Origin of the sequence: Mucilaginibacter glaciei, assembly GCF_014773245.1 — a bacterium.
GTDB lineage: Bacteria > Bacteroidota > Bacteroidia > Sphingobacteriales > Sphingobacteriaceae > Mucilaginibacter > Mucilaginibacter glaciei.
Genome location: NZ_JACWMX010000004.1, coordinates 115,343 through 230,685, shown reverse-complemented (window position 1 = coordinate 230,685; position 115,343 = coordinate 115,343). Strand labels below are relative to the sequence as shown.

General features: G+C 44.2%; 104 protein-coding genes and 4 tRNA genes (2 of these 108 running past the window's edge). 49 read left to right on the top strand and 59 right to left on the bottom strand.

The window, feature by feature from the left end; genetic code table 11:
- A protein-coding gene (locus IDJ76_RS10990) for an amidohydrolase family protein (RefSeq protein ID WP_191163363.1) crosses the window boundary here: on the top strand, positions 1–1,781 show its 3' portion. Its footprint begins 1,306 nt before the window's first position; only the last 1,781 of its 3,087 coding nucleotides appear in the window; the start codon falls outside the window, past its left edge; the stop codon is at positions 1,779–1,781.
- 20 nt (positions 1,782–1,801) lie between these two features.
- Positions 1,802–3,118 (top strand): amidohydrolase family protein, encoded by a 1,317-nt coding sequence (locus IDJ76_RS10985; RefSeq protein WP_191163362.1) that lies wholly within the window; start codon positions 1,802–1,804, stop codon positions 3,116–3,118.
- Positions 3,119–3,191: 73 nt separating this feature from the next.
- Here IDJ76_RS10985 and dapF read toward each other — a convergent pair whose 3' ends face one another.
- On the bottom strand, positions 3,192–3,977 hold the full coding sequence (dapF, locus tag IDJ76_RS10980; RefSeq protein ID WP_191163361.1) for a diaminopimelate epimerase: 786 nt from the start codon (positions 3,975–3,977) through the stop codon (positions 3,192–3,194).
- A gap of 189 nt (positions 3,978–4,166) precedes the next feature.
- On the opposite strand from dapF, the gene IDJ76_RS10975 reads away from it, so the two are divergent.
- Positions 4,167–5,705: a Do family serine endopeptidase gene (locus IDJ76_RS10975; protein ID WP_191163360.1), complete on the top strand. Its 1,539-nt coding sequence runs from the start codon at positions 4,167–4,169 to the stop codon at positions 5,703–5,705.
- A gap of 79 nt (positions 5,706–5,784) precedes the next feature.
- Here the strand turns inward: IDJ76_RS10975 and IDJ76_RS10970 are convergent, their stop codons facing one another.
- From IDJ76_RS10970 to pdeM, 4 genes are all read right to left on the bottom strand, one after another.
- The gene (locus tag IDJ76_RS10970; RefSeq protein ID WP_191163359.1) at positions 5,785–6,576 is read right to left on the bottom strand and encodes a succinate dehydrogenase/fumarate reductase iron-sulfur subunit; all 792 of its coding nucleotides are present in this window, start codon (positions 6,574–6,576) and stop codon (positions 5,785–5,787) included.
- Positions 6,577–6,649: 73 nt separating this feature from the next.
- The gene (locus tag IDJ76_RS10965; RefSeq protein ID WP_191163358.1) at positions 6,650–8,584 is read right to left on the bottom strand and encodes a fumarate reductase/succinate dehydrogenase flavoprotein subunit; all 1,935 of its coding nucleotides are present in this window, start codon (positions 8,582–8,584) and stop codon (positions 6,650–6,652) included.
- Between the two features lie 81 nt (positions 8,585–8,665).
- Positions 8,666–9,451 (bottom strand): succinate dehydrogenase cytochrome b subunit, encoded by a 786-nt coding sequence (locus IDJ76_RS10960; RefSeq protein ID WP_191163357.1) that lies wholly within the window; start codon positions 9,449–9,451, stop codon positions 8,666–8,668.
- 409 nt (positions 9,452–9,860) lie between these two features.
- A complete protein-coding gene (pdeM, locus tag IDJ76_RS10955; protein ID WP_191163356.1) occupies positions 9,861–10,514 on the bottom strand; it encodes a ligase-associated DNA damage response endonuclease PdeM in 654 nt (217 codons plus the stop codon).
- Between the two features lie 194 nt (positions 10,515–10,708).
- Here pdeM and IDJ76_RS10950 point away from each other — a divergent pair, with 194 nt between their 5' ends.
- The gene (locus IDJ76_RS10950; protein ID WP_191163355.1) at positions 10,709–11,086 is read left to right on the top strand and encodes a hypothetical protein; all 378 of its coding nucleotides are present in this window, start codon (positions 10,709–10,711) and stop codon (positions 11,084–11,086) included.
- Positions 11,087–11,255: 169 nt separating this feature from the next.
- Here IDJ76_RS10950 and IDJ76_RS10945 read toward each other — a convergent pair whose 3' ends face one another.
- From IDJ76_RS10945 to pnuC, 6 genes are all read right to left on the bottom strand, one after another.
- Positions 11,256–12,047, bottom strand: coding sequence for a TerC family protein (locus IDJ76_RS10945; RefSeq protein WP_317173963.1), 792 nt, complete (start codon positions 12,045–12,047; stop codon positions 11,256–11,258).
- An 86-nt stretch (positions 12,048–12,133) separates the two neighbouring features.
- A complete protein-coding gene (locus IDJ76_RS10940; RefSeq protein ID WP_191163354.1) occupies positions 12,134–13,459 on the bottom strand; it encodes a hypothetical protein in 1,326 nt (441 codons plus the stop codon).
- On the bottom strand, positions 13,440–14,027 hold the full coding sequence (locus tag IDJ76_RS10935; protein WP_191163353.1) for a hypothetical protein: 588 nt from the start codon (positions 14,025–14,027) through the stop codon (positions 13,440–13,442). The genes IDJ76_RS10940 and IDJ76_RS10935 overlap by 20 nt, the downstream gene beginning before the upstream one ends.
- On the bottom strand, positions 14,024–14,584 hold the full coding sequence (locus IDJ76_RS10930; protein ID WP_191163352.1) for an RNA polymerase sigma factor: 561 nt from the start codon (positions 14,582–14,584) through the stop codon (positions 14,024–14,026). Before IDJ76_RS10930 ends, IDJ76_RS10935 begins: the two co-directional genes overlap by 4 nt.
- Positions 14,585–14,717: 133 nt before the next feature.
- Positions 14,718–15,281 (bottom strand): AAA family ATPase, encoded by a 564-nt coding sequence (locus tag IDJ76_RS10925; RefSeq protein WP_191163351.1) that lies wholly within the window; start codon positions 15,279–15,281, stop codon positions 14,718–14,720.
- Positions 15,262–15,903: a nicotinamide riboside transporter PnuC gene (gene pnuC / locus IDJ76_RS10920; RefSeq protein WP_191163350.1), complete on the bottom strand. Its 642-nt coding sequence runs from the start codon at positions 15,901–15,903 to the stop codon at positions 15,262–15,264. The genes IDJ76_RS10925 and pnuC overlap by 20 nt, the downstream gene beginning before the upstream one ends.
- A gap of 725 nt (positions 15,904–16,628) precedes the next feature.
- Between pnuC and IDJ76_RS10915 the strand changes: the two genes are divergently transcribed.
- Entirely contained in the window at positions 16,629–17,768 is a 1,140-nt protein-coding gene (locus IDJ76_RS10915; RefSeq protein WP_191163349.1) for an acyl-CoA dehydrogenase, read from the top strand.
- Between the two features lie 325 nt (positions 17,769–18,093).
- Positions 18,094–19,323 (top strand): peroxiredoxin family protein, encoded by a 1,230-nt coding sequence (locus IDJ76_RS10910; protein ID WP_191163348.1) that lies wholly within the window; start codon positions 18,094–18,096, stop codon positions 19,321–19,323.
- Positions 19,324–19,343: 20 nt separating this feature from the next.
- On the opposite strand, the gene IDJ76_RS10905 is transcribed toward IDJ76_RS10910, so the two are convergent.
- The 5 genes from IDJ76_RS10905 to era all read right to left on the bottom strand — a co-directional run bounded on the left by IDJ76_RS10905 (position 19,344) and on the right by era (position 26,871).
- Positions 19,344–20,687 carry a M20/M25/M40 family metallo-hydrolase gene (locus IDJ76_RS10905; RefSeq protein ID WP_191163347.1) on the bottom strand — a complete coding sequence of 448 codons (1,344 nt, stop codon included), beginning with the start codon at positions 20,685–20,687 and terminating at the stop codon, positions 19,344–19,346.
- Between the two features lie 73 nt (positions 20,688–20,760).
- Positions 20,761–23,937, bottom strand: a complete 3,177-nt coding sequence (locus IDJ76_RS10900) for an ATP-dependent helicase (RefSeq protein ID WP_191163346.1) — start codon at positions 23,935–23,937, stop codon at positions 20,761–20,763.
- 314 nt (positions 23,938–24,251) lie between these two features.
- On the bottom strand, positions 24,252–24,479 hold the full coding sequence (locus IDJ76_RS10895; protein WP_191163345.1) for a hypothetical protein: 228 nt from the start codon (positions 24,477–24,479) through the stop codon (positions 24,252–24,254).
- A gap of 86 nt (positions 24,480–24,565) precedes the next feature.
- Complete coding sequence (gene der, locus IDJ76_RS10890) at positions 24,566–25,867, bottom strand: ribosome biogenesis GTPase Der (RefSeq protein ID WP_191163344.1); 1,302 nt, start codon at positions 25,865–25,867, stop codon at positions 24,566–24,568.
- Positions 25,868–25,995: 128 nt separating this feature from the next.
- Positions 25,996–26,871, bottom strand: coding sequence for a GTPase Era (gene era / locus IDJ76_RS10885; protein ID WP_191163343.1), 876 nt, complete (start codon positions 26,869–26,871; stop codon positions 25,996–25,998).
- Positions 26,872–27,017: 146 nt separating this feature from the next.
- Here era and IDJ76_RS10880 point away from each other — a divergent pair.
- Together IDJ76_RS10880 and IDJ76_RS10875 are read left to right on the top strand one after the other, a co-directional pair.
- Positions 27,018–27,090, top strand: a tRNA-Met gene (locus IDJ76_RS10880).
- Positions 27,091–27,229: 139 nt separating this feature from the next.
- A tRNA-Met gene (locus tag IDJ76_RS10875) sits at positions 27,230–27,306 on the top strand.
- A 79-nt stretch (positions 27,307–27,385) separates the two neighbouring features.
- Here IDJ76_RS10875 and IDJ76_RS10870 read toward each other — a convergent pair.
- Positions 27,386–28,114 carry an esterase family protein gene (locus IDJ76_RS10870; protein WP_191163342.1) on the bottom strand — a complete coding sequence of 243 codons (729 nt, stop codon included), beginning with the start codon at positions 28,112–28,114 and terminating at the stop codon, positions 27,386–27,388.
- A gap of 59 nt (positions 28,115–28,173) precedes the next feature.
- Positions 28,174–28,767, bottom strand: a complete 594-nt coding sequence (locus tag IDJ76_RS10865) for a GDSL-type esterase/lipase family protein (RefSeq protein ID WP_191163341.1) — start codon at positions 28,765–28,767, stop codon at positions 28,174–28,176.
- Between the two features lie 404 nt (positions 28,768–29,171).
- On the opposite strand from IDJ76_RS10865, the gene IDJ76_RS10860 reads away from it, so the two are divergent.
- Positions 29,172–30,338 (top strand): hypothetical protein, encoded by a 1,167-nt coding sequence (locus IDJ76_RS10860; protein ID WP_191163340.1) that lies wholly within the window; start codon positions 29,172–29,174, stop codon positions 30,336–30,338.
- A 53-nt stretch (positions 30,339–30,391) separates the two neighbouring features.
- On the opposite strand, the gene IDJ76_RS10855 is transcribed toward IDJ76_RS10860, so the two are convergent.
- The 5 genes from IDJ76_RS10855 to IDJ76_RS10835 all read right to left on the bottom strand — a co-directional run bounded on the left by IDJ76_RS10855 (position 30,392) and on the right by IDJ76_RS10835 (position 36,372).
- The gene (locus IDJ76_RS10855; RefSeq protein WP_191163339.1) at positions 30,392–31,555 is read right to left on the bottom strand and encodes a hypothetical protein; all 1,164 of its coding nucleotides are present in this window, start codon (positions 31,553–31,555) and stop codon (positions 30,392–30,394) included.
- Positions 31,556–31,643: 88 nt separating this feature from the next.
- Complete coding sequence (locus IDJ76_RS10850; protein ID WP_191163338.1) at positions 31,644–32,138, bottom strand: TlpA family protein disulfide reductase; 495 nt, start codon at positions 32,136–32,138, stop codon at positions 31,644–31,646.
- A 35-nt stretch (positions 32,139–32,173) separates the two neighbouring features.
- The gene (locus tag IDJ76_RS10845) at positions 32,174–33,190 is read right to left on the bottom strand and encodes a Gfo/Idh/MocA family oxidoreductase (RefSeq protein WP_191163337.1); all 1,017 of its coding nucleotides are present in this window, start codon (positions 33,188–33,190) and stop codon (positions 32,174–32,176) included.
- Between the two features lie 42 nt (positions 33,191–33,232).
- The gene (locus IDJ76_RS10840) at positions 33,233–35,677 is read right to left on the bottom strand and encodes a zinc-dependent metalloprotease (protein WP_191163336.1); all 2,445 of its coding nucleotides are present in this window, start codon (positions 35,675–35,677) and stop codon (positions 33,233–33,235) included.
- A gap of 113 nt (positions 35,678–35,790) precedes the next feature.
- On the bottom strand, positions 35,791–36,372 hold the full coding sequence (locus tag IDJ76_RS10835; protein ID WP_191163335.1) for a DUF4142 domain-containing protein: 582 nt from the start codon (positions 36,370–36,372) through the stop codon (positions 35,791–35,793).
- Between the two features lie 146 nt (positions 36,373–36,518).
- On the opposite strand from IDJ76_RS10835, the gene gcvH reads away from it, so the two are divergent.
- From gcvH to IDJ76_RS10810, 5 genes are all read left to right on the top strand, one after another.
- Complete coding sequence (gene gcvH, locus IDJ76_RS10830; protein WP_191163334.1) at positions 36,519–36,899, top strand: glycine cleavage system protein GcvH; 381 nt, start codon at positions 36,519–36,521, stop codon at positions 36,897–36,899.
- Complete coding sequence (locus IDJ76_RS10825) at positions 36,899–37,294, top strand: VanZ family protein (RefSeq protein ID WP_191163333.1); 396 nt, start codon at positions 36,899–36,901, stop codon at positions 37,292–37,294. The genes gcvH and IDJ76_RS10825 overlap by 1 nt, the downstream gene beginning before the upstream one ends.
- Before the next feature lie 178 nt (positions 37,295–37,472).
- On the top strand, positions 37,473–37,688 hold the full coding sequence (locus IDJ76_RS10820) for a FeoA family protein (RefSeq protein WP_191163332.1): 216 nt from the start codon (positions 37,473–37,475) through the stop codon (positions 37,686–37,688).
- Between the two features lie 11 nt (positions 37,689–37,699).
- Positions 37,700–39,811 (top strand): ferrous iron transport protein B, encoded by a 2,112-nt coding sequence (feoB, locus tag IDJ76_RS10815; protein ID WP_191163331.1) that lies wholly within the window; start codon positions 37,700–37,702, stop codon positions 39,809–39,811.
- 99 nt (positions 39,812–39,910) lie between these two features.
- Complete coding sequence (locus IDJ76_RS10810; RefSeq protein WP_191163330.1) at positions 39,911–40,525, top strand: SprT-like domain-containing protein; 615 nt, start codon at positions 39,911–39,913, stop codon at positions 40,523–40,525.
- A gap of 53 nt (positions 40,526–40,578) precedes the next feature.
- Here IDJ76_RS10810 and IDJ76_RS10805 read toward each other — a convergent pair whose 3' ends face one another.
- A complete protein-coding gene (locus IDJ76_RS10805; RefSeq protein WP_191163329.1) occupies positions 40,579–42,813 on the bottom strand; it encodes an ATP-binding protein in 2,235 nt (744 codons plus the stop codon).
- A 203-nt stretch (positions 42,814–43,016) separates the two neighbouring features.
- Here IDJ76_RS10805 and IDJ76_RS10800 point away from each other — a divergent pair, with 203 nt between their 5' ends.
- Together IDJ76_RS10800 and IDJ76_RS10795 are read left to right on the top strand one after the other, a co-directional pair.
- Positions 43,017–43,430, top strand: a complete 414-nt coding sequence (locus tag IDJ76_RS10800) for a VOC family protein (protein ID WP_191163328.1) — start codon at positions 43,017–43,019, stop codon at positions 43,428–43,430.
- 27 nt (positions 43,431–43,457) lie between these two features.
- On the top strand, positions 43,458–43,814 hold the full coding sequence (locus IDJ76_RS10795) for an iron chaperone (protein ID WP_191163646.1): 357 nt from the start codon (positions 43,458–43,460) through the stop codon (positions 43,812–43,814).
- Position 43,815: 1 nt separating this feature from the next.
- Here IDJ76_RS10795 and IDJ76_RS10790 read toward each other — a convergent pair whose 3' ends face one another.
- Both IDJ76_RS10790 and IDJ76_RS10785 read right to left on the bottom strand, forming a co-directional pair.
- Entirely contained in the window at positions 43,816–45,087 is a 1,272-nt protein-coding gene (locus IDJ76_RS10790; protein WP_191163327.1) for a DUF3472 domain-containing protein, read from the bottom strand.
- Positions 45,088–45,119: 32 nt separating this feature from the next.
- Positions 45,120–47,069, bottom strand: a complete 1,950-nt coding sequence (locus IDJ76_RS10785) for a beta-galactosidase trimerization domain-containing protein (RefSeq protein WP_191163326.1) — start codon at positions 47,067–47,069, stop codon at positions 45,120–45,122.
- A 105-nt stretch (positions 47,070–47,174) separates the two neighbouring features.
- On the opposite strand from IDJ76_RS10785, the gene IDJ76_RS10780 reads away from it, so the two are divergent.
- From IDJ76_RS10780 to IDJ76_RS10760, 5 genes are all read left to right on the top strand, one after another.
- Positions 47,175–47,768 carry a 2OG-Fe(II) oxygenase gene (locus tag IDJ76_RS10780; RefSeq protein ID WP_191163325.1) on the top strand — a complete coding sequence of 198 codons (594 nt, stop codon included), beginning with the start codon at positions 47,175–47,177 and terminating at the stop codon, positions 47,766–47,768.
- Positions 47,769–47,867: 99 nt separating this feature from the next.
- Positions 47,868–48,104 carry a hypothetical protein gene (locus IDJ76_RS10775; protein WP_191163324.1) on the top strand — a complete coding sequence of 79 codons (237 nt, stop codon included), beginning with the start codon at positions 47,868–47,870 and terminating at the stop codon, positions 48,102–48,104.
- A 7-nt stretch (positions 48,105–48,111) separates the two neighbouring features.
- Positions 48,112–48,300 carry a hypothetical protein gene (locus IDJ76_RS10770; RefSeq protein ID WP_191163323.1) on the top strand — a complete coding sequence of 63 codons (189 nt, stop codon included), beginning with the start codon at positions 48,112–48,114 and terminating at the stop codon, positions 48,298–48,300.
- 36 nt (positions 48,301–48,336) lie between these two features.
- Positions 48,337–49,356, top strand: coding sequence for a class I fructose-bisphosphate aldolase (locus tag IDJ76_RS10765; protein WP_191163322.1), 1,020 nt, complete (start codon positions 48,337–48,339; stop codon positions 49,354–49,356).
- 132 nt (positions 49,357–49,488) lie between these two features.
- On the top strand, positions 49,489–52,113 hold the full coding sequence (locus IDJ76_RS10760; RefSeq protein WP_191163321.1) for a DUF5686 and carboxypeptidase-like regulatory domain-containing protein: 2,625 nt from the start codon (positions 49,489–49,491) through the stop codon (positions 52,111–52,113).
- A gap of 78 nt (positions 52,114–52,191) precedes the next feature.
- Here the strand turns inward: IDJ76_RS10760 and IDJ76_RS10755 are convergent, their stop codons facing one another.
- The 4 genes from IDJ76_RS10755 to ffh form a co-directional block, all read right to left on the bottom strand.
- Positions 52,192–54,348 (bottom strand): S9 family peptidase, encoded by a 2,157-nt coding sequence (locus IDJ76_RS10755; RefSeq protein ID WP_224746286.1) that lies wholly within the window; start codon positions 54,346–54,348, stop codon positions 52,192–52,194.
- A 589-nt stretch (positions 54,349–54,937) separates the two neighbouring features.
- The gene (locus tag IDJ76_RS10750; RefSeq protein ID WP_191163320.1) at positions 54,938–55,717 is read right to left on the bottom strand and encodes an energy transducer TonB; all 780 of its coding nucleotides are present in this window, start codon (positions 55,715–55,717) and stop codon (positions 54,938–54,940) included.
- Positions 55,718–55,885: 168 nt separating this feature from the next.
- Entirely contained in the window at positions 55,886–56,632 is a 747-nt protein-coding gene (locus IDJ76_RS10745) for an energy transducer TonB (RefSeq protein ID WP_191163319.1), read from the bottom strand.
- Positions 56,633–56,749: 117 nt separating this feature from the next.
- A complete protein-coding gene (gene ffh / locus IDJ76_RS10740; protein ID WP_191163318.1) occupies positions 56,750–58,078 on the bottom strand; it encodes a signal recognition particle protein in 1,329 nt (442 codons plus the stop codon).
- 164 nt (positions 58,079–58,242) lie between these two features.
- Between ffh and IDJ76_RS10735 the strand changes: the two genes are divergently transcribed.
- Positions 58,243–60,696, top strand: coding sequence for a DUF5916 domain-containing protein (locus IDJ76_RS10735; RefSeq protein ID WP_191163317.1), 2,454 nt, complete (start codon positions 58,243–58,245; stop codon positions 60,694–60,696).
- Positions 60,697–60,778: 82 nt separating this feature from the next.
- On the opposite strand, the gene IDJ76_RS10730 is transcribed toward IDJ76_RS10735, so the two are convergent.
- The 8 genes from IDJ76_RS10730 to ruvX form a co-directional block, all read right to left on the bottom strand.
- Complete coding sequence (locus IDJ76_RS10730; RefSeq protein ID WP_224746285.1) at positions 60,779–61,795, bottom strand: DUF3078 domain-containing protein; 1,017 nt, start codon at positions 61,793–61,795, stop codon at positions 60,779–60,781.
- Between the two features lie 61 nt (positions 61,796–61,856).
- Entirely contained in the window at positions 61,857–62,180 is a 324-nt protein-coding gene (locus IDJ76_RS10725) for a hypothetical protein (RefSeq protein ID WP_191163316.1), read from the bottom strand.
- Positions 62,177–62,929, bottom strand: a complete 753-nt coding sequence (locus IDJ76_RS10720) for a hypothetical protein (RefSeq protein ID WP_191163315.1) — start codon at positions 62,927–62,929, stop codon at positions 62,177–62,179. Before IDJ76_RS10720 ends, IDJ76_RS10725 begins: the two co-directional genes overlap by 4 nt.
- A gap of 63 nt (positions 62,930–62,992) precedes the next feature.
- Positions 62,993–63,823: a glucosaminidase domain-containing protein gene (locus IDJ76_RS10715; RefSeq protein ID WP_191163314.1), complete on the bottom strand. Its 831-nt coding sequence runs from the start codon at positions 63,821–63,823 to the stop codon at positions 62,993–62,995.
- 45 nt (positions 63,824–63,868) lie between these two features.
- Positions 63,869–64,408: a glycoside hydrolase family 73 protein gene (locus IDJ76_RS10710; protein WP_191163313.1), complete on the bottom strand. Its 540-nt coding sequence runs from the start codon at positions 64,406–64,408 to the stop codon at positions 63,869–63,871.
- A 3-nt stretch (positions 64,409–64,411) separates the two neighbouring features.
- A complete protein-coding gene (locus IDJ76_RS10705; protein ID WP_191163312.1) occupies positions 64,412–65,053 on the bottom strand; it encodes an O-methyltransferase in 642 nt (213 codons plus the stop codon).
- A gap of 148 nt (positions 65,054–65,201) precedes the next feature.
- Positions 65,202–65,588, bottom strand: a complete 387-nt coding sequence (locus IDJ76_RS10700) for a GxxExxY protein (RefSeq protein WP_191163311.1) — start codon at positions 65,586–65,588, stop codon at positions 65,202–65,204.
- A gap of 105 nt (positions 65,589–65,693) precedes the next feature.
- A complete protein-coding gene (ruvX, locus tag IDJ76_RS10695; protein ID WP_191163310.1) occupies positions 65,694–66,107 on the bottom strand; it encodes a Holliday junction resolvase RuvX in 414 nt (137 codons plus the stop codon).
- Positions 66,108–66,257: 150 nt separating this feature from the next.
- Between ruvX and IDJ76_RS10690 the strand changes: the two genes are divergently transcribed.
- Genes IDJ76_RS10690 through IDJ76_RS10680 form a run of 3 tightly spaced genes read left to right on the top strand, consistent with a single transcriptional unit; the run spans position 66,258 to position 69,371 of the window.
- Positions 66,258–67,400, top strand: a complete 1,143-nt coding sequence (locus IDJ76_RS10690) for a DNA polymerase III subunit (RefSeq protein WP_191163309.1) — start codon at positions 66,258–66,260, stop codon at positions 67,398–67,400.
- A 3-nt stretch (positions 67,401–67,403) separates the two neighbouring features.
- A complete protein-coding gene (ricT, locus tag IDJ76_RS10685; protein ID WP_191163308.1) occupies positions 67,404–68,894 on the top strand; it encodes a regulatory iron-sulfur-containing complex subunit RicT in 1,491 nt (496 codons plus the stop codon).
- A complete protein-coding gene (locus tag IDJ76_RS10680; protein WP_191163307.1) occupies positions 68,895–69,371 on the top strand; it encodes a gliding motility lipoprotein GldH in 477 nt (158 codons plus the stop codon).
- A 37-nt stretch (positions 69,372–69,408) separates the two neighbouring features.
- Here the strand turns inward: IDJ76_RS10680 and IDJ76_RS10675 are convergent, their stop codons facing one another.
- Positions 69,409–69,789: a hypothetical protein gene (locus IDJ76_RS10675; RefSeq protein WP_191163306.1), complete on the bottom strand. Its 381-nt coding sequence runs from the start codon at positions 69,787–69,789 to the stop codon at positions 69,409–69,411.
- Between the two features lie 77 nt (positions 69,790–69,866).
- On the opposite strand from IDJ76_RS10675, the gene IDJ76_RS10670 reads away from it, so the two are divergent.
- From IDJ76_RS10670 to rmuC, 3 genes are all read left to right on the top strand, one after another.
- Positions 69,867–70,121, top strand: coding sequence for a hypothetical protein (locus IDJ76_RS10670; protein ID WP_191163305.1), 255 nt, complete (start codon positions 69,867–69,869; stop codon positions 70,119–70,121).
- Positions 70,122–70,129: 8 nt separating this feature from the next.
- The gene (locus tag IDJ76_RS10665) at positions 70,130–70,369 is read left to right on the top strand and encodes a hypothetical protein (protein WP_191163304.1); all 240 of its coding nucleotides are present in this window, start codon (positions 70,130–70,132) and stop codon (positions 70,367–70,369) included.
- 62 nt (positions 70,370–70,431) lie between these two features.
- Positions 70,432–71,802 (top strand): DNA recombination protein RmuC, encoded by a 1,371-nt coding sequence (gene rmuC, locus IDJ76_RS10660; protein ID WP_191163303.1) that lies wholly within the window; start codon positions 70,432–70,434, stop codon positions 71,800–71,802.
- Positions 71,803–71,998: 196 nt separating this feature from the next.
- Here the strand turns inward: rmuC and thiL are convergent, their stop codons facing one another.
- Positions 71,999–73,045 (bottom strand): thiamine-phosphate kinase, encoded by a 1,047-nt coding sequence (gene thiL, locus IDJ76_RS10655; RefSeq protein WP_191163302.1) that lies wholly within the window; start codon positions 73,043–73,045, stop codon positions 71,999–72,001.
- Positions 73,046–73,255: 210 nt separating this feature from the next.
- Here thiL and IDJ76_RS10650 point away from each other — a divergent pair, with 210 nt between their 5' ends.
- Together IDJ76_RS10650 and IDJ76_RS10645 are read left to right on the top strand one after the other, a co-directional pair.
- Complete coding sequence (locus IDJ76_RS10650) at positions 73,256–74,689, top strand: DNA/RNA non-specific endonuclease (protein ID WP_191163301.1); 1,434 nt, start codon at positions 73,256–73,258, stop codon at positions 74,687–74,689.
- A gap of 126 nt (positions 74,690–74,815) precedes the next feature.
- Positions 74,816–75,343, top strand: coding sequence for a hypothetical protein (locus IDJ76_RS10645; RefSeq protein ID WP_191163300.1), 528 nt, complete (start codon positions 74,816–74,818; stop codon positions 75,341–75,343).
- A gap of 4 nt (positions 75,344–75,347) precedes the next feature.
- Here IDJ76_RS10645 and nadA read toward each other — a convergent pair whose 3' ends face one another.
- On the bottom strand, positions 75,348–76,340 hold the full coding sequence (nadA, locus tag IDJ76_RS10640; RefSeq protein ID WP_191163299.1) for a quinolinate synthase NadA: 993 nt from the start codon (positions 76,338–76,340) through the stop codon (positions 75,348–75,350).
- A gap of 406 nt (positions 76,341–76,746) precedes the next feature.
- On the opposite strand from nadA, the gene nadB reads away from it, so the two are divergent.
- Together nadB and IDJ76_RS21225 are read left to right on the top strand one after the other, a co-directional pair.
- Positions 76,747–78,339 carry an L-aspartate oxidase gene (nadB, locus tag IDJ76_RS10635; RefSeq protein WP_191163298.1) on the top strand — a complete coding sequence of 531 codons (1,593 nt, stop codon included), beginning with the start codon at positions 76,747–76,749 and terminating at the stop codon, positions 78,337–78,339.
- 82 nt (positions 78,340–78,421) lie between these two features.
- Positions 78,422–78,586 (top strand): GIY-YIG nuclease family protein, encoded by a 165-nt coding sequence (locus IDJ76_RS21225; protein ID WP_224746284.1) that lies wholly within the window; start codon positions 78,422–78,424, stop codon positions 78,584–78,586.
- 213 nt (positions 78,587–78,799) lie between these two features.
- On the opposite strand, the gene IDJ76_RS10625 is transcribed toward IDJ76_RS21225, so the two are convergent.
- Positions 78,800–78,872: transfer RNA gene (locus IDJ76_RS10625), tRNA-Gly, on the bottom strand.
- 68 nt (positions 78,873–78,940) lie between these two features.
- On the opposite strand from IDJ76_RS10625, the gene IDJ76_RS10620 reads away from it, so the two are divergent.
- Positions 78,941–79,450 carry a gamma carbonic anhydrase family protein gene (locus tag IDJ76_RS10620; protein WP_191163297.1) on the top strand — a complete coding sequence of 170 codons (510 nt, stop codon included), beginning with the start codon at positions 78,941–78,943 and terminating at the stop codon, positions 79,448–79,450.
- Here IDJ76_RS10620 and IDJ76_RS10615 read toward each other — a convergent pair.
- From IDJ76_RS10615 to IDJ76_RS10595, 5 genes are all read right to left on the bottom strand, one after another.
- Positions 79,440–81,005 carry an Ig-like domain-containing protein gene (locus IDJ76_RS10615; RefSeq protein ID WP_191163296.1) on the bottom strand — a complete coding sequence of 522 codons (1,566 nt, stop codon included), beginning with the start codon at positions 81,003–81,005 and terminating at the stop codon, positions 79,440–79,442. The two genes, IDJ76_RS10620 and IDJ76_RS10615, sit on opposite strands and share 11 nt — an antisense overlap.
- Before the next feature lie 196 nt (positions 81,006–81,201).
- The gene (mnmG, locus tag IDJ76_RS10610) at positions 81,202–83,064 is read right to left on the bottom strand and encodes a tRNA uridine-5-carboxymethylaminomethyl(34) synthesis enzyme MnmG (RefSeq protein WP_191163643.1); all 1,863 of its coding nucleotides are present in this window, start codon (positions 83,062–83,064) and stop codon (positions 81,202–81,204) included.
- A 38-nt stretch (positions 83,065–83,102) separates the two neighbouring features.
- Positions 83,103–83,348 (bottom strand): CBU_0592 family membrane protein, encoded by a 246-nt coding sequence (locus IDJ76_RS10605; protein ID WP_191163295.1) that lies wholly within the window; start codon positions 83,346–83,348, stop codon positions 83,103–83,105.
- A gap of 4 nt (positions 83,349–83,352) precedes the next feature.
- Positions 83,353–85,218: a ribosomal protection-like ABC-F family protein gene (gene abc-f / locus IDJ76_RS10600; protein ID WP_191163294.1), complete on the bottom strand. Its 1,866-nt coding sequence runs from the start codon at positions 85,216–85,218 to the stop codon at positions 83,353–83,355.
- Positions 85,218–85,871 (bottom strand): NAD(P)H-binding protein, encoded by a 654-nt coding sequence (locus IDJ76_RS10595; protein WP_191163293.1) that lies wholly within the window; start codon positions 85,869–85,871, stop codon positions 85,218–85,220. The genes abc-f and IDJ76_RS10595 overlap by 1 nt, the downstream gene beginning before the upstream one ends.
- 85 nt (positions 85,872–85,956) lie before the next feature.
- On the opposite strand from IDJ76_RS10595, the gene IDJ76_RS10590 reads away from it, so the two are divergent.
- Positions 85,957–86,673 carry a pirin family protein gene (locus tag IDJ76_RS10590; RefSeq protein ID WP_191163292.1) on the top strand — a complete coding sequence of 239 codons (717 nt, stop codon included), beginning with the start codon at positions 85,957–85,959 and terminating at the stop codon, positions 86,671–86,673.
- A 95-nt stretch (positions 86,674–86,768) separates the two neighbouring features.
- On the opposite strand, the gene IDJ76_RS10585 is transcribed toward IDJ76_RS10590, so the two are convergent.
- The 4 genes from IDJ76_RS10585 to IDJ76_RS10570 are packed head-to-tail and all read right to left on the bottom strand — an operon-like array spanning position 86,769 to position 91,519.
- Entirely contained in the window at positions 86,769–87,284 is a 516-nt protein-coding gene (locus IDJ76_RS10585) for a glutathione peroxidase (protein ID WP_191163291.1), read from the bottom strand.
- A gap of 47 nt (positions 87,285–87,331) precedes the next feature.
- On the bottom strand, positions 87,332–87,757 hold the full coding sequence (gene ybeY / locus IDJ76_RS10580) for an rRNA maturation RNase YbeY (RefSeq protein ID WP_191163290.1): 426 nt from the start codon (positions 87,755–87,757) through the stop codon (positions 87,332–87,334).
- Positions 87,757–88,179: an ATP-binding protein gene (locus IDJ76_RS10575; RefSeq protein ID WP_191163289.1), complete on the bottom strand. Its 423-nt coding sequence runs from the start codon at positions 88,177–88,179 to the stop codon at positions 87,757–87,759. The genes ybeY and IDJ76_RS10575 overlap by 1 nt, the downstream gene beginning before the upstream one ends.
- Position 88,180: 1 nt before the next feature.
- Positions 88,181–91,519 carry a DUF4175 family protein gene (locus IDJ76_RS10570; protein WP_191163288.1) on the bottom strand — a complete coding sequence of 1,113 codons (3,339 nt, stop codon included), beginning with the start codon at positions 91,517–91,519 and terminating at the stop codon, positions 88,181–88,183.
- A gap of 85 nt (positions 91,520–91,604) precedes the next feature.
- Between IDJ76_RS10570 and IDJ76_RS21150 the strand changes: the two genes are divergently transcribed.
- The 3 genes from IDJ76_RS21150 (at position 91,605) to IDJ76_RS10555 (ending at position 94,283) form a co-directional block, all read left to right on the top strand.
- On the top strand, positions 91,605–92,309 hold the full coding sequence (locus tag IDJ76_RS21150) for a response regulator transcription factor (RefSeq protein WP_317173962.1): 705 nt from the start codon (positions 91,605–91,607) through the stop codon (positions 92,307–92,309).
- 280 nt (positions 92,310–92,589) lie between these two features.
- Positions 92,590–93,852 carry an MFS transporter gene (locus tag IDJ76_RS10560; RefSeq protein ID WP_191163287.1) on the top strand — a complete coding sequence of 421 codons (1,263 nt, stop codon included), beginning with the start codon at positions 92,590–92,592 and terminating at the stop codon, positions 93,850–93,852.
- A 357-nt stretch (positions 93,853–94,209) separates the two neighbouring features.
- A tRNA-Pro gene (locus tag IDJ76_RS10555) sits at positions 94,210–94,283 on the top strand.
- A 62-nt stretch (positions 94,284–94,345) separates the two neighbouring features.
- On the opposite strand, the gene IDJ76_RS10550 is transcribed toward IDJ76_RS10555, so the two are convergent.
- The gene (locus IDJ76_RS10550; protein ID WP_191163286.1) at positions 94,346–95,215 is read right to left on the bottom strand and encodes an OmpA/MotB family protein; all 870 of its coding nucleotides are present in this window, start codon (positions 95,213–95,215) and stop codon (positions 94,346–94,348) included.
- Positions 95,216–95,414: 199 nt separating this feature from the next.
- Between IDJ76_RS10550 and IDJ76_RS10545 the strand changes: the two genes are divergently transcribed.
- The 5 genes from IDJ76_RS10545 (at position 95,415) to ligD (ending at position 102,262) form a co-directional block, all read left to right on the top strand.
- Entirely contained in the window at positions 95,415–97,028 is a 1,614-nt protein-coding gene (locus IDJ76_RS10545) for a M28 family peptidase (protein ID WP_191163285.1), read from the top strand.
- A gap of 59 nt (positions 97,029–97,087) precedes the next feature.
- Entirely contained in the window at positions 97,088–98,281 is a 1,194-nt protein-coding gene (locus tag IDJ76_RS10540) for a threonine synthase (protein WP_191163284.1), read from the top strand.
- A 21-nt stretch (positions 98,282–98,302) separates the two neighbouring features.
- A complete protein-coding gene (locus IDJ76_RS10535) occupies positions 98,303–98,848 on the top strand; it encodes a hypothetical protein (RefSeq protein ID WP_191163283.1) in 546 nt (181 codons plus the stop codon).
- A gap of 114 nt (positions 98,849–98,962) precedes the next feature.
- Complete coding sequence (locus IDJ76_RS10530) at positions 98,963–99,361, top strand: VOC family protein (RefSeq protein WP_191163282.1); 399 nt, start codon at positions 98,963–98,965, stop codon at positions 99,359–99,361.
- Positions 99,362–99,505: 144 nt separating this feature from the next.
- Positions 99,506–102,262 (top strand): DNA ligase D, encoded by a 2,757-nt coding sequence (gene ligD / locus IDJ76_RS10525; RefSeq protein ID WP_191163281.1) that lies wholly within the window; start codon positions 99,506–99,508, stop codon positions 102,260–102,262.
- A gap of 107 nt (positions 102,263–102,369) precedes the next feature.
- On the opposite strand, the gene IDJ76_RS10520 is transcribed toward ligD, so the two are convergent.
- The 4 genes from IDJ76_RS10520 to IDJ76_RS10505 form a co-directional block, all read right to left on the bottom strand.
- Entirely contained in the window at positions 102,370–102,735 is a 366-nt protein-coding gene (locus IDJ76_RS10520; RefSeq protein ID WP_191163280.1) for a response regulator, read from the bottom strand.
- Between the two features lie 208 nt (positions 102,736–102,943).
- Positions 102,944–103,573, bottom strand: a complete 630-nt coding sequence (locus IDJ76_RS10515) for an NAD(P)H-dependent oxidoreductase (protein WP_191163279.1) — start codon at positions 103,571–103,573, stop codon at positions 102,944–102,946.
- An 89-nt stretch (positions 103,574–103,662) separates the two neighbouring features.
- Complete coding sequence (locus IDJ76_RS10510; protein WP_191163278.1) at positions 103,663–104,055, bottom strand: hypothetical protein; 393 nt, start codon at positions 104,053–104,055, stop codon at positions 103,663–103,665.
- A gap of 12 nt (positions 104,056–104,067) precedes the next feature.
- Positions 104,068–106,323: a transglycosylase domain-containing protein gene (locus IDJ76_RS10505; RefSeq protein WP_191163277.1), complete on the bottom strand. Its 2,256-nt coding sequence runs from the start codon at positions 106,321–106,323 to the stop codon at positions 104,068–104,070.
- A gap of 121 nt (positions 106,324–106,444) precedes the next feature.
- Between IDJ76_RS10505 and IDJ76_RS10500 the strand changes: the two genes are divergently transcribed.
- The 3 genes from IDJ76_RS10500 (at position 106,445) to IDJ76_RS10490 (ending at position 108,600) form a co-directional block, all read left to right on the top strand.
- The gene (locus IDJ76_RS10500; RefSeq protein WP_191163276.1) at positions 106,445–107,533 is read left to right on the top strand and encodes an Mrp/NBP35 family ATP-binding protein; all 1,089 of its coding nucleotides are present in this window, start codon (positions 106,445–106,447) and stop codon (positions 107,531–107,533) included.
- Between the two features lie 45 nt (positions 107,534–107,578).
- The gene (locus tag IDJ76_RS10495; RefSeq protein WP_191163275.1) at positions 107,579–107,857 is read left to right on the top strand and encodes a NifU family protein; all 279 of its coding nucleotides are present in this window, start codon (positions 107,579–107,581) and stop codon (positions 107,855–107,857) included.
- 107 nt (positions 107,858–107,964) lie between these two features.
- On the top strand, positions 107,965–108,600 hold the full coding sequence (locus IDJ76_RS10490) for a peptidase associated/transthyretin-like domain-containing protein (protein ID WP_191163274.1): 636 nt from the start codon (positions 107,965–107,967) through the stop codon (positions 108,598–108,600).
- 120 nt (positions 108,601–108,720) lie between these two features.
- On the opposite strand, the gene def is transcribed toward IDJ76_RS10490, so the two are convergent.
- Both def and IDJ76_RS10480 read right to left on the bottom strand, forming a co-directional pair.
- On the bottom strand, positions 108,721–109,293 hold the full coding sequence (gene def / locus IDJ76_RS10485) for a peptide deformylase (RefSeq protein WP_191163273.1): 573 nt from the start codon (positions 109,291–109,293) through the stop codon (positions 108,721–108,723).
- An 18-nt stretch (positions 109,294–109,311) separates the two neighbouring features.
- Positions 109,312–110,544 (bottom strand): M16 family metallopeptidase, encoded by a 1,233-nt coding sequence (locus IDJ76_RS10480; protein ID WP_191163272.1) that lies wholly within the window; start codon positions 110,542–110,544, stop codon positions 109,312–109,314.
- 130 nt (positions 110,545–110,674) lie between these two features.
- On the opposite strand from IDJ76_RS10480, the gene hpt reads away from it, so the two are divergent.
- The 4 genes from hpt to IDJ76_RS10460 all read left to right on the top strand — a co-directional run bounded on the left by hpt (position 110,675) and on the right by IDJ76_RS10460 (position 112,848).
- Positions 110,675–111,214 carry a hypoxanthine phosphoribosyltransferase gene (hpt, locus tag IDJ76_RS10475; RefSeq protein ID WP_191163271.1) on the top strand — a complete coding sequence of 180 codons (540 nt, stop codon included), beginning with the start codon at positions 110,675–110,677 and terminating at the stop codon, positions 111,212–111,214.
- A gap of 216 nt (positions 111,215–111,430) precedes the next feature.
- A complete protein-coding gene (locus IDJ76_RS10470; protein ID WP_191163270.1) occupies positions 111,431–112,174 on the top strand; it encodes an SRPBCC family protein in 744 nt (247 codons plus the stop codon).
- Between the two features lie 54 nt (positions 112,175–112,228).
- Positions 112,229–112,441: a DUF2281 domain-containing protein gene (locus IDJ76_RS10465; protein WP_191163269.1), complete on the top strand. Its 213-nt coding sequence runs from the start codon at positions 112,229–112,231 to the stop codon at positions 112,439–112,441.
- Positions 112,441–112,848: a type II toxin-antitoxin system VapC family toxin gene (locus IDJ76_RS10460; RefSeq protein ID WP_191163268.1), complete on the top strand. Its 408-nt coding sequence runs from the start codon at positions 112,441–112,443 to the stop codon at positions 112,846–112,848. Before IDJ76_RS10465 ends, IDJ76_RS10460 begins: the two co-directional genes overlap by 1 nt.
- A gap of 2 nt (positions 112,849–112,850) precedes the next feature.
- Here IDJ76_RS10460 and mfd read toward each other — a convergent pair whose 3' ends face one another.
- Positions 112,851–115,343, bottom strand: the 3' portion of a protein-coding gene (mfd, locus tag IDJ76_RS10455) for a transcription-repair coupling factor (protein WP_191163267.1). It continues 858 nt past the right edge of the window; 2,493 of the gene's 3,351 nt are visible here — the last part of the coding sequence; its start codon lies off the right edge, out of view; it ends in the stop codon at positions 112,851–112,853.

Below are 115,343 nucleotides of genomic sequence, written 5' to 3'. Positions count from 1 at the left end.
ACCTGCGCGGCAATTACACTTTAACCGGCGATGGCTTTGCTAATACTACCGTTAAAATAGGCGGCACACCGGGTACTTATGATGTAAATATCGAGCGTACCGGTGCAGATAGCACTAAGGCGCGCGGTACTATCACCCGCACGGGCGATGATATCAGCATTTACTTTAATTACCGGGCTAAACCGGCGGGTGTTATCCGCTTGGCAGGCCACATTTCATCTGTATCGCCCTTAACTATCCGCGGTAATGCTATTTTGCCCGATGGTAGCGAGTCGGCATTTAGCGCGGTATACGCCAGCGCGGCACCTGCGGCACAGGCTAATCGCCCTGCGCCAAAACCAAATATTACTGTTGGCCAGGTAATTTACCCGTTCACCGCTTACGGCAATACCGAAGCGCCAAAAGTGGAAACCGTATTATTTAAGAATGGTACCGTTTGGACTAACGAAAAAGAAGGCATCCTGCAAAATGCAGATGTGTTGATTGAGAACGGTAAAATCAAAGCGGTAGGTAAAAACCTGTCGGCAGCCGGTGCTAAGGTTATAGATGCAACGGGCAAGCACATTACTACCGGTATAGTTGATGAGCACTCGCACATTGCAGCTACAGGCGGTATCAACGAGGGCACACAATCTGTAACCTCAGAAGTACGTATTGCCGATGTTATCGATGCCGAAGACATCAACATTTACCGCCAGTTAGCGGGCGGTGTTACTACATCGCACATCCTGCATGGCTCGGCCAACGCTATTGGCGGCCAAACCCAGCTGATCAAAATGCGCTGGGGTAAATTGCCTGAAGAAATGAAGTTTGAAGGCAGCGACGGCTTCATCAAATTTGCATTGGGCGAGAACGTAAAGGGCAGTAACAACAACATTCAATTTGGCCAGGTATTGCGTTTCCCGCAAACGCGTATGGGGGTTGAAGAGGTTTATGTAGATGCCTTTACCCGCGCTAAAGAATATAAAGCAGCCCGCGCTGTAAAGGGTAGCACTACCCGCCGCGATCTGGAACTGGATGCTTTATCTGAAATATTGGATAGCAAACGCTTTATCACCTGCCACTCTTACGTACAGTCGGAAATTAACATGCTGATGCACGTTGCCGATTCAATGGGCTTCAAGATCAACACCTTTACCCACATTTTAGAGGGTTACAAGGTGGCTGATAAAATGAAGGCGCACAACATTGCGGGTTCAACCTTTAGCGACTGGTGGGCATACAAAAACGAGGTGGCCGAAGCTATCCCGTACAACGGTAAGCTGATGCATGAAGTTGGTTTGGTAACCGGCTTTAATTCTGACGATGCCGAAATGGCGCGTCGCTTAAACCAGGAAGCCGGCAAAGCGGTAACCTATGGCCACATGAGCCAGGAAGAAGCTTTGAAACTGGTTACCCTTAACCCTGCAAAAATGCTGCATGTAGATAACCGCATTGGCAGTTTAAAGGCAGGTAAAGATGCTGATGTTGTATTATGGTCGGCCAACCCGCTGTCAATTTATGCAGTGGTTGAAAAAACCTATGTGGATGGCATACCTTATTGGGACCTGTCGCAGTCTGCTGCAAAACAAAAAGCAATCACTAACGAGACCGCCCGCATTGTTCAAAAAATGCTGGAGACTAAAAACGCCGGTGCTAACACCCAGCGCCCGGGACCGGGCCGCAGGCCACGCCTTTACGAGTGCGAGAGCCTGGAAGAAGATAACTTTGTAATTGCCGATGAGTATACCGAAATGGAAAAAGTACGCTCGGCAGAAAGAAAAGCAGCCAAAATCAAATAACCCCCTAATTAAGATCACAAATGAAAAAAATAATACTAACGTTAGGAGGATTATTGCTTGGCATAAACCTCATTTATGGGCAGGCAACCATATCGCCGGCTAAGGCACAAAGCAAACCTGTTATCATCACCGGTGGTACCATACACGTGGGTAACGGGCAGGTAATTAATAACGGCTATATCACGTTTGATAAAGGTAAGATCACCGGCGTTGGCGAAGGTGCAGGCCCATCATCGGGTTACGAAGTAGTGAACGCAACCGGTAAGCAAATTTATCCGGGCTTTATTGCTCCCATGACCACCCTGGGTTTAGTGGAAGTAGAATCCGGTGCGCGTGGTACTGTGGATGACGAAGAAACGGGCGATTTAAACCCGCATGTACGCTCAGTTGTGGCTTACAATACCGACTCAAAGGTTATCCCTACGGTACGTTCAAACGGGATTTTATTAGCCCAGCCTACGCCATCAGGCGGTATCATCTCGGGCACATCGTCTGTAGTGCAGCTTGATGCCTGGAACTGGGAAGATGCTACCTATAAAAAAGATATGGCTGTGCATTTAAACTGGCCATCGGCTGGTGGTGGTGGCCGCAGGCGTGGTGGTAATGTAGCAGTGCCGGGCGTAGTGCAGGAAACCCCTGCCGAGCGCGCACAAAAAGCGATAGATGCCATTACCCGCTTGTTTGTCGAAGCTAAAGGCTACGCCGACGGAACAAGACCTGCCACATCAAACATTCGCTTAGAGGCAATGAAAGGCTTGTTTAATGGCACTAAAAAGCTATTCGTAATTGCCGACGGTGCAAAACAAATTATGCAGGCCGTTGCATTTGGTAAGCAAATGGGTGTATCGGTGGTAATTGTTGGTGGTAAAGAATCATACCTGGTTGCAGATGTGCTAAAAGAAAATAATGTGCCGGTGATATTGCGCGAAACACAAACATTACCTGATAGGGACGAGGATGATGTTTATCTTCCCTACAAACTACCGAAGATGCTGCAAGATGCAGGCGTGCTTTACGGTTTAACAGGTACCGGTTTCTGGCGCCAGCGCAATCTGCCTTTCGAGGCGGGCGAAGCAGTTGGATACGGCTTAACCAAAGAACAGGCTGTTGCGATGATCAGCCTGAACAATGCTAAGATCTTAGGTATAGACAAAACAACCGGCTCTATTGAAACCGGCAAGGATGCCAATCTTTTTATCTCGACAGGCGATGCTTTGGATATGATAGGACTTAATGTGGAAACAGCATTTATACAAGGCCGTAACATTAACCTGGATAACCTGCACAAGCAGCTGTACAAAAAGTTCAGTGATAAGTATGGCTTTAAAGCCGACTAAGGTTTAGAACTGTTTTAACAAAAAAAGCGAAGGGCATTGCCCTTCGCTTTTTTTGTGTTTCTGTTGGTCCTGTTTAGATAGTTATTTCACCATCAAACACTAAATCTGCCGGGCCTTCTAAAAATATGTTGCTGAATGTTTCGCCGTCGTGATCGAAGCGAATATTGAGGTTACCCCCTAATACTTTAATCGGCGTACTGATGGTGCCAAACTGGTTGTTATGTTTTGCCATAGCCAGGGCTACAGCGGTAACACCTGTGCCGCAGGCGTAAGTTTCATTCTCTACCCCGCGCTCAAACGTACGCACAAAATAACCCACATCGGTTTTCTCGGTAAAGTTTACATTAATACCATCGGCTTTGTAAGCGGCGTTATTACGGATAGCATAACCTTCGTTATAAACATCTTTAATGGCCAGATCGGTGGCTAACCTCACATAATGCGGCGACCCAGTGTTTAACACATAAGCGTCGCCATCGCGGGTAACTTCTTTCACATCTATCATTTGCAAGCTTACCCATTTGCCATCTGCTGAAATTTTGGCATGGTGTACTCCGTCTGTCGCCAGAAATTTTGTCGTATCTGTAATGATGCCCAGCTGTTTAGCAAAGGCTACAATGCAACGGCCCCCATTACCGCACATGCTGCCTTCGTTACCATCGGCATTGTAATATACCATCTTAAAATCAAAGCCTTCAAGGGTCTCCAATAACATCAATCCATCGGCACCAATTCCAAAGCGCCTGTCGCACAATAAGGAAACACGCTCTTTAGTAAATTGGTAATCAATGGCTTGCCGGTTATCAATCAGCACAAAGTCATTTCCCGCTCCCTGATATTTATAAAATTTTAATTGCACTGTAGTTTGGTATATTAGTGTACTGTAAAGGTAAACATAACCCGTGGTAACAAAAATTGCGGCAGGTTTATTTCAATTTAACAAATTTTAACAAAAAAGGATATAACTTATCATTGATTATATCGTCTATATGGTATTAAATTTGAGTTGATAAAAGCAAAAACGTAAAAAAGGAAAGTGAATAGCAATATGAAAAAGATCGGTTTAACATTATTAACCGCCTTTGTGGGCGGTGCAATGGCGTTGGGCGTGTACAAAGTTATCGAGAACAAGTACTCGGACAACATGTCGTTAGAAGACAAGCAAAAAGTTTACTTTGCCAGCAACCGTACGGTAAACCCGTCAACTGTGGTATCATCGGCCGGTTCGGTAGATTTTACCCAGGCAGCGGCAGAAGTAACCCCGGCGGTAGTTTACATCCGTACCACATACGCGGCAAAAAGCAGCGGTGGTGGCAGCCAGGACCAGTTTGAGCAGATGTTTGGCCAAATGTTCGGCCAGCGCATGCGCCCGCAAGGCCCGCAAATGGCATCAGGCTCGGGTGTGATTATCTCTCCTGACGGTTATATTGTAACCAATAACCACGTGGTGGCTAAGGCAGAAAAAATAACGATAGTAACCAATGACCACCGTAGTTTTGAGGCTAAAGTTATTGGCACCGACCCTAACACGGATCTTGCCCTGATTAAAATTAATGCAACTAACCTGCCTATTGTAAAGTTAGGTAATTCAGACGCGGTACGCGTTGGTGAGTGGGTTTTAGCAGTAGGAAATCCGTTCAAGTTAAACTCAACCGTCACTGCTGGTATTGTAAGTGCCAAGGGCCGCCAGATAGATATTATAGGTAAAGATGATGACGATGAGAATCCTTATCCCGTTAATCAACGAGAACCAACATTGAAAAAAGGGATCGAGTCGTTTATTCAAACCGATGCGGCAATTAATCCCGGTAACAGTGGCGGTGCGTTGGTTAATACCAATGGCGAACTAATAGGTATCAATGCGGCGATTGCGTCACACACAGGCTCGTATGAAGGCTATGGCTTTGCCATCCCTGTTAACTTAGCTAAAAAAGTATTGAATGACATCAAAAAGTTCGGTGTTGTTAAACGTGGATATGTAGGTATAAGCTTTGCCGACCTTAGCAACTCTGATATGGCGCAGGATATTAAAACCGACAAAACAAATGGCTTATATGTAAGTAGCGTTTTAGCGGGTGGCGGTGCCGAACAAGCCGGTATTAAACCGGGTGATATCATTACCAAGGTTGAAGGCAATGTGGTTTACGAGTCATCTGACCTACAAGAACGTGTTGGCCGTTTACAACCTGGTGATAAAATTGCGCTGACTGTTTTACGTGATGGTAGCGAGAAAAACTTTAGCGTAACCCTTAAGGCTGATGCACCGGTTGCCAAAACAGCTGCGGTGTCAAAATCGGCATCTGAACTGTTTAACAAAATGGGGGCAAGCTTCCAGCCGTTAAGCCAGGCGCAGAAAGCTAAGTTTAAAGTTAATTCGGGAGTTGTAGTAACCCAGGTACGCCCGGGTGGGATGTTTGATGATACCGAGATCCCTGTTGGGTCTATCATTACCTCTATCAACAAACAGCCTATCAACAGCGTTGCCGATATGGACAAGGTAATTACCAGCTTAAGAAATGGCAGGCTGATCATTACAGGTTATTATCCTGATGGTGGCAGCTTCAATAATATGTTCGAGGTACAATAACTTTCAGGCACTTTGTCAAATAAGAAAGCCTCACCAAAATTGGTGAGGCTTTCTTATTTGGCCTTTATTTAGCAAAGAATTATTCGCCGCCGGTATGGTCGTGCGCTTGTTCTTCTCTGAACAGTTTGGCGCTGAAATAATCATTATTCATAAACGCGATATTGTTTAGTGTGATCTCTTTAGGGCACTCTGCTTCGCAGGCACCGGTATTGGTACAGTTACCAAAGCCTTCTTCGTCCATCTGGGCAACCATTGCCTGCACACGGCTGTAACGCTCGGGCTGGCCTTGTGGCAATAAACCCAACTGGGTGATCTTGGCAGATGTGAACAGCATTGCCGACGCATTTTTACATGCCGCTACACAAGCGCCGCAACCGATACAGGTAGCTGAGTTGAAAGCCTCGTCGGCAATTACCTTAGGGATTGGGATTAAGTTAGCATCTGGCACACCACCAGTGTTAATAGATATAAAGCCACCAGCTTGCTGGATACGGTCAAATGCCGAACGGTCAGTAGCCAGATCCTTCATTACCGGGAAGGCTGCCGAACGCCACGGCTCGATAGTGATAGTTTCGCCATCGCTAAAGGTACGCATGTGCAGCTGGCAGGTAGTTATCGCCTTTTTAGGGCCATGTGGGTGGCCGTTGATATATAAAGAGCAAGACCCGCAAATACCTTCACGGCAGTCATGATCAAAATATATAGGCTCATCGTTTTTACGGGTAAGGCTTTCGTTTACCACGTCCAGCATTTCCAGGAAAGACATATCAGGCGAAATACCCTCTGCCTTATAGGTTACAAACTTGCCGGCAGTTTGTGTATTTTTTTGGCGCCATACTTTCAGCGTCAGGTTCATGTTTCCAGTACTCATATTTTTGAGTTTTGAGTTATGGGTGCCGGGTAGTGAGTTGCATAACTCTGCACTCACCACGCGCTACTCACCACTATTTATAGCTTCTCTGTGTTAACTTAACATTTTCAAATACCAGTTCTTCTTTATGAAGTTCTTCTTCCTGGTTTTCTCCTTTAAACTCCCATGCCGATACAAAGGCAAAGTTCTCGTCATCGCGCAAGGCTTCACCTTCTTCTGTCTGTGATTCTACACGGAAGTGGCCACCACATGATTCACGACGCGCTAACGCATCGGTAATCATCAATTCGCCCAGTTCAATAAAGTCGGCTACACGGCCCGCCCTTTCAAGCGCAGCATTAACCTCATCATTTTCGCCGGTTACGATGGCATTTACCCAAAAATCAGCCTTCAGTGCCTTGATCATTGCTTTAGCTTTGGTCAGGCCTTCTTCAGATCGTGCCATTCCACAATACTCCCAAATGATATGGCCTAATTCACGGTGGTATTCAACAACCGTTTTGTTACCCTTTAAGGCAAGTAACTTGTTGTTGTAGGCGATTACTTCCTGTTTTGTTTTTTCAAAAGCAGGGTGGTTAATGTCAACCGGTTTAGGGCCGATGGTTGCCAGGTAATCACCTAATGTGTAAGGAATTACAAAGTAACCGTCAGATAGTCCCTGCATCAAAGCAGATGCACCTAATCTGTTTGCACCGTGATCGCTAAAGTTACATTCGCCCAGGGCGTAAAGGCCCGGTACGTTTGTGCTTAAATTATAATCAACCCAAAGGCCACCCATTGTATAGTGTACCGCAGGGTAAATACGCATCGGTTGTTTATACGGGTTCTCGTCGGTGATCTGTAGGTACATATCAAACAAGTTGCCATATTTGGCACGTACGGTATCTTCACCCAAACGTTGTATAGACTCTGCAAAGTCAAGATAAACGGCTAAGCCGGTTGCACCTACCCCTTTGCCATCATCCGTCATTTCTTTTGCATTACGGGATGCCACGTCACGCGGCACCAGGTTACCAAATGATGGGTATTTGCGCTCCAGGAAGTAATCACGATCTTCTTCTTTAACCTGCGATGCGGTAATCTCTTTGCTACGTAATTTCTCAGCTACCTCAACAGTTTTAGGGGCCCAAACACGCCCGTCATTACGTAACGATTCAGACATCAGCGTAAGCTTACTCTGATGGTCGCCGGTAACCGGGATACAGGTTGGGTGAATTTGTGTGTAGCAAGGGTTAGCAAAATACGCCCCGCGTTTGTGTGCGCGCCACGCTGCTGTTACGTTACTGCCGATGGCATTGGTGGACAGATAGAAAACGTTACCGTAACCACCTGTTGCTAATAAAACAGCATGGGCTGCATGCGTTTCAATTGCGCCGGTTTTTAAGTTACGGGTAACAATACCTTTTGCATGACCGTCAATTGTAACAACATCAAGCATCTCGGTACGGGTGTACATTTTTACTTTACCCAGGTGTATCTGGCGGTTTAAAGCCGAATATGCACCTAAAAGCAATTGCTGGCCGGTTTGGCCACGCGCATAAAATGTACGTGATACCTGCGAACCACCAAATGAACGGTTATCCAGCAAGCCGCCGTATTCACGTGCAAAGGGTACACCCTGTGCAACGCATTGGTCAATAATATTTACAGATACCTCCGCCAGGCGGTATACGTTGCCTTCTCGGGCGCGGTAATCACCACCTTTAATAGTATCATAAAACAAACGATAAACGCTATCGCCGTCGTTTTGATAATTTTTTGCACCGTTAATACCACCCTGTGCAGCAATAGAGTGCGCACGGCGCGGGCTATCCTGGAAACAAAATGCCTTAACATTGTAACCCAGCGCAGCCAGTGAAGCAGCAGCCGAAGCGCCCGCCAAACCTGTACCTACAACAATAACATCGTACTTACGCTTATTGGAAGGGTTAACCAGCTTTAAGTTAAATTTATGCTTGCTCCATTTTTCGGCTAATGGGCCTTGCGGAATTTTAGCATCTAAACTCATTTCTTTTTTATGTTAGATTTAAGAGTTACGAATTAAGACCGGCACGATATAAATCGTAAATCTAAACTCGCCATTCGTAAATTATTTTGATAAACTCTGTATAAAATATACAACCGGCATTGCAGCAAACAACAGCGGTATAATTACCGCAAAAAGCCACGTGCCTACAAAATAAATAATAGGCTTGTATTTGCGGTGCACCCAGCCCAGCGTTTGAAACGCGCTTTGGAAACCATGCAACAGGTGAAACGATACCGCCCCCATAGCTATTACATAAAAGGCAACGTACCATAAATGACTAAAGCTTGATGATATGCGCGCATGCAAATCTTTCACCCTTACAATTTCTACATTGTTCTCGGTAGATATCGAACGCTCAAAATCCGGTGTTTCGGGCTTGTAGTCGCTTACTACCGTTTCGTTAGTTCCCAGGTTAGTACGGTATTCTTTAAAACCTAAAATATTGTTGTATTTGTAGGTAAACCAAAAATCGCCCATGTGGATAACGATAAATAGTAAAAGAATAGATCCCAACAGCCCCATGTTTTTTGATGACCATGATGCCGGCGACTTATTTACTACCGCATAACCAATTGGCCTTGCCCTGCGGTTGCTGATAGTAAGTACAAGCGCGTAAACTGCATGTACGATGATGGCTAAGTAAAGCAAATACGCAATTACTTCGATAGGTGGGAAATGGGTAAGGAAATTTGCATAGCTATTAAACGCAAAGCCCTGGTCGTTTTTAAACAACAACAGGTTACCACCAACGTGTACAATTAAAAAAGTACACAAAAACAAGCCAGTTAAAGCCATTATCAGCTTCTTTCCCAGTGATGAGTTAAAGGTTTGTTTGAATTCGCTCATTATTTGATTAGATTATATTGTCACACAAAAGTATTTATTAAAAGCCAAAACATATAAACGGTTTTGGCTTTAAGGAGTGTTAATAACTATTTAGAAACGTTCTAAATTTATCATCCAATTGTCGAGTTGACCTCCCTATCACACTGATAATTAAATTGATGAAAAACGTCCATTTACAACCATACCCCCGGTAAAAAAAAAGTAACCGGCTTCTACAAAACCGGGGTAAAGCATTCACATCATAGTCAAGCCTCCCTTAAAGGCCCAATCATCATTACGGCATGATAAGACAGAGGTGGTGTGTTGCAGATAAAAAATGAGGGCAAAGGCCCCCTTTACGCCGCAAGGCGATTTTAAGTTGCTGTTAATCAACATGCATTTGCCCGATTAACAGAATTGCATGTTTTGTTTATAACGCGATCACCTTATCCTTCAGCACGCCGAAAACATGGTCGGTTTTGCGGCTTACTATGGCTACCTTGCCGGTGAACGACCCGAATGATGGCAGAATAGCCTGGTGCTTACCAAATGCAAAGCAAGGCAATGTAACACTTTGCCTGCCCCGCCCAACCAGGCTTACACCCGGGTGGATATGGCCGCAAAGCACATAACCTTCGGCCTTTTCTTCCGGGTTGGTTAAAGGGTGGTGTAGCATCAGGAAGGGGCCAACCAGCAGTTCTTTATGTAGTACGATGCCCAGTTTAATGTAATGGCTATCGCTGATGATATCGTGATTGCCTTTGATCAGGACGATCTGCAATTTAGGGAACTGGCTGCGCCAAAGCACAAACCAATCCCAGTCGTTATTCATATCGCTGTGAAAAAGGTCGCCTAAAAAGTAAACGGTTTCGGGTTGGTACTCATAGATCAGGTCGGATAGCATAGAAAGGTCCTGCTGCTCCATATTCCTGGGTATGGCTATCCCTGCCTTACGGAAATGACCCACCTTGCCAAAATGCACATCGGTTGCTATCAGGGCATTTTGCTGCTGCCAGTAAATAGCCTTTTGAGGCAATAATAAAAGGTCCTGATCTAAAAACCGGAAAGGGGTACCCGCACTCATCGTCATATCGGCAGCAAAGATAAAGCTTTGTGGGTTATTAGTGAACCAAACACCATTCCGCCAAACTCATCCGCTTAATAATTATGTCGCCCATATGCAATTAATCAAAATTAAATTTGGTTTTATGAAATAATACAGGCATTTTTACGTATTAGATACTAATAAACAGATCAATTCACTTAAAACACATTGCCATGTTAAAGTCTTATCAATCCATTTATGTACTGGTATACAGGTGGAGCTTTAAAAATTTCGGTCAGGGTAAAAGTCTGCCACAATTTAAATCCATGTTCAATGTGAGCTTTTTGCTGATCGTTCTGTTAGCGAATGCAATGCTGTTTACTAAATTAATGATCAAAGCGCATTGGGTTTCTATGAACCCTTACTCGTACCTGGCCATTATCTGCGGCGCGGTGATGTTTATGCTACTTAACCACTTTGTGTTGCTTAATAACCGCTGGTTAAAAAGCATTAATGCCAAACTGGCTACTGTTAGCAAACGTAACATGAATATGTTCTCGGTACTACTATTGGTAAACGTGGTGTTTGCCTGCGGCCTTTGCTTTTTATAAAAGATAAGTTATAGTTAATTAAGAAGGAGAGGGCCGGTGGCTGTCTCCTTTTCTGTTTTATGATCCGCCGTCTCCGTATATGGAACGTTTGAGACAGGCATGTCGGGGATTGCTTCGTTCCTCGCAATGACGCGCATGGGCATATACCAGATATGCGAGGACAAACCCCCTATTTCTTTTTAGTAGCTGCCCGTTTCGCTTTCGCCTCGGCCGCTTTATTACGCTTGGCGCGCATCTTCAGGTTCAGCATCTCTACCAGGATAGAGAACGCCATGGCAAAGTAGATATAACCTTTCGGGATATGCTGCTCAAAAGCTTCGGCCAGTAAGGATACACCAATCAATAAAAGGAATGATAGTGCCAGCATCTTAACCGTTGGGTGCTTGTTTACAAAGCCTGCAACCGCGCCCGATGCCCATATCATAATACCTACCGCAATTACTACTGCCGCTATCATGATCTCGACGTGTTGCGCCATACCAACCGCAGTGATAACAGAATCTAACGAAAACACGATATCCAGCAGCATGATCTGTACAATGGTGCCCCAAAACGAATGGGCTTTTACGTTGGCGTCATCCTCTTCATCCCCCTCAATTTTGTGGTGGATCTCGGCAGTGCTTTTATAGATCAGGAATAATCCCCCGATGATCAAGATCAGGTCGCGGCCGGATATGGCCAGCTTTTGCGCCCACTCGGCATCGTTAATATTTAAAATGCCGGAGATATTAAACAGCGGGTTAGTCAGCGTCATCACCCAACTGATGGAAAGCAGCAGTAGGATCCGGGTGATCATGGCCATGCCTAAACCTACCTTGCGGCCTTTTTCCTGTTGTTGTTTAGGCAGCTTATCGGCCAGGATAGAGATAAAGATCACGTTATCTATCCCCAAAACGATCTCTAAAACAGTTAAGGTAACAAGGGAGAGCCAGGCTTCCGGGTCGGTTAGTATTTCCATCATAAAGGGCAGCGCGTTTAGTGTGCCCCTAAAATAGCAAAACCCCTGCCGTTATGGCAAGGGTTTTTAAATTGTACTCTATTTTGACCTTAGTTAAAATTCACCTCACCAAAGTTTGTTGTTATCGTTACCTTATTATCGCTTCCACTTTTGCCCACATAACCTCTGTAAGTTTTTGTGGACGAATAGCCTCTTTCGTCGTCCGATGGCGTTTTACCAGTTATTTTGGCTTTACCGCTACTGTTGTCAAAACCGTTGCCCATTTTAGTAGTAATGTCAAAGTTAAAACTATCACTGTCATTGATATCAAAATTGACTTTTGCGAATTGAGCTTTAATGTTTACGTCTTTTGCACTTCCTAAGGTCGCAATACTCAAGCCTTTACCAAACTTTACATCTACGTTTGCCGATCCTTTTAAACGATCTATATCTACTTTCGAAAATCCAAAAACCGCATCTGCGTTATTAACAACTCCAGCCTTAAAATTGCTATGTTGAATTTTTAATTTACCGCCATTGAATAACTCAATAAAGGAAGTTTTATCTGATGTGAAGCTGATGGAAACATCATTTTGCGTATTAGTAAGCTGCTGGGCTATGAGATTGCCAAACTGAAGCCTAATCGTTGTTTTGCCGGATAAATTCGGTAAGGTAATAACGCCAAATTGGTTGCTTATATTTATCGCGTTACTAGCAGGCATGTAGATCTTATAGTCGATAGACATATTCTGATGCTTGTTGCCTTGGCCATTATTGGCATCGCCAATGGCAGTGCGAAATGACACCACATTGCCCGATTTGCTGTCTGATACACTCGACCCTTCCATCATATCGTTAACGTTGCTTTCGTTATCCGAGCTGAATTTCATCTGCACATCTACCTTAAACTCGTTCTTGTTCCAGGTGTTTACGGTTACATTACCAAACTTATTGCTGATCTGCAGCACATCGTTACCATCTACAGAATAGCTTTTGCTGTAGTTTTTGATCTTTTCGATGATCTCGCCACTGGCCAGCTGGCGCTTATAATCCTCGTCAGAAAGATTGCGACTGATATTATTATTTACGTTTACATCAACATCGGGTACCATATCGCTAAAGCTGCCCGCGAAGTTTTTGCCAAAATCTTTAAATTCGGTTTTGAACTTTTTGTCAAAGCCCTTCATTTTAACCGCAACCTGCGTGTTGATCTTAGTGCTCAAGGCCAGCATGTGCTTATTCAGGCTGTTCATTTTAAAATTGAACTGCTTTAAGGTTTTACTATCAAACTTCTTATTCAGTTTGTACTCTTTGCTTAACGTATAATTCTCAGGCGGTAGCGGCGGAGCAGGTAAGGTGTCCTGTGCAAAGGTTGCTGCGCTCACTACGAGCAGCGCAATAAAGGCGAATAGCCTTTTATATATCTTGGTTTCCATCTTTTTGCTGTTTTTTACTTTGATTAAATTGTTCAATTACACTCAGTTGCTGATTAAGCACCTCTGTTTGTATTTGCAAGTTCCGGATCATTGCACGTAAAACACGCTCCTGGTTGGGGCTGGTGGCCAAATCTTTATTTAGTCTTTTATAGGTCGATTGCATGTCGCTCAACTCGGCGCTAAACTCCCGGTAAAGCTGCGGGTCGTATTTAGCTATTTGTTTCAATTCGGTACGCTTGGTAGCTATCAGCGTGGCATATTGCTGCTGCTGTTTAGCGTAGGTTGGGTTGATAGATGCCAGATCGACACCGCCGCCGCTATTATTTAAGCCTTTTTGGGTTTGCACGTACACGCCGAAGCCGATACCCATCACTACTACGATCATAGCGGCTACCCGGAGTACGAAACCAAGCGAAAACGTTTTGGCTCCGCGCTTTTTTGGCTGTTGCTGCTCCTCATCCCATGCGTCCAGCTCCATCGATATATTGTTCCAGATATCGGCGCGTGGCTCCAGGTCGTCAAATTCCTCCCTGTTGTTGCTGATAAAATCTTCTAACCGCTTGCTCATCTTTTGATTCCCTTTCTTACTAATATTTCGCCCAGCTTACGTTTTGCACGTAAAAACTGAGTACGCGACGTATTTTCGCTTATGTTTAACACTTGTCCTATCTCTTCATGATCGTACCCCTCTAATAAGTAGAGCGATAGTACCACCCGGTAGCCTTCGGGCAATTCTTTCATGGCTTCTTTTATTTGCGCAACCTGGTATTGTACATCGTCATCATCCCAGGGCTCTTCATCAGGTACATTGTCCAGGTGGCCGTCTTCCACCTCCACAAACTCCAGCTTCCTTTTGCGCAAAAGGTTAATAGACCGGTGCACCACAATTTGTTTAAGCCATAACCCAAAGGTAGTTTCCTGCCTAAAATCCTTCATCCGGTTAAACGCATCGGTAAAAGCTTCCTGCAAAACATCTTCCGCTTCGGCAACGTTGCCCACTATCCTAAAGGCAACGTTTAACATTGCTTTAGCATACAGTCGGTACAACTCGTAGCAGGCTTTTTTACTTCCTTGCTTACACTCAACCACCAGGTTGTAATGTTTATCTACGTATACAGCTTCCAAATTATTTGACAGGTTTCAGGTTAAATGACGCAGGGTATTTAACAACGTTGCATGGAAGTATAAAAAAGTTTAGAGTTACCTGAACATTGATTATCAGGATTTAAGGATTGCAATGAATAATCACGCTAATCTTCTAATCAAGTGAATTAGGGTTCAGATACTTATCAATCGCCGCTACCGCATTTTCATACCTGTTTGCCCCGGTGCCAGATATCAGCACATAATTCGCATTAAGGGCTTGCAGCTCCCGATGCCATACATCCATAAAGTGTTCGCGCTTATGCGGGAAATCGCGCAGGGGGTCGTCCTGCCAGGGCAGGTCTATATCGAGCAGCAGGTATAGGTCGTATTTATGATTGGGCAGGGCATCCAGTACTTCCTGCGGCGAGCGGCCAAACATCTCGTCGCTCCAGATCTTTACTGTAATAAAGGTAGTATCGCATATGAGCAGTTTATTGGCTTGCGGTGCCATTTCTTTCTCTAAAGCAATCTGCCCGTAAAACATATTGATCTCATCCTGCCAGGTGGGTGGCTCGGTAAGCGCCGCGCAGTAATCGCGCGCAAATTCGGGCACCCAAACGGTATGGTAGTGATCGGCAAGATAAGCCGACATAGTAGACTTCCCGGTAGATTCGGGACCAACCACGGCGATCTTTCGGATTTCGGATTTTGGATTTTCAATTTCGGATTTGGTCATTCGGGGTCTGTTTTAACTCCCCATTAGGGGACTGGGTGGCATCTTTCTTCCAATCTACATAGCCCTTTATGGCAATGGCCACATAAATGGCGTACATAATGGCGGTAAGGTGCAGATCTTTATAAGTATAAACCCCAACGTAAATAATGTCTACAAATACCCATATCAGCCAGTTCTCCAATACCTTCCGGGCTAAAAAAACCTGGGCCACCAGGCTGCAGGCTGTACAAAAACTATCGATATACGGGTAAGAGGCGGTGGTGTATTTGAGTAATGAACCCAATATAACCGTGAAAATAATAATAGCAGGCACGGCAAGCAAGATCTCTTTACGGGTAATATGCGCGACGGGGACTTTCTTTTCGGTCGCCGGTTTTTGACTCCAATAGTACCAACCGTAAAGGTTCACTACAAAAAAGTAAAACTGCAGGCCCACATCTGCAAAGAGTTTCGCCTCAAAAAAAATAAAGATATATATCGTAACGCTAATCACAGCAAATGGCCAGTTCCAGATATTGTTAATAGCCGCCAGGTACACGCAAAGCAGGCCTGTTATAACGCCGATAACCTCCAGCCAGGTTTGATGCTGCCACCAATCCTGCAGCACGTGTATAATTTGCATACGGTAAATATAGGTGTTAGATAACGGATATAAAAAATGTGCGATTGCGGGCGATAGCATGAAAATCCGGGTAAAAAGATTAAAAAACCAAAAGGAAAATACTCATTGTATTGATAATGAGGTGTTCATGAATGTTCACGATGTTCATGGTGTTCACGTGAACATCTTAAGTTTAACTTTTACATCCTACGCGACCAGATCATTCCGGCGATGAAATAAGTAAGGTAAGGTACTGGCGGGTAATTCAATACTTGAAAAGTTTTTGATCACATTTCTGATTTTGTATGAAATATAATACAAGTGGTGTATGTAAAAGCGGATTGTGTAGTCTTTAAATATAATTGCTTTTCTTCGAAAATCTTCACAAACCAAGTTACAGCAATGAGAAACCAAAAAAAGTGAAAGTTATTTTTTCAAAAATATAGTTACTCCCAATTGATATACCACTATCCGCCTAAAAGTGGCGTAGCTTTTGTTTAACTACAAATAACCTTGCATACGAAGAAAATATTTCATCTACCTATGAAAAACACTCTTTGCAAAAAGGCTCAAAAAACGAATTCTCAGTTGCCCAAGTTGAGATGAACATGTTCTTTATTTTGGGTTTAATCAATAGTTTAAATTAATTAGGGGAAAAGGGAGCTTCGCAAAAGGCTCTCTTTTTTTGTGCGCTCAATTTTGCTATGCATGCATAATATTTATATCTTTAATTTTTATTGATAACCATGCAGTTTGAACTAACCGAAGAACATTTAATGATACGCCAGGCGGCGCGTGATTTTGCGCAAATCGAACTAAAACCCGGTGTTATAGAACGTGACGAGCATCAGAAATTCCCGGCCGAACAGGTAAAGATGCTGGGCGAGCTGGGATTTATGGGCATGATGGTATCTCCAGATTATGGTGGCAGCGGTATGGATGCGATCTCTTACTCGCTGGTAATGGAAGAACTGTCAAAGGTTGATGCATCGGCTTCTGTAGTGGTATCGGTAAATAACTCCTTGGTTTGCTACGGATTAGAGAAATACGGCACCGAAGAACAAAAACAAAAATATTTAGTTCCCCTGGCTAAAGGTGAAGTGATCGGCGCATTTTGCCTGAGCGAACCGGAAGCCGGGTCGGATGCTACATCGCAGCATACTACGGCTGTTGATATGGGCGATTATTATCTCCTTAACGGCACCAAAAACTGGATCACCAACGGAAACAGCGCATCTACCTATATCGTAATGGCCCAAACTGACCACAGCAAAAAGCATCGCGGTATTAATGCCCTGATTGTTGAAAAGGGGATGGAAGGCTTTGCTGTTGGCAATAAAGAGAATAAACTGGGCATCCGCGGATCAGACACCCACTCGCTAATGTTTACTGATGTTAAGGTGCCCAAAGCCAACCGCATCGGCGAGGATGGCTTCGGTTTTAAGTTTGCTATGGCCACGCTTGAGGGCGGCCGCATCGGCATTGCATCGCAGGCTTTAGGGATTGCTGCAGGGGCGTACGAGCTATCGGTGCAATATGCTAAAGAGCGTAAGGCCTTTGGTAAAACCCTGGCCGATTTACAAGCGATCCAATTTAAACTGGCTGATATGGCTACTGAAATTGAAGCGGCCCGCTTACTTTGCCACCGTGCGGCCTGGTTAAAGGATCAAGGCTTGCCTTATGCGCAGGCAGCGTCTATGGCTAAACTTTTTGCTTCCGAAACGGCTATGCGTACTACTGTCGAGGCTGTACAGATCCATGGCGGGTATGGCTTTGTGAAAGAGTACCATGTAGAACGTTTAATGCGCGATGCCAAGATCACCCAAATCTATGAAGGTACGTCAGAAATTCAGCGCATTGTAATATCCCGCGAGGTGTTGAAATAGACCAAAGCTAATTCCATTTTTCGTAAAAATGCCCTGTTAAAAATAGTTTAGCGGGGCATTTTCTGTTGACATACTGTTGTCATCTACTGGTGGTAACCTTGTATATCAACAAAACAAAAATGAAAAACATTACCTACCATATCTTTTCGGTTTACCTACAGGTGTTACCCATAATTATACAGCTCACCCGCAGCTAATTCAAACAGGCAGTAAACATAGATCTGATGCCTAATCAGTGCATTGTCATATCCCGCAAAGTGTTGAAATAGTAAACAGGTTTTATTACTTTTGATAAAGTATATAAAATTAGTAGACTATTTTATCCATGATAAAGCAATTGATATTAAGTGCTGCATTGATCACTGCGCTTACCCAAATAACTACGGCCCAAACAAAATTGCAAACAGGCATATGGCGCGGCGCGCTAAAAACCACCGCGGGGCAAGAGATCCCTTTCAATTTTGAAGTTACCGGTGCTGGCAAACAGGAGCTGGCTATTATCAACAGTACCGAGCATTATAAAGTGCCTGCAGTAACCGGCAAAGGCGATTCAGTGTTTATTAAAATGCCTTTGTTTGATTCGGAATTCAGGTTAAAGCAAAGCGGCAATACCCTTACCGGGCAATTTATTAAACACCTGGGCGAAAAGGATGTACCGATGGCATTTACCGCAACCGCTGCAACGCCCTATCGGTTTTTTAAAGATGCTGAGAAACCAAAATACAACGTAAGCGGCCGCTGGTCGGCAGTGATTGGCGAGGGTGACGGCCGCGATACCACAGTTGGCGAATTTAAACAAACCGGTGCAAAAGTTACCGGCACATTTTTAACCACCACCGGCGACTACCGCTTTTTGGAGGGAACTGTATCGGGCGATGATCTTTATTTATCCTGCTTTGACGGCGGGCATGCGTTTTTATTCACGGCTAAGGTAGCCGACGATAATACCCTTACCGATGGTAAATTCTTTTCGGGGGCAACAGGTAAAGACGTTTGGGCTGCAGTAAGGAACGAGAACGCTAAACTGCCCGATGCTTATTCATTAACAGCCCTCAAGCCCGGCTACAAAAAACTCGACTTTAGTTTTAAAGACATTAATGGCAAACCGGTATCACTAACTGACGCGCGTTTTAAAAACAAGGTGGTCATCGTACAGATCTTGGGCTCGTGGTGCCCAAATTGTATGGACGAGACCGCTTATTTGGTTAACTACTATAAAAAATATCATGCTAAAGGTGTAGAGGTTATTGGCCTGGCTTATGAGCGAACTACCGATTTTGCCAAATCACAAAAAACGTTAGCTCAATTAAAAAGCAGGTTTAATGTTCAATACCCTTTGCTGATTACCGGCTTTACCAACAACAAATTGGAGACGGCTAAAAGCCTGCCCGCTTTAACTAAGGTGGTGGGCTTCCCTACTACTATCATCATCGATAAAACCGGCGATGTGCGTAAGATCCATACCGGCTTTAGCGGCCCGGGCACAGGTACACACTACACCGAATTTATCAGTGAGTTTGAGAAATTGACAGATGATCTGCTGGCAGAAAAATAGCCTTATAACAAAGGATTTTATTAGCGCCCCGGTTTAGGGAATATCGGCAGGCTTTCGTGCCCGTTGGCATCAACAGATTGTACGGCAAATAAGTAGTTATCTTTAGAGTAACCAAAGTTGGCTGTGGTAGTGGTTACATAAAACTTCTTTTCCCAGAAAGCGCTTGTAGTTTCGCGCATTAAGATATAATAGCCTGTCGGCGTTTTACCTTTTGGCGCATCCCATTTTAAGCTGGTTTTATTAGTAAGCCCGCTGGTTTGGATCACTACATTCTGCGGTGCAGCGGGCGCGAGCGCGAGGTTGGCCAATACCGAAAGATTCATCCTCCCTACTTTTTGCGTGTAATCGTAATCGGCAAAGTCGGGCAAGTCGCCGTAGTCCACGCCGTTTTCCTTACGGATATCCTGGTGCTGACGGTTAAAATCCTCGTTCATTTCTGTTATGCGGATAGCCGTGAAGCCCTGTTGCGAGAAGGAGGTATGATCGCCGCCACGCAGGTAGCGGTCGCGGCGGTAGATCAGTTTCACATCCAACTGATCAACATACCGTTCTGCAATTTCTTTGGTGTAACGGGCCAGTTCGCGGGCAGGGCTGTCATTTTCGCCGCCTACCGAGTTACGAGTTGCCGCCTGCTTTTCCGTTTCGCCAGCGGGCACGCCTTCACTAAATACACGCACGCTTCGGTTATCTTTCAACCCGGTTTCCATTCCGTAGGTATTGCCAACAATATCATTGTTCAGCATAGCATCAATTTGCCAGCCTTCAGCTTTGGCTCGTTTGGCAACATTAGCTGAGCCATACAACCCCTGTTCCTCGGCCACTACCGCCATAAAAATAATAGTTGCCGGGAAAGATCGCTTAGCCATCACCCTTGCCAGTTCCATAGATACCGCCGTGCCAGAAGCATCATCAACTGCACCGGGGGCAAATGATTTGGCATTCATCACATCGGTAACCCTTGAATCGTAATGGCCGGATACGATGTAGATGCGCTTATCTGCCGTGTCGGTCCCCTTTAAAATAGCCAGCACATTTTTCATAGGGGTAGGGTTATCCATACGGTTGCCCTTGGGCTGTACAAAGGCATCAAACTCCACCTTCATGCGTCCGTTAGATGCTGCAGCATATCGCTCGTATTCGGCCTTGATCCAATTGCGGGCCGCGCCAATGCCTTCTGTTTTGCTCACGGTATCGCTTAACGTATGCCTTGTTTTAAAACTCACCAATTTGCGAACAATAGCCTCTATGTTTTTAGCTGAGACCTCATCAACCATTTGTTTAATACCGGCATCTTGTTTAACAGTAGTTTGGGCAGATGCCGAAAGTGTTAGGAGCGAAAGAGCGAGCAGGCTAAAGTATTTCATACCGCAATTTAAAATTTCTTTCGATGAAAAAAGACCCGTAACTAAAAATAGGCGTATCAAATCTGATCTGTAATTATTCTTCGTCTTCCCCTTCGGCAACTGCTAACAAACCCTCGGGTTGTTTAAAGTTGTTTTTTACGAAGTGGCACCAATCACATTCCTTTTTGCCGCAACCCGTACTAAACTCATGGTTCATTATCTTTTGATAAACCATCATGATCTGACTGGTGACGATCTCCGTATCATCCGGACTGATCACCACTTTCTCTTTATGGTATTCATTATCCTTTTCTTTCACCGGCTCCACAAAATCAAAAACAGTGTTTACCACCTCCCAATCATTGGTGTGGTCATTGTCAATCAAAATCTTATAGAACACCGCCTGGCGCCAGTAATCGCCGCCAAATTCTTGCTCATCATTAGGGCGATTGAATTTATCTTTTGCGTTACGCACCCGGCCCGTTTTATAATCGACCACGGTAACATTTTTGCCTTCGAATTCTATTTTGTCCAGGTTACCCTTTATAGGCACTCCGCGTACTTCGATGTTTTTAATACTTCGCTCTGTCTGCGCCACTTTGTTCCAATTCGGTACGTTTTGCTCATAGTATGGTGGCAAAATCTTATCCCCGTAATCAACCCGAAGTTTAAACTCTTCTTTGGTAAATGAGTCGCGGTTGCGATACATATACCAGCGGAACTCTTTGATGAACTCTTCGGTCGGCATAAACTCATTATCATAGAACGGCAGCTTACGGAAAGCCTTGTTCAATGCCCAGTGTACCGCCTGCCCAAACGTAGCCGACGGGCTTTTACCCGACGGCACCCTGATTAAACATTGGAAATAAAACCGCAGCGGGCAATCGAGGTAATTACTCAGGTGAGTAACCGATAGCGTGTAATTTTGCAGTAACTGATTAATGTAATTACGATCAAGCAGTTCCACCACGGGTTTATCGGCCTCGCTGAATTGTGTGGCGATAAAGCCTACCATATCGTCGCTGCTTACCTTTGGATATTTAACCTGCAAATGCGTGTCGGCCAAAATCTCGCCGATGAATTGCGATGGTTCCTGATCTTTTCCCTTTTTGTCCTTACCCGAATAGGAGATATTTAAGCATTGCTTTGCACGGGTAATGGCTACATAAAACAGGCGGCGGGCCTCTTCCTTTTGGGCGACATCATCTGATGCGGCCCTTGTTAATGTATCCGGATAGCTGAAACCATGGTTGCGGCCTTTGGCATCCCATGTTTTTTTGTCACAGCCGATGAAGAACACGTGCTCAAACTCCAACCCTTTTGAGCCATGTGCTGTAAGGAAATTGATACCATTATCAGAAAAGATCACTTTGTTTAGATCCATCCGGATATTGTTCTTCTTCATCAGATCGATAGTCGCGATCAGTTCTGCGAGCTTTATCTCCGGGTTTTTACGGCTTTCATCTTTCAGGAAGTCGAAAAAGCTGGTGAGCGCCTGCATATACATCCCTTTATCGTGCTGTTGCATGATGTATTTAAGGATTCCCATTTTAGCGATCACATTCTGGAAGAACTGCTGCAATGTTACACTTACAGCATCTTTCAGCAGATCGTCAATATATGTTGCCAGGTATTTCATACCTGTATCATCCTGCTTGCTAAACAAATCGGGCTGGGCAGAAACTTTTAACTCGCTGATATACCTACGAATAGAGGTTTTAGGTTGGTTGTTGGTAGCGGTTGTAAAGTTTTCTTTAGATACCGCTATGCTGGCTTTAGCAATCTCTATCGGTGCAATATCAAACAGATCATAGTGTAAGATCTCGAATAACAATTCATCACCACTATACGGCGAATCCAGCTCCATCGCTAAGTAACGCAGAATGTTGATGATCTTTTCACCAAACGGCATGGTTAGGATATCTATCTTACGCTTGGTGTTCACCGCTATTCCTTGCGCATCCAGGTAATGCAATAGTTCTTCTACCTGGCCGTGGTTACGGTAAATAACGGCTATTTCGCCCGGTTCGCTGCCCTTGTGAATCAGCTCCTGAATTTGCAGGGCAACATCAACCACTTCCTGATCGGGGTTCTCGTACTCTTTTATCACAGGCTCTACCACCAGTTCCGTAAAGCGCGGGTGTGAGGCTTGCAGGTTTTTATCAAGCCTTAACTGGGCAGTTAAGCGTTCATTATTATTGTTGATCAACGCCCTCGAAATATCCAGTATATGCTGGTTCGAGCGGTAATTATGCTTTAACACAACAGTATGCAGGGTGTCTACATAGTCGCCGGCAAAATCAAGAATGTTCTTCATGTTTGCGCCCTGGAATTTAAAGATCGACTGATCGTCATCGCCCACTACAAACACGTTGGGGGTGTCCCAATAGTTAAGCAAAAATTTCAATAATTCGTTTTGCGACCCGCTGGTATCCTGAAACTCATCTACCAAAATATACTGATAGCGTTCCTGGTATTTGCGCAAGATCTCGTCATTATCCCTAAAGGCCTTCAGTACCCAAATGATCATGTCATCGTAATCATAACGGCCGCGGCTTTTCATTTTGGCATCATAGCGTTTGTATTCGCGCACGGCGGCCAGCATTTTGGCCATGGTCTCCTGCGCTTTGTATATGTCTTTCTGCTTGGGGTCACCTATTTTGATGCCGGCTTTTGCGTTGGCGCGCTTGTAAATGAACTCCTCGCGATTGGGCAGATCGTCCAGGTATTCCTTTACAGCAGCTTCTATCTGCTCTTCGCTCCAGTTCTCGCGCTTCATGGTGCTGAACAACGTTTTTAACCGGGGTGCATCGTAGTAAATATCGCCGGTGAAACGCTTTAGCAAATGGTCGTTATCAAATTCATCCACTAACTCGCGGAACAGCATGGCCGATTCAAGGTCGGATAAGGCCTCCAAATTCAACTTTCCAAAATACTCCAGGTTTTCCTGGATGATCTCGTTACAAAATGCGTGGAAGGTGTAGATATTGATGCGATAAGCATCGGGCCCGATAAACTCGAACAGGCGCTTACGCATGGCAACCGCACCGGCATCTGTATACGTTAAACAGAGAATCTCGTTAGGCTGTGCATCCGTATCTGTCAGTATCTTACCAATACGTGCCGCCAGGATCTGCGTTTTACCTGTACCCGGGCCGGCCACAACCAGTACAGGCCCATCCATTTTATTAACGGCGGCCAATTGCTCGGGGTTTAAGCCAGCAAGTGCTTCCTGAAACTTGACGTTATATTTATTGAGGGTTGGTTGCATAATTAAAATAGTAAAGGGCTACGATCACTCAAGATCAAAAAGAGGTTCTTGCCTGTTATCAAAAAAGAATAAAAGTACTATTCGCGATTCTGTCACTTCATAGAAAAGTGAGGTTTGCTTTGAGATTACGGCCTGTCGTACGTTTTGCGTTAATGAAGATTTATATAGATACGGTTGCGCTGATATGAGCGTTAAAACATCCTGCACTCGTTTTACAAAAAGACCGGCCTGTTTGAAGCCCCATCTATTTTCTATCGCCGAAATTGTCTGATCAAATGTTTCTTTTCCTTCATCCGTCCAGTAAATCTCATACATCATAAATATTTAGCGTACTTACTCATGACTTCGTTATGGGGAGTGAGTTTGCCATCGGCTGCTTGCTTTCTGGCGCGTTCAATACCTTGCTTTACATGCTCCGGCAAATCATCCCAAAAGTCTTGCCCATCGTTATCAAAAACTTGTTTCAGCTGAAGCAAAAGGCCTTCGTCCTCAACTGCTAACAAGCGCTTTGCTAATTCCAATTTTTCTGCCAGTAAGTTCATACTCAAATTTAATGTTTAAAATTCATATTAAACAAAAATAGCGATGGGTGTATGCCCATCGCTATCTGATATATTTGTACCCTTGCTTATTTCTGCCTGAACCAAACCTGGATAGGTGCGCCTGAAAATTCAAAATGCTCGCGCAGCTGGTTCTCTATAAAACGATAGTACGGTTCTTTGACGTACTGCGGCAGGTTACAGAAAAATGCGAACATCGGCGATGCGCCTGCTATCTGGGTGATGTATTTGATTTTTACGTATTTACCCTTTAATGATGGCGGCGGATAATTCTCGATGATCGGCAGCATCACTTCGTTTAATTTAGAGGTTGGGATCTTGCGGGCACGGTTGGCGTAAACCTGGTTAGCCACATCAATTACCTTTAAAACGCGCTGCTTTTCGGTAACAGATGTAAAGACAATAGGCACATCCGTAAACGGTGCAATCTTCTGGCGGATCTGTTCTTCAAATACCTTAACGGTTTTGTTGTTCTTCTCTATCAGATCCCATTTGTTCACCACGATAACAATACCTTTCTTATTCTTTTCGGCCAGGTGGAAAAGGTTCACATCCTGAGATTCTAAACCTTCAACCGCGTCTATCATAATAATTACCACATCGGCTTCTTCCAAAGCTTTAATGGTGCGCATCACCGAATAGAACTCGATGTTCTCTTTTACCTTGGTTTTCTTACGCATCCCGGCCGTATCGATCAACATAAAATCGTGACCGTACTGGTTATAGTGGATGTGGATACTGTCGCGTGTAGTACCAGCAATCGGGGTAACGATGTTACGGTCTTGCCCTATCAACGCGTTGATAATAGATGATTTACCCACATTAGGGCGGCCGATGATGGCATATTTAGGGCGCTCGTTCTCTTCGAACGGCACATCCTCAAAATGTTTAACCACCTCATCCAATAATTCGCCTGTACCTGAACCAGTCATTGACGACAGGGTGTAGATTTCGCCTAAGCCCAAGCTGTAAAACTCGGTAGCATCCGCTAACTGCGCGTTATTATCCAGCTTGTTTACTACAACGAACGTTGGTTTTTTGCCTTTGCGCAGGATGTTGGCAATCTCATCGTCCAGGTCGGTAATGCCTGTGGTCACATCAACCATAAATAATATCACGGTAGCTTCTTCAATAGCGATCAAAACCTGCTCGCGAATGGCTACTTCAAAAAGCTCTTCAGAATTGGCAACGTAACCACCGGTATCAATAACGGTGAATTTCTGGTCGGTCCATTCAGAGGTACCGTAATGCCTGTCACGGGTTACACCGCTAAAATCGTCAACAATAGCTTTACGGCTTTCGGTTAAACGGTTATATAATGTTGATTTTCCTACGTTAGGCCTGCCTACTATAGCTACTATGTTGCTCATGTTTATTAGAATCAAGAGTCAAGATACAAGAATAAAGACAGCTCGAGGGCCGTCTTTACAATACTTAACTCAAATATATTATAAAATTAATTCTTGAATCTTGATTCTTACATCTTGATTCTGTTTTGCTATTCGTACCCGAATTTTTTCAGGTAATTTTTTTTGCTGCGCCAGTCGGGTATAACTTTCACAAACATTTCCAGAAAGATCTTCTTCTGGAAAAACTCTTCCATATCGCGGCGGGCATACGTGCCTACTATTTTCAGCATTTCGCCTTTGTTGCCTATCACAATATTCTTTTGCGAGTCGCGCTCTACAATGATCTCGGCGCTGATGCGGTGCAGCTTTTCGCCTTCCACAAAAGCGGTAACAATAACCTCTGTACTGTAAGGGATCTCTTTTTTATACTGTTTAAAGATCTGCGCGCGGATCATTTCAGAAGCAAAGAAACGGTCGTTCCTGTCTGTTAGGGCATCCTTCTCATAATAAGCAGGGTGTTCGGGCAGGCTCTCCAACACAAAATCCATAACGGCCTTTATGTTATGATCATGCAGGGCAGATATCGCAAAAACCACTTTAGGATTCAGCTTTTCTTGCCAATACGCTACCTTCTCTTTAACTTCTTCTTCTGTCGACAAATCGATCTTGTTGATCAATATCGCTAATGGAGCGGTAGAGTTTTGCAGTTTCTTTAAAACGTCCTGCTCGTCATACTCTTCGTTAATATCGGTAACTAATAGGATCAGGTCGGCATCTACGATAGATCCGTCGACCTGGTGCATCATACTTTCGTGTAATGCGTAATGTGGTTTGATGATGCCGGGTGTGTCAGAAAAAACGATCTGGTAATCCTCTTCATTAACAATGCCCAAAATACGATGGCGGGTGGTTTGCGCCTTTGGGGTGATGATCGACATTTTTTCGCCCACCAATGCGTTCATAAGGGTTGATTTACCCGCGTTGGGTTTACCAATTATACTTACAAAACCTGCCCTATGTGCCATAAAAAAATAATTAAAATATTATTTGGACTGCAAAGAAACGAATTATATCTTTGCAGTCCAATAAAAACGGAGCGTAATTTGCTTTTTGACAATTGGAAACAAACATTTCGGAGTTATGCCCGTTATGAATAATACCAAAAAGACAGTGCGGGATGGAGCAGTTGGTAGCTCGTCGGGCTCATAACCCGAAGGTCGTAGGTTCGAGTCCTGCTCCCGCTACCTGAAGAAAAAGCCTCAGATCTTGATGATTTGAGGCTTTTGATTTCTTAATACGGATGTAAACATCTAAAACACGTTCCGGCAAGCGGCACAAACACTAACAGAGGTCATGACTGTTAGGATACTAAAACCAACATCGTGCGGGATGGAGCAGTTGGTAGCTCGTCGGGCTCATAACCCGAAGGTCATAGGTTCGAGTCCTGTTCCCGCTACCCAGTTTGAAAGCCTTAGTAGAAATACTGAGGCTTTTTTGTTGCTATTGATTTACATAAAGCACTTAGGCCACGCAAACCTTTTAAAGATAAAGCGCAACCATCTTTCGCCAGCTATTTGGATTGTGGGCATAGCCGTTCCAGGTATACAATTGATGGTTTACGCCCATCCATCCAAGCAACTCACTTAATTGATCGTTATCGTTCTTAAACGGGTCTGCTTCACCTATCGCGATTAGGATCTCCATCTGGCGGATATTGTCAAGCAACCACCCTGCTTGCATATTAGCCAAATACTGGCGGGGCATGTTCAGATAGATGTCTGTATTATGAAAACCTTCAAATAGATCTCTAAAATTGTTAATTGGCCGGGTAAGGTCAAACCGGCCGCTCATACAAATTAGCTTCTTAAAAAAGTTAGGGTATTTAAGTGCGATGTTAGCTGCGTGATAAGCCCCCAGGCTACAACCTGCTACTTCAAAGTCCTCATCAGGTTTTTTTGTCCTCATTAGCGGCAATACTTCGGCAATAATGTATTGCTCATACTGCAAATGCCTGTTTATCCTGTCGATTGGATGCGCCCATTCGCTGTATAAACTTTCTTCGTCGATGCTGTCTACACAAAACAGCTGCAATTCACCATTATTAATACGGTAGGCCAGTGCTCCAATTATCCCCCAGTTTTCATAATCGTAAAACCGGCCCATCCGCGGCGGGAAAAATAATACCGCCCGACCGGCATGGCCAAAGCGTAGCAGTTCCATATCCCTGCCTAAACGGGTACTGTACCAACGGTGATATTCTCTGTCCATAGGTCAAGCTATTTTTGTTGAATATCACAGTTTTATGTTAACTGTGGGTCAAATGGCAATTAATTTGCGTCCAACTCTTTTTGAACAATGGTTCTCCAAAGCTGATAACCTGCTTTATTAAGGTGAAGGCCGTCTGCAACGTAATAATCAGGATTAGGTGTGCCTTCGGCTTTTAACATAGCGCTAAAAATATCTACCCATCGCCAATCCGGCTGATTTTCTTTTATTTCTGCCGAAATAATTTCGTTGGTGTATCTAAACTTATCTATCAGGCCCCAGCGGGAGATGCTTGGCTTTAATGAAATAAAGTAGCACGGCAGCGAACCGTATCGTTTTTTAACCCGTTGTGTAAGTTGTTGAAAGAAAATAAATAGCTCTTCGGGGTGCCGTCCATCGCTAAGGTCATTATCGCCCGCATAAAATATTAACCTTTCGGGCTCGTAGCCGGCCATAACCCTGTCAAAAAACCAGGTGCAGCCGGCCAGGGTAGAGCCGCCAAACCCGAGGTTAACAGTTTTCAGCTCCTTGAAATCGTCGGCAAGGCTTACCCATTGCCTGATAGATGAACTCCCATAAAATAATGTGTCAGGCTTATAAGTTAGCGCGGCACGTTCTTTTTCTAAACGTTGTATCTCATCTTCGTACCAAAGCATAGCAGTGCAGTTAAGCGCCAAACCTAATTAAATGATTTTAAAAAAAAGATTTTACAGTCATTTCAAACGAAAGAAAGTCGCTTATGACTGGCCTGTTTTTCACAAATCTTGCTATTGCTTGCACATTAAAACATTTACAATTACATCCCGGCAAAAACCAAATAAAAAAGTATTAACATTTTCTTCGTGGACTTAAAAAAAATGAAAAAAATTACTATTTTGGATGAGTCGAAAGTCCTTTGACAAAATCATTGATTGCCTTTCTTTATTAGCTATATAAATTTAAACTGATGGAATTTAACCGTTTCTATTTTAACATTATGCCATTCGTTACAGAGATCATTAACCCCGTTTTTCATTCAGGAAAGCACATATCAACTAATTAAAATTATTCAAATAGGGTAATGCAAACACTAAACTGTAAAGCAGCAGCAGAAACGGCCAACCTTAACTTTGAACGTGAGGTTTACTTTTTTTTACGTAAATGGGTTAACCAGCACGAAGATGAAACCTTGCTTAGGTTCGAGCAGTCGATGGGCGAATACCTTGCAAATAATGCGTTAAGAGATTTTTTCCTCAGCGCCGTTCATCCCTTGCAGCAATTGCTGCAACACAGTGCTATAGCCGGGCATTTAGGAAGAGATGCAGCCGCGGCTTATTTTGACCCGACCAGCGGCGACCCCCTATTTGCTCCGTTTGAGCAACGGATCTATAACCTTGCCCGCCGGATGGATAGTGAACAAATGGATGTTCCGTTCCGCGCGATACAATCTGCCAAGCAAACTGAGGCTGGCGACACTGCCGACATCAGTACCTACCCGCTTGATTCGGAGGAGCTAAGATACAACAGCGGCAACCATTTTACCAGCCGCCCCGCAAACGGAAATGTATTTGATGAAAACAGCAGTCGTTGCAAGACTAAGTCGGCCGGTAATTTACATGTACTCTTTGAACGTGGTTTTCTGGAAGATCGTTTACAAGATATTAAAGCAATAGCGGTGGCAGCACATGATGCTGGTGAGACCGAGCTACAGTTTTTTGTGATCTGTAGCCGGCATTCGATTACCGAGGGGCATTTTGGGGCTTCTCTGGTGATCATGAACCCGGCCAACCCGCACTTTCCGGAGCGCGTATTAGTTTGTGATACCCTGCTTAAGGAATTACCACAACACCCGCGCTGGTGGAACCATTTTATTGCCGAATATTCAAATGTATTTGGTGATGCTGTTGCCGAAATTGTAGAAGACCTGTCGCACCCCTTGCAAAAGGTAAATATTAAAGGTGATGACCCTTTTCGCCATGATTGGGATTGCCCGTATTATGTTACCAGTATGACCAATGCCCTTTCCGACTTGGTAATTGTAGCTCCCGAATTGATAGTGAACGGAAGCTTACAAGAAATCCATAACGCGATGAAAGCTTTGATGCCCGATTATTATCTTCCGAATCAGGAGATCAAAGGCCGGGAGGATATCAAACAGATCAACCGCCTAAAACGCTGGAACAGCGGAGCGGAGGTTATTAAAAGCCTGGTTGCTGATATTACCCGCAATTCGTCTTACGAAGTTTAAGGAAATATTGCTATTGTCTGTTTCGGAGTTGCCAATTTAGGCATAAACCATTATTAGGTGCCACTTTTTTTCTGCTCGGCGTACGGTACGCCAAATAGTTGATTGGGTTTCAGATAAATCTCGTTTTTCTGGAAGTCTAAAACCGTATTAAACCTTTTTAAAATGTCGGTACCTACAATATGGATGTTGATCCCCCTCATCGGTTTGTTTTGCCCCAAAAGCTGAGCGGACACATCATTGAGTTCAAAATTGCCGAGTTTTAATTTTTGCAGATTTGCCGTAATTACGGGGATTTCGTTGCCCCTTACCCCATGCATAATCACCTTTTTAATCACCGCCATCTTTTCGGTCGGGAACCGGGCCTCATGTAACAGATCATTATCCAGCATAACCGTTCTTTGGTAACCCAGGTCGAAAAGAAACCAGCCTTTACTTCTTATTCCGCTTTGTAATATTTCGGTTTCTATAAATGGCCTGTTCTTGATATAACGGATGTTAAATTTTGAGTAGTTACGGTCTTGTAATATTTGTTTTGGCATTTTAGAGTGCACCATCAACTGATTATGGTCATAATCAAGTTCAACTATCATCCCGTCAAACAAGTCCCACCCTAAAAGGCCATCTACTTCATTACCGGCAATCTGGATATCGTAAATTTTTGTTTGATAGGTTTGGTGCCCAACCGTTATGTTGTAATTAGTGTTGTAAAGATCGAAGTGTGACTTAACCTTTTGTTTAAGGGCATCCGCAGTAAATGAAACGTCAGTTGCTCCGGTATCGAAATTTAGCAGGAGCGAATCCGCATTATTAAAGGTAACCCGGATGAAGTTCGTATTGAATTTATTTACAAAAAAGGGGATAGTGTCATGAATTTGTACGGGTAGCTTACTGAAATCCTTTATCGCCGGGCTTTGAATACTGGTATGGCAGGAATCTTTGCCGTTGAGCAATACGATAAAATCTTTTCGCTGGCCAGGCCCCATCCTGAAGCTAAGCGAATCTATATCTGTTTTGAACTTTATAGTTTTAACCCTGGTTAGTTTCCCGGTTGTAAAAACATCTTTCTTTATCCTTGGATTGATATTCCAGTTTGATACCGGGTTATCCTGTTCATAAATTTTAGCTTGGTTAGTGACTGCTTTAATAACAGGCAATTTATTTTGAGAGAAACCTACAACAGGTATCGAAGCTAAAAGCAGGGCCAAAATATGTTTCATGAAAATATTGCAAGTTGATGCGTATCAAAAAACCTTATGCTAAAATAGACTAATGCTGTCTGGCATGGCAAGGTTGACAACACCCCCTTTAAGCTTTTTTTACTGATGCCATCAACTCATCCATTGTGGGCACCTTTTCGTAAGCCTTTAACAGCTTACCATCGTGGTCATAAATAGCGATGAAGGGCGTTGTTTTCACCTGGTAAAATTGTTGTACCTTATAGGTTGGGTACTCGGTACCCATAGTTACGTTAGGATACTTAGCCAAGTTGTAGGTTTTCCTGAAATCCCTTAATAAATTCAGGTAAGGGTATTCTGTACGGGTAAAGGCAATTAAAACCACTTGCATTTTTTTCAGGTCGTTCATTTTGGGTTTCAGCTCGTTCATCAGGTGCTGGCAATGGGAGCAGTCCGGCGAAAAGTAAACGATCATCACCGGCTTATCCTTCTTAAGATCTGCATATGTTTTGTAGGTGCTATCTGCCGTTAAGATTTTATATGTGGGGATAGTGGTGGGTATAGTTTGCGCCCTTGAGCAGCCGGCAACAATAATAAAGCTCAACGCAAATAATATTCTTTTCATTTCTTTAATTGTAAACATTGCTAATAGATAATAAATCAGGCCTCTAACATTTCCATCTGCCATGCTATGTGTTCTTCTGTCACAGGGAATAACGCATTATTGCGTATTGTATGATAAGCAGCATCAAATATATGCATATAGTCGCCTTTTTGTGAAGGTACCGGTTCCGTGCATTTCTTATTGTCGATATCTACCACCGTTAAAACACCTTCGTTGCCGGCAGGCTCTATACCGTAAGCCGCTTCGTTAGGCATCATGCCCTTGTCCAACTGGGCTTCCTGTACGTCGGTGCGATTTTTTATAAAGCTGCCGAGGGTGCCGTTTACTACAAAACCCGGTGTTTCGCCGGCTATTAAAAGGCCCGAGGTTACGTACACATTTAATTGATTGGGATAAATCAGATGATAGTGGAAATAATCGGGCACTTCAGATCCCTCCCGGTATATACCGGTTGTTTTATGAAACGATAAAGGCTTGCCAAATAAGGCTATAGCGTTATCCAGAAGGTGCGGCCCCAGGTCATACACCAAGCCGTTAGCTGGGATACCTTTAGATTCCTTAAACGTTTTCACATTAATGGCTGCTTTGTACCTATCCATGCGGAAGGCAACTTCGATCAGGTCGCCCAGGCGGCCGCTTTCTATTACCTCTTTGGTTGATAAAAAGCCGCTGTCGTAGCGGCGGTTTTGATACATCATCACCTGTTTGCCCAATTCTCGCCCACGGTCAAAGAGTTGTTTTACTTCGGCTGATGTGGCTGCCGCCGGTTTTTCTATCAACACATGCTTGCCTGCCTGCATGGCCTTAATGGCATACTCCAGGTGGGTGTTATTGGGGGTGTTGACGATGATGAGTTCGATCTCGTCATCATTCAACAGTTCATCTACCGAATTATAGCTGATGATATCAGGGTATATCTCTGACGCTTTTTTAATACTGCGCTCTACCACTGCTTTTAAAATAAAGCCCGGGTTGGTGCTGATGAACGGTGCATGGAAGATCCTGCCCGACATGCCGTAGGCCATCAGGCCGGTTACAATTGGTTTTGACATATATATATATTTTCTTTTCCCTCCCGGATGTCTTTCAATTTCTTAATAAACTAGGTCATCATCCGCGCCAATCGGCGACCCATCGGGCATAGCCACAGGCGCCGCCGGCTGAAATTTATCGGGCGAGCCCTCAAACATTTTTATTTGCGCCAAGCCAAACATATAATTGGCCTTAACACTCCCCTTAGCGGTTTTTGACGCTAACGATAGGTAGGTCTTCAACTCATCAACCTGCAATAAGGCAATACTGCGTACGTTTTCGGCAGCGTTAGTATTAGCCGCTAATGTAAGTAATTGCTTTAACGTTAAATTGTTCACCAGGCGTTGTAATTCGCCTTTGTAACCTGTAGCCTGCGGCGCTTTCCAGGTTTGGGCGATAAGCTTATTTAGTACAGGTAAAAAACCCGGCTGACTGTTATCCCTGGCGTTATATTCAATTAATCGCGCAGCCCGTTGCGGCTGCAGCATAAAGGATAAAGTTGTGCCCGCGGCAGATTCGGCAGCTGCCAGCGGATCAAAGGTTAAGCCTGTACGCGATTTAAAGGTTTCTCTGGTGCGCGGGTAGCCTGTAGCGCGTGGAGGGATCATTGCGATCAATTTTTCGGGCATTGCTAAAGCATCGGGTTTTAAAGTGCCCATCAACGCGTCAAAGGCCTTCCACTGCTCGGCAGGGGTAATAAATTTGGTGATCACCTGCCCATCGTTCTTCAACGCGAACGTGTAATATAGGCCCCCTAATACTTTTGATGCCGCTTCTATCTGGTAACGATGGATTAGGTACATCGGCACCAAAACCTCTTCCATGGTCGCCATTGGGGCATCCTGCCGGATAGCTTTTGCAGAAAAGTTTTCCAACACATGTTTGCGTAGAACCATCAGGCGGTTTAACTCATCAGCGGCGTTAGTACCGCTATCCCATAAATGGGCGTAAGGATGGGCACTGCCAGGCGAGCGAGCGTCATCGTCAGATATAAATTGAAAGCCCTGTTTTATCGTTTCCGTCACAATACCCTTTAGCGCAGCATCTTCGTTAGTTCCGGTCGGGAAGTCCTGGTAGCCGTACAAAATAGCGCGTTTGTCGTAATCGCCGATGCTCTGCTTGTACGCTTTGCTCAAGTCGATAGTGCCATCGGCATTCAGGCTAACGGTTGGTGGCGGGTAATCCATTACAGAGGCCCGGTCCTTAACACTCGCTGTAAAATTGTGTTGTAAACCCAGCGTATGCCCCACCTCATGTGCAGACAGCTGCCTTAAACGTTCAATAGCCAGTTTAAGCATCTTATCGCTGGTGGGTTTGCCGTCTTCGTAAGGCTGTACCAAACCTTCGGCAATTAAAAAGTCCTGCCTGTCGCGTAATGACCCTAATGATACCTGGCCCTTAATGATCTCCCCTGTGCGCGGGTCTGTGATAGATGCACCATAACTCCAGCCACGGGTTGAACGATGGATCCATTGGATGATATTGTAGCGGATATCCATCGGGTCGGCACCTTCGGGCAGTAACTTTACCTGGAAAGCGTTTTTGTATCCGGCAGCTTCAAAAGCCTGGTTCCACCAGGCGGCACCTTCTATCAGGGCGCTGCGTACCGGCTCGGGCGCGCCACTGTCTACATAATAAATAATTGGTTTTACCGGCTCGCTCATGGCAGCGGCGGGATCCTTTTTTTCTAACCGGTGGCGTACCAGCAAACGTTTCGTAATGGGCTCGTCAATCGGTGTGGCGTAATCCATATAATCTACGTTGAAATATCCGGCGCGCGGGTCAAACTTGCGGGTTTTGTATTTATCGTCGGGTAGTTTAATAAAGGAATGGTGCATACGCACCGTAACGGCATTAGCATCCGGGGTTACAGAGTTGATCTCGCTACCTTTGCCCTTACCGGCAAGGGTCACTATCGCCTCAAACTCACTATTGTCCGGGAAGCTTTTGGTATTGGGCAAATAAATTGCCGACCGCCCCTCATCGGCGCTGTAGCTGCCCTGGTTATCGCCAGCTAACCTATCGGCAATTTTATGGCTGTCGCGCAGCAGGAATGAGGTGATATCTATCAGTGTTTTGTCGCCATCGGTAGCCACGGCGGTAAAACCATAAATGGCAGATTGTGCGAAAGCCTCTTCTACAGATTTACGTTCGTCGGCATTGTTGCTGATAGCGCGATAATTGTAATTAGGCTCTATCAATAAAACCTTGGGGCCTATCTTTATGAACTTTACAATACGGCTGTTCCCTATCTGCCCGCGGTCTAAACCCAGGTCGTTGGAGCCCACGCCCGATGGCAGGGAGTTAACATACAAGAACTCCTTGTTTAAATCAGTGATCTCCAGGAATACTTTTCCGGTTTTCTCATCCCAGTAAAAGTTAAAATATCCGTTGTATTTAGTAAACCCCTGTGTTTTAGACTGGATATTACCGGCATCCGTTTTCTGGGCTTTTAGTGCGTTACCGCAAAACAGGATCAGCAAAATGGTAAGGAATTGTTTTTTCATAAGGCCACGGCTTTGAGCCTAAAAATATCATTTTAAGCGGCCTTATGCAAATTTGTACCAACAAAAAAGGGATAAGCAAATGCCTATCCCGTTTCAAATAAATTATCTTGAGCTTATTTCATCGCTTTTTGGATAGCTTCGATCTTAGCTAAGTGTTCTTTTACAGTTGGCAATGTTTTAGTTGCAAAAGCCATCAGGTCGGCATCTTTACAGTTTTTTGATGCATCTTCTAACATCGATGCTACTTTTTTGTGCCCGTCAACCATAGCATCAACATAAGCCTTATCAAAATCTTTACCTGTTTTTGCAGACATTTCTGTCAGCATTTTTTGATGATCTTCATCTGGTGCTACCGGCAAAGTGATGTTTTTATTTTTAGCAATTGCCATCAACTCTTCGTTAGCCTTGGTGTGGTCCATTACCATCATGGCGGCAAACTCTTTAACTTGCGGATTGGTTGCTTTTTCTGAAGCTACTTTACCTGCGGCAACTTCGGCCATGCCTGCGTTTGCTGCGTCTGTAGCAAATTTGGCATCGTCGGCTACTACTGCAATCCCGGTAGAACCGTTAGTGGTAGTATCCTTAACTGAATTTACACTGTCTGCTGTTTCTTTACTGTCTTTGGCTGCATTGTTACAAGCCTGGAATGATAATGCCGATAAGGCTATCATTGCTGCTAAACTTAATTTTTTCATTTGTAGGTTATTTTTTAGTTTTTATAGTTAACATAATTTACCCGGTTTGGTTTTGAAGGCCCCACTTTTATACGCGAGTTTAAATCGAACCAATTATTGTTATACCTTAAAGTTTTGTTATTTTTGAACAGACAAAATCAAACACTATGAATTTTCCTGCAGAATTAAAGTACACAAGCGACCACGAGTGGATAAGAGTTGAGGGTAATGAGGCTTACATCGGCATAACCGAATTTGCTCAGGGCGAATTAGGCGATATTGTTTACATAGATATTAATACCGTTGGGCAGGAAGTTACAAAAGAGGCTGTTTTTGGTACGGTTGAAGCCGTTAAAACTGTATCCGACCTGTTTATGCCGGTAGATGGTACTATTTTAGAAGTCAACAAAATGTTAGACAGCCAGCCCGAATTGGTAAACTCCGACCCTTACGGCGATGGCTGGATGGTGAAGATAAGCCTGGCTAACGTTGCCGATACTGAAGGCTTATTGACCGCTGATGCTTATAAAGGTGTAATTGGCGTTTAATGAACCTTAAACTAAAATACTACGGGCCTGCTATTTTGTGGGCCCTCTTTATTTTAATAATTTGCTCTTTACCATTGGGTTCGGTAGATAAGTCGCCGATGTTTTTCCCGGGGTTTGACAAGATTGTGCATTGCGGGTTGTTTGCCGTGCTTGCCATCCTGTATTGTTCGGGCAGTATCCGCAGATGGAAAACGCGTAATATCCGGATAGAGATAGCCATCAAAAACACGATTGTTTTGATAAGCTTTGGCGCACTGATAGAGATGTTGCAAAAATATGTTTTTACCTGGCGCAGCGGTAATTGGGACGATCTTTTCGCCGATGCTATTGGCGCAAGCATCGGTATTTTCGGGGTGTTGATAACCGCTTTAGCAATAAATCATGATGAAAAATAAAGTTACCCTTGCAGGCCTGTTAATGGCCATCCTGCTATCCTCTTGTGGGTTATTTAAAAAAGATTGCAACTGCCCTCATTTTAGTAAAGTAAAATCGTTGTCAAAAAAGTATTCGGCTTAGTATCATTATTTGGATTTAGTATAAATAAGATTACATTTGTGTTCAAAATAAACACAGATGACACTTTCACAGCTTGAAGTAGGAGAAACAGGGGTGGTAAAGGAATTTACCGATCTGGAAATGTCTGTTAAGCTAATGGAAATGGGCTGCCTTCCCGGCGAGCAAGTACGCGTATCGCGTATTGCGCCCCTTGGCGATCCTATTGCTATCCACGTGGCAGGTTATCAATTAAGCTTGCGCAAGTTCGAAGCATCAACCATAATTTTGCAGTAGTACGTTAGCCATTGAAAGCGGATATAAGAGTAGCACTTGTAGGTAATCCCAACACCGGTAAATCCACGCTTTTTAATGCCCTAACTGGCCTAAACCAAAAAATAGGCAATTTTCCGGGGGTTACTGTCGATAAGAAAATTGGCTACACTACACTTCCTGATGGCCGCAAAGCCGAAATCATCGACTTGCCCGGTACATATAGCCTCTACCCCAAAAGCAAAGACGAATCAATTGTATTTTCTGTACTGGCAGAAAAAGAGACCGAGTTAACGCCAGATCTTGTTGTTGTAATTTTAGATGCTACCAACCTTAAGCGGAATCTGTTGCTTTACACCCAGGTTGCCGATTTAAAGATCCCCGTTATTATTGCGCTAAATATGATGGATATGGCCGCCAAAGCCAATATCCAAATAGATATCGACTTGCTGTCCCGGCGATTGGGTGTGCCGGTTGTGCCGGTTTCTGCACGTAAAGTGGAAGGGATTGATGACCTCAAAAAAATTATATCTTTTGCAAATACCCATGCGTTGCAGGTGGAGGGGATTGAGGTGCAGGCTATTGCCCCTGCCATAATTGCCGCTATAAAGGAGGAGTTACATATTGACAATCCCTACTTCGCCCTACAGTTAGCGCACCAGCACGAAACTTTAAATTTTTTAACGCCTGCGCAAAGCGACCGGATAGAAGCACTTGAATTAGAACACGGCTTCCATTCCCAAAAAGCACAGGCCACAGAAACCATAGCGCGGTATAATTACATTAACGATGTTTTGTATGATACGGTTAAAACGCCCGTTACCGCGCATGATGAAAGCCTGAGCAATAAAATAGACAAGGTACTTACCCACCGGGTGTTTGGCTTTATTATTTTTATGGGCGTGCTGCTATTTATGTTCCAATCGATATTTGCATGGTCGGCCTACCCGATGTCGCTTATCGAAGATCTGTTTGTTTGGACAGAAGGCGGCTTAAGGCAGGTACTGCCAACAGGCCCATTGGCCGATTTACTGATCGATGGCGTGGTTGCAGGATTGAGTGGTGTATTGGTTTTTATCCCGCAAATTGCTATTCTCTTCGCTTTTATATCTATCCTGGAAGATACGGGCTACATGTCGCGCGTTACGTTTATGATGGATAGGATCATGCGCAAAGTGGGCCTGAACGGCAAATCGGTAGTGCCGCTGATAGGTGGTTTTGCGTGTGCAGTGCCTTCTATTATGAGCACTCGTACCATCGAGAACTGGAAAGACAGGATGATCACCATTATGGTAACGCCCCTGGTAGCCTGCTCTGCCCGTTTGCCGGTGTATACCCTTTTAATTGCCCTGGTGGTGCCCAGCCGTAATGTTTGGTGGCTATTTAATCTGCAGGGTTTAGCGCTAACGGGGATGTACGTGTTAAGCTTGCTATCGGCCGTGATTGTAGCCTATGTGATGAAATTTGTGCTAAAGGCGCGCGAGCGGGGCTACTTTATTATGGAGCTACCCGTTTACCGCATGCCACGGTGGAATAATGTTTTGTTCTCGATGTATGAGCGTTCAAAGGCATTTGTACTACAGGCCGGTAAGGTAATTATAGCGGTCTCTATCATTTTATGGGTGCTATCGTCATACGGTCCTGGTAACCGTTTCGAAAAAATAGAGCAAAAATATCAGCAGCCACAGTTTACTAAAACGATGAAACCCGATAGCCTAACCCGGGTGATCTCGACTGAAAAACTGGAAAACTCATATGCGGGTATTTTAGGGCATGTGATTGAGCCGGTTATCAAGCCTCTTGGTTTCGACTGGAAGATCGGGATTGCTTTAATAACTTCCTTTGCTGCCCGCGAAGTATTTGTTGGCACCATGGCTACCATTTATAGTGTAGAAGGTGATGCTGACCGGATAGATTCTGTACAGGATAAAATGCGGAACGCCAAAAACGCGCAGGGGAAACCTGTATTTAGCTTTGCTGTTGCTTTTTCCCTAATGATGTTTTACGCGTTTGCCATGCAATGCGCAAGTACCGTGGCTGTTGTTTACCGCGAAACCAAAGACTGGCGTTGGCCCGCTGCGCAATTCGCCTATATGACTGCACTGGCTTATGGGGCCGCGTTCCTGGTTTATCACCTTTTAAAATAGCTGAAAGTTTGAGGGTTTTGTTTCCGACTTTTACAATCCTCTTACCTTTCGCCTTTTACCTTTCACCTCAATCCCCTATCTTTGATACAGAGGTAAACATTGGATAAAGTAAAAGTATTAGCACAGTATCTTCCGCCTGATGCGGCGCCGTTAATTGGCCGCTGGATAGATTACTTTAAATGTGAGTTTAAAATCTCACGCAATCGCGGCACCAAGTTTGGCGATTACCGCGCTCCTTATGATGGTAAAGGCCACCGGATATCGGTCAACTTTGACCTTAACCCTTATGCTTTTTTGGTAACTACAGTACATGAGTTTGCACACCTGCATACCTGGAATGAGCATCAGCAAAAAGCAAAGCCACATGGTACAGAATGGAAGAATAACTTCAAAAAAATGATGCAGCCCTTTTTTGAAAAAGAGGTTTTCCCGCCCGATGTTAAACAAGCCATCACCAGTTACTTAAATAATCCGGCCGCGTCCAGTTGCTCTGACCTTACGCTTTATCGTTCGCTGCGAAAATATGACCCGGTTAAAGAATCGATCCATACGGTTGAGAAGTTGCCCATCAAAGCCATTTTTAAATTAAAGGACGGCCGCGTTTTTCGTAAGGAAGAAAAGCTACGCAAGCGCTATAAATGTGTAGAAATAAGCAGCAAGCGCATATACCTTTTTAGCCCCGTTGCCGAAGTGGAGCTGCTGGAAACCGTTTAACTGGTATTAAGCGCTCTTGCAGTAAAGTATCACTTCTTTCCGCTGAACCAGGATTAGTTACGCTTGCTGAACGCGATGCTGAAAGTTGATCCCTGGCCCAGTTCGCTGTCAACCCAGATCTTGCCGTTATGCTTCTCTATAATGCGTTTAACAATGGCCAAACCAACACCTGTTCCTTCTATGTCTCCCACGTTATCCATGCGTTTAAATAGTTCAAAGATCCGGGGCAGTTGCTTAATATCTATTCCCAGGCCGTTATCGGTAACGGTGTAAACTACTTCGTGCTCATCTTCGGTACCATTGATGCTCACCAATGGCTGTTCGGTTTTCATAGAGTACTTAACCGCGTTGCTGATAATGTTGGCAAACACCTGCGATATCATTACCGGGTCGCCCTGTAGTTTAGGCATGTTACCAATAGTAATGTTGTTTTCATCAATTCCGTAAACTAATGTTAGGTCGCGCACTATTTCGCTAATCATAGTTGCCGGGTCAACTTCCTTCAGCACAAGTTCTAAACGGTTTATGCGCGAGTAATCCAGCACCTCGTTGATCATGTTATTCATCTTATCGGCGCCGCCGTTAATGCGCTCTAATATCTTCAGCGTTTGCGGCTTCAAATCTTTATCGCGCAGCAATATCTGGGCAAAGCTTTTTATGGTACTCAACGGGTTCTTCAGGTCGTGTGATATCGTATAGCTAAAGGTGTCCAGCTCTTCGTAAGCATTTTTAAGTTTCTCGTTCAGTAAGCGGATAGCCCCTGCTTTCTGGTTAATGGCATACGTAATTTCGCTGCGCAGGCGTACTACCGATTTTACTTCCTCATTACTCCATTTTTTTGATGTGCCCGTTACCGTTTGCGACCATTCCTCGAATGAATTCCGGGGAGAGATATTTGCCAGTCCGTCACTACTTATAGTAACAGGTTTATCAGGATTACCTGCCCATTTAACGGTTTGTAATTGTTCGGGCTTAAACCATATAACGTATTCGCCCATCTCTTTAGATAGGGTAGATACCATCATCCCCGAAGCTATACCCCTGAAAAGGGCGGCATTGCTATATTTAACGGGGAGCTCATCTGTGTAGTAAAAGGTTTCGTTGATGTTTTCTTTTATCCAGTTAAGTAACCCGCTTACCTGTACGTCTGTTGGGGTATCGCCCAATTTTGTTATGCTATTGTCAAACACCAGTATAGCACCGGTTGCATCCACTGCGTTCAATAGCGTTACCGAGTTGCGGGTTAATGCATTATCAATATCATTATCTTTCAGCATCAGGCGGCTCAGCTGGTCAACCGCGCTTTTATATCGCTCCTGCAATTGCTGGTTCTCTTCATCCTGCCTAAACTCTAATGCCGACGACAAGATCTGGCCGATCAGTTTGGCGGAATCCCGCGAACGGAAATCAATAAAGCGGGGCGTATAGCTGTGGCAGGCAATAAGGCCCCAAAGCTCTTTTTTATACATCAGCGAGATGCTGAAACTGGAGGCCACGCCCATATTTTTTAAATACTGGATATGTACCGGCGATACCGCTCGCAGGTCTGAATTGGTCATATCCAACGGGGCAGTGTTGCCTGCATCAGTAATTATGCCGGCCGGCTCCTGGTTCACATCTGCTATTAAGCGGGTTAGGTTTACTTTATAAAGCTCGCGCGCCTGTTTGGGGATGTCTGAAGCGGGGTAGTGCAACCCAAGCCAGGAAGGTAATTCGGTATCTTTAGATTCGGCAATTACCTCGCCGTGTCCATCTTCGGCAAAACGGTAAACCATCACCCTATCGTAGCCTATTACATTTTTAACCTGTACCGCACAATTTTTTAAAAGATTTTGCAGGTTTTTATCGGCCAGCATTTCTGATATCGAGCGGCCTATCATTCGCTGAACATCTGTTTTACTGTCTGATTGCGCGGGCTCAAATTCCAACAAATAATAACTTGCAGATGTTGAAACAATCAGGTGGAATGGCTTGCCATTAATATCGGTGTTGAAGGGATTGGTTTGTTCAAAGCCGTTAGCCCGGCCAAGCGTTATGATATGATTGATAAAATCGGGCGGTTCGTTACTCCCGATAATCGGTTGTAGATTATCAATGTGACTACCTAACAGGTTATCATTAACATTTGGAATAAACTGAACAAGATTCTCACTGTGAAACCTAATGATACTTTCGGCATCGATAACTATTAAAAAACCGTGCGATTGTATCTTGCCGGGGATGTGGATAGGTTCAATATCACAATTAGTCAGGTCTATTTTCACAGCACGGTTTGTTTGAGATAACATTTTAAACAAATATGAAAAATTAAAGTGAATAACATTAACCAACACTACTTTAAATCACAAAGTGCATAAATTAGATAGGGGTGGTTTTAAATTACAGCCCGTGTCGGCATTGGCCCTTAAAATGGTCGCATTAACACCCTTAATGAAATAGGTTCCGCGCGTATATTTGATCAATCAATTAGTAATATCAAATACTTAGCATTATGAAAAAAGACTTATGGATGAACCTGCCGGTGAAAGATCTTAACCGCGCCAAAGCTTTTTACACACAAATAGGCTTTACTATTGGTGACGGGCCTGGCAATTCGCCGGTAACCGCTCCGCTTATTATCGGCGAAAAAAAGGTGGTGATCATGCTTTTTCAGAATGATGCTTTTAAAAATGTCACTCAAAATGGCTTGGTCGATACCACTAAAAATACCGAGGTGATGTTCTCATTCGGTGCGGAGAGTGAGGAGGAGATAAACCAGATTGCCGACAAAGTGCAAGCTGCCGGCGGCGATATTTTCGCCCCACCCGCCGTAGTACAGGGTTGGATGTACGGCTTTGCCTTTTGCGACCCGGACGGCCACCGCTGGAACGCGCTATATATGGACATGAGCAAAATGAAAGGCTAATGGAATGGTTATCTTTAACGAATGAGAATGAACAATGCCGCAGATATTGATGCCTACATTGCCGCGTTTACTGCAACCACACAGCTTGCATTACAACAAGTGCGTGAGGCGGTTAAACACGCCGCTCCTGATGCTCAAGAAGTGATCAGCTATGGCATGCCGGCCTTTAAAATGAATAAAGTGCTGGTTTACTTTGCGGGTTACGAAAGGCACATCGGCTTTTATCCCGGCGCGGTAGCGATAGCAGCATTTAAGAATGACATCGCCCGGTACAAATCAGCAAAGGGCTCGTTGCAGTTCAGCCTGAGCGAACAAATGCCCTTGGAGTTAGTTAAACGCATTACCGCCTTTAGGCTGGCGGAGGATGCAAGGAAAAAGAAATAGATCAGTTAGTGGGCAAGGCGTTTAAATCTATCACAGGCGCTTTACCGGCCGGCCGTTCAAATGATTTACCCAGCGGTACAAAGCTGTCAAAAAAACCACCGTTTTGCAGGAAGAAGACATTACCCGCAAGGCCACCTGCATAGTCTTTGCGGTAATTCTTTTTAGCCGTTTCATCGCCTGTGTAGGTTGCACTGGTTAGCTCATACCATTTGCCATTGCTATCGGCAATCCATTGGTTTTTAAAATGCGCCATGCGAATCTTGTCGCCGTTATCGGGTTCAAAGTTCTCCACAAACGAATACAGGCCGGTAAGGTTAGCTGCTGTTTGCGGCCTGTTAAACCCGGCTATCAGCATCCAGTTGCCTGCGGCTACATCTTTTAACCAGGCGGTGTACGTTGTCGTATTATGGGCCTTATCTGATTCGGCACGAAGCAAAAAGGCATAAGTTTTACCAGCCTGCCACGGGTATTGCAGATAGCTTTGCCCGCCCGAGCCTTCGCTGCCAAATTCGCCGCCATGCACGGTGCTGCCTTTACGGGTCAGCTTAACCCGCAGGCTGTCGGGAATGCTTTTCGGGTCATCTGTTTGGAAAGGGCTCCATACGGAGAAAAGCACCCTGCGTTCGGTTGCCGAATTTACCTGCATACCAAAATATCCCCCATTAAAACCATCTGCCATGAAATAAGACCCTACAACATCCATTTTTTGCGGCACTTCAATTTCGTTATAAAACCATTTAACGTCTTGCTTAACCGCCGCCGGTACGGCATAACGCAAATGCACAGAAGGGCCGCGTCTTCCAAAATGGAAAGACGACCCGGTTTTAACATAAGTCAGCTGATCATCCGGGTTAACGTTCTCAACAATCAAATCGGTTACTTCGGCGTAAACGTTCCCTGTTTTACTCAAGCCTTTAAGGCTTATCTTGATATAGCCGGGTGTAGTAACCGTAAGCTCGCCGATACTGATGGTATCAAACGCAGCGTTGGTAATGGTTTTGTTAAAAATAGTTGTGCCTGCTGTTATCCGGATCCGGCTTTTACCCACTGGTACGCGCAACCTGAGCGATAACTTAAAGGTTTGCGGCAAATCAGTCCTGAAATAGACGACTGTTACTGCCTTTGGATCGGACCATTTTGTTAATCCGTCATCGGTGATTACGGAGCTACCGCTTGCAAACGCATTCCCTCCAAAAGGGATCACAACTTTTGTAGATTGTGCGACGGATGGCAGGTTCGCTATCAGTAATAAGGCTAACAAGATCTTTTTCATATCAGCATAGGCTTAAAACACAAAGCTAATACTTACGCCCACTTAATTACCAGCGTTTCTTCGGGACCGATGTTGATCTCTGATCCTGGTACTGTGCCCGCTTTATTTGCATAGATCACTTCCGGCAAACCATCTCCCGGCGTGTTTAATTTAAATACCCTGTTATCTGCCGATTTATTAATGATGATGGTAACCGTTTGGCCTGCATTATACAGCACTTTCATCAACACACCCTTTTGAGGCGCATCAAATATAAACGGGGTATCGCTAAGTCCTAATGCCATTGATAAGAATTGATTGAGCGCACTGTAGTCGTCTGTCAACCTACTGCCCAACCCAACCATTGATGGGATCCAATAAACCACACCATCGCCATAGTGGTTTTTGACGGCGGCCACATCGCTACCACTGTAAGCAACTCCCTCGCCGGTAGTCGGCGCTAAAATCCCTTTCCATTGAAAAGACGGGAGATCAATACCATCAATAGTTAGCGGCTCTATAGCATCGATAGCTCTATATTCTAAAGCATCCGCGCCCCACAGATCGCGCATAGGGAAGCCCATCCGCATCAGGCAAACAGCATGTTCGTCATAATAACCTGTCAGGCCATCGGCGATCAGTTTACCTCCTTTTAATACAAAGTTTTGCAGTGGCTCCCAATATTTAGATGGGATAGAGATTTGGTGTGCCAATATGATAGCTATGCCGAGATAAGAATCCCTGGTAAAATCAAATTCGCCAATTTCTTTAAAATTGACTTGTATGCCGGCCTCGCTTAATGCCTCGAAGTAAGCAACGGCCGATTTCATGACCCCACCCTCACTACGGCCTTCGTAAGGTTTACCACCCGTTTGCAGCTTTTTTTCTACCCATAAAGATTCGCGGGTGTATAAGATGTTTACGCCCGATTCAAGTTCTTTGGCACCTTCAAAAAAACCGATATGCTGATGAATAGATTTGGTCACTTCTGTTGCGGCTACAAGCCTGTCTGATGGCTGGTCATGGTAATTCAGCATGGCCCATTCACCGGCCTCGATCCCGGACGAGCGCGGGTTAAGGCACCAGAATATGGCGCCCTTACTTTCGGTGCCCATTGCTATCCAAAGCCACTGGGTAATCTCTTCGGCTGTAGGGCATAGTGCCAGGAAACCGCTGTATGTGTTATTGCCGCCCTGCAGCTCGGTCATAAACCAGGGGATACCACCCGCGCCGGAGCGGATGATCTCGCAATTTGCTGCCACCGCCAGCGCATACTGCTTACGGTTAAAATATTCAAAGTGCCAACTGGCGTGCGCAGAGCCACCCAGGCTGGTCAGGAATTCACGCCACTCCGGGAAATCGTACTCTGCCACGTTTTTAAAAATCGCGTGGTTGTTTACGTGAATAATCCCATGCGGGTCATATTTTAGGATCTCGTCTGTAAGCCATTTTAAAAACCAGGTATTGTAGTGTAGGTGAAAGCGCTCATCGGCAAAGTCAAAACGGTCGTAACCATGGCTATCATGACCGGCCACAGGTTGAGCGGCTTTCCATTCTGCGTATTTAGTTGTAGCAAACTGCTCTTGCGGAAAATGCCCCACACCGGGCTCATTTACCGGCACCCAGCCATAGTGTGAAGGGAACTTTACAAAATGAGAAACAACTTTTTCAACGTAAAGGGATATAGCCTTAAAATGCTCATCATCCCGCGGAAATTTTAGGCCCCCCAGGTCGGTAAAGGCTGTTGCAGGGAAGAGGTTGCCATAAATCTTAATACCATATTTTTCGGCAGCGCGATAAGCTATATCAAACAGAACGAAATCCCAGCTGCCATCTGCCCGGTGCATATAGGTTTCAAACAAACGGATACGGGTAACGGTCATACCAGCCTCTTTAAGGCGCAAAAACCAGGTATCTATCTCTTCGGGCATCTGCCCCGGCTCAATAAAGATCTCGGCACCCATCATTATCGGTGTAGCCTGCTGCTTGCTCGAATATTGCATGTTTAAATAACTAAGTTACGGGTTAATGGTTTGTATAGGGCTTATGCGGTTTATTAAGGGTACATTCACCAAAACGCACGATCACGCTACTGTGATGCCTTCCTTTTGGAAAAAACTTTCAGTTCATTTGTCGACAGTTACATAGATACCCAGGTTGGCGTATCTGATCATTTTTTGAGCATTGCCCTTTCCGGCCACTTAAAAGATAACTTGCTATTGCTTTTTGCCGATAAGCTGATGCACAATGCAGGCACGGGTAACGAAAATTTGGTGGCTCTTGATAAACAGGTTAGGGGCGACAGCATTTACTGGCTTGACCGTAAACATAACGATATTTACGAGAATGCCTTTTTTGACCTGATGGACGGCTTTATTGAATACCTTAACCGTACCTGCTATACCGGCATTACCGGGTACGAGTTTCATTATACTTTGTATGAAAAGGGCGCCTTCTATAAAAAGCACCTGGATCAGTTTCAAAATAACGGCAGCCGGGCTTACTCCATGATCATGTACCTGAATACGGATTGGGTGCAGGCCGACGGCGGCGAACTGTGCATCCATCACAGCGATCACCTGCAGCATATATCGCCAATGAACGGTAAAAGCGTTTTCTTTAAAAGTACCGATCTGGAACACGAGGTGTTGGTTACCGCCAAACAACGGATGAGCATTACGGGATGGTTAAAGGTGGGGTAAACTACACTTGTAAAAATCCAATTAAACAAAACCGCTTAACAACCGTTATAAAACTACCGCGTGGCGTAGCCCGGCGGTTTACACTTTAATTTTAACGTTATGAAAAATCCATTTCAAAAAAAAGACCATACCGGTTTAATAGCAACTATAGCCATTGGTACCCTTGCAGCGGGTGCGCTTACTTATTGGTTTTTGAGCGATAGCGGCCAGGTGTCCCGCAAAAAAGCTAAAAAGATGCTTAAAGATGCGGCAAAGAATGCAGCTGCAGAATACGGAAGCAAAAAGGTTCCCTTCTCCAAAAAATCAATCAAGTCTGTATTAGACCACGTGCTATAGTATCGGCATGGGCAAAAAGCACGATGAAGAAACCGGGCCTGCCGAGGGCGGCTCGGGATATGAGCCGCAACCAGAGGTAGAACAGCCAGGACAGGGGGCAAATACCGGATATAATGAAAAGCCGGAGATAGCTAAACCCGAAACAACGGAAGTGCCAGAATTACCGCCCGATTACAACGGCGAGCCCAGGCATTGATGCGGGTTTTTAAATTATTAAGCCTAAAATGCTAAAATGAACAAGCAGGCACTTATAGAAACAGCCCGCCAACTAATGGCAGGTAATAAAGGGTTACTGGCGATGGACGAGAGCACCCCGACAGCGAACAAACGCTTTAAGGAAGCAGGCATCCCGGAGACAGAAGAGTTTCGCCGGAAATATCGCGAGTTAATTGTAACTACGCCCGGCTTGGGAGAGTGCATTAGTGGGGCTATTTTGTTTGACGAAACGGTTAAACAAAGTACCGCGGATGGTAAGTCATTTATATCAGTTTTGAACGATGCGGGTATCATCCCCGGAATAAAGTTAGACGAGGGGGCAAAGGATATGCCAGCCTTCCCTGGTGAAAAGATCACCGAAGGGCTGGATGGGTTACGTGAACGGTTAGCAGACTACGCGAAAGCAGGCTTAAAATTTGCCAAGTGGCGCGCAGTGATCAGTATTGCCGATGAGATTCCTACCGATGGTTGCATTTACGCCAATGCCCACGCGCTGGCCCGGTATGCAACCCTTTGTCAGGAGGCTGGCTTAGTGCCCATTGTTGAGCCCGAAGTAATTATGGATGGCGACCATACTATTGAAAAGTGTTTTGAGGTCACGCAACGTGTGCTGCATATAGTTTTCGAGGTGCTTATTAGTCAGCGGGTATATTTAGAGGGGATGATCCTGAAACCTAATATGATACTGCCAGGCCTTGATTCAACGCAAACTGCAACTGTAGAACAGGTTGCCGACGAAACGGTAAAATGCCTATTGAGATGCGTACCAGCGGCGGTGCCTGGAGTAGCGTTTCTTTCAGGCGGCCAAAATCCGGAAGATGCCAGCGCGCATTTAAATGCAATGCATGTGCAGTATAGGAATAAATTGCCCTGGGCGCTTACGTTCTCTTATGCGCGGGCATTGCAACAACCCGCAATGGACTATTGGCAAGGTAAGGATGAAAATGTGGCTACAGCGCAGCAACTATTGTATGATCGTGCACGTTTAAACAATGCGGCCAGGCGTGGAGAATACCGTGCAGCTATGGAGAAATAAATCCAACATTAAAAACTGTCGGCTATAAATTTGTTTCCTGATTATTTTTCAGGTTCGGATAAGTACTTAATTGTACTGTAAGTCGTTAATTAGCAGGTTCAGCATATACTTAATAGCCTTCATTTGATAATCGTGACATCGATATTTAGCGGGTATAATTTAGTATACTACCGAGTTTATTTCTTTTTCAAGTGCTTGTTCTTCGCGCTACCTATTACTTTTTTATTCTTTTTTTTTCCGGCTAACGTTCGTGCTCAGCAGACGACAGTAACACCTGCCGCCACCGTAGTAAGAGGTAAAGTGGTAGATGCCGTAACCAATAAGCCGCTATCTTTCATTACTGTTGCCTTCCCCGGCAGCCAGTTTGGTACAAGCACCAATGCAATAGGCGAATTTAAACTCAGCGGCGCAGGCGCATTTAGTAAGGTGGCTTTTTCTTTTGTGGGCTATCAAACCGTAACTAAAACTATAAAGTCCGGGCAGGTGAATGACCTGGTGATCCGCCTGAGCAGCTCACAAACACAACTTAAAGAAGTTTCGGTAGTATCAGGCAAAAAGGCAAAATACCGCAACAAGGGCAACCCCGCCGTTGAACTGATCCAGCAGGTAATAGACCATAAATCGCAAAACCGAATGCAAAGCGGCGATTACCTTCAATATAATCAATATGAGCGTATCGGTTTATCTCTTTTTAACCTGCCTAAGAAATTTGTTAACGGGAGCTTTTTTAGCAAATATAAGTTCATGCTCGATTCATCCTCAACCGTGAACGGACAAAAACAGGCTACTCTGCCGGTTTTTTTCAGCGAAAAGATCTACCAGAATTATTACCGAAAAAACCCGGAAAAGAATATCCGGATCTTGCAGGCCGAAAAGGGAATCAATATCATCAAATTTATAGATACTGCCGGGGTTGAAACTTACCTCAACAGACTATACGGTAATAACATCGATATTTATGAGAACAATATTTTTGTGATGGTAAACGAATTTCTGAGCCCCATTGCAGACCATGCGCCCAATTTCTATAAGTTTTTTATAACAGATACCATAGCCACCGATAGGGGCAAACTGGCCCGGATAAGCTTTACCCCCCGTGCTAAAGGAGACTTGCTATTTGAAGGCTATTTGCTCGTAACGCTCGACGGGCGCTATGCAGTAGACGGCTGTGAGTTAAATGTTAACAAGCAGATCAATATCAACTTTATGCGGAGCTTAACGATCAAGCTTGATTTCAGGCCCTATCCCGACGGGCGATACTATCTTACCCAAACTAATGTAAAAGCGGACTTTGGCATTTCGAAAAGTAAGGGAACCGGGGTTATTGGCGAACGAACGGTTAGCTACTATGATTATAAATTGAATACGCCACAACCATCTGCTTTTTACAATGGTAAAAGCTTGCAGGCTATACCGGAAGCAGCAAAGGCCGACACCGCAATCTGGGCTGCACAACCTGCTGACAGCACCGCTGCCAAACAAACCCAGGTATACGCGCGCATCAATAGGCTGCAAAACATGCCATCGTTTAAACGGCTCACCTGGTTTACATCAACCTTTACTACTGATTATGCGAAAGTAGGTCCACTACAGGCGGGGCCCGTAGGTTCACTTTATTCTTATGATACCCAAGAGGGCAGCCGTTTTCAGTTAGGCGCGCGCACAACGCCAGAGTTCAATAAAACTATTTACCTGGATGGGTTTACTGCCTACGGGCTGCGCGACCAGCAATTTAAATACGAACTCAATACTATTTTCGCACTCAATAAGGTGGCTCCCTACCGTTTCCCAAATGATTATTTTAAGGTAGGTTATAGCTATGATGTAGACCTGCCCGGGCAAAATTTTTCAATCAACAGTTCGCAGGCGGCGTTGGGCTCTTTTCAAACGGGCGGTACCGATTACTGGCTTTATAACAAGATCTTTTCGTTGGCGTATGTGAAAGATTTTGAGAACCATTTCTCATACAACGTCACCTTCCGTAACTGGAACCAGCAAGCCGCGGGTTCTTTGCGTTTCCGAGTTAACGACCAGCCGGGTACCATTATCCGCGACCTGACCACCAGCGAGATCAACATTGGTTTAAGGTTCGCGCCCCATGAACAATTGATACAAGGGTCGCAAAGCCGGCGGACGATCAAAAGTCCATACCCTATCTACAATTTATTTATTACCCAGGGGATGAAAGGCGTATTTAACGGGGCATATAATTACACCAATATAACCGCTAACATCTATAAACGCTTTTACCTTTCGCAATTAGGTTATGCTGATGTAACGCTGTTGGGTGGATACCTGATAGGTAAGATTCCTTTCCCGTTATTAAATATCAGCCCGGCCAACCAATCAATATCTTATGACCGTAACGCGTACAATAAAATGTACTACCTTGAATTTGTAAGCGATCATTACGCCGGGTTAAATTATACGCAAAGCTTTAACGGGTTCTTTTTAAATAAGATACCGTTGATAAAACACTTAAAATGGCGGGAGTACCTGTCAGGTAAAATTTTGTACGGGGGCCTGCGTGCCGAAAACAACCCGCTACTATCAGTCAACCTGTACCAGTTTCCAACCGGGTCAAAAGATTCAAATGGCACCTACGGCTTAGGCAGCACACCATACGTAGAGGCTGGTGTTGGCTTAGGTAACATTTTTAAACTGCTCCGTTTCGACATTATTAAACGATTTAATTACCTGGATCATCCCGGCATATCACCCTACGGCCTTAAATTAAGTATCAGGCCCGATTTATAACCTAATTTGCGTTTTTATCCAATAAAAGCCCCCAATAGCTAATACTATTTGGGGGCATTTTATTTTGAATGCTTTTATCTATGGCCTTGTTGGCGCAGGTCGTTTAAAATCTTCCTCAGGGAATGGTTTATTCAACAAATATTTGTAGATGAATTTATTTGCTTCCATCGTGCTATGTGCTGCTTTGGCTGGGTCGCGGAAGCCGTGACGCTGACCGGGATAAAGCATAAACTCAAAGTTTTTACCCAGGTCCTGCAGTTTTGAGATTAGCTGGATACTGTTTTGCATGTGCACGTTATCGTCCATTGTGCCATGTACAATACGCAGGGTGCCTTTAAGCTTATCGGCATAGGTCAACACCGAGCTGTTCTTATAACCTTCAGGGTTGTTTTTAGGGGTGCCCATATAGCGTTCTGTGTAGTGCGAATCATAAAGGCTCCAATCCATTACACCAAAGTTAGCGATACCGTGAGTAAATACATCGGCACCGTAAGTTAAAGCGTAAGCAGTGATGTAACCGCCATAGCTGCCGCCTGTAATCATTATCCTTGCCGGGTCTACCCCGTAGTTGGCTTCCAGGTATTTTACCATCGTGATGTAGTCGGCCATTTCCCATTTGCCCAGGTCTTTATAAATATAGTTTTGGCCGGCCTTACCAAAATGGCCCGAGGCACGGTGATCTAACGCCACCTGTATAATGCCCTCTTTTGCCCACCACTGGCTTTGGCCGCTAAAGCGCCATGTATCCATCACGGTACCTGCATTAGGTCCGCCGTATATGCTGATTACTACCGGATACTTTTTAGTTTTATCAAAATTGGTTGGCAGCATTACCGTCATCGGCAAATCGAAACCATCGGCTGTTTTAACGCGCAACAATTGGGTGGTAGCTAATTCATAATCGCCATACTCGGCACCTTTGCTATCGGCAATTTCTTTGATCAGCTTACCTTTGTTATCATACACCGCCAGTTTGGTTGGGGTGCTCACGTTTGAATAGCTATCTGTGAAGTAACTGCCTTCCGGCGATAAATTGATATTGTGATTATACTCGCCGGTAGTTAGGCGGGTGAGGCCTTTTCCGGTAAAGCCGATCTTATAAAAGTCAACCCGAGCGGAGTTCTCTTTACGGGCGGTAAAGTATACCAGTTTATTCTTCTCGTCGATGTAAGTAAGGTTGGTTACTGTAAAATCACCCTTGGTGATCTGCGTTTTAAGCTTGCCATCCATACCATACCAATATAATTGCATCCAGCCGCTTTTATCGCTCTTTACGATATAGCCCGGGTTGCTTTTAAGGAAGTTGATATCATCAAACCAGTCCAGCCAGGTTTTTTGCGCTTCGTCATAGATCTCCTTCTTGGCACCCGTAGTCGGGTTAACCGTATAGATCTTCAGGTTATTCTGATCGCGGTTCATCCACTGCATCCACAACGAACTGCCATCTGGCGACCAAAACGGCGTGCCCAAATAAGTATCCGCTTTCTCATCGAAATCGGCCCAGCTGATCTTATTATCAGCAATAGAATAGAAGCCCATCTTCACTTCCGGGTTGGGATCTCCAGCCTCCGGGTAGCGGGTAAGCTCGGTAAAGCCGTGCTGGCCTTCTGAGTTATAGATCGGGAACATAGGCACCCTGGTATCGTTAAAGTGCATCCAGGCCAGGTGCTTGCTATCCGGCGACCACCAAAAAGCCCGGTACTGCGTAGGGCGCCCCAAAATCTCTTCGTAGTAAACCCATGAGGCGTAACCGTTGTAGATCACATCCGTACCATCGGTAGTTAGTTTTGATGTTTTGCCTGCGGCGATATCGATCAGGTAAAGGTTGCCGCCAAAAGTATAGGCCACCATTTTACCATCGGGCGATAGTTGCGGGTTTTGCTCCAGATCAACTGTTTTGGTTAGGCGGGTTTCGGTACCGTCAACCGCTTTCAGGTAAATGTCTTTATCATGCACCGATACGGTGGTACCCTTTGCAGGCGGTGGCGTATAAGGGGTTTCGGCACCGGTAAGTACATCAACCGCGGTACCGTTGCCGCCACGGCGGCCGGCAGCACCCTTTATGTAATGTGTATTATCGGCCCAACCGGTAATATTGGGGATAGGGGCGACAATCTTATTCGGTTCGTTCTTGAGCATTTGCCCGGTGGTAAGCTGCTTTTTTTGCGCTTGTGCCGAAAATGCCGTTAGAGCAAGCGCCACCCATAGGGATTTGCGTGGTAAGGTTAACATCATAGCTTTAAAACTGATTGAAAGGCTAAAGTTTATAAAAATTTATGGCATTAGGCAGATGTACTATCTTTTTTACGAACGGGTTTTAATAGTACTTACTTCGAGGAAATGAGGGGGTAAAATGTGTTCATGTTCACGCATGAACACCATGAACACCGTGAACATTCATGAACATCTGATAATCAGGTTATTACTTTTTTGGTACTGACACGATAGCGCCACCATTAATTTTAGTAAAATTGTTAGGCGGCAAGGGTATTCGCGAAGTCAAAGACATCGGATGGCAGGTTATATATAACAAAAGACTTCGGGTAGGGTGCCTCTAAAAATCTCTAATTATCTCTTTACATTTTGGTCTGTGGCGCGCATTTTAGCAATGGCGGCGGGCATGTTTATTGTTCATTCCCTTGCGCAAATCGTGAATTATTTCGCAAGCGTGCGCCAGATTTGAGCAGACCTTGCATCACGAAGAAGATTTCTCACTCGTACCTCGTTTCGAAATGACAACGTAAATTAGTACCTCTACTATAATTGGCGTTGTGATGAGTACGCCATAACTATTTCACCGCTGCATACTCGCTCCAGGCAGGGATTATTGCACAGATTGCCCTATCATTCTTGATACCCTGATTACATGCGGGGCAGGAATATTAAACTTAACAGGGACCAGATATTCGACAGCCACCGGCTTGTTGTTTAGTATACCCGGGAGCCATTGGCCGTCTAAATTAGCTACTGCATAAAACACCTGCTCGTCAAGCCCAAAGCCTATGCCTTTTTTAATCTTTAAATTGGTCCGGCTACCGTTTTTGTTAAGTGTAAATGCGATAATCACTTCTCCCTTGATTTCATCGGAATTGGCCGTACGCGGAACTACGTTTTTTACCAATAGCTTTATCATATTACCCGGGCCATCTAAATAAACCGGGCAGCGATCTAAATGGGCAATGATCGTATCTGCGCCGTTAATCACCCGGTACTCTTTAAGGCTGTCTGCCGGTGGCGCCTTAAAGAACAAAAGTTGTTTAGTGGTATAGTCGTATTTTACTTGTTCCATGCCCCGGCTGTAGGCTGTCCAGACACCGGTGCGTTGGTCGGCGTGAAATTGCCCTTCTAATGAAAGCTGGTTTGGCAAAGCGTAATATTTCCAGGTGCTATCTCTTTGGTCGTTTTTGTAAAAACCTTCACAAACCAATTCGTTATTTCTATAAGTGTATTTTTTGTACCCCCCATCCTTAATAGTTGGCGCGGCTTTTAACACCTCGTACTTTTCAACAATATTATTGTCCTCATCTCTATCGGTAACCAGTTTTGTTTGTGCAGATAATATAGCTGGTGTAAGCAATACCAAATACAGCAAAAGCCTTTTCATGGGCATAAATATATCCTATAATTTAATTAAGCGAAATAATAAATAGGAGCACCTTTAGTTTATTGCTGTATTTATGGTAAGCCGTTCGGCATTTACTACAAGAGATTTACTTTGCGTCACCGTCAAAAAAGAAAAATTTTCATTGCCGGGACGTTGTTGTCGACAGATTTATTTATAAACAACCTGGTTAGACAACGCGAACTTTACCGGCATTAGATATTGTACCGTAACTGGTATTCCATTTGATAAACCCGGCAGCCATTTCCCCTCCATGCTGGTTACGGCCTTTAACGCTTCCTGGTCAAGGCCGTAGCCTAATCCTTTTTTTACTTTAAAATTGGTAAGAGATCCGTCTGTATTGATCGTAAATGCTACTACTACATCGCCTTGAATATTCGCCTGCCGGGCTGCCACAGGGTATCTTATGCTTTTGGCTAAATTTAAAAACAGCCTGTTTGGTCCGTCTAAAAAAACGGGGCAGCGCTCTAATTTCATTTCAACCGTATCCGAACCTTTAATTACCGGATACATTTTTAGGCTATCTACCGGCGTTGGTTTAAAAAACAGCAACTCGTTTTTTGTGTAGTTATATTGCACCTGCACTTGTCCGCGACTATACGCCGTCCAAATTCCTACTCGTTTATCGTTTTGAAAACTTCCCTGTAATTGAACTTGGCCACTAAACGTGTAGTATTTCCAAACACTGTCTTTCAAGTTATCCTTGTAAAAGCCTTCTATCATCAGGTTCCCGCCATTATAAGCCTTGTACCCGCCATCTTTAATATCGCTGTTACCTTCAAGTACATGATACTTTTCGACATTATTAGCAAACTGATCCAACTTTGTAACCTCTTGCGTTTGGGCAAAAAGTATAATGGGTATCATGAGTGCAAATAGTAACAATCCTCTTTTCATGGTTTAAATTTCGAAGTTTTTTTTGAATATCATATAAAACGCTTTGGCATCTTAGTGTCGCCCACAAAAAAGCCCCAGCATTGCTGCCGGGGCCTCTAAAAATCTCTAATTATCTTTCTACATTTTCGGCATGCGGCGCATCATGTTGGCCATGGCGGCGGGGTTGCTCATTTGTTTCATCACCTTGCGCATATCGTCAAACTGTTTCATGAGGCGGTTTACTTCCTGCAGGTCCGTGCCCGACCCTTTAGCTATCCGGTTACGGCGGCTCGGGGTAATCAGGTCGGGGTTTTCCTTTTCCTTCGGTGTCATCGATTGAATAATGGCCTCGATAGATTTAAAGGCATCGTCGCCCACTTCTACATCCTTCATCATTTTACCCACGCCCGGTATCATGCCCATCAGATCTTTCATGTTACCCATTTTTTTGATCTGTTGTATCTGGCCGTAAAAGTCGTTAAAGTCAAACTTGTTCTTACGGATCTTCTTCTGCAGTTCGGCAGCTTCTTTTTCGTCAAACTGCTGTTGTGCACGCTCTACCAGGGATACCACATCGCCCATTCCCAAAATACGCGAGGCCATACGGTCCGGGTGGAAAACGTCCAGCGCTTCCATCTTTTCGCCGGTACCAATGAACTTGATGGGCTTGTTCACTACCGATTTGATAGATAACGCAGCACCACCACGGGTATCACCATCCAGCTTGGTTAACACCACACCGGTAAAGTCAAGCCGGTCGTTAAACACTTTGGCAGTGTTCACGGCATCCTGGCCGGTCATACTATCCACCACGAACAGGATCTCGTGCGGGTTAATAGCTGCCTTCACCTTTTCTATCTCCACCATCATGGCCTCGTCAATAGCTAAACGGCCGGCGGTATCTATGATCACCACGTTGTTGCCGTTCTGCTTAGCTTGTGCAATCCCTTCTAAAGCAATGGCAACGGGGTCTTTCGAGTCGCGGTTACTGTAAACCGGGATGCCAACCTGCTGGCCTAAAACCTCCAGCTGATCAATCGCCGCGGGGCGGTAAATATCATCGGCAACCAATAATGGTTTTTTGCCTTTTTGTGTTTTTAAGTAGTTAGCCAGTTTACCGGTAAAGGTAGTTTTACCCGCACCGTTCAAACCCGCTATCAGGATAATGGTGGGCGATGCCTTCAGCTCCAGGTCGGCAGTGGTGCCGCCCATCAGGGCTGTCAGCTCATCGTTCATGAGCTTGGTAAGCAACTGGCCCGGCGAAATAGCGCTTAATACATTCTCGCCCATTGCCTTTGTCCTTACATCATCTGTAAAGGTTTTGGCGGTTTTATAGTTAACGTCGGCATCCAAAAGAGCTTTGCGAATCTCTTTCATGGTTTCGGCCACGTTTATTTCAGTAATTGATCCCTGGCCCTTCAGTACCTTAAAGGCCCTGTCGAGTTTATCCGATAAATTTTCAAACATTATTTTACGCTGATTTTCGAGGAGGCAAAGTTATGATTTTGAAGCGATTTGGCTAATAATCATTCGCACAAAACATTTTTTAACACTCGTTAACTAACATTTAACAACTGGTTCTGTAACGTTTTGCCAACTTTACGCATCTTATCAACCAATTAGCCCCCTTAATGAAAGTACTTTTACTATCTATACTATTCTCTGCAATAACCCTATGCGCTTTTTCTCAAAAGGAAAAGAAAACACTTGTGGCGCAAAAAACCACTACGCCGCCCAAAATGGATGGCGCCTTAGATGATGCCGTTTGGCAAAATGTGCCCATCGCTACCGGCTTTGTTGAACTGCAGCCCACCGCCGGCCATCATGAAAAACCCGAGGAGCGTACCGAGGTAAAGATCCTTTACGATAACACCTCTATTTACATTGGCGCCCGCATGTATGAAACATCGGCAGACAAGGTTGCTAAAGAACTGGCCACGCGTGATAACGTGGGCAATGCCGATTTCATCGGGATCATATTTGATACTTATAAAGACGGGATAAACGGCACGGGCTTTTTCGTTACCGCCGCCAACAGCCAGTTTGATGCTAAGTACGCCCCAAACCCTAACGGCAATACCGAAGACCCCAACTGGAACGCTGTTTGGATAAGCAAGGTGAAGATAGATGAACAGGGCTGGACGGCAGAGATGAAGATCCCTTATTCGGCCCTGCGTTTTGCTAAAAAGGATGTGCAAACCTGGGGGATGAATTTGATCCGCAAGCGCCAGAATTTACAGCAACAGCTGTTTTGGAATGAGATTGACCCCAAAATGAACGGTTTTATTAACCAGGAGGGTATACTAACCGGGTTAGAGAAACTGGAGCCGCCCGTGCGTTTGGCCTTTTATCCTTATTTTTCTACCTACGTTAATCATTACCCTTACAATACCGCCGGAGTTAAAAACACCTCCAATGCCTTTAACGGCGGGATGGATGTTAAATACGGCATTAATGAAAGCTTTACGCTCGACCTTACCCTAATACCCGATTTTGGGCAGGTGCAGTCTGATAACCGCATCCTTAACCTTACGCCTTTTGAAGTAAAGTATAACGAGAACCGCCCCTTTTTTACCGAGGGTACCGAACTGTTTAATAAAGGGAATTTGTTTTACAGCCGCAGGGTGGGTGGGCCGCCTATCAATTCCGGCGCCGCCTATGCTAACCTTAAGCCAGGCGAAGAAGTGATTAGTAACCCCACCGAAACCAAGCTGCTTAACGCCATCAAACTATCGGGCCGCACTTCAAAAGGGTTGGGGATAGGTTTATTCAATGCCATCACCAATACCTCGTATGCAACCATTGAAGATGCGCAGGGAAACCGAAGGCAGGTGCAAACCAGCCCGCTGGCCAACTATAATATTTTAGTGTTCGATCAAAACCTGAAGAATAACTCGGCAGTAACATTGATCAATACCAATGTGAATCGGTTCGGTAAAGATTACTCGGCAGATGTAGGCGGGCTGGTGTATAACCTTAACAATAAAAAGAACACCTATAACCTAAGCGGCTTTGCATTAATGAGCAATTTATACGGCCCTGGCAGACCTACACAAACAGGCTACAGTTACGAAGTGGGCGGGGGCCGGTCGTCCGGTAATTTTACCTGGAGCATTTACCAGGATCTGGTAGATAGCAAATACGACTCGAACGATCTGGGCATCCTGTTTAACAATAACTTTTTAGATCATAACCTCAACCTGAGTTATACCAACTACAAACCCAAAAAGTATTTCTCCCAATGGGGCGTGTGGACTAACACTTATTACTCGCGCCGTGTTAACCCAACATCTTACCAATACTTTAACCAGAATTTTGGCGGCTTTGGGCAGTTAAAAAACTTTTGGCAGATCAACATTAACGGGCATTACCGCCGCCAGGGGCAGGATTTTTATGAGCCCCGCGTTGCCGGGCTGGTTTACCGGTCGCCCGAGAATTTTGTGCTGAACTGGAATTTGAACACCAACCGCGCCAAGCGCCTGTCGGGCGGGTTCTTTTATTCGGACCAATGGGTGGCCAATAACTTTGGCGGGCACGGGCACGATATCGAGGGGTTTTATAACCTGCGCCTAAGCAACAAATTCTCTTTTGGCGAGGATATTACCTACAGCCCAAAAAACAATTACCTGGGCTACTCTACCATGGATGGCGCAGGCAACCCCATCTTCGCCCTCCGCGATGTAAAAACGGTGGAGAATATCTTTACCCTCAAGTACACCTTTAGCGGCATTATGGGCCTTAACCTTCGCTTGAGGCATTACTGGAGCAAGCTGAATAACAAGCAATTCTTTAACCTGGCCTCAAACGGATTGGTAAAGACATTAACATCAACCGATTTTAACCACGATAATAACCAAAACGTAAACATCTGGAATGTTGATATGGTGTACGTTTGGCAGTTTACCCCCGGCAGCGAACTAAGTGTGGCCTGGAAAAATTCGACATTCAGCAACACCGGCCTGGCTACGCAAAACTATTTTAACAACCTGAACAATACCTTTAACCAACCGCAGAATAACAACTTCTCACTAAAGGTGCTCTACTATATCGATTACCAGGATATCAGGAAAAAGCATAAGAGTTAGAGAAGAGCAGCAGCGACGTAGCAATTAGCATATTCGCTTGTCCTTTGAGATTGCCACGCTATCGCTCGCAATGACATGATGGCTATGGGAACTTATATAGCACCCCTAATGAAAGGCCTTCCGTACCCTGCACACTGTTGGATGTGTTTTTGTCAAACAGCATGGTGCCGTTGATAGAAACGTTGATGAGACGGTTAACTTTAGCAGCCAACAGGGCGTCAACACGGTGGCGGGTGTATGAAAGGGGTTGGCCGTAAGGCACAAACATATCATAACGCGCATTAAAGTGCATATTTTTGGCAATGTCTTTATCAAAAATAGCTACCAGTTGGAAGGCAATATCCGTACGGATGGTTTTGCCCGGTGTTACCCCATAGTTACCGGGGATGTTACGGTAAATAGTAGTATCGAGCACAAAGGTTTGGCGGGCAGTACCCGTACCTAAACGCAGATCGAAATAACTGGCCGGCTTATACTCAAAACCCACAGATTCTGTCAGGTAACCCGGCGACATGAAGTTAGAGATGAGCAACGGCGGGTTTACGTTACTGGCATCGTACTGATAACCAGTATCAAACTGGCTCTCGAAACTTAACGACCCAAAGAAAAACCAGTGTTTAGATAATTGCGAGGCTATCTTATTATCAAAAAAGATCCGGTCGTTGGTTTTGCGGGCACCCTGCCCCTTGTTTTTTGATTTGCCATAAAGCAAATTCAATTCAGATACATAACTAAAGGGGGCCTTATTGTATTCGACATGGTAAATAAAGTTTGACCCCAGCGCAACAGACGTTATGCCACCCGCTGCGTAATTGTTACTAAAAGCCGCCTGGTTAAAGTTGAGGGCAAAGGTGATATATTTGCGCCAGTAGTTTACTTTATAATCCATCAGGGAAACGGGCAACTGCTCTTGCTGAATTTGAAGCTGAATGTTTTTTACCGGGATAGAATTCCGTTGCGGGTATAAACGGTATTTGTTAAGCAGGTTGGTATCTATCTTTACAGAGTCTTTTTTAACGGTATCGACAATTTGCGCATTTACCCGGAGCGCACACATAACCGACAGTAAAAAAAACAATTTAACACCTGTTTTTAACATACGACAAATAAAAAGTAAAAATCTGTTATTTCCTTACATTAATTTAAAATGTAGCACCAAGCTAAAAGTATCTACGCCAATTAAACCATTTTCTGCTTTGCAGGTATAAGCCGTCTGCCTCGTGCCGGTAAGCCTCGCGCTCAAAGATAATGTTCAGATACGCCTGCTCACGATTGCGGTACACAGCCAAATTCAAAAGGTAATTCACTAAGTATAACAGGTAAAACGGAAGCACCAGTAATTCGGCCTGCTGCCGCAGATGGATCTTTTCATGATTGATCAATACCGGGTCGTTTATGTCGATGCGCCGGCCTACCAGTATAAATGGGAATAAAGCCATACCGCTTACTTTTAAAAACGGCACCACTATTACCGGGTACTTCATTCGGACGGAAGGGGCATAATGGGTAATACGGGCAAATCAAATGCATGTGGGTTGCGCAGGTAGCGGCGTAAATTAGTCCGGATACTTGCTATAAACTCATACTCGTTAAACTGGGTAACCTGGTAGTAGCCCGGCCGGTATTTGAGCATAAACTCTGTAAGCTGGGGCTCCATCAGTTTGGTTACCGATGCCACGTAGGTTTTATTAAAGCGGTAATCTATTACATTTTGCTTGTAGTCGCGGTCAATTACTTCGCGCAGATGGGCGGCATTTCTGCCGCTGCGGCTAAAGGCATTATACAAGGCATCAATTCCTATCCCTGCCCCTACACCCGGCGATGCTGTCAAAAACTCACTGCTGCTTATAGATCCGTAAATTCGGTTGTAGTCGCTTTTTGTTTGCTGGTAGCGCCTCTGCGGGTTCAGCATGGTATCTCGTATGGTAACCTGCTGTAACTGTATAGCCTGCGGGCGCAGGTAAACGGCAACCGGTGCAAAACTTTTTAATTTAACGGTATCAGAAAAGTGGTCGGGCTTGCTGAATATCAGCATATCGCCAACAGATGCCTGAATTTTAAACTCGCCTTTAAAGGTGTTATAAACCGCACTACCTTTGGTAACGTTGTAAACATTAACCTTTGCTATGCGTACTTTACTTTCTTTATCAAACACAATCCCGCTCACCTCTTTTTGCTGTGCAAAAGCGGAAAAAGTGATCAGCCAAAAAAATACGGAAAGCCATAATTTCATGATAGGGCATAAAATTACGGTATGGCGGGGGCTTACTCTATTCTTTAACAATATTTAACACGTTTACTTAGCCACAACCAGTTTCTGGCCAATGTGGATGCTGTTATCGGCCATGTTGTTCAGCGCCTTTAATTCATCAACAGTAATGCCAAAACGTTTGGAAATGTTGTATAGTGTATCGCCTTGTTTAATGGTGTAAGATTTTATCTCGGGCGAGATCTTACTGATGCTATCCACCTGTGGTTTGCCAATATTGTCATTGATCTGCGCAAGCACCCTGTCTTCGCGCCTGATCTTCTGTAGCTCACCTTCGGGGCGGTCGTATTGGCTCAGGTCGTACTTATCAATAATATTGAGCAGCAGTTGCGGGTATTTGGGGTTGGTTGCATAACCGCAAGCCTTTAAACCATAGGCCCAGCCTTTAAAATCGTTCTTATCCAGCTCGAACAGGCGGGCATAATTTTTTTTCTTCAAAAATTCAGAGTGGTCGCGAAAAGATTCTTCGGGGTTAGCATACACCCTGAAACAGTCGTTAATATTATCGTCGTTCTTGTAATAGCTTTCGCCCGCCCAGTTAAGCCCGCATTTGATACCGAAATGGTTATTGGCTACCACAGCCAGGTCGCTGTTGCCGCTGCCGCTTTCAAAAAGCCCCTGTGCAAGGGTAATACTCGCCGGGATGCCATAGCTGTTCATTTCCTGAATGGCAATAGCTTTAAAGCGTTCGATATATTCTAAAGAGGATGATGCCCGGTGCGAAGCCACCGCTGCTTTATTACGACGTTGAATACCCTGGTTATTTTTGCGCGCCCTACTATTGCTGATAGCCCCTTTATGTGCAGAGCACGATGTAAAAATAGTTAAAGAGATTAATAACAGCGACAGTTTACGCATACGGATAACGCGGCAGGCCAATGAGCGACTTATAAGTTTTGTAGATTAGTTGGCTTCCGCCAGTTCTTTTTGCTCGGGAGCCTTATCAAGCTCGTCCAGGTCATACTTGTTGATAATGCCTAATACCTGTGCCGACCATTTTTTGCTGCTGGCGTAGCCGCTGCGCTGTATACCTTTTGCCCAGCCTTTATAATCGTAACTGCTTAGTTGATCAGCCAGGTGGCTAAATTGCTTGCGCTGGGTCATGATACGGGCAAAATCGTTAAACGAGTCTAAAACGCTCTCGTAGCGCCTGTATGACGATTTAACCTTTTTATTGTGTCTATAATAAACTGCACCGCCTCCACCTTTTACTCCAAACTGGTTATTGAGGTTTTGTGCTATGGCACTTTTGCCGCTGCCGCTTTCATGCATGGCTACACCTAAAATAATACTTGCAGGCACACCTGTTTCGTGCATGATACGAATGGCATTATCTTTGAACTTCTCGATATAAGATTGTGATGCGCTTTGTGCCGATACGGCTGTAGTTGTTGCTATGAAAGCAGTCACTACAAGTAGTGTAACAGTAAAGAGTTTCTTCATAATTTACTTTTTTCTGATGATCAACAGTCCATCACGAACGGGCAGAATTAACTTTTCAACCTGTTTGTTAACGGCTATGTGGTCATTTAGTTTGCGAAAACTTTCGGTATCGGCATCTTTTTGGGAGCCATCATACACTTTCCCTTTCCACAAAACATTATCAATTATTATTAACCCACCGGGTCTTACCTTGTGTAATACTAACTCAAAGTAAGCTAAATTATTTCGTTTATCCGCATCTATAAAAACCAAATCGAAATTATCGGCCTCAAAATCAGCCAATACGCTATCTGCGGGGCCGATATGCAGCTTGATTTTTTTTTCCACATTTGTGAGCTTAAAATGTGAATTAAGCATTTCTTCCATTTCGCCGTTCACTTCTATGGTATGCAAAACGCCCCCTTCCACTAAACCTTCGGCCAGGCAAATAGCCGAGTAGCCGGTAAACGTGCCTATCTCTAAAATAAGTTTGGGCTGTACCATTTTACTCAGCATGCTCAGTACCCTGCCCTGGTAATGGCCGCTCAGCATATTGGGTTTTAATACCTTTAAATGAGTATCGCGGTTGATCTTTTGCAGGCCATCCGGCTCGGCATCGGTGTGGGTGTCAAGATAGGACTGTAATGCAGGATCTAAAATTTCCATATTTCTGAACCGTTGATTTGAATGATTAAATGATTTCGTTGATGAACAATGTCTGAACAGCAGATTTGAATGATTAAGTGATTTCGCTGATTTTTGGCTAAGATTTACATCATTGATCCGGAGTCTTATTTAATCGATTTAACTTGTATTAGTTGGTTACACGTTTAAAGTCTAAGCTCTTTGCCCCGAAGTTAATAAGTAACCCTGTACCTAATTTATCCGCTTCTAAATAGTTTAATGCTTGCGCTAAATGAACATCCTCTAATTTAGATAAAGCCTTTAGTTCTACCATTATTTTACTCTCCACCAAAAAATCAACACGCCTGGTACCTATGTTTACATTATCATAATAAATTTCCATTTCTAACTCACGGGAAAACAGCAACCCCCACTTATCCATTTCAATTGCAAGCGCACGTTGATATATCACTTCTTGGAATCCATTGCCTAAAGTGCTGTGTACTTTCATTGCACAACCTATAATCTTAGCCGTAATATCCGAATGCTGGTAAGCGTTATTTACAAGTTCTTTCATATAACTATAAGCATAAAATCATCAACGAAATCATTTAATCATTCAAATCAGCGGTTCTGACATTTAACCACTGAAATATCAGCGAAATCATTTAATCAGACAAAATCAACGGTTCAGACGGCTCATCCAGCTCTGCAGCAATATCACCGCCGATATGGTATCTACCAGTTCCTTATTCTGCCGGGCTTTTTTGCCCATGCCACTTTGGGCGATGGTTGCCGATGCCATTTTCGAGGTAAAGCGCTCATCAAACATTTCTACCGGTATATCCGGAAAGGTTTTCTTTAAGGTATTGGCAAAGCCTTTTACATGCATGGCCGATTGGGAGGGGGTGTTATCCATCTGTTTGGGTTCACCCACCACAAAGCGCTCCACGGGCTCGGTTTCCATATACTTTTTCAGGTAATCGATGATCTTTAGCGGGTGAATGGTATCCAGCCCGGTGGCGATGATCTGCATGGGGTCGGTAACCGCAATGCCAATGCGCTTGGTGCCATAATCGAAAGCCATTATTCTCATAAGATGTAAGGTAAGAGATAGGAGATGTGAGAATAAAACAGGGCACGTTGCATTGTATTATTAATATTATATAGTTCAAAGATAGTCGAATCAGGCAATGTCTCACATCTCCTATCTCACATCTCATATCTATTTCCTATTTTGCACCGAATGCAGTTTAAGAGTATCATAGGGCAACAGGCTACAAAGCAACGACTCATTACCTCGGTTAATGAGAACAGGGTGAGCCATGCCCAGTTGTTTTTAGGCCCCGAAGGCAGCGGCAGCCTGGCTTTAGCTGTCGCCTATGCGCAATATTTAAGCTGCGAGGATAAACAGCCCGACGATTCATGCGGGGTGTGTTCATCATGCCGCAAGTACCAGAAACTGATGCACCCCGATTTGCATTTTTCTTACCCCACCTTTGGCACCCCCAAAGAGGCCTCTATCGATTTTATTGAACAATGGCGCGATGCCTTTGGTACCAACCCATACCTCAGTTTAGATATATGGCGGGGTTATGTAGACTCGGGAAACAAGCAGGCAAACATCAATATTAACGAGTGCCACCAGATCATCAAAAAACTCAGCTTTAAACCTTTCGAATCCGTTTATAAGGTGCTCATCCTCTGGCTGCCCGAATACCTGGATAAACAGGGGAACGCATTGCTTAAGGTCATAGAAGAACCGCAGCCAAATACGCTGTTTTTATTAGTGGCCCAAAACCAGGACCAGATCCTGAATACCATTTTATCGCGCACGCAATTGATCAAGATCCCCTGTTTAAACTACGAGGATATTAAAGGCGAACTGGTTAGCCACCACAACCAAACGGATACGGCAGCTTCAGAGATCGCCTACCTGAGCAATGGTAACATGACCGAAGCGTTGAGCATGTTACAGCATGATACCAAAAGTTATCATGCGCTTTTTGTAGACTGGCTACGGATGTGTTTTTCTAACAAGGGCTTACTGGTTTTGCCTTTTGTTGACCAGGCAGCCAAAATGGGCCGCGAAAATCAAAAGAATTTTTTACGCTATGGCACCAGCTTTTTACGGGAATGCTGCCTGATTTTGTCGGGGGCAGAAAAGATCGTAAAACTACCCGAGCGGGAACTGGAAACGGCCAGGAAAATGTCGGCAGTGATGAGCATTCCGCAGGCGCAAACCCTTATCAACGAGCTGGAAAAGGCTCATTATCATATAGAAAGAAATGCGAACCCTAAAATCTTGTTTTTAGACGTATCTTTACAGATTATAAAAGTACTAAATTTGAAAATCGTCCCTGCGGGGAATCATTATATACCGAATTAAATTATGGGATGCGGAAGTTGCTCAATAGGGGGCGGTTGCTCACCTGCAGGCTGCAAAAGTAACGGCTCATGCCTTACAAATGGTTGCAGCAAACTGGATGTTTACGATTGGCTGTCACACATGGATATGCCAACTAATTATAAGCCCTTTTCGATAATCGAGGTTAAGTTTAAGGGATCGAGAAAAGAGTTTTATCATAACACCGACAATATTTACCTGGAAGCAGGCGACCTGGTAGCGGTAGAAACCACTACCGGCGGCTATGATATTGGCCACGTTTCTATCACCGGCGAATTGGTGCGCATGCAAATGACCAAGCGCCATGTAAAGGAAGCCGATGTTGTGAAAAAGATCTACCGCCGCGCCACCGTGGCCGATGTAGACAAATGGAAACTGGCCAAGGATATGGAATGGGAAACCATGCATAAATCGCGCACGCTGGCTTTAGAGCTTAATTTAAGCATGAAGATCAGCGATGTAGATTATCAGGGCGATAAAACCAAAGCCACCTTTTATTATACTGCCGAAGGCCGTGTGGATTTCCGCGAGTTGATCAAAAAAATGGCCGAGTCGTTCCGTATCAGGATAGAGATGCGCCAGATTGGGATGCGCCAGGAAGCCAGCCGCTTAGGCGGTATAGGCTCATGCGGCCGCGAACTGTGTTGCAGCACTTGGCTAACCGATTTTAAAACGGTGTCTACGTCTGCCGCACGTTATCAAAACCTCTCCTTAAACACGCTTAAACTGGCCGGCCAGTGCGGTAAATTAAAGTGCTGTTTAAACTACGAGCTGGATACTTACATGGATGCTTTAAAACACATCCCTGATAATGTAAATTACTTAAAGACCGAAAAAGGCGACGCCCGTTTGCAAAAGACCGACATCTTTAAAAAGATCATGTGGTTTAGCTATCCGCGCGATGAGGCATGGGTACCTATGCCAATTGCCAAGGTGAAAGAGATACAGCAAATGAACCGCGAGGGCATTATCCCGCCGGATTTGGGTGAGGTGATGGAAATAGAAACCAAGCCGGTAAAAGTATTGGATTATGAGAATGTTGTTGGCCAGGATAGCTTAACCCGTTTGGATGAGCGACGCAACCAGAACAATCAAAACCGTAATAAAAACAAGAACAACAAAAACCGCAATAAACAAGGCGGCAACAGGCCCGACGGCGCACAGACAGCCGCTCGTACGGAAGGCACACAGCCGCGACCCGAAGGTAACCGCCAGCAACAACAGCAAGGCCAAAACCCCGATGCGCAGCCAAGGCAAGAGCGTAGTAACCGCCAGCAAGGCTCAAGGCCAGAGGGTGGGCAGCCGCGCCAAGATAGGGGTAACCGACCGCAACAACAGCAAGGGCCGCGCACTGAAGGTGGTGAACAAACGGGCCCAAGGCCCGAAGGTAGCGGCAACCGCAATAATAACAGGCGCAATAATAACCGTCGCCCTAACCCTAACCGCAATAACGATAACCCTGCAAAACCGGAATAAATGCGTGCGTTTAAACTTATTTTTGGCGGCTTAATTACACTTGTGCTGCTATCGGCACAGGGCTGTACAGATCCCGGTGCTGTAATGGACCGGAATACGGAGATCCCCAACCATAACTGGGCCTATGTTAACCGCATTAAGTTTGATGTTAAAATTGATGACGAAACCATCCCCTATAATTTGTACCTAAATTTAAGGGTGGGCGGTGGCTACAGGTACGCCAATATTTACTTTTTAGTATCACAAACGCACCTCAATAAAAAAGCGACCACCCGCTACCAAAAAATGCTGGCCAACCCTGATGGGGAATGGCTGGGCAGCGGCAGTGGTAACCTGTATAGCTTTCAACTACCGCTACGCAGGCAATATAAATTCCCTGCAAAAGGCACCTACCATTTCGAGATTGAACAAAACATGCGTGACAACCCCCTGCATGAGGTAAGCGATGTGGGTTTGAGGGTAGAAAAAGCGCAGTAAGCTTTAGATATCTTACCTTATGCGCTAAATACAGCAATTAATTTACCGGGAAATCCAGCGTTATTTTACTGAAAGATCCCTGCTCTTTGCCGGTTACCTGTGCTACTACAGTGCCGTTGTCACTAATGGTGTAGGATATCGAATTTTCTGTCATTGTTTGAATTTCGAAATGCACTACATCACCCGCCGTAAAAGCAGATGTGAAATCATAGGCCGTGCCCGTAGCAACGGTTTTGGTATCGAGCGTAGTGGAAGTTACAGCAGATGATTTCATGACAGATACCAATGGCGTAATGGCTGCTGTGCCGGTCGCCTGAAACCTTATATTATGTACAAACGGCGTAGCATCGCCCCCTTTAGAACATGACGATATGGTAAAGCCGGCAACCAGTGCCATAAAAATATACAGGTACTTCATAATTGGTTTATTTTGAAATAATTTAAACATGTAAATATGCTGATTGTACTTTAAGTATACCAACAAAAAATTAATTGATGAAAAAGTTATTTGTTTATACGGCAACCATCGCCATCATTTCCGTATCTGCCTGTACCGGTAACAACAAAACAGGCGGCGATAAAGCCGACTCTGGTGAAACCAATGTAGGCAGCTCAGGCGCTGCGGATACCACCGCAGCAGCTTCATCAAGCACAGCAGTACAAAGAGGCACCGCAGGTACCGATACCAGCAGCAATGGTAAGGGAACCGCCACACCAACTGTAGATACGCCAAAAACAAACCCTAAATAACAGGCATCATGAAAAAAATATTTATCTGCCTGCTTACTGCTGCTGCGGCCATTACCTTCAGCGCATGCAAGGGCAAAAAAACTGAAACTAACTCGGCAGATTCCGGCCAGGTGCATGTGGGTAACGAAGGCCCGGCAGACAGTGCCAAAATAAAACCAACCCCAACCGAAACCGGCGGAAAAGATAGCAGCGGACAAGGCCAGGGTACCACCAATGCACCAAAGGATACGTTGAAAACTACGCCGTAATAGTAATTAATTTTTTAGCATTATTAAATTTGCTACATTCGTTTTGCTAATTTTTTTATCAAATGGATGCAGCTACGCTATTAATTATTGCAAGTTTTTTTATACTGCTTGTCGCCGTTTTCTTATTCATCAAACGACCCAAGGCGTCGGGTATTTCTGTGGATGAGTTTAATTTGGTCAAAGCAGAAAACGGTTCGTTAAAGATCTCCGTCGCTAAGGCAGAAGAGCGGGCTGCCGGTTCACAGCGCGAAAAGGAAAGTATCACCCTCCATTTAAAAGAAGAGCAGTCGCGGTTAATAGACGAGCTTTTTGATGTGCGCGGCCAACTGGCTCAGGCCAATCAATCTTTAGAGTCGTCCCGCTCATTTTTTAAGGCCCAGCAGGAAAAATTGAACGAGCAAAAAACCGAGATAGAACAAACCCGCCAGCACTTTCAGCGGGAATTTGAGAACGTGGCTGAAAAGCTACTGAAAGAAAAATCGAAGGAGTTTACAGATGTAAACCGCTTAAGCATTGATACCATACTGAACCCGTTAAAGGAAAACATTAAAGCCTTTGAAGAAAAGGTAGAAAAAGTTTACAACACCGAAGCGGCAGAGCGCCATGTTTTACGCGGCGAAATAGGCAAACTGATGGAATTGAACCAGCTGATCAGTACTGAGGCATCCAACCTGACCAAAGCCTTAAAAGGAGACAATAAAAAGCAAGGCAACTGGGGCGAGGTGATCCTGGAAAAGGTTTTAGAACGTAGTGGCCTGGTGCGCGACCGCGAGTACCGCATGCAGGTAAGCCTGAACGGCGTTGACGGGGGCAGGCTGCAGCCCGATGTGATCATTGATCTGCCCGACGAAAAGCATTTGATCATCGATTCAAAGGTATCGTTGATCGCTTATGAGCGGTTGGTTAATTGCGAGACCGATGAAGAACGCAAGCTATTCTCCAAAGCGCATGTCGAATCTATCCGCGGGCATGTGCATGGCTTATCGTCCAAAAATTATCATGACCTGCATGGGGTAAACTCGCCCGATTTTGTATTGCTTTTTGTACCGATAGAATCGTCTTTCAGTTTTGCCGTACAACTTGATGCCGACCTGTTCAGCGATGCCTGGGATAAACACGTGGTTATTGTAAGCCCGAGTACCTTACTGGCCACCCTGCGTACTATCGCCAGCATTTGGAAACAGGAACGCCAAAATCGTAACGTGTTGGAGATAGCCCGACTTAGCGGTACTATGTACGATAAATTTGTGGGCTTTATGGCCGATATGGAAGGTATCGGCAAAAACATCAACCAATCGCAAACGGCCTATAATAATGCTTTTAGCAAACTGGCTACCGGCAGCGGCAACCTTACCATTACTGCCGAAAAGCTCAAAAACTTAGGTGCTAAGGCAAATAAGCAACTGGATCAAAAGTATCTGGGGGAGGACTAAACGGTAAAAAGAGGATAGTACTTTTAAAAAGCATGTCATTGCGAGCGATAGCGCGGCAATCTCAGCGGACAAGCAATTTAGCTAACGAACCTTTCTTCTCTAAATTTTTAATTTTTAATTTTCTATCGATGGATTTGCCTATTTGATAGCTATTCTTATAAGATTGCCACGCTATCGCTCGCAATGACACTTAATTTTATTGCCCGGATTTAAACGCATTCCACCCCTGTGCCTTTAATTCGTGCTGGTTGCCCGATTTGGTGATGAGGCTGCAGCCCTCGTTAGGCTCTGTAATGTAGCCGATGATGGTAAAGTCCAGTTTGAACTTAATTTTGTCGTAGTCGGCTTGTTTAACGGTAAATAACAGCTCGTAGTCTTCGCCACCACTTAGGGCACACACTGTCGGGTCCAAATTAAACTCCCGGGCAGTATCGTAGGTCATCGGGTCAATAGGGATCTTCTCCTCGTATAACTTACAGCCTTTATTGCTTTGCTTACAAATGTGCAGCACCTCTGATGCCAATCCGTCAGACACATCGATCATCGCAGTTGGTTTAACCTCCAGTTCCTTTAACAAATCGATAATATCTTTACGCGCTTCGGGTTTTAACTGGCGCTCCACAATATAATCTTTGCCTTCCAGGTCAGGTTGAATATTGGGGTTTTCAATATAAACCAGCTTTTCGCGTTCCAGTAACTGCAAACCGGTATAGGCTCCGCCTAAGTCACCCGATACGCAGATCAGATCACCCTCTTCGGCACCATTACGGTACACGATATCTTTTTCATCCGCATAACCGATCGAAGTAATGCTGATCACTAACCCTTGTTTGGATGCTGTGGTATCGCCACCCACAATATCTACATTGTAGTTGCCGCAAGCCAGGTAAATGCCTTCGTATAGTTCTTCAATAGCTTCCAACGGGAATTTACTGCTCATGCCGATAGAAACCGTGATCTGCGTAGCCGTACCGTTCATGGCATAAATATCACTCAGGTTTACCTGTACGGCTTTGTAACCAAGGTGCTTTAATGGTGTATAGGCCAGGTCGAAATGAATGCCCTCTAACAGCATATCGGTAGAGATGAGGGTTTTTTTACCGGCAAAATCTAATACGGCGGCATCATCACCCACGCCTTTAACAGTACTTTTCTGGGTAATTACTATATTTTTAGTGAGGTGGTCTATTAAACCGAATTCCCCTAAATTTTCAATATTGGTCTTTTCTTCGTTCTCGAACATATTGTTGTTGTTTCACCGATTATTGCGATTACACAAATTTCTCCGCTTTAATCCAAAATCATACAAAAATACAAAAGCTTAAGCAATTAGTTGGCCTGTGATTTATGCCGCCTAATTGTTAAGACATTCTTGTAATATTTATCATACATCAAACAAATTAACATTAAGTTAACCCGCAGGTAGTATTTTTGCCTTTGTAAATATAATTATATGAAAAACAGAAAATTACTTATCTATTTGAGTTTTGCCCTGCTTGTTGTTGCAGGTTGTAAAAAAGATTTCAGAAGCGGCATAACCGTTGACCCGGCCCCCCCGGTAGAACCACCTAAGCCATACGCTATTACAGAAAGTTTTGAAAACGGTACAAAAGCAGCTTATGCAATTGCTGATGTACAATTAAATACCGGGATATGGAGTTTTAATGATGGCCTTATCGGTAACCTGGCAGCCGACCTGAAAAATGGTGCAAAATCAGTTCGTTTAAGAGCAGGTGATTTGACTATGAAATTTGACGTGGCAGGTGTAACCCAAATTAGCTTTAAGCATGGTAAATATGGTACAGATGCAGCATCGGGCTGGCAATTATTTATGTCGGTTGATAGCGGTAAAACATTTACCCAGTTAGGTAATGATTTTAACGAAACTAATACTACGCTGGTTGCCGATTCGTTTAAGGTTACAACCACCAAAAAGGTACGTTTTCAGTTCAAAAAAATTGGAACAGCTACTACCCGTATCAATATAGATGATATCACTTTCAAAGGTACGGGTGATGCGGGTATTGTAGTGGGTGGCGCAACCGATGTTAGCGGTGCCGATACCACTAACACATCGGGTACACCAGCTGCCGAACGTGGTGTTACAGCGGGTGCAGATGCACAACCTGTAAACGGCGACAACAGCAACCTTTTATTTGGTAATCCAAGCGGCGCACAACCTGCCATTGTCATGACAGATAACTACCTGATCGATCAGGCCTACTATGTAGAATCGTACAGCAGCAACCGCGGTACACCAAACTGGGTAAGCTGGCATTTAGATGCTTCCAATATTACCAACGCAAGCCCAAGGTTAGATAACTTCGCAGGTTTTGCCGGTTTGGCAAGCAGCTTTTATCATGTGGAAAGTAACAGTTATTCAGGATCTGGTTTTGACAGGGGGCATAACTGCCCTTCTGCAGACAGAACCAGTTCGGCCAATGCCAATTCAGCTACCTTCCTGATGACCAATATGATACCGCAGGCACCAAACAATAACCAGCAAACCTGGGCTAATATGGAAAATTATCTGCGTGAGCAAGTAGTTGCAGGTAACGAGGTTTACATTATAATGGGTGCTTACGGCACAGGGGGTACAGGTTCAAAGGGCACGGTTATGAAAATTAACAGCGACCATATTACCGTGCCAAGTAACGTTTGGAAAGTAGCCGTTATAGTACCTGTTGGCGATAGTGATTTAAACCGGGTATCTTCATCGACACGGGTAATTGCGGTAAATACCCCAAATATCAACACCACCAGTACCGACTGGAAAAGCTACCGTGTAACTGTACGCGACATTGAAAAAGCCACCGGTTACAATTTATTCTCTAACCTGCCGCAATCTGTACAGGATGCGGTAGAAATTAAAAAGGACGCTTTGTAAGTAAAGGATCAAATAACTTACCCACGCGTCATTGCGAGGTACGAAGCAATCTCTACACAAGCTAAATGGATATGTATAGCCGTAAGATTGCTTCGTACCTCGCAATGACGCTTTTAATAATTAACCATGAAAAAAATATCCATTTTTTTATTTTTAACACTTGTACTTTTTAGTACAGCATTCTCACAAACCAAAACAGAATTATTAAAGTTTAATCAACTGTATTTGACTTTTAAAGGCAAACAAGTGAAATTTTCTTCACTAAATGATCGAACTATAATCAGTTTGTTGGGCCATCCTATTAAAATTTCAAAAAAGCCGTGGGAAACTGCCGGAACAAATAAAGTGAAAACTTATTATTACAAAGGTTTTGAAGTCTCTACAGTAATGGGTTCACTCGAGTTTATTAATATTACAGGAAAGGGTGCTTCTTTCTCGTTTTTGATCAATAAAACAATATCTAAACCTTTTTCCGTTGGTAGTTCGGCAGATTTGATAAAAAGATATTTTCCTAAGTCATTTGCAGAAAAGGACCAAAACGGTGTGTTCGTAATTATAACTGATTCATCAGGAATTGAACAAGGGGAATCAATTCGTTTTAGTTTCTCCGGTAACAACATAAAAACAGTTGAATACGCGGTAAATGAATCCTAAACCTTTACAACCCCAAACTCGCCGAGATCTCCAGCATCCTTTCAATAGGTTTTACGGCCCTTTCAATGATGTGTGCCAGCACTTCAATTTCGGGCAATTCATTCTTTAGGCACAGGTATAATTTCTCCAGCGTATTACGTTTCATGTGCGGGCAATCGTTGCAGGCACAGGTATTATTTGGAGGCGCAGGGATGAACGTTTTACCCGGGTTATCCTTTTGCATCTGGTGCAATATACCCGCTTCTGTTGCCACTATAAATTCCTTTTCAGGGCTGTTGGTGGCGTATTTTAAAATACCGGTGGTCGATCCTATATAGTCTGCCATCTGTAAGATAACTTCCTCACATTCAGGGTGCGCCAGTATCTTCGCATTTGGGTAACGTTCTTTCAGTTTGGTAATTTTCTCCCGGCTAAAGATCTCGTGCACCATACATGCACCATTCCACAACACCAGGTCGCGGCCTGTTTTTTTAGCCACCCAGGCACCTAAATTTCTATCCGGGCCAAAGATGATCTTCTGCTCTTTTGGTAAGCTTTCCACTATCTGTACCGCGTTGCTGCTGGTACAAACAATATCACTTAAAGCCTTCAGCTCAGCCGTACAATTTACGTAAGTAATTACCAAATGGTCGGGGTAATTTTCTTTGAATTTCCTGAATAAATGCGGCGGGCAGCTGTCGGCTAATGAGCAGCCTGCCTTCAGATCCGGTAGCAAAACTTTCTTGTTGGGCGATAAAATTTTTGCTGTTTCGGCCATGAAATGTACCCCGGCAAAAACAATGATATCCGCATTTGTTTTAGCTGCCTGCTGAGATAGGCCAAGGCTATCGCCAATATAATCGGCAATGTCCTGAATATCTCCTTCCTGGTAATAGTGAGCCAGTATGACAGCATTTTTTTCTTTTTTAATTTTTTCTATTTCAGCAAAAAGGTCAAGCGACGGATCGATGTGCTCGTCAACAAAACCCTTCACTTTTATTTCTTCGAAGATATCCATTCCACATTTCAATTAATAATAACTCTTTTTATATATATAAATAAAACTATTGTTATTAAGGTGTTAGTTATGTTTAAAAGTTGTAATTATAAATGGTGTAAATATTGTTTATCAATACTTGTTAACAGTTATCAACTACCTTTTATTTTTTATAATGCTGATTTTAAGATTTATATGACAAACAACATTTTCTTTTAAAAGTTATTTGTTAATAATTACCTGCCCGATAAAATGTTAGTTTCGCAGGTAAAACGTCTTACAAATCGCTCAAAAGTAAATGTAAAATCCCGAAAATTCAGAGTTGTTCACACTATGTTTATTTGTTAAGTTTTTACTTACATTAAATTAACATGTTTTATACCGGTTATTAACATAAAGCCTAATTTTACACAATATACATCCAAACATGACTAAAACTGTTGAATTCCTTGTAGTAGGATCAGGCATTGCCGGCTTGAGTTTTGCACTAAAGGCTGCAAAGCACGGTAGGGTACTGATAGTTACCAAGGCTAACGAAGACGAAAGTAACACTAAGTATGCCCAGGGCGGTGTTGCCGTAGTTGTTGATAAAAAGGAAGATTCGTTCGAAAAACATATAAATGACACGCTAATTGCCGGTGACGGCCTTTGCGACAAGGAAGTTGTAGAAGCGGTTGTTAAAGAAGGCCCTGACAGGATCAGGGAAATTATTGAATACGGAACCAATTTTGACAAGAACAATGAAGGAATTTATGACCTGGCCAAAGAGGGTGGCCACTCCGAATTCAGGGTGTTGCATTATAAGGATATTACGGGGTTTGAAATTGAAAGGTCGCTTTTAGAAGAGATCCACCGGGAACCGAATATTGAAATATTAACGCATTATTTCGCAGTCGATCTGATCACCCAGCACCATTTGGGGGAATTTGTAGATAAATCAACCAAGGATATTAAATGTTATGGCATCTACGCTTTTAATACCGAGAATAGCCAGGTTGAGAAGATCTTGTCAAAAGTAACCGTTATGGCTTCGGGTGGTGCGGGTCACATCTACTCGGTTACTACCAATCCTACTATTGCCACCGGTGATGGTGTGGCGATGGTTTATCGTGCTAAAGGCAAGGTGCGTAATATGGAGTTTATCCAGTTCCACCCAACGGCCTTATATAATCCCGGTGAGTATCCTTCGTTCCTGATCTCTGAGGCCGTACGTGGTATGGGGGGCATATTAAAGCGTACCAACGGCGAAGAATTTATGCAGGAGTATGACGAGCGCAGATCATTAGCGCCGCGTGATATTGTTGCCCGTGCCATTGATGCCGAGATCAAAAAATCGGGTGAAGATTTTGTTTACCTGGATATTCGCCACAAAAAGAAGCAAGAGATTTTAGAACATTTCCCCAACATTTACGCCAAGTGTTTTGAAATTGGTTTGGATATGACCAAAGACATGATCCCCGTTGCACCGGCTTGCCATTACATGTGCGGTGGTGTATTGGTAGATCATGTCGGGAGATCGTCCATCAGTCGTTTATATGCCTGTGGAGAGTGTTCATCAACAGGTTTGCATGGCGCTAACCGATTGGCATCCAATTCCTTATTAGAGGCTTTAGTATTTGCTCACCGCATTTACGAGGATGCTGTCGTTCAGTTTACTGATTTCGAGATCCCCGCCAATATTCCCGATTGGAACGAGCATGGTGTAAAGCTTTCTAACGAAGATATCCTGGTTACCCACAACATCCGCGAAATGCAGAAACTGATGAATGATTATGTGGGCATTGTACGGTCCGATTTCAGGCTGGAACGTGCAATGCGCCGTCTCGGTTTACTACACGAGGAGACGGAATCGTTCTACAAGCAAACCAAACTGTCCGTTAAGCTTTGCGAGCTGCGTAATTTGATACAGGTAAGCTACTTAGTGGTAAAATCCGCTATGGCGCGGCACGAAAGCAGGGGGCTGCATTATACAACGGATTACCCGGAGCATGCGGACATGTTGGAGGATACGGTTTTTTGATTTCGGATTTCGAATTTTCAATTTCGGATTTAAAAGAAGCGCGTCATTGCGAGGTACGAAGCAATCTCCAGATACATAAGTTATGAATAAGATATTCTCTCAAGGCGGAAGCGTTTATATAATGACTAACCGATATCATAACGTATTATATACTGGTGTTACTTCTGAATTGGTGAACAGGATATGGCAACATAAAAATAATGTTTATCCGAATAGTTTTACGGCTAAATATAAATGTATAAGTTAGTTTACTTCGTGAATTTCTCGTTTATAGAAGAAGCAATTACGGAAGAGCAGAGAATTAAAGGCTGTAGCAGAGAATATAAAAGGTAATTGATAAGTGCGATCAATCCAAACTGGGATGACCTTTATGAAACTTTGATAGCGTAGCTTTGCGTATTGGGAGATTGCTTCGTACCTCGCAATGACGCGGTGGAAGTTAGTACGGTGGGAAGTTCAGAGCGAAAAACGGGATTCGAACCCGCGACCTTCAGTTTGGGAAACTGATGCTCTACCAACTGAGCTATTTTCGCTTATATTATTGCCAAAACTAATAAATATTTTAATCACTCAATCAGTCATTTACTCAATCACTAAATAAATGGTTATTCTTCCCGTAAAAGATAAATCACCCCAATGGGGCAGCGATTGTTTTATCGCCCCGAATGCTACCATCGTTGGCGATGTGATAATGGGCGATAATTGCTCGGTTTGGTTTAATGCCGTAATCCGTGGGGATGTACATTATATCAAAATAGGCAATAACACTAATATCCAGGATGGGGCCTGCATCCATGCTACTTACTTAAAGGCACCTACTAATATAGGTAATAATGTATCTATCGGCCACAATGCCATTGTGCATGGCTGTACACTGCATGATCATGTTTTAATAGGAATGGGCGCAATAGTTATGGATGATGCGGTAGTGGAGCCTTACGTGATCATAGGGGCAGGGTCTGTAGTACTGGAGCGGACCGTATGCGAATCAGGTTACCTATATGCCGGCAGCCCGGCTAAAAAAATAAAGCCTTTAACGGATGAGCAAAAGGCTTTATTGAATAAGTTACCGCAAAACTACATCATGTATTCGGGCTGGTTTACGGGGTAACTACTTCTTTTGGGATATCCAGGGTTTCTTCCGCATCCCAGTTGGGGCGCAGGGTAATTTCTTTATCACCCGGATATATATTTTCGGGATAGGTTTTCAGCCGCACGTTGCCACTATCCCATCGTCCGTTTTTATTATCATCGTAAATCACCCTTAAATTGTATTTGCCCGTGAGGTAATTTTTGTACACTAACGATGTACTTTTAGTGATCACATCGCTGCGCATCACATTTTTCTGTTCGTTGAGAATTTCAACTACATATTGTTTGGTAGCATCCGGTACGGTTACCTTTAAGGTAAGGATGCTATAGTTTTCGGTTTTATCACCTTCAAAGCGGATGCCCTGCCGTTTATTTTTGCCGCCGTAAATATCTGTAACCGCGCCTTCATTTAAAACCAACTCGTATTTACTTTTTGCCCGATACCGATTGCGGATGATGAATGCGTTTGCATTCGTTGTGTCTTTTTCGAAAGTCAAATTGTTTAGTTCTACCGAATCTTCTTTAAGCGAGATCAATGAAGTGTTGTAGCTATCCAGCGGGAAGTTAGCCGTTACAATCAGGTCGCTGCCGGGCCGCAATTTGTTATCACGGTTGATATTGTATTTAAAAGTGATGTTGTGTGTAAAGGCTTCTTTACGGCCTTTTATAAAGCTTGCGCTATCTAATGGTTTGTTGTTATCATACAAGGCTACCCGCAATGAGTCGAAATCCATGTTGCGCATAAACAGGAGGGCGGTATCTTTCGTATTGCTTATTTGTACTATTTTTTGATTATCGAAAGCCGCAGGGTAAATAATTTTTAAAGAGGGTTTTTGTACGGGCTTATTAAAAACGAAGGTGATCTTACCATCCGGATCGAAACGTTTTTGTGAAAGCAACCTGAACTTTTCGGCAGTTTGCTTAAACAGTTTTAACTGAACGGCCGATGTATCCTTATCAACTTTTATCGGAGTTTTTAAAAAGCCGATCAATTCCTGATCGTCGTTATAGATCTTGTCTGCACTTGCTTCTTTTAAGGCGTAAATACGGTAGGTGTCTTCGCGCAAGTTGTTTAAAGAAAAATTACCTGCCGAATCTGTCGTTGCGAAAATCGCCGGTTTCTTTTTTCCAAAAAGTAAAGAGTCTTGTTTTAAGGGGAAAAGCATTACCGTTGCATCTTTCTCCTTTGCCTGGGTAATACTGTTGATCACCGATCCACTAATGCTCAATGAGTCGATATGGGTGCCGGTAGAAAAAACATAAGTAAAGTTTTTTAAGACGTTACTTTCGTTAACATCGGCAATGGCCTTACCAAAGTTGATCACATAGGTGGTGTTCTTTAGTAAGGAGTCTTTAAAATTTATGACCAGGTTTTTTTTATCAGTCTTGTACTCCGGCTGTTTTTCCATAGCCGGGCTAATGCTGATCTCCTGGTACGGATTCTGTAATTTATAATATTCGTCAAATTCCAGGCGGATACTTTTTGCGTTAAAATTGCGCGTCATATTCTCCGGCGTCGCCTTCAATAATTTTGGCGGGGTAAGGTCGCGAGGCCCTCCGTTAGGCCTTTGCATGGCGGCACAACCACAAAGCACCGTTAGCACGAAAACGAAGCACGAAATTTTGTACAAAAAAGCAGACTTTGTATTTAACATGGTTTTTTTGCCCTATAAACGACTTTTATGTTTTGATGAATTCTGATATTAAAAAGCTAAAAAAGTGCTTTAATAAGAAAGTTATATAAATAGCTGACTTACAGTTAATTATGAACTATCTTGATACGTGAACCATTAAAACCGACACATCTGACGGTGATACGCCCGAAATGCGCGATGCCTGGCCCAAAGTACGTGGTTTTATCTTTTTCAATTTTTCGCGCGCTTCTTTGGAGAGGGAAACCAATTGGCTATAATCAAATTCGGGATTGATCTCTCTGTCCTCCATTCTTTTCATGCGGTCAACAATTTCCATTTCTTTTATAAAGTAACTCTCGTATTTGATTTTTATTTCAGCCTGCTCAATTGTTTCTTTATCGTAAGCGGATAGTTTATCTTGTAATGAGGCATCTACCTGGTTTAGCTCTTTAAAACCTAATTGCGGCCTGCTTAACAAGTTAAACAATTTAGCACTTTGGTTGATCGGGCTTGTGCCGCTCTTTTCCAGCAGGTTATTTACAATAGATGGATCAATACTTTTACTGCGGGTAAAGGCTACAATTTCATCTGAGTTTTTAATCTTTTGATTTACCTTATCTAAGCGCTCGTCGCTAATTAAACCTAACTCGTGGCCCATTGGGCTTAAACGGATATCGGCGTTATCCTGGCGTAATAACAGGCGATGTTCAGCACGTGAAGTAAACATTCGGTAAGGCTCTTCTGTACCTTTGGTTACCAAGTCATCTATTAGCACACCTATATAGGATTCAGATCTTTTCAGGATCAGTTCATGCTTGTCATTAATTTTTTGATGTGCATTAATGCCGGCAATGAAACCTTGAGAAGCTGCTTCTTCGTAACCTGTAGTCCCGTTGATTTGCCCCGCAAAATATAAATTGCTGATCAGTTTAGTTTCTAAGGTCAGACCTAACTGGGTAGGCGGGAAGTAATCATATTCAATAGCATATCCAGGGCGGAACATTTTAGCCGTTTCAAATCCCGGTATCTGGGTTAATGCTTTAAATTGGACATCTTCCGGCAGGGAAGTAGAGAATCCATTTACATAAATCTCAACCGTATTCCAACCTTCGGGTTCTACAAATATCTGATGACGGTCGCGTTCGGCGAAACGATTGATCTTATCTTCAATAGACGGGCAGTATCTTGGGCCTAAACCCTTGATCCGGCCGGTAAACATTGGCGACCTTTCGAAGCCTTCCTTTAACGTTTCGTGTACTTTAGTATTGGTGTAAGTGATCCAGCAGCAACGTTGATCTGCTACTAAAGGCACGTCTGTATAAGAAAAGCGACCGCGCTCTTCATCGCCCCACTGCTCTTCCATCAGCGAATAATTTAATGAGCGGCCGTCCACACGGGGTGGGGTGCCGGTCTTCATTCTGCCCGAATCAAAACCGAGGGTAATTAATTGTTCGGTTAATCCGGTAGCAGCCTTTTCACCTGAACGGCCACCCCCAAATTTTTTCTCTCCGATATGAATTACACCGTTGAGGAAGGTTCCATTAGTCAGTACTACAGAGTCGGCTTCTATCTCAACACCGATTGATGTTTTTACTCCTGCGATGGTATTTCCTTTTACTAAGAGGGAGGTTACAGTATCCTGCCAAAAATCTACATTAGGTGTTTTCTCTAATGCGATTCGCCATTCTTCAGCAAACCTTGCCCGGTCACTTTGCGCGCGTGGGCTCCACATTGCAGGGCCTTTTGATAGGTTAAGCATGCGGAATTGCAGAGATGTTTTATCGGTAATAATACCTGAGTAACCTCCTAATGCATCAATCTCCCGCACTATTTGTCCCTTCGCCACACCGCCCATTGCGGGGTTGCAACTCATCTGGGCAATGGTACCCATATTCATGGTGATCAGCAAAACCGATGACCCTAAGTTGGCGGCAGCAGCAGCGGCTTCACAGCCGGCATGCCCAGCACCAACAACAATAACATTATATTTTTTAAACATATAACCTCCATGTTCCACGTGGAACATTGTTTAAATATCTACTCAGATGTTCCACGTGGTACCTTTATAAACGATACAAAGGCAAAAGCCGCCCAAATGCTTTCCAAAACCACAAAAGGGTAAAAGTCGATCATATACGATGATATTCCGCATAATCCTGCGCCCAAAAAATTCAGTCCACTATACCAGCGGCTTTGCGCCGGGAGCTTTTTATACAGATTTAGCAAGAATGCTACAAGCAAAATAGCTACACCTGTTGATGCGATGATGTCTGATAATTTCATCTTGTTACGCCTCTTTTAACTCACCTAATTCAATCCAACGAGCTGTTTTGCTATCTAACTGTTTGTTCAAATAAACAATCTTATCTGTAAGTTTAGTCAGTTCTTTCGGGTCAATATTAGTGGTGTTAAGCTGCTCATTAGTTTCCTTCAACTTGGCTTCTACATCAGCAATCTCTTTTTCCAGGCCTTCAAATTCCTTTTCTTCTTTAAAGCTTAGTTTGGCTTTTTTGGGCTGTTCGGCTTGGATAGGGGCAACGATAGCGGGCTTTTTATTCTGCTGTTTCGCTTCCTCTAATTCAATCCGGTATGATGTGTAGTTACCGTTATAGATTAGAACCTTGCCTTCGCCTTCCATAATGAAAAGCTGATCGGTTAACTTATCCAGCAAATACCTATCGTGCGATACCATGATCAGGATACCCGGGAAGTTGGTTAAAAATTCTTCCAATACGTTTAGCGTATCGATATCCAAATCATTGGTAGGCTCATCTAAGATCAGGAAGTTCGGGTTCTTGATCAGGATGCTCATCAGATGGAGGCGTTTCTTTTCGCCTCCACTTAATTTAGAAACCATCCCGTATTGTTTAACAGGAGGGAAGAGGAACAATGTTAGCAGGGCAGAGGCGGAGATTAGTTTCCCATCCGCCATCGTGATAAACTCAGCCACATTTTTTACAATATCAATCACCCGTTCATCTTCCTTAAAGGTTAAACCCGATTGGTTAAAGTAACCGATCACGGTGGTCTCGCCTTTGATAATCGCACCCGAATCCGGTTGCAAACCGCCGGTGATCAGGTTCAGCAAGGTAGATTTACCGCTGCCATTTTTGCCGGCTAAGCCAATCCGGTCGCCTTTTTTAAAAATGTAGCTAAAGTCTTTAATATAAGTGTTGCCATTAAAGCCTTTGGTGATGCTTTCCATCTCCATGATCTTATTGCCCTGGCGCGCGGTTTTTACACTTAGCTCAACGTTCTGTTTAGGTCCGTTGTTCTTGGTTTTTGATTCCAGATCATAAAAGGCATCGATCCTTGATTTGGATTTGGTTCCACGGGCTTTAGGCTGGCGGCGCATCCATTCCAGTTCTTTACGCAATAAGTTGGAGTTCTTTTGAAAGGTAGCTTCGTCAGATGCTTCGCGTTCGGCCTTCTTCTCCAGATAATAACCATAGTTACCAAAGTAGGGGATGATCTTACCTCGGTCAATCTCTAAAATTTCGTTACAAACGTTATCCAGAAAATACCTGTCGTGCGTAACCATTAGGATGGTTTTGCTGCCTTCGGTCAATAATTTCTCCAGCCACTCAATAGTATCAATATCCAGGTGATTGGTCGGCTCATCTAAAATATAGATCTCCGGGTCCTCAATTAACAGTTTAGCCAAAGCCAACCTTTTTTTCTGGCCGCCCGATAGCGTGCTGATGTGCTGATTAAGGTGGTGAATATCGAGCCTGCCTAAAATGGTTTTGATCTTATATTCATATTCCCAGGCATCTATCTCACTCATTTCTTCCATCACTTTATCCATCTCCTTCATGTTCTCCGGGTCGTTCTCTAACAACTCCTCATAACGGCGGATCAATTGCTGCTGGATATTATCCGCATGGAAAATGTAGTCACTGATAGTAATGGCACCTTTAAAATGCGGGTCCTGCTCCAGGTAACCTACGTTAAGGTCTTTACTTTGTGCTACTTTACCCTCGGTTGGCTTAAGTGATCCTGAAAGGATTTTTAACAAGGTTGATTTTCCCGCACCGTTAATGCCCACCAAAGCCACGCGTCGGCCGCGGTTGATGCCAATAGTAAGGTTTTTAAATAACCAGTTGTCATGAAAGGAATGGCCTAAACTTTCGGCCGAAATATAAGTGCTCACTAAATAGTTTGTATTTTATTTGATGGATGTATAAAAGTACCGGTATCGGTTTGTAATGATTTTTTGTACATGGCATTGGCCACTGTGCTGCCTTTTATGCTGCGGTATTTTTTTAAACCACCAACTAACAGCGGGTCTATTAATTTAAATAAAGTAATCAACGCCCCCTCCAAAGTCCGCTTGCGTTCCCGCTGGCCAACCAGCATAGATGGCTGATAAATATGCAGGGTAGGGAAGCCTATCTGTTTTATCGCATCTTCTAATTCGCCTTTGAGCCTGGTATAATCTGTAGCTGAATTTTTGTCGGCACCGATAGACGATACCAAATGAAATTGAGCCACTCCATTTCGTTTTGCCAGTTTAGCCAACGTTAATGGGTATTCATAATCTATCTTGCGATATTGCGCCTTATCCGGTGTTTGCGATTTAGTCGTACCCAGGCATGAAAAAACGGCGTGACCTGTTAGGGCATCAGCATGTTTAGGCAGATCATCAAAGTTGATTACCAATTGAACTAATTTTTTGTGCTGAATGGGTAGTTCCTCGCGGACTAACACCAACACCTCATCATATTCCTGCTGTTGCAGCAATATGTTTACCAAATTACTGCCAATTAGGCCGCTTGCGCCCGCTATAATTGCCTTGTATGCCATTATGGTCGGTTTAATTTGCAAAAATACGCATAATTAAATTGTGGAATAACTATTGTATGTTTAAACATATAAAAAGGAATGTATTATGAAACAGGTACTTTACCCCGCAAAAGAACGCGGGTTTAATGATATAGGCTGGCTAAAGGCTAATTTTTCGTTTAGTTTTGGCCCCTACTATAACCCCGAGCGTACAAACTTTGGTGCGCTACGTGTATTAAATGACGATATTATTGCAGCGGGGCGTGGTTTTGGCGCACATCCTCACGATAATATGGAGATCACGACCATTGTTTTAAAGGGCGCATTAGAACATAAAGACAGCATGGGTAACGCCGGAGTGATCAACGCAGGCGATGTGCAGATAATGAGCGCCGGGAGTGGTGTTACCCATTCGGAGTTTAACCCCTCGTCGACAGAGGCAACGCAATCGCTCCAGATCTGGATCTTCCCAAAGGAACGGAATATCCAGCCACGGTATGATCAGAAGAGCTTTGCCGATGCGTTGGTGCCAAATCAATTGATAATGCTGATATCGCCGGATAAGGCCGCTAATGATACCCTATGGCTTAACCAGGACACCACATTTTCAATGGGTGTTTTTGATACCGGCCTACAGGTTAATTATGCAGTTAAAACGGAAGGGAACGGTGTTTATGTATTTGTGCTGGAAGGATCTGTAACGGTTAATGAAAATACATTAAATAAAAGGGATGCCTTAGGTATTTCTGATACCGAGGAGTTTACAATCATAACTAACTCAGAAGCGCAATTGCTGATCATAGAAGTACCCATGAATTACTAAGCACACTACACCCAGATATTGAAGAATAGAATATAGATTATAACAAAAACGGAGGCTCAATTTGAGCCTCCGTTTTTATTTAAGAATTATTTTAATTACAATGCTTTGGTGATCTCGTCAGACATTGGGGTCACTGTCGAGCGGTAACGGTGAATCAAGTTGCCATTCTCGTCGATCAGGAATTTCTCAAAGTTCCATTTGATCTCTCCTGTGAAATCAGGGTTTGGTGCTGATGTCAGGTAAGCGAACAGAGGGTCGATATCATCACCTTTAACACTAACCTTGGTGCTCAAAGGGAAGGTTACGCCAAAATTCTTTTCGCAGAAAGCTTTAATGTCGGTATTCGTACCGGGCTCTTGCTGGCCGAAGTTATTTGCCGGGAAACCTACAATAACCAGCTTATCTTTATAAGTATCGGCTAATTTTTGTAACTCTTTGTATTGCGGAGTAAACCCACATTTTGATGCGGTGTTTACGATCAATAATTTTTTTCCTTTGTATTTTTTTAACGAAAAAGACTTGCCGTCGATATCCGTCAGCTTGAATTTATATAAAGTTGGGGCTGCAGATGTTACAAACATCAGCGAAAATAGTAATGCAAGTGTTTTCATGATTTTTTAAAAGTTGTTTAGTTGAATTAACTACGTAAAATTAACTATTAAAAGTTTCTCTTACCTAAATATTCATCTTCTTTTAAAGTCATTTTTTTCTTATCGGCGGCCGATTTATCTTTATACCCCAATAAATGTAGTGCACCGTGTATCATTACCCGGTGCAACTCCTGTTCTGTAGTGACCAAAAACTTGGCGGCATTTTCCTTGATGCGCTCTATCGAGATGAAAATATCGCTCATAACCACCCCCTCCACCTCCGAGTTATCAAAGGTGATTATATCGGTGTAAGTATCATGGTCGAGATATTGCCGGTTGATCTGCAGCAGGTACTCATCCGAGCAAAAAACGTAGGTGAGTTCTTCAAGTGTAAAACCTTCTGCTATAATGGTATCCGTTATCCATTTACGAACGGCAGTTTTATTTTTTAACTTATAGCTGATGTCTTCTTCGTGAAAAGTAATAGCGGGCATTAGAATTTAAAATGGAGTTCAACCTCGTTACCCGAGGTATTAAATATACATTGGTCTGCTAAGTGCTTTAGGATGAATACGCCACGGCCGGTTAATTCTTCTAAACGGTCTGGTGCGGTAGGGTCGGGCAGGTTGTTATAATCAAAGCCTGGCCCCTCATCTGTTATCGTCCAAACTATCCGTCTCGACTCTACATCGGCATTAATAATAACCGTTTTGCTCTCGTCAAGCTGATTGCCGTGCACAATGGCGTTAACTGCGGCCTCATTAAGGCAGGTCATCATGTTGGCAAAGGTATCCCCGGGTATCTGATATTTATCTGCCACCTCTTCTATCAAATTCTCCAGCAAGGTAATGCTCTCGTATTTTGAGGGAAGCTGTAAGGTAAATAATTCGCCCGTTTGCACGTTTGCCTGTTCCATATTATTTCGCATTGAGTTGGTCAAAGTAAAGTTTAATTTTTTGCCTGTAATACAAATTAAGTGCCGAAGGTACCGTTCTAATCTGTTCTGTTTGCTTTGTCTTTACCTGCTCATAATCCTGCAAAGCTTTAATATATCCCGGTGGTAGGTCATTAGCAGCGTGGCTTTCGCGTTTCTGGTCCTGTTCGCGCTGCTGCTCCGCCTTTTCTGCCTCTAACAACCGTGTTTGTATCTGCTGCTGTCGTTTTAGTGCCTCGTCTGTAATTCGTCTGTTTACGAGATCGTTCTCAGTTTGTTCCATTTCTTTTGAAATTTTATCCAAATTGCCCAAGCCGCTCTTCCCGTCCTTGTTATTTTCCTTATTTATTTGTTGCAGTGTTTGTCTTATTTGCTGCTGCTGTCGTGCCATACGCGCCAGCTGTTCGCTCATTCCCTGTTGCCCCTGTTTACCGCCTTTACCCTGTCCCTGTTGCGGCTGGTTGCCTTGCTGCTTCATTTGCTCGCGCGCCTGCTGCATGTTTTGGTTAAGCTGCTGCTGCATTTTGCTCAATTGCGATATAGAGGGCTGCCCTTGTTTGCCCTTACCGCTGCCGCTTTTATTCTGCATTTTTTGCAGCTGCGCCAGGGCCTCGCTTAGCATTAGCGCCAGGTTGTTCATTGATGTCATGGCAAACTGCTGGTTGCGGGTTGCCTGCTGGGTATTCCTGTCGCCCAGGTTAGCCAGGGCCTGGTCTATATGGTCATTTATTCCGGCTATCTCCTTATTTACCGTCGATTGGATCTGCGGGATGCGCTTGCTTAACGAATATAGCGTATCCTCGGCCGTTTTCAAATTATCTTTGACATCCTTTTGGCTTTGGGCCAGGCCAATATAGGCAGGGTCGTTAGGGAAGATGCTCCTTAACGATTGCATGATCTTTTCTTGTGTAAAAGAGCTGTTTACCAATGATTTTAACAGCTCGCGCAGTTGCCGGGCATCTACCGCGTTCTGGCTACTTTCGCCTTCCTGCTCATCCTGTTGCAGCTTGTCGGCCAGTTGTTTCATTTGTTTAGCTGCCTGCTGCTGAGATTTGGCGGCCTGCTGGTTGTTCTTTTTTTGCAGGCTGTTGCTGCTTTGCTTCATCTGCTCGTCAATGGCCTGCTTTTCCTTTTCAGGGTTATCGAATTTCTCTTTATTGCCGTTTTGGTCGTCTGTTTTCTTCAGGTCGTCCAGTTGTTTTTTGATGTCCTGAAAATCGTTGTTCAATTTCTCCTGATCCTTTAGTCCATCGGCTGCCGGTTGTGATTTTTGGGTCTTATCCGCCTGGTCCTGCTGTTCTTTGGCCAAAGTTTCTAACCGGTTCACTACCTGGTTAAGCTTTTGCTCAAACTCCAGCTTTTTGTAAAGTTCCAGCATGCGGTCAAGCTCCTTGCGGGTCGATTTATTGTCACTTTGCATTATCTGCAATTCATCGCGCGTAGCGTCTTTTTGGTCCTGCTGCATCAGTTGTTGCAGTTTCTCCAGCATCTCTTTGGTCTTATCGTCCAGCAGGTCCTTAAACAGCTCGTCCATTTGCTGTTGTTTTTCGGTCAATTCGTTTTTTTGCTGCTGGCTTTCCTGGCGGTTGTACTGGTTCTTTTTATTTTCTTTTTGAATATCTTTCAACAACACCTCCAGATCCTTGCGTTTCTGCAGCAGCTGCTCCACCTGTTTTTTCTCATCGAAAGAGAGGTTGTTCTTATCCAAAAAGGCTTGGTTTAGTTTTTTAGCATCCTTTTCTATCTGCCCGGCAATTTTTACTGCCGACTGCATTTTTTGTTTTACTGCCTGCGTACCTGCGTTCAGCTGCTCGTTCAAAGCTGCGGCATCGGGCATATTTAAGGTGCGTTCTGGTGTGCGGGTTGTTTTGGGGCCGTTTACACCGTCGTTATCTGCAACTTCAAAATAGTAAGTAATATTGTTCCCAGCCTTAATGTCTAATTCCTTCAAATTCCAGAAATAAAAGAAGCTGCTCTCGGTGGCGTTCAAATCAGCCTTAACTGTTTTAGTAACCGATCTTTCCCGGCCCTTGTCGCCGGTTTTGTAATGAAAAGTCAACGATAAAAAGCCGTGATCGTCGTGTATCTTACCATTAAAATAAAAAGCCTTCCTACTTACCGAGTCGGGCCGTTCGTCAACCTCGATAGTCGGCGCCACATCCGCAATAACATTGATACGATAACTTGCCGAATCACTCCGGTTCACAGCACTATTTAACGGACTGACCTCGTAGACAGCGTTTTTTAAAATGCGTTCGCGATGTTCAAAAAGATCGGCCGTAGTAGGTTGAATCGTTTTGCTACTATTATCTAAAGTAAAAACTAATCCCGTTGTATTTTGGGTGTGGAATTTCCAATTAACAGATGTACCGGCGGGGACGGTTAGATCGCCTGCGTTGGCAACCGTTTCATTCTTTTTATGCAAGTAAGCGGGGTAGCTTAATTCGGCATCAAAATGTAACACTACCGGGCGCAGATTAACCTTAATCTCGTATGGAACGGATTTAAACCCGTTGCCTACCAGCCGGAAGCTGGTGCTTTGCTGTAAGTTGCTAAACAAATAATGGAACCGGCTGATGTTCTCTTTATCCAGCTTGAAGGTGTTGTTGGCAGTTTCTATATAAATATCCGCGGGTAATTTGTCACCTATCAGCTTTAGGTTAAGTTTTAGGTCTTCGCCCTGTAAAGCAGAAAGGCCTTTATTGAGCAGCACAAACTGAAAAGGGGCCACCGGCGCAAAGTATTCGTTATGGCGAATGATCCTTTTGGTGCTTTCGGTAAGGATAGTGGGGGCAGCGAACGCGATAATACAGATGATAGCCGCTGGAGGGATAACCCATTTCAAGTATTTCCGGTTATCGCAAATGTTAATGGCCGAGGGAAAACTCACGGGTTTTAATGCTTCAATTTTTTGGTTGATGCTGGCCTCTAACAGCTCACGATGGTCGGGGTTCTCGTCCACCTGTTTTTTTAACTGCAGTGTGTTCAACAACTTATCATGGACATCATTAAAATGCTGCCCGATAATAGCTGCCGCCTGATCATGCGTGAGAGTTTTACCCAACCGCAGGCGGGCCATTAATGAAGGCACAATGAGCCATGCAATCAACCCTAAATTGAGCAGGATAAAAAAGTAGAAAAGTATAGTGCGGGTTGTAGTATTAAAATTACCGTAATACTCGCTTAAGGTAATTACTACGTAGGCAGAAAATATGCCCGCGCCCAAAAATATCAGCCCGCGCAGCAGGTTGTTATAATGGTATTTACGGATAAAGGTGTTGATCTTACCGATCAGCAACTCATAATTTTCTGGCGATGTCATTAATGGGGGTAAGGTAACCAACGTACGGGATACAACGAAAATAGGGGTTTAAATAATATAGCTTGCTATAATTAAAACTTTAGTTGTGATTATAATTTATCAACCCTACATTACCGAATATTTAACCAGCCCCGGTACTTTGGAAACACATATACAAAAACACCTGGCAAGTTTTGCCGCCTTGCCCTGTGTGGTCATTATTCATGATATTGCGGATGGTGCTGTTGTTTACATGTCTGAACGTGGGGTGAAGGGCCTGCAAACCACGCTTCAAGAGATCCAGGCACTACCTGCTGCAGAATATTATAAAAGATATTTTAACAGCGAAGATGCTCAGGATTATGTCCCTAAAATTTTAGGCCTGCTGGAACGTAATAATGATGATGAAATGATCACTTATTTCCAACAGGTGCGGTTACCTGGCAAGCCCGACTGGAGCTGGCACATGTCAAGCACCAAAATTTTTGAGCGAGACCCTTCCGGTAAACCCAGCCACACCATAACTATTGCGGTGCCTATTGATGCCATGCACCACATGACAGCCAAAGCCACCCGTTTGTTAGAAGAAAACAATTTTTTGAGGCGCAATTACAAAAATTATAGTACCCTTACCAAGCGCGAACGCCAGGTATTGGCGCAGGTTGCCATGGGTAAAAGCGCGGTAGAAATTGGCCAGGAACTTTTTATATCGGTACGCACTGCCGAAACGCATCGTAAAAACATAAAGCAAAAACTAAACGCCAGTACCTTCGAGCTGATGCAGTATGCCCGTGCATTTGATTTGGTTTAATCCCGAAAACGGGTAAAAAAAACGATAGCCGATCATAACCCCCCAGTCATTTTTCGGCTATCGAAATTTTGTAAGATTACATCATAACGTATGCCGAAACAGTAAGGCAACCCGCTTACGGGTTTTATGATGCAGCTCAAAAATAATTCTATACGGTAAGGCTCACAATACGCAGAACTGGGTAGTTTAAAAATAAATTATACAGAGAAAGGTAATTTAAATATTACAACGGCGGTAAAAAACAATTATTGGTTTAAATCTGTCGTTGAATTATTATCGAATGAATATAACTACTTTCAGGGCTTTCAAAAGCCGCAATTACCGGCTGTATTTTGCCGGGCAATCCATTTCTTTGATTGGCACGTGGATGCAAAAAACAGCGGTAAGCTGGGTTATCTACTCGCTTACGCACTCCACCTTTATGCTGGGTGTAAGCTTATTTGCCAGCCAGTTCCCGTCGTTTTTACTGTCGATATTTGGCGGCGTAGTGTCTGACAGGTACAACCGCTATCGGGTTTTGCTGTCTACACAGGTAGCATCCATGATCCAGGCTACGTTGTTAGCAGTGCTCATCCTGCTTAACCATTATGAAGTTTGGGAGATACTGACGCTGAGTGTGCTGCTGGGGATCATCAATGCATTTGATGTGCCGGCAAGGCAATCGTTAGTTTACGAGATGATAGAAGATAAGGAAGACCTGCCCAATGCACTCGCCCTTAATTCGTCGATGGTGAACCTGTCCCGGCTAATAGGCCCCGCCATTGCCGGCTTCGTTTTAGAAACACTGGGCGATGGCGTTTGCTTTGTGCTGAATGCGGTAAGTTTTATTGCCGTATTGGCCTCCTTACTACTAATGCGCCTCCCTAAATATATAAAGACCGTCCACAAGAAAAATGCCTTTGGCGAATTAAAGGAAGGACTGGCCTATATCCGCGCCACACCATCTATCGGCTTTGTGATCGTGATGCTGGGGCTCATCAGTCTGTTTGTGCTGCCTTTCAGCACGCTGATCCCTTATTATGCCCGCGAAGTATTTAAAGGCAACGCTACCACATTTGGCGTTATCGACAGCGTAATCGGTTTAGGTGCATTCTCGGGGGCTATCTTCCTGGCATCGTTACAAACCGGCAGCGACCTGAAGCGAATCTTAAGTATAAATACTTTGGTTTTTGGCGCGGGGCTGATCCTTTTCTCGCATGAGCAAAATTACCCGCTGGCACTGATATTTGCCACCATCGCCGGCTTTGGTATGATGTCGCAGATCACGATCAGCAACACCCTGATCCAAACCACGGTTGAACCCGCCATGCGCGGCCGGGTGATCAGCTTTTACGCCATGGCATTCTTCGGCCTGCAACCAATCGGCGGTTTGCTGGTAGGCGGCGTATCTAAATGGGTGGGCACGCAGGACACCATTTTGATAGAGGGCTGCATAGCCATTTTGATAGGCTTGTTACACATGCGTTACCTGCGTAAAGAAAAACTGAAACAGCAGCATAATGTAATGGCGGTAGAGGAGCACCATGTGCAGGCGGTGGGGTAGTGTGATAAAAGGGATACCATGCCAAAATCAAGACAACGAGTAGCAAGAAATTACCAAATGTTAATGATGCAGATTTCTTGATAGTTATGTATCTTCATCACTAATGAGCGCCAACAAAAAAAAATTCCAAAACGAACAGATTAACGATTTGGTCGAAAGATTTAAACATTTAAGTACAGAAGCTATTATTGTAAGGATGACAAATTTTAACAAGTCAAACGAAATCTTCGCAGCGTATAAAAAAATCCTCAAAGATAGAGGGGTGAATGACTATTTTGATAAATTAACATCTTAACCATTTGCTTTCCAAAATTTTTATTTTTTAGCACAAATTATATATTTGTTGCCCCGATAATTCGGGATGTAGCGTAGCCCGGTATCGCGCCAGCATGGGGTGCTGGAGGTCGTAGGTTCAAATCCTGCCATCCCGACTAAACACAAAACGCCCCGTTCAATTATTTGAACGGGGCGTTTTATTCTAAACCATTCCCTCTTATTTCTGAACTGGCGCTTTCTCCGGCGCTTTACCTATCAGGTCCATAAACTGATCCAGCTTAGGGGTGATGATAATTTGGGTACGCCTGTTTTTAATTTTACCGGCTTCGGTCGTGTTTTCGGCAATTGGGCTATACTCGCCGCGGCCGCCTGCTGTTAAGCGTTTCGGATCAACCTGGTAAGTGGTTTGTAAGGCCATCACTACTGATGCTGCCCTTAAGGCACTCAGGTCCCAGTTGTTGCGGATATTCTTCTGAGAAATAGGCACGTTATCGGTATTACCTTCAATTAACACATCGTAAGTGCTGTAATCTTTAATGATCTTGGCGATCTTATCAAGTGTCGCTCCGGCTTTGTCAGAGATCTCATAACTGCCCGATTTGTATAACATGTTATCAGACAGCGAAATATAAACCACTCCTTTGAGTACCTGTACATTTACATCCTGGCTTTCTGCCTGGCTTAATGAGCGGGTTAAGTTATTGGTCAGCACCAGGTTAAGCGAATCGCTTTTGTTTTTAGCGTTCACCAGCTGCTGAATGTATTTGTTAGAGCTGTTGATCTCGTCAACCAGTTTAGAAATGTTCAGGTTACCCTGCCCGCTGCTGGTTAAACATTTATCTAAGGCAGCTTGTAATTGCCTTGCGTTGGTCCTTTCAGATGCCAGCTGCTCTTCTAAACTTTTAACGCGCCCATTCGCTACGGCAAGGCCCTGTTCGCTGGTTTGGTATTTAACACTCAGGTCGCGGGTGCTGTTCTGCAGCTGGTCGTAATTGCCTTGTAGTTCTTTATATTTTTTAGAGCTTACACAGCTCGAGGCCATTATTGTACCGGCAAGTAATGCGGGTATTAATATTCTAATCTTCATAAAATGATATTTAGTTAAAACTGCACCTTAAACGAAGTATACTCTAAAATGTTTTACGCATACGCATTTGTTGTCTTGCAAACAGATGAAAATCAGCCGTTAACGCGGATGAAGGCTGTTTTTTGTATAGTAACATTATCGATAAATACTTGACGGTGCACCTTGTAGTTAATACCTTGCAGTAATAAGCACAACCCTCATGAATAGAAAAACAATCCGGCTTGTCCTGGCCTTAGCAACTATAACCACTACGGGTTTTTCCCAGCAAATAACACTGTCTCCCGAAATTAAAACAGCCCTGGCTGGGGTTAGTCCCGATCAGATCAAAGCTGACATTACCTACCTGGCAGATGATAAGCTAAAGGGCCGTGCGCCCGGCAGCGATGGTTACCAGATGGCGGTTGATTATGTGACCGCGCAGCTGAAGGCCCTTAACGTAAAGCCTGCCGGCGAGGATGGCACCTGGCTGCAGAAAGTGCGCCTGCGTAAAGCCTTTATAAAAGATGCCCAACTAATCTTAAATGGCGTCTCAGCCGTGGCTAAGAGTTTTGTGATCTACCCTAATCCTATTGTCGATAATATGAAAGCATCGGGTGGGTTGGCCTTTGTAGGCTATGGCATCAGCGAGCCGGCTTTAGGTTATGATGATTATGGCGGGATTGATGTTAAGGGCAAGATCGTAGTTATCCTAAGGGGATCGCCAGAGAAATTTTCATCGTCGGTAGCGGCGCATGTGATGAATTCTACCCAGATCATGAGGGTGGCTGCCGAGCATGGCGCTATCGGGGTAATGGTCGGCAATGCCGATTCAGCCGCCAGAATGGCGAATGTGAGCCGCGGCACTTACAGCATTATGGACGAGAAGGGCGATGTATCTATTTCCCGCACTTTTTACTCTAAACAATTAAGCGTGTACGGCGCATTAAGTTACGCACTGTTAAACCCGTTGGTAAAACAGGCGGGTAAAGATCTGCAGGCTCTCCCGGCGTTATTGAAAGCAGGCCAGCCGCAATCTTTTGCCATCAACGCGGCAGCCAATGTTGCCTACACATCCACCTATCAGGATATTTTAAGTTACAATGTGATTGGTAAGGTAGAGGGTGCCGATGCCAAACTGAAGAAAGAATATGTAGTACACAGCGCCCACCTCGATCATCTGGGTGTAGGTGCGCCCGTGCAGGGCGATTCTATTTATAATGGCGCGCATGATAATGCATCGGGTGTGGCAAGTGTTTTAGGGATTGCCAAGATCTACAACAGTATAAAAGTTAAACCCAAGCGTTCCATCTTATTTGTGCTGATGACGGGAGAGGAGCTGGGCGACTTGGGCTCCGGCTACTTTGCCAAACACCCAACCGTGCCTGGGAAAAGTTTGGTTGCGGATGTGAATACCGATATGCCCACCATCATTGCACCTCTGTTATCAGTAACTGCTTTGGGTGCCGAGCATTCATCATTAGCTAAACAGGTAGACCAGGCAGCTTCATATTTAGATTTATCGGTTGAGCCCGACCCGGAACCCAAACAAGCCCGCTTTACCCGCAGCGACCAATACAGCTTTGTGGTACAGGGTATCCCGGCGTTGCATATTAAATACGGCAGCAAAACCGCCGACGGTAAAAATAACCTGAACGACATCGTTGCGCCATGGCGGGCAAAGTATTACCACAAACCGCAGGACGATATTAACGGTGTTTTTGATTTTGAGGCCGGAAAAAAATATGTGCAGCTCAATTTTATTATCGGTTATTTAGTTGCGCAGGAAACAGCAAAGCCAACATGGAACGCAGGTGATATTTTTGCCACCAAATAAACCGCACACAAAACAACGAGGCAGTCGTTTTATACGTATTAAGGGATAAGGATTGGGTTATGATAAGCAATATTGAGGTAGAGAAAAGTTCGTTACTGGTAAATTTAAAATGCCCGGAATGCGGTGCGGAATATGATGCATCGGCGGTTCATACCATATGTTTGAACGATGCCTGTAAAAGTTCCCTTTTCGCCAGATATGACCTTTCACAATATTTAGATAAGGCAGTGCTAAAAGACCGCCCGGCTAATATGTGGCGTTATCATGAATTGCTGCCAGTTATCGACCCGAAAAATATCGTAACCCTTGGCGAGGGTTTTACACCCATCATTTCCTTAGAAAACCTCAAAGACCAGGCCGAAGGAAACGAAGTTTTTTGGAAGGATGAATCAGGTAACCCTACCGGCTCGTTCAAAGCGCGGGGCATCAGCATGGCGGTTTCTAAGGCAAAAGAATTAGGCATTATCGCTATTGCTACCCCAACCGCAGGCAACGCGGGCGGTGCTTTAGCTGCTTATGCAGCACGGGCTGGCATTAAGGCCGTAGTTTATATGCCAAAACTCACCCCGCAGGTTTTTAAAGACGAATGCCGGTTATATGGTGCTGATTTGTTAGAGATTGACGGCAACATCAGCGATTGCGGCAGGTTGATCAACGAAGACGCGGTAGCCAACGGCTGGTTCCAGATATCGACCCTGAAAGAACCTTACCGACTGGAAGGCAAAAAGACCTTAGGCTTTGAAATTGCCGAACAATTTAACTGGCAGCTGCCCAATGTGATCTTATACCCAACAGGTGGCGGAACGGGCTTGATAGGTATTTGGAAGGCATTTGACGAACTGGAACAATTAGGCTGGATAGATAGCAAGCGCCCGCGAATGGTGGCGGTACAGTCGGAAAGTTGTGATGGTATAGTAACAGCCTTTCTGGGTGGTAAACATCATTCAGAATTTGCCGATGGTGGCTTCACCATAGCTAACGGCCTGCGTGTTCCCAAACCTTATGCCGATAAAATCATTCTGAAAGTACTGCGCGATAGCCGCGGTACTGCACTTACCATCAGCGATGGTGAAATGAATGAAGCTGTAAAAGAGGTTGCCCGTACAGAAGGCATGCTGATAGCCCCCGAAGGCGCGGCACTTTGGCAAGCCTATAAAAAACTCAGAGCGCAGCAATGGATCAAACCCGGCGAAAGGGTGCTTATGATCAATACGGGCAGCGGGTATAAGTACCTGGAGAATATTGAAATATAGGTTATTTTTCTAAATTACAGTATGCTTAAGATAGTTTTTTATACGGTATGTGTTGGCGTGATTGTCTGGTTGCTTTTTTACGTTGTGTTATTGTTTGCATGGTATCTCTCTACACCAAGCGCACCCCAAAGAAATTCATCATGCGAAGCACATGAGGCTGGGAGAATAACATTTGATGTTAAAAGCGATCGTTTAAATTTGCCAAAAATGATTGACTCGTTTCTTGTTAGTCATAACGAATATTCTTTATCTTATCTTTTTGAATCGAATTATAGCCACAATAATTCAGAAAACTGTAATTGTTGTTGCATCGACCCATATTCCAACAAAGAAATTGCCTTCAATAAAGCACCAATTGAAATCTACACTATTCAAGCGGTTATCAATGACACCAGCCAAACTGAAAACGGGAAAGGCCGCATTAACATTGTATCCACATACACAAACAACAGATGGCATTGCGTTTTAACATCCCAAATGGATAGTTTGGAAAAGAGAAGGGTTTACAAGCGCTTTAATGATGAGATCCTATCGCGGTTGCCCGTAGTTGAAAGCACCACTCAATAACAATTGGCGTTAATTGCCTCGTAATCCGTCGTATTCACACCTTTTAACTGTTGCATATTGGCTGCATTTTTGTTGTGCATTGATAACCAATCATTAACTATAAATAAAGCCATCATGTTAAAAGATTCAAGAGCATTCGGCAGTTTCTCTGTAAACGATATCGATCAGGCAGAAACTTTTTACAAAGAAGCCCTTGGCCTGGAAGTAGAGAGGAATGAAAAAATGGGCAACATATTAACCGTGCATACCGGCGGGGACGCTCATTTTATCATCTACCCGAAACCAAATCATACACCGGCGGAATTTACCGTACATAATTTTATGGTGAAAGATATTGATGAAACGGTGAACGGCCTGAAAGAAAAGGGCGTGCCCTTCGAAAGCTATAATAGCGAATATTTAAAGACCGATGAAAATGATATTTCCCGCGGCGGCGAACGCGGGCCCAGCATTGCCTGGTTTAAAGATCCGGCCGGGAATATCTTATCAGTAGTTGAAGAAGGGAAGAGTTGAGCAGTTAATAGGTATCTGTATAAAAACACCGGTTAAATTATAAGATCTCCGTGATCTTGGTATTTCTCTGTGCCCTTTGTGGTTAAATAACCACAAAACTATATCACAGGCAAAATGTTCAATTAATAATTAAACATTTACACCATGAGCCTGGACAAATACGCCGAGAAACGGGACTTTACCAAAACCGCCGAACCTAAAGCCGGAAAAAGCAAGGACAAGGATAAGCTGATGTTCGTGATCCAAAAGCACGATGCCTCACGCCTGCATTACGATTTCAGGCTGGAGATGGACGGTGTATTAAAAAGCTGGGCAGTACCTAAAGGGCCATCTACAGACCCTAAAACCAAACGCCTGGCGATGATGGTAGAAGACCATCCGTTCGATTACCGAAACTTTGAAGGGATTATCCCGCAAGGTGAATACGGCGGCGGTACGGTGATTGTTTGGGACGAAGGCACCTACGAGCCTATAGAAGAGATTAAAGGCAAGAAAGCACAGGAAAAGCACCTGCTGGCGCAATTAAAGGCCGGCTCATTAAAAATAAAACTCCACGGCGAAAAACTGGAAGGCGAATACGCCCTGGTCAAAACCCACGGCATGGGCGAGAATGGCTGGCTGCTGATCAAACACAAAGACGATTTTGCATCAACTGCCGATATTACTAAAAAGGATAAGTCTGTGCTTTCCGGTAAAACCATCGAAAAGATGGAAAAAACCAGCGAAAAGGTTTGGCAGCACGGGCATGAGGAGGTTATAACAGAAGAAAAGCCGAAGAAGAAATCAGCGTCAAAAAAAAAACTTCATGAGCCTATTGCCGACTTGGCAGAAGTAGCTGACGAATCGGAAGCCTCAAATGATCTGGATGTTAAGGCTATCTTGAAAAAAGCCCCAAGGGGTGCTATCCCAACGGGCGTAAAACCCATGTTGGCCACGCTGGTAAACGAACCCTTTGACGACCCGGATTGGGTGTATGAGGTAAAATGGGATGGCTATCGTGCGCTCGGCTTCATCAACAAAGGCGATGTGCAACTGCTCTCGCGCAATAACAAAGATTTTAATGAAAAATATTACCCGCTGAAAACCCTGCTGGAAAGCTGGAAAATTAATGCGGTAATAGATGGCGAGATACTGGTACTGAATGATGAGGGCGTATCTAACTTTGGTGCCTTGCAAAACTGGCGCAGCGAGGCGGATGGCGAGTTGGTGTTATATGTATTTGATATTTTATGGTACGATGGTAAAAACCTGATGGACCTGCCTTTGATAGAACGCCAGGCGATCCTGAAAGAGGTGCTGCCTGATGATGACGACCGCGTGCGGCTCAGCCAGACTTTTAAAGCCAATGGTACCGAGTTTTTTGAAGCTGCGGGTAAAATTGGTTTAGAGGGCATTATGGCTAAGCGGGCTAACAGTACTTACGTAGCCGATAACCGGTCAAAAGACTGGCTAAAAATAAAGATCAACAAACGGCAGGAGGTGGTGATAGGTGGCTTTACTAAAAACGAAGGCACCGGCAAACAATTTAGTTCGCTCTTGCTGGGTGTTTACGAAGATGGCAAATTCCAATACGTAGGTAAAGTAGGCACAGGTTTTTCTGATAAGCTGCAAAAGGAAATGATGGCCACGTTTAAGCCGTTGATAACAGATAAGCTACCTTTTGATACCGAGCCGGATGTAAATAAGCCATCGCGTTTCCGGCCCAATCCGCCGAAGGCTAAAGCCACCTGGCTAAAGCCGGAGTTGGTTTGTGAAGTAAGCTTTGCCGAAGTTACCGGCGATGGGGTATTTCGCCACCCGTCATTTGAAGGGATGCGGGCAGATAAAAAAGCGAAAGAAGTGGTCCGCGAAACAGAGGCCGATACGACAGATATTGTGGAGGATGCCGCGGAACCAACGGAAGAAAAAAAATCAAAAGAGAAACCCGAAAAGAGCAATATTGTAAACGCGCCGAAAGAAACTGTAAAACGTACGCTGCTTAACCCCAAGGAAGAAACGCAGGTAAAAAAGATCTGCGGGCACGATTTGAAGTTTACCCACCTAGGCAAGGTGTATTGGCCCGAGGATGGCATTACAAAGCGGGATATGTTCAATTATTACTACCAGGTAGCAGAATATATTTTGCCGTACCTAAAGGATCGGCCGCAATCTTTAAATCGTTTCCCTAATGGCATACATGGTCCGAGTTTTTACCAGAAGGATGTAAGGGGCAAATCGCCGGATTGGGTAAAAACCTTTCCCTACACCACGAGCGACGGCGAAGATAAAGACTACCTGGTTGGGCAGGATGAAGCCACCTTGCTTTGGATGGCATCATTAGGCTGTATTGAAATGAACCCCTGGTTTAGCCGGATCCAATCGCCGGATAACCCGGACTATTGCATAATTGATCTCGATCCGGATAAAAACACGTTCGACCAGGTGATAGCAGCCGCGCAGGAAATTAAAAAGGTATTGGATGCTATCGATGTACCGGGCTATTGCAAAACCTCGGGATCAACAGGGATGCATATCTATATTCCCTTGGGTGCCAAATATGACTATGACCAATCGCAGTTATTTGCCAAATTAATAGTGAATATCGTACACAAGCAAATCCCCGACTATACATCGTTAGAACGCATGGTAAAGAACCGCGACGGCAAAATGTACCTTGATTTTTTGCAGAACCGCCCGGGAGCAACCATTGCCGGCCCATATTCACTGCGGCCAAAACCCGGTGCAACGGTTTCCATGCCCCTGCATTGGGATGAGGTGAAACCAGGCCTTACCATGAAACACTTCACCATTCATAACGCCATTGCCCGTCTCAAAAAAGAAGGCGATCTGTTTAAGGGAGTGTTAGATGAGGGAATCGACCTGGAGAAAACGATCAAAAAAGCGCAGAGTATATTTAAATAGATTAGTCGCCCATCGTGCCCTTCTCAGGGAAGGAATTAAAAAGTTCAGAAACAAAAGAGCAGAAATACATTACATATTTCTGCTCTTTTGTTTCTTTCTATCGTTAATTATGCTGCCAGCTGGTGCTCAACTTTATCGAGCAGCACAGTCATATCGAAAGGTTTGCTTAAAAAATCATCAGGAGAACCCATTTGGTTTAAGGAACTGCCTATCTCGTCAACGGCAGAGCATATAATTACAGGTAAATTGTGCGTAGCCTTATCCATTTTCAGGATCCTGCAGATATCCCGGCCGTCCATCCCGGGCAGCATAGCATCCAGGATCAAAAGATCGGGACACGTGTTATTCACTTCGTTGATAACCATTTCCCCGCTGCTTAGCGAAGATACATCATAGCCGTTGTTGGTAAGTATGTAGCTCATTACCTCAACTATCAGGTCGTTATCATCAACTATTAATATTTTCTTGGTCATGGCTTGTTGTATTTCAATAGGTTATGCAAAGCCTATGCCGATAATGAAATAATTTTTGTTTTTAACCGTTCACTTCACCCTGGTATATGCCAAGTTAAAGCCCATTAAGCATAAATTAATATTTTGCCCTAAAAAAGAAAGGGCCTCAGGTAATTCTATTTTAGAATTGCCTGAGGCCCAAAGTGTCCTGTTTAGGAGTAATATTCGTTTAGATATGAATAAACAGTTCTTCTTTTGATCTGCGCACTTTAGCTAATTTGGCATAATCATCATCAGCAGCGCGGAAACCGATAGGGGCAATCACGCTGGCAGTTAAACCTTTTTCTTTCAAGCCTAATATTTCATCAAACTTACCCGCATCAAAGCCTTCCATAGGGCAGGCATCAATATGCAGGTCGGCAGCGGCACTCATCAAAACACCTAATGCGATGTAAGCTTGTTTGTGCGACCAGGCAATTTTTTGATCTTGGGCTAAACGGTCAATCGTACCAACCATCATTTGCTCATATTGTGCAAGGTCGCTGCGGTTCATATTACGGGTTGCGGCAATGTTATCTACATAAGCATTTACCATTGCTTCGTCAATAGTAGTTTCAGATGCAAATACAAGCAGTTGCGATGCTTCTGAAAGTTGTTGCTGGCCGTAAGCGGCAGCAGTCAGTTGTTGCCTGATCTCCGCATCCGCAACAACCAATATCTTGTAAGTTTGTAAACCGTAAGACGATGGTGCTAACTGGATAGCCGATAACAATTGATCTAACTGCTCTGCAGAAAGTTTTTTGTTGCTATCGAATTTTTTGGTGGCATAACGCCATTTTAAGTTATCTAATAATGACATGTTGATTTCAATTAATTTTTTTTCAAACATAAATGTTGCAACATTTAAATTGGTCATCAATAAGTAAACTATTAAATTAGAGGTATTTATTAAAATTCGTCAACCGTTGATCGGATATCGCCATATTCCTCCCCCTCAAAATAAATGGTTTTGGAGGGCTCATCTATCTCAAAGTTCCAGTAAGAGTGCTGGTTATTCAAACCATTAACCAACGCCGAGCAGCTAAAGGTTAATTGCAGATCATATAACAAGCGTACCCTCCCGTTCAACTTTACCGGATCGAAACGCTTTAACTCGAAACGTAGGTTGGTGATCTCGGGCGAGCCGAACTTTTCTTTTTCCTCCTGCTTCAACGCTTCAACAAGTAGGTAAAAGGCCTCTGTTCCGGGGCTAAACAGCACCCCTGCTAATGGTATAATGTCCTCGCTAACAAGAGGGATGCAAAAGTTATCAGGAAACGCCGTTGAAAAGGATTCTTTCATGTATTGACCAAATTATGGCATCCTGGATTTCATTTCCTTTTCTTTATCCTTACTTTCCTGTTTCAGGCGTTTCTTCTCGTCTTTAATATCCTGTTTGGTTTTGCCTGCGGTATCAATGTTATCTATGCGGCGCTTGTAATCATCCTTCATGGTACTGATCTCCTGCTTGATGCGCTGTTTGATCATCTCGTTGGTTTCTTTGATCTTCTCTTCGGCTTTGGCTGCAGGAGTAGTATCTTTTTTACCAAATAGACGCTGAATGAATGTTGGGCGTTTTGTTTCTTCGTAAACGGGTTCAACACCTACGCCGCTCTCATCAGTTTGTTTGATCAGGCTATCGGCCACGGCGGTATCAACAGGAGCAATGGTGCGGCGCAGGCTTTCCTTCAACCGCACACCGTAAAAGCCATAAGCGCTGGTATCTCTCGGCGTTAAACCTTTGCCAGCCATTAAACGGCCAATTAAATTAAAATAGCCATGTAGGCCCGGGCGCAGGGTGCCATCCGGCTGGAAATGGTATAGACCCGCTTTGGGGTTAGGTACAATACTGGCCAGGAAAATACTTTCGCCGATGGTTAGTTCGGATGGCGATTTGCCAAAATAATAATGTGATGCTTCGGCAATCCCATAAATACCGCGTCCCCATTCTATAATGTTAAAGTAAACCTCCAGCATGCGGTTTTTGCTCATGATGCGGTTGTTCTCAATCATCCATACGATCAGGATCTCTTCTATCTTACGCGATAAGGTTTTGTTCCTGCTCAAAAAGGCGTTCTTAACCAGTTGCATGGAAATGGTACTGCCGCCGCGCTTAAACTTATGGTCTTTAATATCCGTAATGATAGATTTGCGAATAGACTCTTCTACAAACCCCTTGTTTTTATAGAAGGAAGGATCCTCTGCCGTCATTACCGCGTTACGCAGGTTGGGCGAAATATCTTCCAAGCGGGTAAAATCTTCATTTTCGGGGCCGATAACATGGGGCGACATCGGTTTGCCCTTTTCATAAGGCGTGTATACAAATGTACTGTTCAATTTACCCAGGTCGGTTTTACCGTAGCTGATGATCCGGAAATTATCCTTATCCAGCCGCGAATCGAATTGCAGGTTATCTATTTGGCTTGCGTTATAAAACAGGTTAAGGTTATAGCTAAGTTTACCGGCCACCTTAATACCGTCTAACGATTCGAACATGCCGGTGGGGAAGGCATCGAAGATATCCTGCGCGTTTTGCCAGTCGCTATGCACCTTCAATTCATAGATCTTAACCGGGTTAAGCGTGTATTTGATGTAAGGGTTGGCGGTTATTTTTTTGAGGTGAATAACCGAAGAACTATCCAACGATACATAATTGCTGCCTACAAAAATATTGGCATCTATCCCGCCATTAGGAATAATAATATCGGTGGTTGACAGGCCCGGGTGATTGATCAACAGGTTGCGTACCGATAGGTAACTATAGATCTTGGTCTCCCCGCTTCCGTTACTTACTTTGGTTAACTTGGTAGTAAGGGTATCAAAGTTCAATTTCACTTTAAACTTCTTTTGCAGGATAGGCAGCTCCACTTTTTTACCATCGGCGTATAGCTTCACATCAATGTCTTTATCTGACGCATGCATTTTGCCATCAAAGTGCCAGGTAGCCTGCGCGGTGCCGTCGTCTACATTAATGGTTGAGGTGAGCTTGCCGTCATTGATGCGGGCTGTTGTTGCTGATGCGCTCATACGGCTGCTGTCATCCTTAAAACTTATCAGGAAGTTGGTTAATGACAGGTTATCAGGGATCTTATAAAGTACATCGTTAATGAGATTGTTCGATAGCTCGGACAGATCAACCTTGTTACCGGTATTGGTGGTGTCTTTTTTCTTTTTGAACAGAAAATCAAAATTTTTAACGCCTTTGATGCTGGTTAAATTTATGTGGCCATTCTCAACTACCACATCTGCCAGTTTAATGGTGCCGAATATAAGCGGGAAGATCTTAACGCTAACGTCAAACTTCTTTACAGAGAACAGGCTGTCGCGCTGGTAAGGGATAACGGAAATGTCGGTAAAAGCCACTGTACTTAAGCCTGTAAACTTCGCCGAGCCTATTTTTACATCTAAATTATAATCCCTTTTTGCTTTTGATTTAGCTTTGCTGATAGCTTTTTGCAGCAGTACTTCGCGTTTAGAATAGGCAACAAATCCGCCTATGAGCATGATCAATACGAATACGGCGGCAGCTATTCCTGCTATACGAAGATATTTGGGGTTGATACGGCGCATCTGATAAATTTGTTCAAAACTAAACTAAATATGATGTGGTGCAAACGGCGGGCCGTAGCAAATGTTTTTTGATAACAACGCAAGCTGCTACCTGTTTTCGTATTTTTGCGATGAAATAAAAATGGAAATAACTAAAGAACAAGTATTACAAGCCCTGGGCAATGTAGAGGAGCCGGACCTGAAGAAGGACCTGGTAACCTTAAATATGATCCAGGACATCCACATAGATGGCAGCAAGCTCAGCTTTTCGGTTGTCTTAACAACCCCGGCATGCCCTTTAAAGGCTTTGATAGAAAATGCCTGTCGCAATGCCATTGGTCACTTTATCAGTAAAGAGGTCGAAGTGACGGTGAATATGACCTCGCGCGTTACATCGCAAAAGAACACCGGGGTACCGGGTGTTAAAAATATCATTGCGGTAGCATCCGGCAAAGGCGGGGTAGGCAAATCTACCGTATCGGTTAACCTTGCGCTGGCACTTTCAAAAACAGGCGCAAAGGTAGGTTTAATAGATGCCGATATTTACGGCCCCTCTATCCCTATCATGTTCGGGTTAGAGAATGAGCGGCCGAAGGCCAGCCAGGTAGACGGCAAAACCCGGATAGAACCGATAGAAAAATTTGGCATCAAGCTGCTATCGATAGGTTTTTTTACCGACCCTAACCAACCTGTGCCCTGGCGTGGGCCAATGGTATCTACAGCCATCAAGCAGTTGTTTAACGACGCCGAATGGGGCGAGCTGGATTACCTGGTTGTAGACCTGCCACCGGGTACCGGCGATATCCACATCACCGTTACGCAAAGCTTCCCGGTTACAGGTGCGGTAATTGTAACCACACCTCAAAAGGTGGCGCTCGCCGATGCTAAAAAGGGCGTGGGCATGTTTTTAATGCCTGCCATAAACGTACCGATATTGGGTGTAGTAGAGAACATGAGTTACTTTACACCTGCAGAATTACCTGAGAATAAATATTACATTTTTGGACAAGGCGGCGGGCAAAAATTGGCGCAAACCTTAGACGTACCATTTTTAGGAGAGATCCCGCTGATAAAAAGCATCAGCGATAGCGGCGACGCAGGCAGGCCAATAGTGATGGACGAAGGGGGTGTGATGAATACGGCATTTATGGAAATGGCCCGCAGGGTTGCCCAGCAGGTGTCTATTAATAATGCCGTTAGCCCTATGCAAGCCACCCCGGTAGCGGATTAGGCTATTTAGATAATTTTAAATAACTTTACTATATAATTAAATAAAATGAGTTTAACAGATCAGGTAGAAGCAGCATTGGATACCATTCGCCCTTATTTAGAGGCAGATGGTGGTAACGTGTCTGTAGAAGAAATTACTCCTGAAAAAATAGTGCGGTTAAAGTTATTAGGTTCATGCGGCTCTTGCCCTATGAGCATCATGACGTTGAAAGCCGGCATTGAGCAAGCGATACTGAAGGCAGTACCGGAGATTACTGGCATTGAAGCGATAAACCTAACCGACATTGATGACCCCAATGCCGTGCTCCCTGAAAATTTAAGATAGTTGTTAAGAATTGTTAAATTACGTGTTGAGTTAGTTCAATGATGTATTTTTACCCGCCGGTTAAAACAATATTTAACCCTATAGGTAGTTATACTACGGATTTATAAATGAAGAAGTTAATTGGCATATTGTTATTGTTTGTATCGTTCGGCGCGCTGGCGCAGAAGAAGGAGCAGCCATTGGTGCAATTTACCGGCGTTATATTCAATGCCGATAGCAGCAATGTGATTGTACCGTTTGTGAACATTACCAATCTAAATGACCACGGTAACGTAACTGCCGCCAACTATAAAGGTTATTTTTCTTTTGTGGCGCATGAGCAGGATACCCTGCGTTTTACTGCAGTGGGTTACGCACCTGTGATGGTGGTTATACCGGCTAACGTTGCCAATAAAAGCTATACTACACAGGTAAAGATCAAGCCGCAGATCAATAACCTGCCGGTTGTGCGGTTATTTCCATGGGCTACAACAGACGAGTTCCGTAAGGACTTTGTTTCTGCTAAATTAGCGGATGACGACCTGGAGATTGCCCGTAAAAATGTAAGCCGCGCAGCCTTATTCGCATCGCAAAATACACTGGCACGTGACGGGCATGAGATCCAATCGGCTAACGCAACCCAATTCCACAACAATATTGTTAATTCGCACTCTATTACTAACCCGCTGCTGAACCCTTTAGCATGGGGTAGTCTGATCAAATCAATTGCCGACGGCGATAAGAGCAGAAGCACGTCGAATTAGGAGAGGTAAGATAGTAAGAATCAAAGGTCAAGAAATTAAGAAAGCCGCGAACATTTGTTCGCGGCTTTCTTGTTATATTTTCAGTCTTGGCTCTTGATTCTTACTATCTTGCGTTCGCTGCTATCTCCCTTTCTTAGCAGCCGGGAATTTCATCCGGTAATCTACGTCGACAGCGCCTTTTGAAATATCATTCAAGCGTTTTTCAATCAGTCGTTTTCGTAAGGGGCTTAACTTATCTGTGAATAATTTACCTTCAATATGGTCGTATTCATGCTGAATAACACGGGCGGCCATTCCCTTAAATGTTTCTTCGTGGTGTTTCCAGGTTTCGTCGTAGTAAGAAATGCGCACAACCGGCTTGCGCGACACATCTTCGCGGATATCCGGGATGCTTAAACAGCCCTCATTAAACGACCACTCTTCACCGGTTTCTTCCAGTATGGTGGCGTTTATAAATACCTTTTTAAACCCTTTTAGATCCGGGTCTTCATCATCAAATGGCGAGGCATCTATCACGAACAAACGCATCGACATTCCTACCTGCGGGGCGGCCAATCCTACACCGCGCGCACCGTACATGGTATCAAACATATTATCTACCAATTCTTTAATATGCGGGTACTCATCAGGCTCAATTGACGTGGCTTTGCGCCTTAAAACAGGGTCGCCGTATGCGATGATAGGGTATTTCATTATACAAAAGTAATAGTTTTACGCTTTAGGCTCAAATAATAAGGTTATCATACGGTCATTATCAAATATTTCGTTGCTGACACCCAGCAGGTCTTCTGCCGTAACCGAGTTTATCTTACTAAAAATATCTTCTAAAGAGTCGATGCGATCAAAATCAAGCAGGCTTTTAGCCATAGATATGATCAGGCTCATACGGTTCTCTTCGGCCAATGCAATTTGCCCGATAAATTTTTCCTTTGCCTGTTTCAGTTGTATCGGTCCCAGCTTATTGTCTCGCAGCTTTTTTAGTTCTTTATGCACCAGTTTCAGGGCCTTTTCTGCCTTGCCGGCATCGGTGCCGAAATAGATAGAGAAAATGCCTGTGTCGGTTAACGATGTGTAATTACTTTCTATAGTGTATGCAATGCCGTATTTCTCACGGATCTCCAGGTTTAATCGGTTACTCATACCCATACCGCCCAATACGTTGTTAAGCAAAAGCAAACCATATTTGTTAGGGCTTGCCGACGGGTACGCCCTGCCACCCAGCACACAATGCGTTTGATTGATAGGTTTTTGGATAGTATGAATGGAGCTTTTAATCGCCTCAGGCGTGATACGGTTTTTTTGATGGTTGTTCTCTGCAACCCCGCCAAAATACTTTTCGCACAATTTCACCAGCTTTTTAAAATCGTAGTTGCCATAAACGGCAAAGATCATTTGATGCGTATTGTTATTAGCGAGCGTGAATTGTTTAATATCATCACCACTTAGAGCCGCTACAGATTTGGGGGTGCCCAATATATTTTTACCTATGGGGTGGCCGTCAAAGAGCAAAGCCTCAAAATCATCCTGGATGGCTTCTTCGGGCTGATCTTCATAGCTGGCAATCTCATCTAAGATCACGCCGCGCTCCTTTTCCATTTCCTGTTCGGGGAAGGTAGAGTGGAACAGGATATCCTCAAAAAGATCTACGGCCCGCTCCAGGTGCTGGTTTAGCAACGATGCGTGAATACAGGTATATTCTTTTGTGGTGTACGCATTCAGGTCGGCACCTACCAACTCCAGGTAGTTGAGTATCTGGTTGGTGCTGCGCCTTTCGGTTGCTTTAAACACCAGGTGCTCAATAAAATGCGCGAGGCCTTCCTTTTCGGGCAGTTCATCGCGTGAGCCGGCGTTTAGCACAAAGCAGCAATGGGTAATGGGCGATGGTGAAGGTTTAAAAAGGATCCGGATACCGTTGGGCAGCGTATGAATATAATGGTCTGTCATGCAATTCAAATATAGTATTTATCTTTTTTGGATGTGTATACCGCTGTCAAGTTGATTATTACAAAGCCAGGTGAATAGTTGATGACGATATTTTTACACTACGCATCAAAAAAAAATATATTTTAGTACGATGAAACTACAAATAGCCGACCTGGAGTTTGAGCCGCTGATATCGCCCGAGAAAATTCAGCAGCGCGTTGCCGAAGTTGCACAGCAAATCAACGAAGATTTTGAGGGTAAGGAGCCCATATTTGTAGGAATCCTAAACGGTAGTTTTATGTTCGCTGCCGATTTGGTTAAAGAAATTGTAGTGCCCTGCGAAGTTACGTTTACTAAGCTGGCTTCCTACTTTGGCGGTCTGTCGAGCACCCGCACCATTCGCGATGATTTTGACCTCCATGTAAACATTGAGAATAAAGATGTGATACTGGTTGAAGATATTATTGACAGCGGTAATACCATCAAATACCTGATAGAGAAACTAATGGTACGCAAGCCGGCGTCTATCACCGTTTGCACCCTTCTTTTTAAACCCGATGCTGTAGTATACAGCATTGAGGAGTTGAAATATGTAGCCTTCCAGATCCCTAATGAATTTGTGGTAGGTTATGGGTTAGATTACAAAGAACTGGGCAGGAATTTAAAAGGGATTTACAGGAAGATAGGGTAGCACATTATGCTTCAACAACTTTCTAATAATAGAAGAACGTTTGCTATTGCTATTACCTGCATAATTTGCTGGGTTTGCGCTTTTATTAACCTGAAAATTTTCCCAAGTTACTCTGTTGGCTTGTTTGTTTGGCTACCTACGGTGTTAGGTGCATTGGCAACAATATTTTACGCTTACAAAAATGAGGTACGGAAAGTTTCTTGTTTTAAGCTGACGTTGGCAACTCTACTAATCTTTTGCCTGGGTTTACTAACTTTTGCGTTTGAAGGCATCATTTGCATTGTGATGGCCGCGCCGATAGGGTTATTCTTTGCCTGGTTAGGCTATTTGATAGGGTATGAGATAGTCCGGAGTAAAACGGTTAGCCCGTCAGTGGTAGCCATACTATTAATTGTCTCAATGCCTGTAATAAGTGGCTTTGAATATGTTCAAAGTAGAAGTGATAAAGAACAGTTAAGTACAGTGACAACCCGCATCATCATAAAAGCATCGCCGGAAGCTGTCTGGAAAAATGTTATTCAATTCCCTCAATTAAGCCCGCCGTCTGAATTGATTTTTAATGCTGGCATAGCATATCCTATTAATGCAAAGATTGATGGGGTAGGCGTGGGTGCTATCAGGCGTTGTAATTTTTCGACAGGTAGCTTTATTGAACCCATAACCGTATGGCAGCAACCGCATTTACTTAAGTTTGATGTAGATGAACAGCCTGAAACGATGAAAGAATTAAGCTTTTATGACCTGCACCCCAATCATATACATGGCTATTTTATTTCCAAACATGGGCAATTCAATATAAACCGGTTAAAAAACGGCAGCACATTATTAGAAGGTACTACCTGGTATTACAACAAGATAAAACCTGTTGCGTACTGGAACATCTGGTGCGATTTTATTATCCATAAGATACACGAACGTGTATTAGCGCACATCAAAGTAGAGGCCGAGAAAGCTGCTTAAAAGTTAAATCCTTAGCTTGTAATTTGTACTACAACTATTGTTATATTTGTTATTATGCTCACTACCATAAAAGGATATTACGAAGAAGGGCGTATTGTTTTAAGCGAGGATGCACCGGTGTATTCTAAAACCGATGTAATGGTGACATTTTTAACAGGCCCCGACGAAAATAAACCCAATAAAAGGGTGCCCGGAAGCTTAAAAGGAAAAGTAGAATTGCCGGATGACTTTAACGAGCCATTAGATGATCTTAAAGATTATATGTAATGTCTACTAATAAGTATCTTTTAGATACTCACTGCCTCATATGGTTTCAACAAAATAACAGTAGCCTCCCTAAGCGCGTTGTAGAAATAATACAAGATGCGGATAACGCAATCTTATTTAGCCAGACAAGCTTATTTGAGTTAGCAATAAAATTAAAGTTGGTCAAACTTGATAAGTTTTCAATCTCAATTGAAGAATTCTATTTACAAGCGATAGCTGATGGCTTTGAATATCTCCCAACGGAAACGCAACATTTGTATGCATACGGTAAGGTTCCACTTTTCGAAAACCATCGTGACCCTTTTGACACACTATTGATAGCTACGGCGACTGAAGAGAAAGCTACAATATTATCAGGCGATGAAAAATTCGGTCTTTACAAAGATATTGTCAACGTTGTTTGGTAACCTTAAGCCGGCTGCCACGCAATCTCGCTCAAAAATTCAACGGCCTGGTCAATAGAATTAACACTTTCAATACTTAATCTCAGGGTATTCTTTACTTCCTTTAAATTGGTACGTCGCGGGTTGCGTTGTACAAAGTTGAGCACTTCTTTAAAGGCATCGGTTTCAAAGTAGGATGATTGCTGGTTGGCAATGAAATATCCGCGCAGCACATTCTTTTTAAGCGACACTTTTTCAAACCCGATAGCTTTTCCCAGCCATTGCAGGCGCATAGAATTCAGCAGGTCATTAACCGTAGGCGGGACAGGGCCGAAACGGTCATGCAGTTGCTGTTTAAAGGCGGCCAGCTCGGTCTCATTTTCCAGTTTGCTTAGCTCGGTATACAAATTATAACGCTCGGCAATGCTGGTTACGTATTCGTCCGGGATCATGATCTCCTGGTCGGTGTCTATCTGGGTAAAGGAAATGTACGGCCTTGGCTTATCATCCGGGAACACGCCCTTAAATTCATCTTCTTTCAGTTCCTGTATGGCCTCGTCCAGGATCTTATGGTACATATCAAAGCCGATCTCGGCGATAAAGCCGCTTTGTTCTGCGCCCAAAAGGTTACCGCTTCCGCGGATGTCCAGATCGCGCATGGCTACGTTAAAGCCGCTGCCCAGGTCGCTAAACTCTTCAATGGCGCTCAGGCGCTTGCGGGCCTCGTTGGTTAATGTACTTAACGGCGGACTCAATAAATAACAGTAAGCCTTTTTATTGCTCCGCCCCACACGGCCGCGCATCTGGTGCAGATCGCTCAGGCCAAACATGTGGGCATGGTTAATAATGATGGTGTTGGCGTTCGGGATATCCAAACCTGCTTCGATAATGGTTGTGGCTACTAATACGTCGTACTCGTGGTTCACAAATTTCAGCATCACATCTTCCAGCGCGTCGCCCTCTAACTGCCCGTGGGCAATACCGATGCGTGCTTTGGGAACAAGTTTATGGATCATGCCCCCTAATTGCGGCAAATCAGCCACGCGGTTATGGATAAAGAACACCTGTCCGTCGCGCTCTATCTCATGCTCGACAGCTTCTTTGATCAGCGTATCATTAAACACATGTAATTCGGTAACCACCGGCTGCCTGTTGGGCGGCGGGGTGGATATAATGGAAAGATCACGCGCACCCATCAGGGAAAAATGCAGTGTACGCGGGATCGGCGTTGCCGTCAGCGTCAGCGTATCTACGTTGGCGCGCATCTGCTTCAGCTTTTCTTTGGTGCCTACGCCAAACTTCTGTTCCTCGTCAATGATCATCAGGCCCAGATCCTTAAACTTCACATCCTTACTCACCAAACGGTGCGTGCCGATAATAATATCCACCTTGCCTTCCTTTAACCCGGCAAGGGTATCTTTGATCTGTTTATTAGTTTTAAAGCGGTTTACGTAATCTATATTGCAGGGGAAACCCTTTAGGCGGTCACTGAATGTTTTGTAATGCTGGGCGGCTAAAATAGTAGTAGGCACCAATATGGCCACTTGCTTGCTATCGGCCACGGCTTTAAATGCTGCACGAACGGCAATCTCTGTTTTACCAAAACCCACATCACCGCAGATCAGTCTGTCCATAGGATGCGGTGATTCCATATCCTTTTTAAAATCGGTAGTGGCTTTTTCCTGGTCGGGGGTGTCTTCGTAAAGGAAGGACGCTTCCAGCTCGGTTTGCAAGTAACTATCCGGCGAAAACGCGTTGCCATCCTGCGCCTTACGCACGGCATATAGCTTGATCAGGTCGCGGGCAATATCTTTAACTTTTTTTTTTGTGGTTTTCTTGAGGCGTTCCCAGGTATCGGTACCCAGCTTGTTCATGCGGGGCTGCGTACCTTCTTTGCCGCTGTATTTGCTGATACGGTTTAGCGAATTGATATTCACGTAGAGCAGATCGTTATCAGCATAGATCAAACGGATCATCTCCTGCGTTTTGCTGTTCACTTCTACCTTTTCCAGCCCGGCATATTTGCCAATACCGTGATCGATGTGGGTGATGAAATCGCCGGGTTTCAGATCACGCAGTTCTTTCAGCGTGATAGCTTGCGAGCGCTGGTAACCCTTTTTAAGCTTGTATTTGTAGTAACGGTCAAAAATCTGATGATCGGTATAGCAGGCCAGTTTGTGTTCGCGGTCAATAAACCCTTCGCGGATGCTGATGCTAACCGGTGTGAATTTCACGGTTTTATCCAGATCTTCCAGGATCGCATACAAACGCTCTACCTGTCTCGCACTATCCGTCAGGATATAGTTCTCTATCTTTTCAGCCTCGTTGTTCTTGAAATTATGGATCAGCAGGCTAAAATCTTTATTAAAAGATGGCTGCGGGCGCATATCAAAACTGATCTGCGTGGCATCAGTATAAAAAAACTGCTTGCCAAATTCTACTACCGAAAAATCGCGCAGCTGGTCGGCAATTAGTTTTTCGTCCGTAAAACTAAATTTAGGGTCTATCCAATCGGGGTT

Excerpts from the sequence above, each read along its gene's own strand:
- IDJ76_RS10970 (WP_191163359.1), bottom strand. The coding sequence starts at position 6,576 with ATGAGTACTGGAAACATGAACCTGACGCTGAAAGTATGGCGCCAAAAA.
- IDJ76_RS10690 (WP_191163309.1), top strand. The coding sequence starts at position 66,258 with ATGCAGTTTAAGAGTATCATAGGGCAACAGGCTACAAAGCAACGACTC.
- IDJ76_RS10845 (WP_191163337.1), bottom strand. The coding sequence starts at position 33,190 with ATGTCAAAACCAATTGTAACCGGCCTGATGGCCTACGGCATGTCGGGC.
- IDJ76_RS10765 (WP_191163322.1), top strand. The coding sequence starts at position 48,337 with ATGAACAAGCAGGCACTTATAGAAACAGCCCGCCAACTAATGGCAGGT.
- ffh (WP_191163318.1), bottom strand. The coding sequence starts at position 58,078 with ATGTTTGAAAATTTATCGGATAAACTCGACAGGGCCTTTAAGGTACTG.
- IDJ76_RS10925 (WP_191163351.1), bottom strand. The coding sequence starts at position 15,281 with ATGACCAAATCCGAAATTGAAAATCCAAAATCCGAAATCCGAAAGATC.
- IDJ76_RS10665 (WP_191163304.1), top strand. The coding sequence starts at position 70,130 with ATGAAAAAAATATTTATCTGCCTGCTTACTGCTGCTGCGGCCATTACC.
- IDJ76_RS10825 (WP_191163333.1), top strand. The coding sequence starts at position 36,899 with ATGAACCTTAAACTAAAATACTACGGGCCTGCTATTTTGTGGGCCCTC.
- thiL (WP_191163302.1), bottom strand. The coding sequence starts at position 73,045 with ATGTTCGAGAACGAAGAAAAGACCAATATTGAAAATTTAGGGGAATTC.
- IDJ76_RS10520 (WP_191163280.1), bottom strand. The coding sequence starts at position 102,735 with ATGACCAAGAAAATATTAATAGTTGATGATAACGACCTGATAGTTGAG.
- nadA (WP_191163299.1), bottom strand. The coding sequence starts at position 76,340 with ATGGATATCTTCGAAGAAATAAAAGTGAAGGGTTTTGTTGACGAGCAC.
- nadB (WP_191163298.1), top strand. The coding sequence starts at position 76,747 with ATGACTAAAACTGTTGAATTCCTTGTAGTAGGATCAGGCATTGCCGGC.
- ybeY (WP_191163290.1), bottom strand. The coding sequence starts at position 87,757 with ATGCCCGCTATTACTTTTCACGAAGAAGACATCAGCTATAAGTTAAAA.
- IDJ76_RS10540 (WP_191163284.1), top strand. The coding sequence starts at position 97,088 with ATGATAAGCAATATTGAGGTAGAGAAAAGTTCGTTACTGGTAAATTTA.
- IDJ76_RS10795 (WP_191163646.1), top strand. The coding sequence starts at position 43,458 with ATGAACAATGCCGCAGATATTGATGCCTACATTGCCGCGTTTACTGCA.
- IDJ76_RS10670 (WP_191163305.1), top strand. The coding sequence starts at position 69,867 with ATGAAAAAGTTATTTGTTTATACGGCAACCATCGCCATCATTTCCGTA.
- IDJ76_RS10935 (WP_191163353.1), bottom strand. The coding sequence starts at position 14,027 with ATGAGCAAGCGGTTAGAAGATTTTATCAGCAACAACAGGGAGGAATTT.
- IDJ76_RS10515 (WP_191163279.1), bottom strand. The coding sequence starts at position 103,573 with ATGTCATTATTAGATAACTTAAAATGGCGTTATGCCACCAAAAAATTC.
- IDJ76_RS10650 (WP_191163301.1), top strand. The coding sequence starts at position 73,256 with ATGAAAAACAGAAAATTACTTATCTATTTGAGTTTTGCCCTGCTTGTT.
- IDJ76_RS10820 (WP_191163332.1), top strand. The coding sequence starts at position 37,473 with ATGACACTTTCACAGCTTGAAGTAGGAGAAACAGGGGTGGTAAAGGAA.
- IDJ76_RS10895 (WP_191163345.1), bottom strand. The coding sequence starts at position 24,479 with ATGAACTTACTGGCAGAAAAATTGGAATTAGCAAAGCGCTTGTTAGCA.
- IDJ76_RS10915 (WP_191163349.1), top strand. The coding sequence starts at position 16,629 with ATGCAGTTTGAACTAACCGAAGAACATTTAATGATACGCCAGGCGGCG.
- der (WP_191163344.1), bottom strand. The coding sequence starts at position 25,867 with ATGAGCAACATAGTAGCTATAGTAGGCAGGCCTAACGTAGGAAAATCA.
- IDJ76_RS10835 (WP_191163335.1), bottom strand. The coding sequence starts at position 36,372 with ATGAAAAAATTAAGTTTAGCAGCAATGATAGCCTTATCGGCATTATCA.
- IDJ76_RS10865 (WP_191163341.1), bottom strand. The coding sequence starts at position 28,767 with ATGCTTTGGTACGAAGATGAGATACAACGTTTAGAAAAAGAACGTGCC.
- rmuC (WP_191163303.1), top strand. The coding sequence starts at position 70,432 with ATGGATGCAGCTACGCTATTAATTATTGCAAGTTTTTTTATACTGCTT.
- IDJ76_RS10465 (WP_191163269.1), top strand. The coding sequence starts at position 112,229 with ATGCTCACTACCATAAAAGGATATTACGAAGAAGGGCGTATTGTTTTA.
- IDJ76_RS10680 (WP_191163307.1), top strand. The coding sequence starts at position 68,895 with ATGCGTGCGTTTAAACTTATTTTTGGCGGCTTAATTACACTTGTGCTG.
- IDJ76_RS10800 (WP_191163328.1), top strand. The coding sequence starts at position 43,017 with ATGAAAAAAGACTTATGGATGAACCTGCCGGTGAAAGATCTTAACCGC.
- IDJ76_RS10725 (WP_191163316.1), bottom strand. The coding sequence starts at position 62,180 with ATGAAGTACCCGGTAATAGTGGTGCCGTTTTTAAAAGTAAGCGGTATG.
- IDJ76_RS10570 (WP_191163288.1), bottom strand. The coding sequence starts at position 91,519 with ATGACATCGCCAGAAAATTATGAGTTGCTGATCGGTAAGATCAACACC.
- IDJ76_RS10840 (WP_191163336.1), bottom strand. The coding sequence starts at position 35,677 with ATGAAAAAACAATTCCTTACCATTTTGCTGATCCTGTTTTGCGGTAAC.
- IDJ76_RS10900 (WP_191163346.1), bottom strand. The coding sequence starts at position 23,937 with ATGCAACCAACCCTCAATAAATATAACGTCAAGTTTCAGGAAGCACTT.
- IDJ76_RS10850 (WP_191163338.1), bottom strand. The coding sequence starts at position 32,138 with ATGAAAAGAATATTATTTGCGTTGAGCTTTATTATTGTTGCCGGCTGC.
- IDJ76_RS10775 (WP_191163324.1), top strand. The coding sequence starts at position 47,868 with ATGAAAAATCCATTTCAAAAAAAAGACCATACCGGTTTAATAGCAACT.
- mnmG (WP_191163643.1), bottom strand. The coding sequence starts at position 83,064 with ATGTTTAAAAAATATAATGTTATTGTTGTTGGTGCTGGGCATGCCGGC.
- ricT (WP_191163308.1), top strand. The coding sequence starts at position 67,404 with ATGGGATGCGGAAGTTGCTCAATAGGGGGCGGTTGCTCACCTGCAGGC.
- IDJ76_RS10500 (WP_191163276.1), top strand. The coding sequence starts at position 106,445 with ATGGAAATAACTAAAGAACAAGTATTACAAGCCCTGGGCAATGTAGAG.
- IDJ76_RS10710 (WP_191163313.1), bottom strand. The coding sequence starts at position 64,408 with ATGAAGAAACTCTTTACTGTTACACTACTTGTAGTGACTGCTTTCATA.
- IDJ76_RS10750 (WP_191163320.1), bottom strand. The coding sequence starts at position 55,717 with ATGAAAAGGCTTTTGCTGTATTTGGTATTGCTTACACCAGCTATATTA.
- hpt (WP_191163271.1), top strand. The coding sequence starts at position 110,675 with ATGAAACTACAAATAGCCGACCTGGAGTTTGAGCCGCTGATATCGCCC.
- IDJ76_RS10965 (WP_191163358.1), bottom strand. The coding sequence starts at position 8,584 with ATGAGTTTAGATGCTAAAATTCCGCAAGGCCCATTAGCCGAAAAATGG.
- pnuC (WP_191163350.1), bottom strand. The coding sequence starts at position 15,903 with ATGCAAATTATACACGTGCTGCAGGATTGGTGGCAGCATCAAACCTGG.
- IDJ76_RS10545 (WP_191163285.1), top strand. The coding sequence starts at position 95,415 with ATGAATAGAAAAACAATCCGGCTTGTCCTGGCCTTAGCAACTATAACC.
- IDJ76_RS10790 (WP_191163327.1), bottom strand. The coding sequence starts at position 45,087 with ATGAAAAAGATCTTGTTAGCCTTATTACTGATAGCGAACCTGCCATCC.
- IDJ76_RS10715 (WP_191163314.1), bottom strand. The coding sequence starts at position 63,823 with ATGCGTAAACTGTCGCTGTTATTAATCTCTTTAACTATTTTTACATCG.
- IDJ76_RS10675 (WP_191163306.1), bottom strand. The coding sequence starts at position 69,789 with ATGAAGTACCTGTATATTTTTATGGCACTGGTTGCCGGCTTTACCATA.
- IDJ76_RS10585 (WP_191163291.1), bottom strand. The coding sequence starts at position 87,284 with ATGAAAACACTTGCATTACTATTTTCGCTGATGTTTGTAACATCTGCA.
- IDJ76_RS10505 (WP_191163277.1), bottom strand. The coding sequence starts at position 106,323 with ATGCGCCGTATCAACCCCAAATATCTTCGTATAGCAGGAATAGCTGCC.
- IDJ76_RS10550 (WP_191163286.1), bottom strand. The coding sequence starts at position 95,215 with ATGAAGATTAGAATATTAATACCCGCATTACTTGCCGGTACAATAATG.
- IDJ76_RS10510 (WP_191163278.1), bottom strand. The coding sequence starts at position 104,055 with ATGAAAGAATCCTTTTCAACGGCGTTTCCTGATAACTTTTGCATCCCT.
- IDJ76_RS10460 (WP_191163268.1), top strand. The coding sequence starts at position 112,441 with ATGTCTACTAATAAGTATCTTTTAGATACTCACTGCCTCATATGGTTT.
- pdeM (WP_191163356.1), bottom strand. The coding sequence starts at position 10,514 with ATGAGTGCGGGTACCCCTTTCCGGTTTTTAGATCAGGACCTTTTATTA.
- IDJ76_RS10490 (WP_191163274.1), top strand. The coding sequence starts at position 107,965 with ATGAAGAAGTTAATTGGCATATTGTTATTGTTTGTATCGTTCGGCGCG.
- IDJ76_RS10985 (WP_191163362.1), top strand. The coding sequence starts at position 1,802 with ATGAAAAAAATAATACTAACGTTAGGAGGATTATTGCTTGGCATAAAC.
- IDJ76_RS10960 (WP_191163357.1), bottom strand. The coding sequence starts at position 9,451 with ATGAGCGAATTCAAACAAACCTTTAACTCATCACTGGGAAAGAAGCTG.
- IDJ76_RS10720 (WP_191163315.1), bottom strand. The coding sequence starts at position 62,929 with ATGAAATTATGGCTTTCCGTATTTTTTTGGCTGATCACTTTTTCCGCT.
- IDJ76_RS10785 (WP_191163326.1), bottom strand. The coding sequence starts at position 47,069 with ATGCAATATTCGAGCAAGCAGCAGGCTACACCGATAATGATGGGTGCC.
- IDJ76_RS21225 (WP_224746284.1), top strand. The coding sequence starts at position 78,422 with ATGAATAAGATATTCTCTCAAGGCGGAAGCGTTTATATAATGACTAAC.
- IDJ76_RS10735 (WP_191163317.1), top strand. The coding sequence starts at position 58,243 with ATGAAAGTACTTTTACTATCTATACTATTCTCTGCAATAACCCTATGC.
- IDJ76_RS10590 (WP_191163292.1), top strand. The coding sequence starts at position 85,957 with ATGAAACAGGTACTTTACCCCGCAAAAGAACGCGGGTTTAATGATATA.
- IDJ76_RS10575 (WP_191163289.1), bottom strand. The coding sequence starts at position 88,179 with ATGGAACAGGCAAACGTGCAAACGGGCGAATTATTTACCTTACAGCTT.
- IDJ76_RS10910 (WP_191163348.1), top strand. The coding sequence starts at position 18,094 with ATGATAAAGCAATTGATATTAAGTGCTGCATTGATCACTGCGCTTACC.
- IDJ76_RS10645 (WP_191163300.1), top strand. The coding sequence starts at position 74,816 with ATGAAAAAAATATCCATTTTTTTATTTTTAACACTTGTACTTTTTAGT.
- IDJ76_RS10495 (WP_191163275.1), top strand. The coding sequence starts at position 107,579 with ATGAGTTTAACAGATCAGGTAGAAGCAGCATTGGATACCATTCGCCCT.
- IDJ76_RS10755 (WP_224746286.1), bottom strand. The coding sequence starts at position 54,348 with ATGATGTTAACCTTACCACGCAAATCCCTATGGGTGGCGCTTGCTCTA.
- era (WP_191163343.1), bottom strand. The coding sequence starts at position 26,871 with ATGGCACATAGGGCAGGTTTTGTAAGTATAATTGGTAAACCCAACGCG.
- IDJ76_RS10940 (WP_191163354.1), bottom strand. The coding sequence starts at position 13,459 with ATGGAAACCAAGATATATAAAAGGCTATTCGCCTTTATTGCGCTGCTC.
- IDJ76_RS10950 (WP_191163355.1), top strand. The coding sequence starts at position 10,709 with ATGTTAAAGTCTTATCAATCCATTTATGTACTGGTATACAGGTGGAGC.
- IDJ76_RS10860 (WP_191163340.1), top strand. The coding sequence starts at position 29,172 with ATGCAAACACTAAACTGTAAAGCAGCAGCAGAAACGGCCAACCTTAAC.
- IDJ76_RS10705 (WP_191163312.1), bottom strand. The coding sequence starts at position 65,053 with ATGGAAATTTTAGATCCTGCATTACAGTCCTATCTTGACACCCACACC.
- IDJ76_RS10905 (WP_191163347.1), bottom strand. The coding sequence starts at position 20,687 with ATGAAATACTTTAGCCTGCTCGCTCTTTCGCTCCTAACACTTTCGGCA.
- IDJ76_RS10480 (WP_191163272.1), bottom strand. The coding sequence starts at position 110,544 with ATGACAGACCATTATATTCATACGCTGCCCAACGGTATCCGGATCCTT.
- IDJ76_RS10945 (WP_317173963.1), bottom strand. The coding sequence starts at position 12,047 with ATGATGGAAATACTAACCGACCCGGAAGCCTGGCTCTCCCTTGTTACC.
- IDJ76_RS10560 (WP_191163287.1), top strand. The coding sequence starts at position 92,590 with ATGAATATAACTACTTTCAGGGCTTTCAAAAGCCGCAATTACCGGCTG.
- IDJ76_RS10535 (WP_191163283.1), top strand. The coding sequence starts at position 98,303 with ATGCTTAAGATAGTTTTTTATACGGTATGTGTTGGCGTGATTGTCTGG.
- IDJ76_RS10745 (WP_191163319.1), bottom strand. The coding sequence starts at position 56,632 with ATGAAAAGAGGATTGTTACTATTTGCACTCATGATACCCATTATACTT.
- IDJ76_RS10530 (WP_191163282.1), top strand. The coding sequence starts at position 98,963 with ATGTTAAAAGATTCAAGAGCATTCGGCAGTTTCTCTGTAAACGATATC.
- IDJ76_RS10620 (WP_191163297.1), top strand. The coding sequence starts at position 78,941 with ATGGTTATTCTTCCCGTAAAAGATAAATCACCCCAATGGGGCAGCGAT.
- gcvH (WP_191163334.1), top strand. The coding sequence starts at position 36,519 with ATGAATTTTCCTGCAGAATTAAAGTACACAAGCGACCACGAGTGGATA.
- IDJ76_RS10730 (WP_224746285.1), bottom strand. The coding sequence starts at position 61,795 with ATGTTAAAAACAGGTGTTAAATTGTTTTTTTTACTGTCGGTTATGTGT.
- def (WP_191163273.1), bottom strand. The coding sequence starts at position 109,293 with ATGAAATACCCTATCATCGCATACGGCGACCCTGTTTTAAGGCGCAAA.
- IDJ76_RS10595 (WP_191163293.1), bottom strand. The coding sequence starts at position 85,871 with ATGGCATACAAGGCAATTATAGCGGGCGCAAGCGGCCTAATTGGCAGT.
- IDJ76_RS10605 (WP_191163295.1), bottom strand. The coding sequence starts at position 83,348 with ATGAAATTATCAGACATCATCGCATCAACAGGTGTAGCTATTTTGCTT.
- IDJ76_RS10975 (WP_191163360.1), top strand. The coding sequence starts at position 4,167 with ATGAAAAAGATCGGTTTAACATTATTAACCGCCTTTGTGGGCGGTGCA.
- IDJ76_RS10700 (WP_191163311.1), bottom strand. The coding sequence starts at position 65,588 with ATGAAAGAACTTGTAAATAACGCTTACCAGCATTCGGATATTACGGCT.
- ruvX (WP_191163310.1), bottom strand. The coding sequence starts at position 66,107 with ATGAGAATAATGGCTTTCGATTATGGCACCAAGCGCATTGGCATTGCG.
- IDJ76_RS10615 (WP_191163296.1), bottom strand. The coding sequence starts at position 81,005 with ATGCAAAGGCCTAACGGAGGGCCTCGCGACCTTACCCCGCCAAAATTA.
- IDJ76_RS10770 (WP_191163323.1), top strand. The coding sequence starts at position 48,112 with ATGGGCAAAAAGCACGATGAAGAAACCGGGCCTGCCGAGGGCGGCTCG.
- IDJ76_RS10855 (WP_191163339.1), bottom strand. The coding sequence starts at position 31,555 with ATGAAACATATTTTGGCCCTGCTTTTAGCTTCGATACCTGTTGTAGGT.
- ligD (WP_191163281.1), top strand. The coding sequence starts at position 99,506 with ATGAGCCTGGACAAATACGCCGAGAAACGGGACTTTACCAAAACCGCC.
- IDJ76_RS10870 (WP_191163342.1), bottom strand. The coding sequence starts at position 28,114 with ATGGACAGAGAATATCACCGTTGGTACAGTACCCGTTTAGGCAGGGAT.
- IDJ76_RS10805 (WP_191163329.1), bottom strand. The coding sequence starts at position 42,813 with ATGTTATCTCAAACAAACCGTGCTGTGAAAATAGACCTGACTAATTGT.